Genomic DNA, 115,343 nt, shown 5'->3' with positions numbered 1-115,343 from the left:
ACCTCCTTCCAGTCCCGAATGCGCACGGGGACGGGACGGCGGGGCGGGAGCTCGCGCTCGCGGGTGGTGAGAAAGCCTTGGGGGTCAGCCACGGGAAGCCTCCATGATCCGGTTCCACACTTCGGGTCCGTCGAGGTCGAGGCCCTGCGCCTCGGCCTCGGTCCGGACGTCGAGGACACGCTGGTAGTCGCGCGGGAGCACGAGCGTGAAGCGCTCGCGCGCCGCCGCCCAGTCGTCGAGCAGCGCTCGCGCGACCGGCGACTCGGTCCACCTGACGTGGCCCTCGAGCAGCTCTCGGAGCGGCCCCTCGTCGTCGGGCCGCAGCGGCATGAGGTCGACCATCTCGCGGTTGACGAGGTCGGCGTCGAGGTCGAGGACGTAGGCGAGGCCACCGGACATGCCGGCCGCGAAGTTGCGACCGGTCCGGCCGAGCACGACGGCCGTGCCACCGGTCATGTACTCGCAGCCGTGGTCGCCGACACCCTCGACGACCGCATGGGCGCCGGAGTTGCGCACGCAGAAGCGCTCGCCGACGATGCCGCGCAGGAAGAGCTGCCCGGTCGTCGCGCCGTAGGCGATGACGTTGCCACCGATGACGTTCTCCTCGGCAACGAGGGTGGCCTCGCGGTGCGGCCGGACGGCCACGCGGCCGCCCGACAGTCCCTTGCCGACGTAGTCGTTGGCGTCGCCGAAGAGCTGCATCGTGACGCCCGCCGGCAGGAAGGCGCCGAAGGACTGCCCACCGGACCCGGTCATCGTCAGCTCGATCGTGTTGTCGGCGAGACCGTGCGGGTGCGCCTTGGTCACGTGGTGGCCGAGCATCGTGCCGACGGTGCGGTTGACGTTGCGCACCGCGATCTCGGTGCGCACCGCCTCGCCGGACTCGATGGCCGACAGGGCGCGGCTCAGCAGCTCGTTGTCGAGCGCCTTGTCGAGCCCGTGGTCCTGCGTGGCCGACTGGTGGAGCGTGCCACCGGTCGGGTTGTCGGCGACGGCGAGGATGGGGCTGAGGTCGAGGCCGGACGCCTTCCAGTGCGCGATGGCCTTGTCGAGGTCGAGGCTGCCGACCTGGCCGACGGCCTCCTCGATCGAGCGGAAGCCGAGCGAGGCCAGGTGCTCGCGCACCTCCTCCGCGATGTACTCGAAGAAGGTCTCGACGAACTCCGGCTTGCCGGAGAAGCGCGAGCGCAGCTCGGGGTTCTGGGTCGCGATGCCGACCGGACAGGTGTCGAGGTGGCAGACGCGCATCATGATGCAGCCCGAGACGACGAGCGGAGCGGTGGCGAAGCCGAACTCCTCGGCACCGAGCAGCGCAGCCACGACGACGTCGCGACCGGTCTTGAGCTGCCCGTCGACCTGGACGACGATGCGGTCGCGCAGGCCGTTGAGCACGAGGGTCTGCTGGGCCTCGGCGAGGCCGAGCTCCCACGGCGCGCCCGCGTGCTTGAGCGAGGTGAGCGGCGAGGCGCCCGTGCCGCCGTCGTGGCCGGAGATGAGCACGACGTCGGCGTGCGCCTTGGACACGCCCGCCGCGACCGTGCCGACACCGATCTCGGAGACGAGCTTGACGTGGATGCGCGCCGCCGGGTTGGCGTTCTTGAGGTCGTGGATCAGCTGCGCCAGGTCCTCGATCGAGTAGATGTCGTGGTGCGGGGGCGGCGAGATGAGCCCGACGCCGGGCGTCGAGTGCCGCGTCTTGGCCACCCACGGGTAGACCTTGTGCCCGGGCAGCTGCCCGCCCTCGCCGGGCTTGGCGCCCTGCGCCATCTTGATCTGGATGTCGTCGGAGTGGGTGAGGTACAGGCTCGTGACGCCGAAGCGTCCGGACGCCACCTGCTTGACGGCCGAGCGGCGCTCGGGGTCGAGCAGCCGGTCGATGTCCTCGCCGCCCTCGCCGGTGTTGGAGCGCCCGCCGAGGTGGTTCATCGCGATCGCGAGGGTCTCGTGCGCCTCCTTGGAGATCGAGCCGTAGCTCATCGCCCCCGTGTTGAAGCGCCTGACGATCTCGCTGACCGGCTCGACCTCCTCGATCGGCACGGGCAGCCGGCCCGTGACCCCGGTCGGCCGGAAGCCCATGAGACCGCGCAGCGTCATGAGCCGGGACGTCTGGTCGTCGATGCGCCCCGTGTACTGCTTGAAGATGTCGTAGCGGCGCTGGCGCGTCGAGTGCTGGAGGCGGAAGACCGTCTCGGGGTCGAAGAGGTGCGGCTCGCCCTCGCGGCGCCACTGGTACTCGCCGCCCACCTCGAGGGTGCGGTGCGGCTGGTGGACGCCGTCCGGCGGGTAGGCCCGGGCATGGCGCTCGGCCGCCTCGCGGGCGATGACGTCGAGGCCGACGCCGCCGAGCTGGCTGACGGTGCCCGTGAAGTAGCGGTCGACGAGCGGCTGGGCCAGGCCGATGGCCTCGAAGACCTGGGCGCCGCGGTAGGAGGCGACGGTCGAGATGCCCATCTTGGACATGACCTTGAGGACACCCTTGCCGAGCGCCTTGATGAGGTTGGCGACGGCCTTCTCGGCCGTGACGCCCTCGATCTCGCCCGCCCGGACGAGGTCCTCGACGGTCTCCATGGCCAGGTAGGGGTTGACGGCGGCGGCACCGAAGCCGATGAGCAGGGCCACGTGGTGGACCTCGCGCACGTCGCCGGCCTCGACGAGCAGACCCACCTGGGTGCGGGTCTTCTCGCGGATGAGGTGGTGGTGGACGGCAGCCGTGAGCAGCAGCGACGGGATGGGCGCGAGGTCACGGCCCGAGTCGCGGTCGGAGAGCACGACGAAGCGGGCTCCGCGGCGGATCGCCTGCGAGACCTCGGCGAAGATCTCCTCGAGGCGGTCGCGCATGGCGGCCGCTCCCCCGGTGACGTCGTAGAGGCCGCGGACGACGTGCGTGGCGTAGCCGGGCAGGTCGCCGTCGGCGTTGATGTGCACGATCTTGGCGAGCTCGTCGTTGTCGATGACGGGGAAGTCGAGGACGAGCTGCCGGGCGTGGCTCGGGGACGCCGACAGCGCATTGCCCTCCGGGCCCATGTACGTGCCGAGCGAGGTGACGAGCTCCTCGCGGATCGCGTCGAGCGGGGGGTTGGTGACCTGCGCGAAGAGCTGGGTGAAGTAGTCGAAGAGCAGGCGTGGCCGCGACGACAGGACGGCGATGGGCGTGTCGGTGCCCATCGAGCCGAGCGCCTCGCCACCCGACCGGGCCATCGGCGTCAGCAGGATGCGCAGCTCCTCGGCAGTGTAGCCGAAGGTCTGCTGGCGCCGGGCGACCGAGGCGGCCGTGTGCACGATGTGCTCGCGCTCGGGAAGGTCCTCGAGGCGGATGAGACCGGCGTGGAGCCACTCGGCGTACGGCTTGGCGGCCGCGAGCTGGCTCTTGATCTCCTCGTCGCTGACGATGCGGCCGTGCTCGGTGTCGACGAGGAACATCTTCCCGGGCTGCAGCCGGCCCCGCTGGACGATGGTCCGCGGGTCGAGCTCGAGCACCCCGGACTCCGACGCGAGGACGACGAGGCCGTCGTCGGTGACGGTGTAGCGGCCCGGACGCAGGCCGTTGCGGTCGAGAACCGCCCCGACGAGCGTGCCGTCGCTGAAGCAGACGTTGGCCGGGCCGTCCCACGGCTCCATGAAGGTCGAGTGGAACTCGTAGAAGGCCTTGCGGGCGGGGTCCATCGTGGCGTGGTTCTCCCACGCCTCGGGGATCATCATGAGCACGGCGTGCGGGAGCGAACGGCCACCGAGGTGGAGCAGCTCGAGCACCTCGTCGAAGCTCGCCGAGTCGGACGCCTCCGGCGTGCAGACCGGGAAGATCCGCTCGAGGTCGCCCGGGATGATGTCGGACGTCAGCAGGCTCTCGCGTGCGTGCATCCAGTTGCGGTTGCCCTTGACGGTGTTGATCTCGCCGTTGTGGGCGATGAACCGGTACGGGTGCGCGAGGGGCCACGACGGGAACGTGTTGGTCGAGAAACGCGAGTGCACGAGGGCGAGCTCGCTCGCGAAACGCGGGTCCGACAGGTCGGGGAAGAACGGCTCGAGCTGGCCGGTCGTCAGCATGCCCTTGTAGACGATGGTGCGGGAGCTGAGCGAGGCGAAGTAGACGTCGACCTCGTGCTCGGCGCGCTTGCGCAGGCAGAACGCGAGGCGGTCGAGTCCGAGGGCCACCTGGCGGCCGATCGAGCTGCTGACGAAGAGCTGCTCGAAGAACGGCATGCAGTCGCGCGCGACGGTGCCGACGAGGTCGGCCTCGACGGGGACCTCGCGCCAGCCGAGCACCTTGAGGTTCTCGGCGACCGCGATCTCCTCGATGCGGGCCTTGGCGGCGGCCCGCTCGATGGGGTTGGGGGGCAGGAAGGCGATGCCGGCGGCATACGCCCCGCTGTTGGGGAGCGTGAAGGGGACGTTCGCCCGGAAGAACTCGTCGGGGATCTGCGTCAGGATGCCCGCGCCGTCACCGACGAGCGGGTCGGCGCCCGTGGCACCACGGTGGTCGAGGTTGCGCAGTGCCGTGAGGGCGTGGTCGACGATGTCGTGACCGGCCGTCCCCCGCATCGTCGCGATGAGGGCGACACCGCAGGCGTCGTGCTCGAACTCGCGTCGGTAGAGACCGGAGTTCTCCGGGTGTGCACTGAAGAGGGCACGGGTGCGGGTGTGCGGCGGCATCTTCACCGTCCTTCTGCTGGGTCCCAGGCGGGCGACCGCGACGGGGCCACGCGACATGACTGAGGGCATGTGGACGGCACTGGCCACAGGCGTTGCTGACGACGATATCGGAGGGACCGCTCGTCCTACCTGTTGATACGGCGGATTCCGAATCGTGAGACGCCGTGCTCACGGCCACGGTCGGGACGTGATGCAGACCGCATCAGGACTGCGCCGGACGGTCCACCTTCGCGTCGCTGCCCACGGTGTCGTTCGGCCGGTCCGAGCCGGTCTGCACCGAAGGATCTTCGGGGTCGTCGGCGCCCGGCTCGTCGGTCGGCTCCTCCGCCGACTCGCGACCCGCCGCGTCGTCCTTCTCGTCGGGGTGGTCCCCCGCCCCCTCAAGGGTCGGGTCGTCCGGCGACACCGGGACCGGGGGCTGCTCCATCCGGGCGAAGCGCCGCCACAGGTAGACGCCGAGCAGGAACACGAGGATCGAGACCCACGTGTTGACGCGCTGACCGAGGATGAGGTTGGCCGAGTCGGTGCGCATGTTCTCGATGACGATGCGGCCGATCGGGTAGCCCATGACGTAGGCGGCGAAGACCTGGCCCGCCTTGAGCCGGCGATGCCGGCCGAGCCAGATGAGGAAGGCCGCGAGCAGCAGGCACCAGAGGGCCTCGTAGAGGAACGTCGGGTGGAAGTAGCCCTTGACGACGGGGTTGCCCTGAGCGTCGACGACGGCCCGGCCGAGGGAGGTGTCCCACTCGTAGATGCGCAGCCGCCACGGCAGGTCGGTCGGCGCGCCGTAGATCTCGTTGTTGAACCAGTTGCCGAAGCGGCCCATGGCCTGGGCGATCGCGAGCCCGGGAGCGGCGGCGTCGACGAAGTCGCGGAAGGCGACGCCGTTCTTGCGGCAGCCGATCCACGCGCCGACGGCGCCGAGCGCCACGGCGCCCCAGATGCCGAGGCCGCCCTCGTAGATGGCGAACGCCTTCCACGGCTGGCCGTTCTCGCCGAAGTACGGCTGCGGCGTCGTGATGAGGTGGTAGATGCGTCCGCCGACGATGCCGAACGGCACCGCCCAGGCGGAGATGTCGATGGCGACGCCCTTGCGGTGCCCACGGGCCTCGAGCCGCTTCTGCGTCAGCCAGACGGCGACGACGATGCCCGCGAGGATGCACAAGGCATAGCCGCGGATCGGCAGCGGGCCCAGGTGCCAGACCCCGACGCTCGGCGACGGGATGTCGGTGGGCAGGACGGCGCCCAGCGCGGCCGGGACCCCGGCGAGCAGGCTCATGACCGGCCCCGGCGGACGCCGTCGGCGAGCTCGCGGGCGAGGGCGCCGAGCGCCTCGAGGCCCTGCTCGTCGGAGTCGGCCTCGGTGAGGCAGCGCACGAGCGCCGAGCCGACGATGACGCCGTCGGCGTAGCGGCCCACCTGGGCCGCCTGGTCGCCGGTCGAGACACCGAGCCCGACGCAGACGGGCAGGTCGGTGTGCTCGCGGGTGCGTGAGACGAGGGCGTCGGCGGCCTCGCCGACGCTGGCGCGCGCACCGGTGACGCCCATCACTGCGGTCGCGTAGACGAAGCCACGGCACTGGGAGGTCACGGCCTCGAGGCGCTCGGGGGTCGAGCTCGGGGCCACGAGGAAGACCTTGTCGAGGTCGTGGGCGTCGGCAGCGGCGATCCAGTCGCCGGCCTCGTCGGGGATGAGGTCAGGGGTGATGAGCCCGGCTCCCCCGGCGGCGGCGAGGTCGGCGGCGAAGCGCTCGACGCCGTAGCGCAGGACGGGGTTCCAGTACGTCATGACGAGCGCACCCGCGCCGGCGGCCGAGACCTCATGCGCCGCCGTGAAGATGTCGGTCAGGTGCACGCCGGCCGCGAGGGCCCGCACGGCGGCATCCTGGATGACGGGCCCGTCCATGACCGGGTCGCTGTAGGGCACCCCGATCTCGATGATGTCGACGCCGGACTCGACGAGGACCTTCATGGCGGAGATCGACCCCTCGACCGAGGGGAAGCCGACGGGGAGGTAGCCGATGAGGGCCGCGCGGTTGTCGGCACGGCACTTCTCGATGATCGTGGCGACGCTCACTGCTGCTCCCCCATGCCCTTGGCGCCGTCGTCCTCCGGCAGACGCGGCGAGCCGTCGTCGCCGATGAGGCCGAACCACTCGGCCGCCGTGTGGACGTCCTTGTCGCCGCGCCCCGAGAGGTTGACGAGCAGGACGGCGTCGGGTCCGAGCTCGCGGCCGACCTTCATCGCACCGGCGAGCGCGTGCGCGCTCTCGATGGCGGGCAGGATGCCCTCGGTGCGCGAGAGCAGCGAGAAGGCCTCCATGGCCTCGACGTCGCTGATCGGGCGGTACTCCGCGCGCCCCGACTCGAGCAGGTGGGCGTGCTCGGGTCCGACGCTGGGGTAGTCGAGACCCGCCGAGACGCTGTGCGACTCGACGGTCTGGCCGTCCTCGTCCTGCATGACGTAGGTGAAGGCGCCGTGGAGCACGCCGGGGATGCCGGCCGAGAAGCGCGCCGCGTGCTTGCCGGACTCGACGCCCTCGCCGCCCGCCTCGAACCCGATGAGCCGGACCGAGCGGTCGTCGATGAAGCGGTGGAAGATCCCCATCGCGTTGGAGCCGCCGCCGACGCAGGCGAGGACGGCGTCGGGCAGCCGACCGACGAGGTCGAGCACCTGCTGGCGCGCCTCGACACCGATGACGCGGTGGAAGTCGCGGACCATCTCGGGGAAGGGGTGCGGCCCGGTGACGGTGCCGAGGACGTAGTGCGTGGTCTCGACGTTGGCGACCCAGTCGCGGAACGCCTCGTTGACGGCGTCCTTGAGCGTCTTGCTGCCGTTGTCGACCGCGACGACCTCGGCGCCGAGCAGGCGCATCCGCGCGACGTTGAGCGCCTGGCGCTCGGTGTCCTTGCGGCCCATGTAGACGACGCACTCGAGACCGAGCAGGGCAGCGGCCGTGGCCGTCGCGACGCCGTGCTGGCCCGCACCGGTCTCGGCGATGACGCGCGTCTTGCCCATGCGCTTGGTCAGCAGGGCCTGGCCGAGGACGTTGTTGATCTTGTGCGAACCGGTGTGGTTGAGGTCCTCGCGCTTGAGGATGACGCGGGCGCCGCCGCAGTGCTCGGCGAAACGCGGCACCTCGGTGATGATGCTCGGCCGCCCCGTGTAGGTGCGCTGGAGACGCTCGAGCTCGCCGACGAACTCCGGGTCGACGACGGCCTTGCGCCAGACCTCCTCGAGCTGCTCGAGGGCGGGGATGAGCGCCTCGGGGACGTAGCGTCCGCCGAAACCCCCGAAGCGGCCGTATGCCGGCACGTTGGATGTCGTGGTCATGCTCACTCTCCTGCCGCGCCGGGTCGGGCCGAGGCCCGGACCGCGGTCGCGGCGTCGATGAAGCCGCGGATCGCGGCCTCGGGGGCGCCGTCCTTGACGAGGGCCTCGCCGACGAGCACGGCACCGGCTCCCGCCCGCACGTACGCGGCGACGTCGGCCGGCCCGCTGACCCCGGACTCGGCCACGCCGACGACGCCCTCGGGGACGCGCGGCAGCAGGTCGGTCACGGTGCGGGGGTCGACCTCGAGGGTCTTGAGGTTGCGGGCGTTGACGCCGACGAGGACGGGGTCGAGCGCAAGGGCCCGGTCGAGCTCGGCGGCGTCGTGGACCTCGACGAGCGCGGTCATGCCGAGCTCGCGGGCCTGGTCGTGCAGGTCGCGCATGAGGGCGTCGTCGAGAGCCGCGACGATGAGCAGGATGAGGTCCGCGCCGTGGGCCCGGGCCTCGGTCACCTGGTAGGCGTCGACCATGAAGTCCTTGCGCAGCAAGGGAGTCCGGACCGCCGCGCGCACCTCGTCGAGGTCGGCGAGGCTGCCGGAGAACCGGCGCTCCTCGGTGAGCACGCTGATGGCGCTCGCTCCCCCGGCGGCATACGACCGCGCCAGCAGGCCGGGCTCGGGGATGTCCGAGAGCGCGCCCTTGCTCGGGCTCGACCGCTTGACCTCGGCGATGACGGCAACGCCTTCTGCGGAGCGGATGCCCGGCATCGGGTCGAGCGCCGGGGGCACCGACGCGAGCCGCGCCTCCAGGTCAGCCGGCGACAGCGCGGCGCGACGGCGTCCGAGATCCTCGCGGACGCCGCTGATGATCCCGTCGAGAACCGTGGGCACTGCTCTCAGCTCTTGCCGATGGTCTCGGCGCCCGTCTCGTCGGGGGCGTCGACGATCGAACCCGCCTGCGCGTGGTGCCCCTTGTTGCCGTAGCCGGCCATGGACATCGTCTTACCCGCGGCGACACCGGCCACGATGACGACGGCACCGATGATGCCGAGGACGAGGCTGGGGATGACGACCGCGACCGACGCGATGGCCGTGCCGAGCAGGATGACTCCGACCCCGGTCCAGGCTGCGGTGCTGTGACCGTGGTCCTCGTGCTGCTCTTCCATGGCGTCCTCTCTGGTCCGATCGGCGCCACTCGCGTGCGGGCCGACGACGTTCATTCTGTCAGGTCTCGTCAGGGGCGTCGCGCAGGGTCGGGTCCCGGCCCTCGGACAGCTCGTCCCACGTCGTGCGGACCTCTCCACGCGGCCCGCTCGCGGGCTTGTCGCCGCGCTCGTAGCGACCCGAGAGGCCGGCCCACCTGCGGCTCGACACGGCTGCCGAGGCGGACCCGAGGGCCAGCAGGACCGCCGCTGCGACGGCCAGCCAGACCCACACGGTGCTCGCTCCGGTGGCGGCCGGAGCCGTCGTCCGGGCGAGCTCGCGGGCGACAGCGTCGGCGACGGTGTCGACCGGGCGCAGCGCGACGAGCACCGTCATGGCCAGGGCACCGAGCGAGGCCAGCACGAGGGCGATCGCGGCGACGGCCCGGATGATGCGGCCACCCGTCATGAGGCCGAGCAGGGCCACCACGCAGACGGTCGTGAGACCGACGACCCCGGGTGCCGCGGTGCCGCCGGTCACGTCGGTGACCGCCTGGCTGAGGACGTCCTTGGACTCACCGCTCGCCCACGTGCGCGTCGTGAGGCCGAGCAGCAGGGCCGCGGGGACGAGGACGACGAGGGCCGCGCGCTTCTTGTCGAGGGCGCCGGGCCGGGTGCCGGACGGTGCTACGGACGTCATGGGCGGTGGTCTCCCAGCGGTCGCAGGCCCGCGGCGGCCGCCACGGCGCGCAGGGCGGCAGCGGCCTTGTTGACCGTCTCCTCGTACTCGAGGTGCGGCACGGAGTCGGCGACGATCCCCGCGCCGGCCTGGACGTGCGCGCGGCCGTCCTTGATGAGCGCCGTGCGGATGGCGATGGCCATGTCGAGGTCGCCGGCGAAGTCGAGGTAGCCGACGACGCCGCCGTAGAGACCGCGCCGCAGCCCCTCGTAGGCGTCGATGAGGGCCATGGCCCGCGGCTTGGGGGCCCCGCTCAGCGTGCCGGCGGGGAACGTGGCGACGAGCGCGTCGTAGGCGCTCTGGTCGTCGCGGAGGTCACCGACGACCGTCGACTCGATGTGCATGATGTGGCTGTAGCGCCGGATCGACATGAAGTCGACCGTGTCGACGGTGCCGGCGCGGCAGATGCGCTGGAGGTCGTTGCGGGCGAGGTCGACGAGCATGAGGTGCTCGGCCCGCTCCTTCGCGTCGCCGAGCAGCTCCTCGGCGAGGTGCGCGTCGTGGTCGGGACTCTTGCCCCGCGGGCGCGACCCGGCGATGGGGTGGGTGATCGCCTGGCGTCCCGTCACCTTGATGAGCGCCTCGGGGCTCGAGCCGACGATGTCGTAGGCCGTGCCGTCGGGATGAGGGAGCCGCAGGAGATACATGTACGGGCTGGGGTTGCTGACCCGCAGCGCGCGGTAGACGTCGAGGGCGTCGGCCCGGCAGGGCACCGTGAAGCGCTGGGAGACGACGATCTGGAAGGCCTCGCCGGCCCGGATCGCCTCCTTGGCCTCCTCGACCATCTCCTCGTACTCGGCCTGCGTGTGGCTGCTCGTCGGGTTGCTCGGGGTGGGCTCGATGGTGGCCACGGTGCTCGGCGCGGGGGCCGCGAGCTCGTCGGTCATCCGGTCGAGACGGCTCACGGCATCGGCCCACGCGTCCTCGATGCGCTCGTCGGTCGCGTCGTGGTTGACGGCGTTGGCGATGAGCAGCAGGGAGCCGTCGCTGTGGTCGAAGACCGCGAGGTCGGTGGCGAGCATCATCGCGACCTCGGGCAGGTCGAGCTCGTCGCGGCCGCCGTCGGGGACCTTCTCCCAGCGGCGGACGGCGTCGTACGTGATGGCCCCGACGAGTCCCCCGGTCAGGGGCGGCAGACCCGGCGTGCGAGGCGTCGCGAGGGCGGCGACCGTGTCGCGGACCGCCGCGGTCGGGTCGCCGTCGGTGGGCAGCCCGACCGGCGGCTCGCCGATCCAGTGGACCCGGCCGTCCTTCTCGGTCAACGTCGCCGCGCTGCGCGCCCCGACGATCGAGTAGCGCGACCAGACGCCGCCGTGCTCGGCGGACTCGAGCAGGAAGGTGCCCGGGGCGTTCTTGGCGAGCTTGCGGTAGACGCCGACCGGCGTCTCCGCGTCGGCGAGCACCCGGCGTACGACCGGGATGACGCGACGGTGCTCGAGCGCCAGCTCGGTGAAGACCTCGAGGCTCGGCCACGTGCGTCCCCACGCGAGGTCGGCGTGTGGCGCGGGCGCGGCGGCGAGCGAGGTGTTCGAGTCGGGCACCGAGCCATTCTGGCCCACGCGGTCGTATGCCGTGTCCCCGCCTCACCCGTCGAACACGCCCCGCCGCTCCCCACGCCACTCGAGTGGGCGCGCAAGCACGGTCGAGTCAGCGCCCGGTCACAGGAACGTGGGGCGGAACGCTCAGTCGAGTGGGACGGAGCGCTCACTCGACGGGGGTCAGGTGGTGGTGGTGGGCTCGGGCTCGCCGACGGTGGCAGGGAGCACGCGCGCGTCGAAGCACGTGCGGTCCCCGGTGTGGCAGGCCGCGCCGACCTGGTCGACGGTGACGAGCAGGGCGTCGCCGTCGCAGTCGAGGCGGACACCCTTGACCCACTGGACGTGGCCGCTCGTGTCCCCCTTGCGCCAGTACTCCTGCCGGCTGCGTGACCAGAAGGTCACCCGGCCCTCCCCCAGGGTGCGGCGCAGCGCCTCGTCGTCCATCCAGCCGACCATGAGCACGTCGCCCGTGTCGTGCTGCTGCACGACGGCGGCCACGAGGCCGTGCTCGTCACGCTTGAGCAGACTGGCGATCTGCGGGTCGAGCGTGGTGGGGTCGGAGATCGGGTCGAGGGCATCGGTCACCTGCCCATTGTGCCGGGCCGGTCCCCCGGGCCGCCGGTCCGGTCCGGTCCTACGATCGGCGGGTGGACCCCGACCGTGCGTCCCGGACCCTGCTCGTGCTCCCGAGTCCCCTGCTCCCGGCCTCGGTCCACGACGGCCTGCGCGACGCCCTCGGCCGCCGCGGACTGTCGGCGTCCGTCGCCCCAGGACTCCTCGACACCGGGCAGGGCGCGCTCGACCTCGTCGCGCGCTGGGCGAGCCTCGTCGGACCGGGCACGGTCCTCGTCGCCCACAGCAACGCCGGCTACCTCGCACCACTCGTGCGCGCAACCGGCGGGACGCCCGGTCCGATCGTGTTCATGGACGCTGCCCTACCGCCGGCCGCCGGGTCGTGCGCCCTCGCTCCGGCCCCGTTCCGCGAGTGGCTGGGCGAGCTCGCCGATGCCGAGGGACAACTCCCGCCGTGGACCCGGTGGTGGCCGCGGACCGACCTCGACGAGGTCCTGCCGGCGGACCTCTTCGACGCCGTGGACGCGGTCTGCCCGCGCCTGCCCCTCGACTACTTCGACACAGTCGTCGCGGCGCCGCCCGGTTGGGTCGACGGCCCCAACGCCTACCTCGCCTTCGGCGTCACCTACGGGGACGAGCGCGCCTTCGCCGAGCGTCACGGCTGGCCCGTCGCAGACCTCGAGGGGTTGCACCTGGCCTTCGTCACGGAGCCCGACGTCGTGGCTACGTCGATCGCCTCGCTCGTCGGGCGGATCGGCCCGTAGCAGCCGGTCAGACCGCCTGCTGCTGGGCGACCCACGACTCGTGGAGCTTCGAGTAGACACCGCCGAGGCGGACGAGCTCCGTGTGGTGGCCACGCTCGACGATGCGGCCGGCGTCGACGACGATCACTTCGTCGGCCGCCTGGGCCGTCGAGAGCCGGTGCGCGATCGCGATGGACGTGCGGCCGCGGGTCAGCGAGTCGAGGGCGCGTTGGATCCGCACCTCGGTGCTCGGGTCGACGGCCGACGTCGCCTCGTCGAGGACGAGCAGGTCGGGGTCGGCGAGGTAGGCCCGGGCCAGCGCGACGAGCTGACGCTCGCCGGCCGACAACGACTCGCCGCGCTGGCCCACGTCGGTCGCCAGACCGAGCGGGAGGGTCGAGACCCACGGGTCGAGGCCGAGCTCGGTGAAGGTGAGGCGCACCTCCTGCTCGCTCGCCCCTGGACGGCCGAAGCGGATGTTGTCGAGCAGCGTGCCGTCGAAGAGGAATCCCTCCTGGGGGACGAGCACGACGCGGGACCGCAGCGACGAGAAGCGGATCGTGCGCAGGTCGACGCCGTCGAGGAGCACCTGCCCGCTGCTCGAGTCCATGAGCCGGGTGAGCAGCTTGGCGAGGGTCGACTTGCCCGATCCGGTCTCGCCGACGATCGCGACGCGGCTGCGCGGCGCGATCGTCAGGTCGATGTCGTGGAGCACTGGCGCGCCACCGGGGTAGGCGAAGCCGACCTCGTTGAACTGCACGGTGATCGGTCCGCGCGGCAAGGTGACGCCGGAGTCGCCCGGGTCGGAGACGTCGGCGGGGGTGTCGATGATGCCGATGACCCGGCGCCATCCGGCGACGGCGTTCTGCATCTCGTTGAGGATCTCGGTGGCCTGCTGGACCGGCTGCGTGAAGAGGTTGACGAGGAAGAGGAAGGCGAGCAGCTCTCCCAGCGTCAGGCTGCCGCGGGCGGCGAGCACGGTGCCGACGACGAGGACGACTGCCGTGGTGAGTCCGGAGACGAGCTGCCCCGACGTGAACGCCACGACCGAGCGGGCCTGGGCGCCGATGGCCGCCTTGCGGTGCGCCTCGACCGCGGCATCGATGCGCTCGGCGGTGCGGTCCTCGACGCCGTAGGCGCGGATGGCCTGCGCCCCGACAACGGCCTCGGAGATGGCTCCGAGCATGTCGCCGACGCGTTCGCGCACCTTCGTGTAGGCCCGGCCGACGATGCCCTGGAACTTGCGGATGATGACGAAGAGCGGCACGAAGCACAGCCACACGACGAGGCCGAGGAGCGGGCTGTAGACGACCATGAGCACCGTCGCGAGCGAGATCTGCGCGATGTTGATCATGAGCATGAGCCCGCCGAACTGCACGAACATCGAGATCGTGTCGACGTCGGACGTGACGCGGGAGACGAGCGACCCGCGCCGCTCGGTGTTCTGGGTGAGCATCGCGAGGTCGTGGATGTGCCGGAAGGCCCTGAGACGCAACGTCGCCAGGCCGTTCTCGGACGACCGGAACAGGCGGATGTTGACGAAGTAGGCGGAGACCGCCGTCACGGCGACGCCGACGAGGGCGACGCCGATGTAGACGGCCACGACCTGGGTGTCGGGACCGCCCTCGGCGAGGAGGCCGTTGTCGGTGATGCGCTGGACGACGAACGGCACGAGCACCCGGCCGAGGGTCGAGAGCACGGCGAGGAGCACCGTCACCCAGATGCCCTTGCGCAGCTCGGGTGAGAGCTCGACACCACGACGCAGCGTCTGCCACGTCGTCATCTCCTTGCCCGTGGCGACACCGTGGTGCTCGACGAGGACCTGCGACCGCATGCTCATCGGGAGACCTCCTCGGCCGCGTCGGCGCCGAGCCCGGGCTCGTCGCGCTCCTCGGCGGACGCGATGGCCTCGCGCTCCGCGGCCTCGCGGGCGTATGCCGTGACGAGCCGCTCGTAGCCGAGGCACCGGCCGAGGAGCTGGTCGTGGGAGCCGTGGTCGACGACCCGACCGCCCTCGAGGTAGACGATCTCGTCGGCGAGCAGGATCGTGGCCATGCGGTAGGCGACGACGAGGACGGTGGTGCCCGAGCTCGCCTCTCGGAGCCGGGCGAGGATGGCCTGCTCGACGCTCGGGTCGACGGCCGACGTGGCGTCGTCGAGGATGAGCAGCTGCGGCTCACGGATCACGGCACGGGCCAGGGCGATGCGCTGGCGCTGTCCGCCGGAGAGGCTCGCGCCGCGCTCGCCGACGTGGGTCTCGAGACCGTCGGGCAGACGCTCGACGAAGCCGGCGCCCTGCGCCACGTGCAGCGCGCGCCAGACGCTCTCGTCGTCGTGCTCGACACCGAGGGTGATGTTTCCGCGGACGGTGTCGTCGAACATGAAGGTCTGCTGCGCGACGAGCGCAGCGACGTCGCTGATGCCGCCACGGCGCACCTCGCGCAGGTCGACGTCGTCGACGAGCACCGCCCCCGAGTCGGGGTCGACGAGCCGCATGACGAGGTTGGTCAGCGTCGACTTGCCGCTGCCCGTGGGCCCGACGATCGCGACCGTCGCTCCGGGCGCGACGTCGAGGGTGACGTCGACGACCGCCGGGTTGCGGTCGGCCTCGCCCGTCTCGGTCTCGATCTCATAGGCGTACGCGAGTCGCTCGGCCTGCAGGTGGCTCGCGCTGCCCCGGGGCAGCGCACGGTCACCGAAGGTCATGCTGCCCGTCGCGTCCAGGACGGCCGAGACGCGCTTCCACCCGACGACGGCGCGCGGCAGCTCGGCGAGGACCCACCCGAGGGCTCGCACGGGGAAGGCGAGGATCGAGAAGAGGTAGGCGATCTGGACGACCTGGCCGGCCGTGAGCTGGCCGCTGCTGACCCGGAGGGTGCCGACGAAGAGCACTGCGAGCGTCCCGATCGTGGGGATGGCCTCGATGGCGGGGTCGAAGCGGCCACGCGTGCGGCCGACCTCGATGTTGGCGTCGCGCAGCTCGTGGGTGACGACGCGGAAGCGCTCGGCCTCGTGGTCCTCTCGGCCGAGTGACTTGACGATGAGCGCCGCCTCGAAGCTCTCGTGGGCCACTTCGGAGACGTCGGCGCGCAGCTGCTGCGCTCGGGTGACCCGCGGCGACATGGCTCGCTGGAAGGCGACGTTGGCCAGGAAGAGCATCGGGAAGACGGTGAGCCCCACGAGCGCGAGCCAGGGGTCGACGATGACCATCTGGACGATGCCGAAGACGAGCATGACGACGACACCGAGGGCCATCGGCAGCGGCGCGAAGATGTTCCACGTCGCCTCGACGTCGGCGTTCGCGTTGGAGAGCAGCTGACCGGACGGGTGCTTGTGGTGCCAGCTGAGCGGGAGCCGGAGGTACTGGCGCGTGACCTGGCCGCGGTACATCGCGCCCAGGTTGTACATCGCGACGCCGCCGGCGATGCGGCGGCCGATGACACCGATGATCGTCGTGAGCACGACCGCGGCCATGACTCCGCCGATGAACCACAGCTGGGACGCGGTGACGTATCCGGCCTCGATGGCGGGCGAGATGGCGTGCTGGACGACGAAGCCGATGGCCGCCGCCGTCAGGCTCGTCATGACGCCGTAGACGACGCTGCCGACCACGGCGAGGGAGAACCAGCGCGGCTGGCCCTTGATGCCCCGGCCGATGACGGCGAGACCCTCCCGAAGGGTCGAGGTGGGCGGGACGTTCACGGTGTGCTGCTCCCCTGGTGACGTGCTCTGTGGTCGACCCCTCAGCCTCTCACGCGTCACCGACACATCTGACATCCGACCGTCTGGTCCAGAGCCACTCCGCGCCTGCGCCCGCGTCCGCCGGCTCGTCGGCCCGCTCGAAACCGAGACGCGCGAGGACCCGGTGGCTGGCGACGTTGGCGGGCTCGGTGTGAGCGACCACGGTGAGGCCGGCGGCCTCGAGCGAGCGCACCATCCCGGACAGGACGTCGGTCATGAGACCCCCTCCCCGGGCCTGCTCGACGAGCCCGTAGCCGATCTCGACCACGCCTTCGTCAGGAGGCCCGAAGCAGCCGATCGAGCCGACGGCCAGCCCGTCGGACCTCCGGACGATGTGGCGCGGGGTCCACGCGTCGGGGCCGGAGGGCATCATCCCGACGGCGTCGAGGTCGTCCTCGCGCGGGTAGCCCTCGGCCCACCCCTCGCGCGTCTCCCCCGCTCGCATCGCCGCGGCCTCCTCGGACGTCACCGGCACGAGCCTCGCCTCCCGTGTCTCGATCGGTCCCGGGCCGATCGGCTGCGCCGGGGCGCCGGTCCGGACCCAGTGCCGCAGGACGCCCTCCCGCTCGTCCTCCAGGACGCCGCCGGACGACGTGATGGTCCGCGCGGAGGCCGTGTTGGTCGCGTCGCACGTCACGAGGACGGGGTCGATCCCGCGGGACGCGGCGAGGCGGAGCGCGAGACCCAGCGCGGCGCGGGCGATCCCCTGGCGCCGGACAGCCGGCGACACGGCATACCCGATGTGTCCGCCCTCGGCGACGAGGGACGGGGTGAGCGCGTGGCGCACGGCGATCGTGCCGACGACACGACCGTCGCGGACGACCCACCGGTTCGACGACGGCACCCGGCCCTGCGGGAGGGCCTCGTCGGACCGCTCCATCCGGCCGAGCCAGTCGACCCACTCCTCGAAGGCGTCGCGGTCGCGCAGCAGCTCGCGGTCGCCCGAGCGGTAGCTCGAGCCGTGGATGGTCGTGTCGGCGAAGTCGTCGACCATCTCCCACCACGAGTCGGACAGGTCGACGGTGGGGCGCACGAGCTCGATCACCGTCCGACCCTAGGCACAGACCTCCGCCCGGGCCACCGAGATTCGGTCGTGGCCGACGCCCTGAGAGGATGGCGCCATGACGCGCCACGCCCAGTCCGAACGCCTCCTGCTCTGCGACGAGCTCGACCGGCGCGGACCCGACCAGCCGACGCTGTGCGAGGGGTGGGAGACCCGTGACCTGGCAGCCCACCTGCTGGTCCGCGAGCACCGGCCCGACCTGACGGCCGGGCGCTTCGTCCCGTTCCTCGCGGGTCACCTCGAGAAGGAGCAGGGCAAGATCGCGCACGGCGACTACACGGCGCTCGTCGACCGCGTCCGCCGGGGCGCCCCGGTGTGGAACCCCATGGCGCACCCCAAGGTCGACGAGGTGACCAACCTCATCGAGTTCTTCGTCCACCACGAGGACGCCCGCCGCGCCCAGCCCGGCTGGGAGCCGCGCGAGCTGTCGCCCCAGCTGTCGGGCAAGCTCTGGTCGGCGCTCAAGCGCTCGTCACGCCTGATGTTCCGGAAGGCGCCGACGGGGATCGTGCTCATCGCCGAGGGTCAGGGCCGCTACGCCGCCAGGCTGCCCGACGAGCACGGCACCGTCGTGCTCCGCGGGACGCCCGCCGAGCTCGTGCTCTACGCCTACGGCCGCAAGAGCGTGGCGCGCGTCGAGTTCGAGGGCGACGCGGACGACATCGCCGCGCTCCAGGAGACCGCCCTCGGCATCAGCTGACCCGCCGGCACCGGCCGGACGGCATTCAGCGGACCGTCACACCGGCTGCGCGCAGGGCGTCCTTGACGTCGCCGACGGTGAGCTCGCGGAAGTGGAAGACGCTCGCGGCGAGCACGGCGTCCGCGCCAGCGGCGACCGCGGGTGCGAAGTGCTCGACGCGTCCGGCGCCCCCGCTCGCGATGACGGGCACCGACACGGCCGCGCGCACGCGCCGGATCAGCTCGAGGTCGAAGCCGTCCTTCGTGCCGTCGGCGTCCATCGAGTTGAGCAGGATCTCGCCCGCCCCGAGCTCCGCGGCCCGCGCGCACCATTCGACGGCGTCGAGGTCGACCGGCGTGCGGCCCCCGTGGGTCGTCATGACGAAGTCGTCGGTGGGCCGGCCGCCGTCGCCGAGTCGCCGGCGGACGTCGGCCGACAGGACGAGCACCTGTGCTCCGAACCGGGCCGCGATCTCGGAGATCAGCTCGGGTCGGGCGAGGGCGGCGGTGTTGACCCCGACCTTGTCGGCGCCGGCGCGCAGCAGGCGGTCGACGTCGTCGACGGTGCGCACGCCACCACCGACGGTGAGTGGGATGAAGACCTGCTCGGCCGTCCGGCGCACGACGTCGTAGGTGGTCTCCCGGTCACCGCTGCTCGCCGTGACGTCGAGGAAGGTCAGCTCGTCGACGCCCTGGTCGTCGTAGAGCTTCGCGAGCTCGACGGGGTCGCCGGCGTCACGGAGGTTCTCGAAGTTGACGCCCTTGACGACGCGCCCGGCGTCGACGTCCAGACAGGCGATGACTCTCGTGGCGACCGGCATGCGACAAATCTAGGGCAGCCCGGGTGACGGTCACGGGTCGGTAGGGTCACGCCCATGTGGGACGAGGTGACGCGGCCGCCGCGCGAGGATCACGTCGCCGCCATCGTGTCCCTCGCGCTCGTGGCGGAGCCCCGCTGCGGTGACGTGGTCGTCATCGCCCTCGACGGGCCCAGCGGCGCCGGCAAGACGACGCTGGCCCGCGGGATCGAGCTCGCGCTGGCGCCGAGGGGTCCCGTCGCCGTCGTCCACATGGACCACCTCTACCCGGGCTGGGACGGGCTGGCCCAGGCACCCGGGCTGCTCACGGCGCAGGTGCTCGAGCCGATGGCGCGCGGCGAGCGGGCGACCTACCGGCTGTGGAGCTGGGTCCGCGAGCAGTGGTCGGGCACGCGCGACGTGCCACCGTGCACCTTCCTCGTCGTCGAGGGGTGCGGCTCCAGCGTGGAGCCCGCGGGGTCGTATGCCGCCGTGTCCGTCTTCGTGGACGCCGACACCGCGTTGCGGATGCGCCGCGGGATCGACCGCGACGGTGAGGTCTACCGACCCCAGTGGCAGCGCTGGGCCGACCAGGAGTCGGCGCTCTTCAGCGCCGACGCGACGAGGGAGCGCGCGGACCTCGTCCTCGACACATCTAGTCTCTGATGGTGCTTCGACGAGACCGACCGCTCCGCCCCCTGCCGCCCGTCTGGGTCATGGCCCTCGCGCTCGTCGCCGTCGCCGCGAACCTCCGGATCGCGATCACGAGCGTCCCTCCGCTGCTCGACGCGATCTCCGCTGACCTCGGCCTCAGCCACGCCGCGGCCGGGGCACTCACGACCCTGCCGGTCCTCTGCATGGGGCTCTTCGCGCCCGTCGCGAGCCGGATCGCCCACCACACCGGGGCGGCCGCTGCGGTGCTCGGAGCGGTCATCAGCATCCTCGTCGGCACGGCCAGCCGCTTCGCCGGCGACCACGTCGTCGTGCTCTACGCGGGGACCTTCCTCTGCGGCGTCGGGATCGCCGTCGCCGGCACACTGCTGCCGAGACTCGTCAAGACCTTCTTCCCACCCGAGCGCACCGGTCTCGTCACGGGCCTCTACATGCTCGCGATGATGGGTGGGGCGGCCCTCAGCTCGGCGCTCGCCGTGCCGCTCGCCGACCGACTCGGCAGCTGGCAGGCCTCGCTGGGTTCGTGGTCGGTCATCGCCCTCGTCGGTGCCCTCGCGTGGGCGCCGTTCACCCTGCGCGCCAACCCGCACCACACGCCGGACGAGGAAGGCCCGGGCCGGCTGCCGTGGCGGCACCACACGGCCTGGCTGGTCGCCGGCTACCTCACCCTGCAGTCGTGGTGCTTCTACTCGGCCGTCACGTGGCTCGCCCCGACGTACGTCGAGCACGGATGGTCACGGGGGTCTGCCGGCTACCTCGCCGCGGTCTTCAGCGGGGCCCAGATCGTCTCTGGCCTGCTCGGCCCCGTGGTCAGCGACCGCACCCGGGACATGCGCCGTCTCCTGTGGCTGGCCGCGGTGCTCGGGATCGCCGGCTCCGTCGGGATCTGGGTCGCACCGCTCTCGGCGCCGTGGGTGTGGGCGGTCGTCACCGGGCTCGGCCAGGGCGCCGCCTTCTCGCTCGCGCTCGTGCTCCTCGTGCGCTACGCCCGCACCCCCGAGGCGAGCGGGCGCCTGACCGGCATGGCGTTCCTCATCTCCTACGGCCTCGCCTCGATCGGACCCCTGGCGATGGGGCTCGTGCGCGACGTCACCGGGAGCCTGTCGCTCGTCTGGGGCATCCTCGCCGCGATCGGGGTCGTCCAGCTCTTCGTCGTCCAGCGTTTGCGGCCCGACCTGCGCCGCGTGGAGTGAGCGCCGCGTGAGGGTCGGGTGACGCCGGGACCGAACCGGTCGTTCGCCTCCCGACCCCCACATCTGGGGCTCGTGGTGCGCTTGGGACGAGCCAATTAGGGCGAAACGGCGTACAAAGGACGATTTGCCTGTGCAGAATGCTCGCCGGACGTGCTGACTGCAAGGAGACGGACGAATGCTGCCCCGCCCCACCCCGCTGCCCGAGCGAGACCGCGACGTCGACCGCAGGACGACCGGGCGCCTGCTCTCCGGCCTCGTCGTGACGGCCCTCCTCGCCGGAGTGCCGGGACTCGCGACCGCGCCGACGGCATCCGCGGCCTCCGTCACCGCCGTCGCGGCACCGTCCCTCGCCGCCGTCACCGGCACCGCCCCCACGGCGATCAGCCTGTCCGTCGTGGCGGGCCCGACCCGAGGCGGCACGACCGTCGAGCTGTCGGGCACCGGCGTGGGCGCGACGACGACGGCCTGGTTCGGCTCGACCGCCGTCACCCGCATCACGAAGGTCTCGAGCACCCGCGTCCGGGTCGTCACTCCCGCCCACCCCTTCGGCGTGGTCAACGTCCGCGTCGCCACCCCGGCCGGCACGTCGCCCATCTCGTCACGCGCGACCTTCGCCTTCGACGCCGTCCCGTCCGTGTCCTCCCTGTCGTCCCGCTCCGCCACGACGCGCGGCAGCACCACCGTGACGCTGACCGGCACCGGGCTCTACCGCACGAGCGCCGTGCTCTTCGGCACCACCCCCGCGGGGGGCCTCACCCGCCTGTCGGCGACGCAGGTCCGCGTCACGGTCCCGGCACACGCGGCGGGCGCCGTCGACGTCCGCGCCACGACGCCGGGCGGCACCTCCCCGGTGGCCTCCGGCGCCCGCTTCACCTACACCGCTCCCCCCGTCGTCACCCCGCCGACGGTGACGGGCCTCTCCGTCTCCGCCGGTCCGCTGCGCGGGGGCACGGTCGTGACCCTGACGGGCACCCGGTTCACGGGCGCGACCGCGGTGACCTTCGGCGCGACGACGGCCCGCTTCACGGTGCTGTCCGCGACCAAGGTCCGCGTCACCTCACCGGCCCGCCCCGCCGGCCTCGTCAACGTGCACGTCCGGACCGCCGCCGGCATCTCGTACGGCTACTCCGCGAACAGCTTTGCCTACGAAACGGTTCCGACCCTGACTGGGATCTCCTCCGCCTCGGGTCCCACGGCTGGTGGGGTCACCGTGACCCTGACGGGCACCGGTCTCAGCCGGGCCACGAGCGTCGCGTTCGGCTCCACGGCCACGACGAAGGTCGTGCCGGTCTCGGCGACCGCGCTCCGGGTCACGACGCCGGCGCGTCCCGTGGGGACCGTGGACGTACGCGTGACCACCCCGGGCGGCACCTCGGCCGTGACCTCACGAGCCCGTTACGGCTACCAGGCACCGCCGGCCGTCGCGTCGCTGTCGACCACCGCCGGACCGGTCCGTGGTGGCACCGTCGTCACGCTCACCGGGACCCGGTTCACGGGCGTGACCCGCGTCGACTTCGGCGGTACGCCCGCACGCTTCACCTTCGTGTCGGCCACGAGCATCCGGGCCACGACACCCGCCCACGCGGCTGGGGTGGTCGCCGTCACCGTGACGACCCCGTACGGCACGTCGCCCGAGCACACGTCGAGCACCTTCGCGTTCGACCCGGTCCCGGCCATCACCTCCCTGTCCCCCCAGACGGGTCCTCCGTCCGGGGGCACCGTCGTGACGCTGACCGGCACGGGTCTGAGCCGGGCGACCGCCGTCCGCTTCGGCTCGGTCGCGGCGACCAACCTCGTCCGCGTCTCAGCGACGACGCTGCGCGCCACGACGCCGCGCCACGCCTCCGGACCCGTCGACGTCCAGGTCACCACCCCGGGGGGCACCTCTGCCACCGGGGTCGGCGCCCGCTTCGCCTACGGCTCGCCTCCGGTCGTCGGCGCGCTGTCCGCCACGGCGGGCCCGCTCCGCGGCGGCACGGTCGTGACGATCACCGGCGCCCACCTGTCCGACGCCACCGCGGTCCGCTTCGGCGCCGTCGCCGCCACCGGTCTCGTGCGCGTCTCGGACACCAGCCTCCGGGTCACCGCCCCGGCGCAGCCCGAGGGGACGGTGTCCGTACGCGTCACCAATCCCAACGGCACGAGCCCCGAGTCCGCGGGCGGGCGGTTCACCTACGTCGGCGTGCCCGCCGTGTCCGCCCTGTCCGTCCCGGCGGGGCCGCTGCGCGGCGGCACCGTCGTCACCGTCACGGGCACCCGCCTCGGCCTCGCGACGGGCGTGGACTTCGGCGGCGTGGCCGGCACCGGGCTCGTCCGGGTGTCCGACACGACGCTGCGGGTCACGGCACCCGCCCAGGCCGTCGGCACGGTCGACGTCCGCGTCACGACTCCCGGCGGCGTGTCGCCGGCCGCCGCTGCCGCTCGGTTCACCTACCAGGCCGTGCCGACCGTCACGGCGGTCTCCCCCTCCCTGGCACCCACGAAGGGCGGCGGCACCGTCGTCCTCACCGGGACGGCCTACGACCGCGTCTCGTCCGTGACGTTCGGCGGCGTCGCCGCCACCGCGGTGACGCGCCTCTCGGCGACCCAGCTGCGGGTCACCCTGCCGGTCCACGCCGAGGCTGACGTGGACGTGCGCGTCACGACTCCCGGTGGCACCTCGCCCGTCGTTCCCGCGGGCCGCTTCAGCTTCCAGGACCCGCCCGTCGTCGCCTCGGTCTCGCCGGCCTCAGGTCCGCTGGCCGGTGGCACGGTCGTCACCCTGCGCGGCACGTCGTTCACCGACGTGCGCGATGTCCTCTTCAACGGTGTCGCGGCGACCTCGTTCACCCGGGTCTCGGTCACCCAGCTGACCGCGGTGGTCCCGGCCCGCATCGCCACTGGCCCGATCCCGATCCGCGTCACGACGCGCGCCGGCACCGTCGTGCGCACCGACGGCTTCACCTACGTCGCCGGCGCGACGCTGCGGTCCGGCCAGTGGCTCTCGTCCGGCACTGCGCTGCGGTCAGCCACGGGGGCGTACCTCGCAACGATGCAGGCGGACGGCAACCTCGTCATCAGCACCTCGTCAGGTGTCCGACGGTGGACGAGCGGCACGACCGGCGCAGGCAACCGCCTCGCGGTCCGAGCCGACGGCAACGTCGTCATGCTCCGCACCAACGGCACGGTCGCGTGGTCGAGCGGGACCACCGGCTGGACGGGCGGCCTGCTGACGCTGACCAACGACGGCCTGCTCCAGGTGCGCCAGGGCACGACGACCGTGTGGGACCACCGTGGCTACCGCTACGACCGGATGCTGCCCGGCCAGGTGCTGCGCTCCGGCGAGTCGATCCTGTCGACGAGCAAGGCGTGGCTGCTGACGATGCGCACCGACGGCAACCTCGTGCTGACCTCCGCCGCCGGAGTGCGCCAGTGGGCGGCCTTCACGACGGGTGCCGGGAGCACGGCCACGATGCAGACCGACGGCAACTTCGTCGTGCGCAACTCGCGCGGGGTGACGCTGTGGTCGACCCGGACGAGCGGGAGCGGGTCGGTGGTGCGCGTGCTCGGCAACGCCAACGTCGCCATCTACCGCTCCACCACCGTCACCTGGGCCATCACCGGCGGCCCGGCACCCACCGGCTGGAAGTGCTACTCCCGTGCGACCCAGGACTGCATCGAGCGGTTCGGCTACTACGGCCAGCGCGCGTGGAACTACCCCGTCGACCCGTGGGGCAACAACTGCACGAACTTCTCCGCGTACCGCCTCTCGCGTGACGGGGTCAAGAACCCCGGCAACCTCGGCAACGCGACGAACTGGGACACGAACGCCCGGGCCAAGGGCTTCGCCGTCGACCAGAAGCCCCGCGTCGGCGACATCGCCCAGTGGAACTCCAACCACGTCGCGTACGTGGACTGGGTCAGTGCCGACGGCGACACCGTCGCGATCTCCGAGAGCGGCTACGGCGGAACGGTCCTCGGCGCGACGTACACGTCGATGAGCGGTCGGCGCATCCTCGAGCGAGGCGGCTACTCCTGGCCTTCGAACTTCATCCACTTCCGCTGACAGAGAGCCCTCGGGACCCCTGCGGTCCCGAGGCCTTGTCGCGTTGCCCGCGGGATGGCAGCCTGCGACGGTGACACGGACCATCTACGACGCCGTCGGCGGGATGCCCGCGCTCGTCGCCCTCGCTCACGCCTGGCACGAGCGCGTCCTTGTCGACCCCGTCGTGTCGCACGCCTTCTCGCACGGCTTCCACCCCGACCACACCATGCGGCTCGCGGCGTACTGGGCCGAGGCTCTCGGCGGCCCGCCCACCTACTCGGGCTCCGTGGCGAGCGAGTCGACGGTCGTGCGGCTGCACTCCGGCAACGGTCCGCACCAGGAGATGGACGAGCGGGCGCTCGAGTGCTTCGAGCGAGCCGTCGAGGACGCCGGACTCTCCGACGACCCGGACGTACGCGACGCGCTCGTCGCGTACTTCAGCTGGGCGGTGGGCTACATGAGCACCTACCACGGATCGGCCGACGACGTGCCCGACGGCCTGACCGTGCCGCAGTGGTCGTGGGACGGCCTGGTGGACGGCACCGACTCCCGGGCGACGGCCTCGTCGGCTCAGCCCCAGTAGTCGTCGATCGCCGCGGGTCCCTCGTCGCCGCCGGCAGACGTACGCCGCTCGGTGACCGTGAGACGTCCCCGGTAGAAGAGCATCGGCCGGCCCGACTCACCGTCCTCGAGGTCGAGGACCCGGCCGACGACGACGTCGTGGTCCCCGGCGACGTGCACCTGCTCGACCGAGCAGTGCACGCGCATGAGCACGCCCGGGAGGCTCGGGCCACCATGGTGCGACGGCTCCCAGTCCAGGGAGTCGAACCGGGCGCCGCCGGCCGAGCCGAAGCGCGCGATGAGGTCGCGCTGCTCGTGCCCGAGCACGTTGACGGTGAAGCGCCCGTCGTCGCGCATGCGCGGCCACGACCGGCCGCGGTGGTCGGCGCAGAAGAGCACGAGCGGCGGGTGCAGGGAGACCGACGCGAACGACTGGCAGGCGAAGCCGACGGGCTCACCGCCCTCGGCGAACCCGGTCACGATCGTCACGCCCGTGGCGAAATGGCCGAGTGCGTGGCGCATCCGCTCCGGCGTCGGCTCACCCGTCTGCCCAGCCGTCATGCCGGATCCTGCCGCGGCCCGGGCTCACGCGCCTCGCCGAACGCCTGGACGAGCGCCGCGAGACGAGAGGCCTCCCGGCCGGCGAGCGGACCGTCGGCCTTCTGGATCGCCATGACCGCGACGGTGTCGCCGTCCTCGAGGTCGAGGGTGACCCAGGGCTCTCCCCCGCCGAACTGGATGCCCACGACCTCAGGCCACTCGAGCGTGCGGGTGAGCACGAGGTTGCGCACGACGAGCCCGGCGCGGCTCGGCACCGCGCGGATCGACGCGTACCGCCAGGCGAGGAAGGCGATCGCGACACCGAGTCCGAAGAACATGAGGCGGTCGCCGAGCCCCCACCGGCCGTCGACCTGCGCCGGCATGACGACGGCGATGATGCCGAAGACGGCGAGCGAGGACCAGACCACGCCAAGGGCGACGCCCCGTCCCCGCTTGGGCCGGAAGGGCGCCCACGCGGCGGAGTCGGCGGCCGAGTCGTGCTCCGGCCGGGAGGAGGGCTGCTGCGTCATCGGTTCACGTCCGTCGTCCCCGTCGTGCGTCACAGCCGGCAGGCGGCGATGTCGGTCACGAGGATCGCCCGCGCGCCCAGGTCGTAGAGCTCGTCCATGAGTCGGTTGCGCCCGATGCGAGGCACCATGGCACGCACGGCGACCCACGCCTCGTCCTGCATCGGCGAGACCGTGGGCGACTCGAGGCCCGGGGTCAGCCGGCAGGCCCGGTCGACGAGGTCCTTCGGGCAGTCGTAGTCGAGCATGACGTACGTGCGGGCCGTGATGACGCCGGCGATGCGCCGCTGGAGCACCTCGATGGCCTGGTCCTCGCCGGGGCGGTCGCCGCGGATGAGGACGGCCTCGGACTGCAGGATCGGCTCGCCGAACACCTCGAGGCCCTGCTGGCGCAGGGTCGTCCCGGTCTCGACGACGTCGGCGATGCAGTCGGCGACCCCGAGGGTGATGGCCGTCTCGACCGCACCGTCGAGGCGCACGACCTCCGCGGCGAGCCCACGAGCGGCGAGGTCGGAACGCACCAGACCGGCATACGACGTGGCGACGCGCTTGCCCGCGATGTCGTCGACGGTGGCCACGTGGCCGGGCTTGCCGGCATACCGGAAGGTCGAGGCGCCGAAGCCGAGCGACATGACCTCGACGGCGCTCGAGCCCGAGTCGAGCAGCAGGTCACGACCGGTGACGCCTGCGTCGACCGTGCCGGACCCGACGTAGACCGCGATGTCGCGGGGGCGCAGGTAGAAGAACTCGACGTCGTTCTCGGCGTCGGCGACGACGAGCTCCTTGGTGTCACGGCGTACGCGGTAGCCCGCCTCGCGCAGCAGCTCGACGGTCGCGTCGGAGAGAGAGCCCTTGTTGGGCACGGCGATTCGCAGCATGGAGTGAACAGTCCTCAGAGGTGGGAGTAGACGTCGTCGAGCGAGATGCCCTTGGCGAGCATGAGGACCTGCAGGTGGTAGAGGAGCTGGCTGATCTCCTCGGCGGCCTCGTCCTTCGACTGGTACTCGGCGGCCATCCACACCTCGGCCGCCTCCTCGACGATCTTCTTGCCGATCGCGTGGACGCCGGCGTCGAGCTGCGCGACGGTGCCCGAACCCTCGGGTCGCGTCTGCGCCTTCTCGGCCAGCTCGGCATACAGCTGCTCAAAGCTCTTCACGGTGCCCCAGCCTACGGGCCGTGCAACCGTGTCCCGGACGGTGCTCACGTCGTGGCGACGCCGTGGAGGGCGACGACGGTCGCGACGGCCGCCGACGCGGCCTCGTGGCCCTTGTCCTCGGCGGATCCGGGGAGCCCGGCGCGGTCGAGCGCCTGGGCCTCGTCGTCGCACGTGAGCACGCCGAAGCCGATCGGCGTGCCCGTGCGCACCGAGACGTCGGTGATGCCGACGGTCGCGGCCTGGCAGACGTAGTCGAAGTGTGGCGTGCTGCCGCGGATGACGACCCCCAGCGCGACGAGCGCGTCGTAGCGGTCGGCGAGGGTCGCGCACGCGACCGGCAGCTCGAACGTCCCGGGGACGCGGACGACGTCGACGTGCGTGACCCCGGCATCCGCGAGGCCACGACGCGCGCCGTCGAGGAGGCCGTCCATGACCACGTCGTGCCAGCTCGCCGCGACGACGGCTACCCGCAGCCCGGTGCCGTCGGTGCTGATGGTGGGGGCGCCGTCCTTCATGCCGTCTCCTTGCCGTGCCGGTCGGTGGGGACCGGGATGTCATGGCCCATGCGCTCACGCTTGGTCGTGAGGTACTGCTCGTTGTCTGCGCCCATCGGTCCGTGGAGCCGCTCGACCGCGACGACGTCGAGCCCGAGGTGGCGCAGTGCCGCGACCTTGTTGGGGTTGTTCGTCAGGAGGACGACCTGCGTCGCACCGAGGTCGTGCAGGATCGCCGCACCGGCGGCGTACTCCCGCGCGTCGACCGGAAGGCCGAGAGCCGTCTGGGCATCGACGGTGTCGGCGCCGCCGTCCTGCTGGGAGTACGCGCGGAGCTTGTCGACGAGCCCGACCCCCCGGCCCTCGTGACCGCCGAGGTACACGACGACGCCGCCGTCGCGCCCGACGCGCGCCAGCGATGCCTGCAGCTGGGGTCCGCAGTCGCAGCGCAGCGACCCGAACGCGTCGCCGGTCAGGCACTCGGAGTGCAGGCGCGTGACGACGGGCCCGCTGCGGCCGCGCCCCTGCAGCCCGCGCGGGCTGACGAGGGCGACGTGCTCGTCGCCCGTCAGGGTGTCGCGGTAGCCGTGGGCGGTGAACGTGCCGTGCACCGTCGGGATGCGGGTGGTCGCGAGGCGCTCGACCCGGTCGAGGCGCTGCCGGTGGTCGATGAGCTGCTCGATGGTGATGACGGGCAGGCCGAACTCGCGGCCGAGCCCGACGACGGCGTCGAAGCGCATCATCGTCCCGTCGTCGTGGACGAGCTCACCGATGACCCCGACCGGCGAGAGGCCCGCGAGCCGGGTCAGGTCGACCGCCGCCTCGGTGTGACCGGGGCGGGTCAGGACGCCTCCGTGGCGGGCGCGCAGCGGCAGGATGTGCCCGGGTCGGATGAGGTCGGCGGGCACCGATTCGACGTCGGCGAGCACGCGGACGGTGTGCAGGCGGTCGGCCGCGCTGATGCCCGTGGTGACCCCTGACGCCGCATCGACGGACACGGTGTAGGCGGTCCGCAGCGGGTCGCGGTTCTCGGCGACCATGAGCGGCAGCTCGAGCCGGTCGGCGATCTCGTCGGGCATCGGCGCGCAGAGGTAGCCGGACGAGTGGCGGATGGTCCATGCCATCCAGTCCTCGGTGGCGGTCTCCGCCGCGAGGACCAGGTCGCCCTCGTTCTCGCGGTCCTCGTCGTCGAGGACGAGGACGGGCCGGCCGGCCTGGAGGGCCTCGAGGGCCTCCTCGACGGTGGAGAGGGTGGTCATGACTCGACCTCCTGTCGGTCGGTCTGTCGGTGGCTGAGCAGTCGCTCGACGTACTTCGCGATGACGTCGACCTCGAGGTTGACGACGTCGCCGACCCCCTTGTGCCCGAGCGTCGTCAGGTCGAGCGTCGTGGGGATGAGCGAGACGCCGAACGCGTCGTCGCCGACGTGGGCGACGGTGAGCGAGACCCCGTCCACCGTGATCGAGCCCTTCTCGACCACGTATGCCGCGAGGCCCGGTGGGAGCGTGAAGTCGACCGTCTCCCAACGGTCCCCGGGCGTTCGCGCCGTGATGGTGGCAGTCCCGTCGACATGGCCCTGCACGACGTGACCACCGAAGCGACCGTCGGCCGGCATCGCGCGCTCGAGGTTGACGCGGTCACCGGGGGCCAGGGCCCCGAGACTGCTGCGGTCGAGGGTCTCGGCCATGACGTCGACCGTGAAGCCCGCGGCGTCGTGCTCGGTCACGGTGAGGCAGACGCCGTTGACGGAGATGGAGGCGCCGTGGGTGGCGTCGCTGACGACGAGGGGGCCGTCGATGCGCAGCACGGCCGAGTCGGCGCCGTGCTCGATGGCGGCCACGGTTCCGAGCTCCTCGACGATTCCGGTGAACATGACTGTCTCCTCAGGGTTCTGCGTGCACTCGCGGGTGGGCGCCGGCGTGGATGCGGACGTCTCCCCCGACGACCGTCACGTCGACGAGATCGAGGCGTCGGACGTCCGCGATGGAGGTGATGCCGAGGTCGGCCACGGCAGCGCGGCCCGAGCCGAGCAGCGCCGGGGCGACGTAGGCGTAGACGTCGTCGACGAGACCGGCGCGGAGGAACGCCGCGGCGAGCGTGGGGCCGCCCTCGAGCCAGACGTCACGGATTCCGCTGTGCCACAACCGGCCCAGTGCCTCGCTGGGGTCGCGAGTGGTCAGGTGCAGCACCTCCCCCGGAGCGTCGTGGAGGCGCGCTCCGGCCGGAAGTGGACGCTCTCCCATGACGACGCGAAGGGGCTGGCGCGGCGCCAGCCCGCCACCCGGCATACGCACGGTGAGACGGGGGTCGTCGGCGAGCACGGTGCCCGTGCCGACGAGGACGGCGTCGCGGGTCGCACGCAGCGCGTGGACGTCGGCGCGAGCCGCCTCTCCCGTGATCCACTGGCTGCTCCCGTCGGCGGCCGCGCTCCTGCCGTCGAGGGTCGTGGCGAGCTTCCACGTGACGAGCGGTCGGCCGAGGGCCACGCTGCGCGCCCAGCGGTCGTTGAGCGTGGCCGCCTCGTCGGCGAGCACACCTCCGGTCACGTGGATGCCGGCGGCGTGCAGCACCTCGGCGCCTCCCGCGGCGTCCGGGTTCGGGTCCGACTGAGCGAAGACGACCCGCGCAACACCCGCCTCGACGAGGGCCTCCGCGCAGGGACCGGTGCGGCCCGTGTGCGAGCACGGCTCGAGCGTCACGTAGGCGGTCGCCCCCCGGGCCGCGGAGCCTGCGGAACTCAGGGCCTCGATCTCGGCGTGCCGCGTGCCAGCCCCGTGGTGGTGGCCCTCACCGACGACCAGGGCGCCGTCGGCCGCGACGATGACACAGCCGACCCGCGGGTTGGGGTCGGGCCACGGCCCGGATGCGGCGAGCCGGAGGGCTCGTCGCATCCATGCCGGGGCGGCCGTGTCACCCATGGGTCAGCTCGACGTCCCGGTCAGCTGCGGCTCGACGTCGCGTTCGGCGACCCGTGACACCTTGACCCACTGGGTGAAGCCGTAGATGACGAAGAGGCCGTAGAAGGTGTACAGCACACCGGTCGGCACGTAGTCGGTCGCGAAGGCGAACGGCACGCCGACGAGGTCGACAGCGATCCAGGCCAGCCAGAACTCGTTCCAGCCGCGCGCCATGGCGTACGTCGCGACGATCGAGCCGACGAAGATCCAGGCGTCGCACCAGTAGAACCACCACTCGGGCGTGAAGAACGGGTTCGGCGAGAGGTTCCACAGCCAGACGAAGGCCTGGTGCACGACGACCGTGCCGACGAGCCAGAAGACGACGACGGCGACGCGCTCGCGGCTCGTGGCCCAGCGAGGCGTGATCGCCACACCGCTCGAGTCGTCGGCGTGGTTGAGCCTGCGGACCTGCGACCAGCGCCACCAGCCGTAGATGCTCGTGATGATGAAGAAGACCTGCCGGCCGGCCTGACCGAAGAGCGGGATGCGCTCGTCGGCCCCGAAGACGGCACCGAGGTAGACGAAGAACAGCATGATGTTCGCGAGGATCCCCACCGGCCAGGCCAGGACCCACCGGCGCATGCCGAGGTAGGCGGACGCGAGCCCGATCAGGACACCGATCAGCTCGAGCCAGTGCAGCTGGTACTGGCCGATCGGGATGGTGGCGTCGATGGCCTGTTGGAAGACGTTCTTCGTCTCGTCGGCCAGAGCAAGAGCCTGCATGTGGTGTTCGTCCTTGGTCGTTCGTCGTGGCACGGACGAACTCCGGGGTGACTCCACACGCCCACGCGGTCCGGACCCGGACGGACGATGCCGACGGCCCAGGCCACGACGGCCTGTTTCGTGCTGCCTCCCATCCGGACTTTCACCGTCGGTCCCGGAATTTCACCAGGTCAACCGGCCGCTGGATGCGGTCGGGTCGCGGACTTTAACCGCCGGCTCGGAATTACACCGACCCCGGAGCACGTAGAGCCAGTATGCACCCGCGTCCGTCGGCCGCGCACGCCGCGACCGCGTGATGGCCGCCACGGCAGCCGCGCCTGCCGTCCGTGACGGCGGCGCCCACGCGGTCAGGAGCACGGCCGCGCGACGGAGAATCGCTCCCGGACACCGTGTCGAAATCGCCCGTCCCCGTTCGTGTAGTAGGCATGACGCGGACAACAGGGTCCGCCGGACAGAAGGAGCCAGTCGTGGCCGAGTACCTCCTCTACTTCAACCAGCAGTGGGTGGGCGACCACTCCGAGGACTGGTTCCGCGGTCGCGGACCTCTCGCGATGGCGACCGTCGACGAGATGAAGGCTGCCGGCGTGTACGTCTTCGCCGGGGGTCTCGAGGAGGAGGATGGTCCCGTCTACCACGCCGATCCCTCCAGCGGCAGCGTGATGATCACCGACGGTCCCTACGTCGAGACGAAGGAGTTCCTCGGTGGCTTCGCCATCGTGGACGTGCCCGACGACGAGACCGCCAAGATGTGGGCCGGGAAGATCGCCGAGGCCTGCGGTTGGCCCCACGAGGTCCGCCGCTTCAAGCCGCAGCCGAAGGTCGACTGACCGCGGCGGGTCGCCGCGGCCGTCGGGTCAGTGCCGGTGCGTGAGAGCCAGCGCGCGCAGCTCGTCGACAGCGGCCGCGGCGTCCTCGGCGCCGTAGACCGCTGAGCCGGCGACGAACACGTCGGCTCCCGCCTCGGCGCACTGCTCGATCGTGTCGGCGCTGACGCCACCGTCGACCTGGATCCAGATCTCGCCGCCGTGGCGGCGCACCGCCTCGCGCACCTGGCGCACCTTGGGCATCTGGTCGGCCATGAAGGACTGCCCGCCGAAGCCGGGCTCGACCGTCATGACGAGCACCATGTCGAGGTCGGGCAGCAGGTCCTCGTAGGGCGCGAATGCCGTCCCGGGCTTGAGCGCCATCGACGCTCGAGCACCCGCGGCGCGCAGCGTCCGCGCCAGCGCGCGAGGGTCGCGTGCCGCCTCGACGTGGAAGGTCACCGACTGGCACCCCGCCTCGGCGTAGGCCGGCGCCCACCGGTCGGGGTCCTCGATCATGAGGTGCGCATCGATCGGGATCGGGCTCACCGCGAGCAGCGCCTCGACGATGGGCAGCCCGAGAGTGAGGTTCGGCACGAAGTGGGCGTCCATGACGTCGACGTGCGCCCAGTCGGCGTTCGAGATGCGCCCGAGCTCCGCCTCGAGGTTGGCGAAGTCGGCGGACAGGATGCTCGGTGAGATCTGCACGCGCACAGCCTAGGGGCGGGTGGCGGGCGTCAGGCACCGCCCTTGGTCCACACCGAGACGTGCGACTCCGACTCCGCCGTAAAAGGAGTGCGGTCCCAGTCCGCCCAGCGGTGCGTCAGGGTCAGGCTCGCGATGCGCGCCATGAGGTCGAGCTCCGACGGCCACACGTAGCGGTGCGCCGAGGCGGCATACCTCGCCAGCTCCCGACCCTGTGCGTCCTGTTGCCCCTCCCGGACGTAGTGGTGCGAGACCGACAGCTGCGACACGACGTCGACGGTGTCGAAGCCGACGTGGCGACTCCCGACGTGGAAGGGTACGGCGGTCTGGCCCGGCGGCATCCGACGCAGCTGCGGCACGAAGACCTCGACGACGAAGCACCCTCGAGGTGCAAGCTGTTCGGCGACGGTGCGGAAGCACTCGACCTGCTCGTCCTGGGTCAGCAGGTTCGTGATGGTGTTGTAGACGAGGTACGCGAGGCGGTAGCCGCTGCCCACCCGGGTGGTCGCCATGTCACCGATCGTCACCGCCAGCCGGTCACCACCCGGCTTGCGTCGCAGCTGCGCCACCATGGCCTCAGAGACGTCGATGCCGTGCACCTCGACGCCGCGCTCCGCGAGCGGCAGCGCGACCCGACCCGTGCCGATCGCGAGCTCGAGCGCCGGACCCTCCCCGGCGAGCTCGTGGAGCACATCGACCGTGGGACCGAGGACGGCCGGCGCGAACATGTGGGCCGATCCCGCGTCGGTGCCACCTTCTCGTCGAAGGAGCTGGGCTCGAGGTCGTCGGTCGCGTATGCCGTCACGGCCCCACCCTGCCCATCGCCAGGTCCGCGCGCGAGCGCTTTTCGGGCCTACCGCTTGCGCAGCAGGGCGAAGAACATGGCGTCGGTGCCATGGACGTGCGGCCAGAGCTGGACGTAGGGCCCCTCGCCGAGACCCGGCAGCTCGCGTCCGGAGGCGTCGACGAAGAGCGGGCGTGCGTCGACGAGCTCGACGTCGTCGCGCCGCTTGAGGATGTCGGTGACGACGAAGCGCGTCTCGTTGAGGTGCGGGCTGCACGTCGCGTAGCCGACGAGGCCCCCGGTCGCGGTGGCCTCGATGCCGGACTCGAGCAGCTCGCGCTGCAGCCCGGCCAGGGCGGCCACGTCGCCGGGGCCACGCCGCCAGCGCGCCTCGGGTCGTCGTCGCAGGGCTCCGAGACCCGTGCACGGGGCGTCGATGAGGACGCGGCTGAAGCCGCCCGGTTCGAGCTCGCCGAGCTCCCGGCCGTCTCCGTGTCGCACCTTGAGGCTCGTGTCGAGCTCGCGCGCCTCGGCACGAGCCGCGGCCAGGGTCTGCCAGACGAGGTCGGCACGGTGCTCGCTGATCTCGTTGGCCACGAAGGGGATCCGTCGCTCGATGGCGAGGGCTGCGAGCAGTCCCGCCTTGCCGCCAGGGCCTGCGCAGAGGTCGAGCCACCGCTCGTGCTCGGCGGCCCCACCCTCGGTGTCGGCGGCAGCGAGGGCGAGGACGAGCAGCTGCGAGCCCTCGTCCTGGACCGCGGCCCGCCCGTCGCGTACGGCAGAGATGGCTCCCGGGTCCCCTTCCGGCAGCGTCGCACCGACGGGGCTGAGCCCGGAGCGCTCCGCGCCGGCGTCCTCGAGCTCGTCGAGCGAGGCGAGGCCGGGTCGCGCGACGAGCGACACCTTGGCGGCGGCGTTGTCGCTCTCGAGCAATGCCGTCAGCGACTCCTCGACGTCGTCCGGACCTGCGGCGCCGTGCCCGATCAGGGCGGCCCGGAGTGCCTTGGCGATCCACACGGGGTGCGACGTGCGCAGCGCCAGGCGCTCGACCGGGTCGACGACGTCGCGGGTGACCAGGTCGATCCACTCGTCCGGCTCGCGCTCGCTGATGCGCCGCATGACGGCGTTGACGAAGCCGGCCGCGCCGGCCCCGTTGACCTGCCGGGCCAGGGCCACGGTCTCGTCGACGGCCGCATGGCTGGGGACGCGCATGCCGAGCAGCTGGTGCGCACCGAGCCGCAGGGTGTCGAGCACGTTGGCATCGATCTTGTCGACGGGCCGACCCGCGGCGGACGCGATGATCGCGTCGTAGAGGCCGGAGAGTCGCGTGGCCCCGTAGACGAGCTCGGTGGCGAAGCCGGCGTCCCGCCCGCTGATCCGCTTGTCGCGCAACAGCTTCGGCAGCGTGAGGTTGGCGTAGGCGCCGTCGGCGACCTCACGCATCGCGGTGTAGGCGGCGAGCCGGGGCGCATCTGTGCGCCGGGCCCGCTCGGACGGTCGCTGCTCGGAACGGTGGCCGGCAGAGCGCTCGCGAGCCTGCGGCCGCTGGCGCTCTCCGCGGCGCCCGTCGCCCGGTCGACCGCCGCCCCGTCGCTCGTCACTCATCGCCGACCCCCTCCCCTGCCTCGATGCGCGTGCCTCGGGCCCAGTCTGCGGCCGCCATCGGCTTCTTGCCGTGCGCCTGCACCGTGCCCAGACGGATCGGGTCGCTGCCCGTGCCGACGAAGACGGCCTTCTTCGTCACGAGGAGCGTGCCGGCTCCGAGCGGGGCGGAGTCGGGGACCTCTCCGGCGTCGACCACGTTCACCGGCGAGACCTTGAGCCGCTCGCCGCGGAAGGTGGTCCACGCGCCCGGCGCGGGCGTGCAGCCGCGCACGAGCCGGTCGACAGCGGTCGCCGGACGCGTCCACACGATGCGGGCGTCCTCGACCTCGATCTTCGGTGCGAGCGAGACGCCCTCGGACGGCTGGGGGACGGCCACGAGGTCGCCCGACTCGAGGCCGTCCAGGGTCGCGACGAGCAGGCCGGCCCCGGCTCCCGACAGCCGACCCAGCAGGTCGCCGGCGGTGTCGGTGGGCCGGATCGTCTCGGTCATGACGCCGAGCACCGGCCCGGTGTCGAGACCGCGCTCGATGACGAACGTCGACGCACCGGTCACCTCGTCGCCGGCCATGATCGCGTGCTGGACCGGTGCCGCGCCACGCCAGGCGGGCAGGAGCGAGAAGTGCAGGTTGATCCAGCCGAGACGCGGGATCGCGAGCGCGACGGGTGGGATGAGGTTGCCGTAGGCCACGACCGGGCACGCGTCGGGTGCGAGAGCCGTGAGGGCGTCGAGGAAGTCGGGGTCCTTGACGCGCGTCGGGGTGAGCACCGGGATCCCGAGCTCCTCGGCCCGGCGACGGACGGGCGAGGCCTCGAGCCGCCGACCACGGCCCGAGGGTGCGTCGGGGCGGGTGACGACGCCGACGAGCTCGTGGCTCGAGGACGCGATGGCATCGAGGCTCGGCACCGCCGCCTCGGGGGTGCCTGCGAAGACGACTCTCATCTCACATCGCCCGGCCGAAGGTCGAGTGCGGGCTGATCCGTACCTCGGGCGGGTCCTCGGCGAACCACTCCGCCGCACGGATGGCCCGCATCGCCTCACGGCGCGCCTCGGGGTCGAGCCGGTCGAGGAAGAGGATGCCGTCGAGGTGGTCGGTCTCGTGCTGGACGCAGCGGGCGAGCAGCTGCGTGCCCTCGAGCACGACGGGTTCGCCCCACATGTTCTGCCCCTTGGCCACGACCGACAGGGCCCGCTTGGTGTCGAACGCCAGGCCGGGGATCGAGAGGCACCCCTCGGGACCGTCCTGCTCGTCGTCGGAGAGGTCGAGGACGGGGTTGACGAGGTGGCCGAGCACGCCGTCGACCCAGTAGGTGAAGACGCGGAGGCCGACTCCGATCTGGGGGGCCGCGAGGCCGGCGCCGGGGGCGTCGAGCATCGTGTCCTCGAGGTCCTTGACGAGCACGCGCAGCTGCTTGTCGAAGTCGGTGACCTCGGCGGCGGCGGTCCGCAGGACCGGGTCACCGAAGAGTCGGATGTCCTTGATCGACACAGGTCTCCAGGGGTCGGGAAGGCGTGGGGCGCCGCCAGTCTAGGACCGCGACGGCTCGTCGGCCGCCGCACCGGTGGCGTCACGGGTCGCGTCACGGGTCGCGTCACCGGTCGCGTCACCGGTCGCGTCACCGGTCGCCACGCCCGCGGCGGGTCCGACCGCGGCTGGGTCCTCGCTGCTGCGGCCCAGCTCGCGCACCGAACGGGACAGCAGGGCAGAGAGGGAGACGACGACGTAGACGCCGGCGCTGACGAGCATCAGCACCTCGGTGTCGACGGTCGTCGCCAGCCAGCCGTAGAGGAACGTCCCGATGGGGATGGCGACGAACGACCCGAGGGCGTCGTAGCTCGAGACCCGCGACAGCACCTGGACGGGGACGTGCTCGTGCAGGGCCGTGCTCCACCCGACGCCGAAGACCTCCACCGCGGCCCCGGCGAGGAAGAACCCGATGGCGACGGGCACGATCGCCGGCGCGGCGCCCAGGAGCACCATGGGGACGGCGAGCACGCAGATGGCGAGCATCCCGGCGCGCAACGGTCGCCGCAGCTGCAGCCGCAGCATGACGAGGGTCATCAGGACGGTGCCGACGGCCTCGGCGCTGAGCACGATGCCCCACCCTGCTTCGCCGATCGAGGCCGTCGACTTGGCGATGAGCGGACCGAGCACCCCGATGACGCCGGCGTGGATGGCGTTCGTCAGCCCGAAGGCGAGGACGATGACCCAGAGCCACTCGCGGCGGGTGAACTCGCTCCACCCCTCGCGCAGCTCGCGCACCATCGAGTGGTGCGGCCCACCCGCCTCCTGGGACCGGCGGGGCAGACCGACGCGCGTCAGGCAGACGATGGCGACGGCATACGTCAGCGCGTCTGCGGCCAGGGCCCACCCGGGTCCGACGCCGACGACGAGCAGGCCGGCGATCGCCGGTCCGATGATGGACAGGCCGCTGCGGCTGAAGGACAGCAGGGCGTTGGCCTGCTGGAGCCGGGAGCGGTCGACGACGAGCGGGACCATGCCCATCATCGCGGGCATGGTGAACGCCGACACGGCGCCGTTGACGCCCTCGATGACGGTCACCTGGGTCAGGGTCGCGTCGCCGCTGATGATGAGGTACGCCGCGAGCGCCTGGGTCAGGCACGTGAGGACGTGCGAGACCTGGAGCACGACGATGCGCGAGAAGCGGTCGGCGACGACTCCACCCACGAGGAGGAAGACGACCATCGTCAGGGTGCGCACCCCGAGCACCTGCGCGAGGGCCGCCGCCGACTGGTCGATGTGGAGGACGGCGAACGCGAGGGCGACGGGCACCATGACGTTGCCGGCCGTCGAGACCGTGCGCGCCGTGAAGTACCACGCGAACCTGCTGTCGGACAGGGCACCCATCGACTCGCGGACCTTCATGAGCTCTCGCTCCCGTCCCGGAGCCGGAACGCAGCCACGGACAGGGCGGCCCGGACGGTGCCCTCGGTGCGCGGCGGGCGCGCCGACGCGTGCAGCAGGGCGCTCGCCTCGTCGACGAGCGTCGTGACCTGCTCCCAGACCTCCGGCTCGACCCAGAGGTCGGCGTCAGTGAAACGGCTCGGCGCGCCGGGAGCGAGCTCGAGGTAGCGCCGCGGGATCATCTCGGCGAACACGCGCACATAGGCGAGCCGGTCCTCGTCACGAGTGCCCGGCGGACGCACGACCGGCGCGTCCCACGCGTGGCGGTACTTCTTGGCCTTGCCGCCGCGCACCGTCTCCTCCGCGGCGACCTCGAGCAGGCCTGCGGCGTGCAGCAGGCGCAGGTGGTAGCTGGCGTTGGCCTGGGTGACGTCGAGCTCGCGCGCGACCTCGGCGGCACTCAGCTCGGCGCCGGTCAGCAGCGAGAGCATCTGCAGCCGCAGCGGGTGGGCCGTGGCGCGCAGGTCGCTGATCCGCTCTTCCTCCAAAGACATGTTTGGGAGTATGCCGTCCGGCCGGGCCAACCGTCAAGCATTCCTTTGGAGGTCGTCCCTGACGATGGGTCGGGAAACCTCAGCCCTGACCGTAGGCGAGGTGCACGACGCCGCTGTCGTAGGCCTCGGTCTCGAGCAGGCGCAGTCCCGAGACGGCCTCGTCGGTGAAGAGCCGCTCCCCCGCGCCGAGGACGACGGGGAAGACGAAGAGGTGCAGGCCGTCGACGAGCCCGTCCCGCAGCATGGCCCGGACGAGCGTGCCGCTGCCGCTGACGTAGAGCGAGCCGTCGACCTCGTCGCGGAGCGAGCGGAGGGCGTCCGCGTCGTACGGGCCGATGACGCGGGAGTTGTTCCAGTCGGGGTCGCGCAGCGTCGAGGAGACGACGTTCTTGCGGGCACCGTTGAAGAAGGCCGCACCGGGGTCGTCGTCGTCGCTGCGCGCCGACCAGGCCGGGGCGAACATCTCGTACGTCCGCCGCCCGAGGAGCAGCTCGGAGCCCGGGCCGGTGAGCCGCGCGATGGCCTCGCCCATCCTCGGGTCGAAGGGGAACTCGGCCGTCCAGCTCGGGCTCTCGTACACCCCGTCGAGCGAGATGAACTCGTGGACCTCGATGCGTCCCATGTGGTGCCTCCTGTCAGTCGGTGCTGTTCGGTCGTGCTGTTCGGTGGTGGTCAGTCGTTCGGCTGGTCGTCGCGCTCGACGTCGAAGGTGAAGCCCTGGGCCCGCAGCCGCTCGACGAGGACCTCGCCGAGGGCCGTGGCGGGCGTGCAGACACCGGCCCGGCGCGGCAGGCCCTCGTCCAGCGCCAGGGCGAGCGCGGTCTGTCCGAGCATGACCGCCGTACCGCCGTAGCCCGGGTCGTAGTCGGCGCCGACCCGCGTGCGGTAGCGCGCACCCGTCGTCGTCGTGGAGCGGATCTCGAGGCGGAAGCGTCCGGCGGCCTGCGCCTCGGGGCTCGGGCCCTCGCCCGGCTTGGGCAGGAAGCGGTCGATGACGGCCCGCGTCGGACGGAACGCCATACCGGCCACGACGCCGCCGAGTCCGACCGCCATCCCGCCGGCCAGGACCGGCGACATCGGGCCCGAGCCGAAGTCGGTCGCCTCGCGGTAGCGCAGGTCGCGACCGTAGGACCAGTCGGTCAGCGTGTTCGACAGTCGCACGATCCGGGTGTTGAACGCCGCCATGACGAACGGCCCGGTCCATCGTCCCGTCGACGGGTCGCGGTCGACGGGCACGAGCCGGCGCAGCCGATCGAGGACACCGCTGGACGCCCGGCGACCCGAGCACGGCTCCTCGGCGCGTCGGGGGCTCAACGCGTACGAGTCGCCGAGCACGCGGCGGGCGCCGGCGTCCGCCCGGGCCGTGATGGCCTGCTGTCGGGCGGAGTCGATGGTGCCGCCGGAGAAGCCACCCTTGAGCGACCGGACGAGCAGCGTCGTCTCGGCGAGCGTGCCCTCGCCGTCCGCGGCCACGCGCTGGGCCGTCGTCAGGACGCCGAGGTCGGAGGGGATGGAGTCGAAGCCGCACGCGTGCACGACGGCGGCGCCGGTCTCGCGGGCCCGGGCGTCCAGCTCGTCGAGGGACCACCGCACGAAGAGCACCTCACCCGTGAGGTCGGCGTAGTGCGTCCCCGACTCGGCGCAGGCCCGCGCCACCTCCTTGCCGTACGTCGCGTACGGGCCGACCGTCGTGGCGAGCACGCGCGTGCGCCCGGCGAGGGAGCGGAGCGCGGGAGCGTCCGTCGCGTCCACGGCCACGAGCTCCCAGGCGGCCGCGGCCCGCCCGAGCTCGACGCGCAGCGCCTCGAGCTTGGGACGCGACCTGCCCGCCAGAGCGATCCGGACGTCAGGCCCCGCGTGGGCGGCGAGGTGGGCGGCGGTCAGTGCCCCGACGAAGCCGGTGGCGCCCTAGAGGACGATGTCGAGCTCGCGTTCGGGCATGCCGTCACTCTGTCACGGCGGCGTGCCCGAGACGCCTCGGAGACGCGACGGCAGGTCAGAACGTGTCGAGCGGGTCGACCCGCACGGCCACGACGTCCGTTTCCTTGCGAGCCGAACGGAAGGCCTTGAGCGCCAGCAGGGCCCGGGTCAGCGACTCGGTCTCGGAGGCCGGCACGCGGACGAGCACGTGGTGGTCGGCGACGGCACGTTCGAGCTCCCCGTCGGCCGGGGCACGGCGGGGAGGTGCACCCGCGTGCGAGAGCCGGACCGGGCCGAGCACCTGGGCGACGTCGGGCAGGTCGGCCTGTCCGAGCGCCTCCTCGAGCGGGCGCCGGCCACCGGTCAGCTGGGCCACGCGCACGGCCGGCGGAAGGCCGAGCTCACGCCGCTCCGCCAGCTCGCGGGCCGCGAGCCAGGCGGGGTCCCACCGCACGAGCGCCTCGACGGCCGGCAGCGCCACGGCCTCCGGGGCGCCGCTCAGCACCACGGCACGCCCCTCGCGGGCCAGTGCCGCCGCGGCCATCCACCGCCGCACTGCCTCGAGCGGCGCGTCGAGCACGGGCAGGTCCAGGCTCGCCCACGCATCGAGCAGCAGCACGGCGGTGTAGCCGCCGTCGGCGACCGGCTCGGCCCCCGGCGTCGCGATGACGAGGGACGGCTCGCGCCCGACGACGGCGAGCACCTCGCCGGAGCCCGACGTGTGGACCGGGAAACCCGGGAAGGCGCGCCCGATCTCCTCCGCCGTGCGCCGGGCGCCCGTGATCGAGGAACGCAGCCGACGCGAGCCGCAGTGGCCGCACTCGAAGCCGTGGCCGCTCAGCGCCAGGCCGCACCACCGGCAGGCCGGGGCCGTCCCGGAGGCTCCGAGCGCCACCGGCCCCTGGCAGCGCACGCACCGCACCGGAGTGCGGCACTCGGCGCAGCTGAGCGACGGCAGGTAGCCGCGGCGCGGCACCTGGACGAGGACCGGTCCGTCGACGAGGGCGTCCCTGGCGACGCGCCACGCGCGTGAGGGGATGTGGGCCCGGGAAGCCGGGCCGTCGCGCTCCTCGTCGACCCCCTCACCGGCGATGGTGACGCGTGGTGCGGCCGCCCGCACGGTCGCGGCATCGGCCTCGACCGGCACGAGCGCGCCCGCCTCGACGGCCACCTGGACGCGCAGGCTCCGCCCGAACCCTCCGGTGAGCAGGGCGGCGCCGGTCGCGGACGCCCTCAGCCCGAGCACGACGCCCACGTGGTGGTAGGGCGCCCGCGGCTCGGCGAGCAGGTCGTCGCCGTCGTCCCACCACGCGACGAGGCCGAGGTCGTGGACGGGGGCGAAGGCGGCCGCGCGCGTGCCGATGACGACCCGGACGTGGCCGCGGAGCACCTTGAGCCAAGCGGTGTAGCGCGCCTGCGGACCCTGGTCCGAGGTGAGCCGCACGTGGCGCCCCTTGCCGAGCACGGCGGTCAGGGCGGCGTCGAGCCGGTCGACGTCCCGGTGGTCGGGCACGACGACGAGCGCGCCCCGGCCCGCGGCCAGTGCCGTGGCCACGGCGACGGCGAGCGCCGCCGGCCAGTCCGCGTCTCCTGCGCGTCCCGGCAGGGCGGTCCACGCCGCGGCGGGACCCTCCCCGGAGGCGACCCGACGCAGCCACGCCGGCCCGGCCGGGTAGGCCGCCCACGCACCGGGGTCGGGTGCTGCGAGCTCGTCCTGGGGCGGGCACTCCATCGGGAGGTTGCGCTCGGCCGTGGCGTGGCGCTTGGGCACCGCGAGGCGGAGGACGTCGCTCAGGGTGCCGGCATACCGGTCGGCGACGGCGCGGCAGAGGGCGAGGACCTCGGGGGTCAGCACCGGCTCGGCGCTGACGACCCGGCGCAGCGGCGTCAGCCGGCCGTCGTGCAGGGGCTGGTCCCGGCGCTCGACGACGAAGCCGTCGAGCTCGCGACCCGAGAAGCGCACCCGCACGCGCGCGCCGGGCACGGCGTCGGCATCGAGCTCCTCGGGTACGGCGTACTCGAAGACGCGGTCGAGGTGCGCCAGCGGGGTCTCCACGACGACGGCAGCGACCGGCCGTCCGGCCGGTCGCTGCTTGGTCTCGTCGTCGCCCACGGGGGCGAATCTAGCCTCAGCCGGAGACGGCCGTGCGCAGGGCCTCGATGCGGTCGGTGCGCTCCCACGTGAACGGGTTCTCGACGCCGTCGGCCTTGGTGCGACCGAAGTGGCCGTAGGCGGCCGTCGGGCGGTAGATCGGGCGCAGCAGGTCGAGCGCGTCGACGATGGCGGCCGGGCGCAGGTCGAAGACGTCGCCGATGGCCTGCTGGATCTTGTCGACCGGGACGGTCTCGGTGCCGAAGGTCTCGATGTAGAGGCCGACCGGCTGCGCCTTGCCGATGGCGTAGGCGACCTGGACCTCGCAGCGACGGGCGAGGCCCGCGGCGACGACGTTCTTGGCGACCCAGCGCATGGCGTACGCCGCCGAGCGGTCGACCTTGCTCGGGTCCTTGCCCGAGAAGGCACCGCCGCCGTGGCGGGCCATGCCGCCGTAGGTGTCGACGATGATCTTGCGTCCGGTCAGGCCGGCGTCGCCCATCGGGCCACCGATCTCGAAGCGACCGGTCGGGTTGATCAGGGCCCGGTAGCTCGACACGTCGAGGTCGGTGCCGCTCTCGCGCAGCTCCGCGAGGACGGGCTCGATGACGTGGGCGCGGATGTCGGGCTCGAGCATGCCCTCGAGCGAGACGTCGGGGGCGTGCTGGGTCGAGAGCACGACGGTGTCGAGGGAGACGGCGCGGTCGCCCTCGTAGGCGATGGTGACCTGCGTCTTGCCATCGGGACGCAGGTAGGCGAGCTCGTCGCTCTTGCGCACCTGCGTCAGGCGCTCCGAGAGTCGGTGGGCCAGGTGGATCGGCAGCGGCATGAGCTCGGCCGTGTCGTCGCACGCATAGCCGAACATCAGGCCCTGGTCGCCGGCGCCCTGCTTGTCGAGCAGGTCGTCGACGTCACCCGTGCGGTGCTCGTGCGCCGTGTCGACGCCCTGGGCGATGTCGGGCGACTGCGCACCGATGGAGATCGAGACGCCGCAGGTCCGCCCGTCGAAGCCCTTCTGCGAGCCGTCGTAGCCGACCTCGAGGATGGTCTCGCGCACGATCTTCGGGATCTCGACGTAGGCCGTCGTGGACACCTCGCCGGCGACGTGGACGAGCCCGGTCGTGACCATCGTCTCGACCGCGACGCGCGCCTGCGGGTCGTCGGTGAGCAGCGCGTCGAGGATCGAGTCGCTGATCTGGTCGCAGATCTTGTCCGGGTGTCCCTCGGTGACGGACTCGGACGTGAACAGACGTGCGGACACTTGCTCTCCCTCGGTCGGGTGCGGAGTTGGTGCGGGTGGTTCGGCGGCCCCGGTCCTGCGGATGGCAGGCCATGCTGGGGCGAGAGTCTAGTGCTCAGTCGAGCAGGGGCGAGATGGTGTCCCACAGCGCGGTGGCGACGGCGTCCTTGGAGGTCGGTCCGACCGTCGTCGCCTCGTCGCTGCCGCGCCGGAGCAGGTGCACCGTCGTGTCGTCCTTGCCGAAGGTCAGGTCGGCGCCGACCTCGTTGACGACCTGCAGGTCGCTGCCCTTCCGGGCGAACTTCGCCCGCGCGTGGTCCATGACGCTGCCGTGGGCATCGCCTGTCTCGGCGGCGAAGCTGACGATGAACGGCGTGCCCGTCCCACGGGCGTCGCGCTCCGCGACGAGCCCACGGACGATGTCGGGGTTCTCGACGAGCTCGACCCGCAGGCCGGCGTCGGGGTCGGAGGACTTCTTGATCTTGCTCTCGCTCACGAGCGCCGGGCGGAAGTCGGCCGGAGCCGCGGCCATGACGACGACGTCGGCATCCGACGCCGCCTCCTCGACCGCCCGCTGCAGCTCGAGCGTCGTCTCGACCCGCACGACGTCGATGCCCTCGGGCACCGGGACCGCGACGTTGGCGGCCACGAGGATGACCTTCGCCCCGCGCTCGGCGGCGGCGCGAGCGATGGCCACGCCCTGCTTGCCGGACGAGCGGTTGCCGAGGTAGCGCACCGGGTCGAGCGGCTCGCGCGTGCCACCGGCGGACACGACGACGCGGCGGCCCTCGAGGTCGCGCAGCGGCGCCCCGGCCACCGCGGTCCCGTCACCCGAGACGATCGCGAGGCATGCGGCATACAGCGCTTCGGGCTCGGGTAGGCGGCCGGCGCCGGAGTCCTTGCCCGTGAGGCGACCCACCGCTGGCTCGATGACGTGCGCTCCGCGCGAGCGCAGCGTGGCGACGTTGGCCTGCGTGGCCGGGTGCTCCCACATCTCCGTGTGCATGGCCGGCGCGAAGGCCACCGGGCACCGGGCGGTGAGCAGGGTGTTGGTCAGGAGGTCGTCGGCCAGGCCGTGTGCGGCCTTGGCGAGCAGGTCGGCCGTGGCCGGTGCGACGACGACGAGGTCGGCCGCCTGGCCGATGCGCACGTGCGGGACCTCGTGCACGGACGTCCACACCTCGGTGCTGACGGGCTTGCCCGAGAGGGCGGACCACGTCGGCGCCCCGACGAACTGGAGCGCCGCCGCAGTGGGCACGACCGTGACGTCGTGCCCGTGCTCGGTGAACAGCCGGAGCAGCGAGCACGCCTTGTAGGCGGCGATGCCGCCACTCACCCCGAGGACGACGCGCATCGGCTGCTCCGGACCCTTCGGGGTGCTCAGGCCTCGGTGGGCGTCGAGGTCAGCAGGCCCTCGTTGATCTCGCGCAGCGCGATCGACAGCGGCTTCTCGTGGACCTCGGTCTCGACGAGCGGGCCGACGTAGTCGAGCAGGCCCTCCTGCAGCTGGGAGTAGTAGGCGTTGATCTGACGGGCGCGCTTGGCGGAGTAGATGACGAGCGCGTACTTCGAGTCGGCGGCGGTCAGGAGGTCGTCGATCGGCGGGTTGGTGATGCCGATGGGAGCAGCCTGGGTACCGGACACAGTGATCTCGTTTCGTTGGTTTCAGCGGGCTTGAGGTGTGTGCCGCGACGTCGACGGCGGTGCGGTCGTATGCCGTCGGCTGGCACACATCACGTCGGGACTCACCGGTCGGTGCGTCCCGATCTCATCAATGATACGAGTTCTTCGCTGGCCCGACGAACATCGTCGTTGACGATGACCTCGTCGAACTCGCTCTGGGCCGCCATCTCGCCCCGTGCGGTGGACAGGCGCCGCTCGCGCTCGGCCTCGTCCTCGGTGCCGCGGCCGACGAGCCGGCGCACCAGCTCGTCCCAGCTCGGCGGTGCGAGGAAGACGAAGAGTGCCTCGGGCCACGTGTCGCGCACCTGGCGCGCGCCCTGCAGGTCGATCTCGAGCAGGGCGTCGCGGCCCTCGCGGATGACACGCTCGACCGGACCCCGCGGCGTGCCGTACTTGGCGGCGCCGTGGACGACGGCGTACTCGAGGAACTCCCCCGCCTCGACCAGACGGTCGAACTCGTGGTCGTCGACGAAGTGGTAGTGCACCCCGTCGACCTCGCCCGGTCGCGGTCGGCGGGTCGTCATCGAGACGGAGAACCAGACGCCCGGGAAGTGCGTGCGCACGTAGGCCGCGATGGTGCCCTTGCCGACCGCGGTGGGGCCGGCGAGCACCGTGAGCCGACCACGCCGGGGGGCTGCTGCGTCGTGCTGGGGCTCCGCGGGCGACGTCGGGTCAGCCGACATCACGGCTTCTCGAAGCGGTGGAGCAGGGCTGCGACCTGGTTGGCCCCGAGCCCACGCACGCGTCGCGACTCGGCGATGCCGACCTCGGCCATGATCGCCTTGGCGCGGACGCGGCCGACGCCGGGCATCGACTCGAGCAGCTCGGTGACCTTCATCTTGCCGATGACCGGGTCGGCCTTGCCGTCCTCGAGGACCTCGGAGAGCGAGCCGCTGGAGTACTTGAGCCGGTTCTTGACCGCTGCTCGCTCCCGACGTGCGGCTGCAGCCTTCTCGAGTGCTGCGGCCCGTTGCTCAGGGGTGAGCGGTGGAAGCGCCACGGTCTTCGGTCTCCTCGCTGCCTGCGGGGAGCGCCCTGCGCCCCCTGCCGTTCTTCACGTCTCGCGTGTTGTCTCCGCCGAACCTAGCGATCCGGCGGTGCGCGCCGCAACGCGGGGGCCGTGCCGGGACACCTCCCGCTGCCCTCCTGCCGCCCTCCCGCTGCCGTTCAGCCGACGTTCGGACGCCGCTCAGCTGCCGAGGTCGATCCCGCACGTCTCCTTGGCATGGGTCTCGATCCGCTTGGCCGAGCTCTCGAAGCCCTCCATGTGCTTCGTCAGCTCCGTGAGGTCGGGCTTGGCCACCGTGAACTTCGCGGCGAGGACCCGCAGCGAGGCCCAGTCGGTCCTGACCTCCTCGGGGGCACTCGCCTCGACCGTGGTGATGGTGGCGACGAAACGCGCCGCCGAGGCAGGGTCCTTGAGGGTCGCGCCCGCATCCTTCCAGTCCGCCTCGGCGGCCGTCAGGGCGTCGCAGTAGGAACCGGTCGACCCCGACGAGCAGGCCGCGACCGAGGTCGCCGTGAGGAGCAGCGCGAGGGCCACCGAAGGGCCCTTGCGCAGGGCGGTCGTTCGCATCACCACACCGTATGCCGTGTCGTCGGCGACGTCCTGCGACTACCCGAGGCAGCGCGCTGCCCGGGTCCGATGGTCAGGAGATGTCGAGGTTGCAGGTCGCCTTGGCGTGCGCCTCGATCTTCGTGCTCGAGGCATCCATCTTCGCGGTCGCCGCGGAGACGGCGCTCTTGTCGCCCGACGCCGCCGCGTCGACGAAGGCGATGAGGTCGCCCCAGGCCTGCTTGACCTCGTCCGGCGCGGCGGCCTCGATCTTCTGGAGCACCACCTTGCCCTGCTCCAGGGCGGCCTTGTCGCTGATCTTCGACGACATCGACTCGAGCTCCTTCTGCCCGGACTCGAGCGCCGCGCAGTAGGCGGAGTCGGCCGCTGCCGAGGCGCTCGTCGTGGTGCTCGACGCCGACGAGGACGCCGACGAGGACGCCGACGAGGACGCCGACGAGGACGCCGACGCGGTGCTGCCGGCTGTCGAGGACGGCTGGGTGCTGGAGCCGCACGCGGTGGCGAGCGGGATCGTCGCGGTGAGGGCGACGGTGGCGAGCAGTCGGCGTGCGCGTCGAGTGTGCGTCATGCCACAACGCATACCCGGCTGGGAACTTCCTGTGACACGGGTGGGAGCGTCAGTGCGCTCTCAGCGTCTCCGCGACCTGCGCCGTCCGGGACACGAGCCGGCTCGGCTCGGGGCCGGCACCGAGGATCTCGCGGCTCGACGACGCGAGCACCTGGCCACGGGCCGCACCGAAGGTCGTGGCGAGCGACTCGATCGTGCCGCCCTGGGCACCGAAGCCCGGGGCGAGCACCGGCGTCGCGGCACTCACGAGGTCGAGCCCGAGGTCGTGCACGGCACCGCCGACCGTGGCACCGATGACGAGTCCGATGCTGCCCAGCTCGCCGCGGCCTCGCGCGGCGGCGTTGTCACCCGCAGCGCCCTCGACGACGGACGCAGCGACGGACCGGCCGTCGCGCACCGCGTGCTGGACGGTCGCGCCTTCGGGGTTCGACGTCAGTGCGAGGACGAAGAGCCCGCGCCCCGTCTGCTCGGCGAGGTCGATCGCGGGCCGGAGCGACTCGTAGCCGAGGTACGGGCTGACGGTGAGCGCGTCCGGAGGGGCGACGGCGTCCGGGCCCAGGTAGGCCTCGGCGTAGGCACCCATGGTCGAGCCGATGTCGCCGCGCTTCGCGTCGAGGATCGTCAGCGTCGCGGCCTCGCTCAAGTCGGTCAGCACGCGCTCGAGCACGGCCAGGCCCCGACTGCCGAAGACCTCGAAGAAGGCGGACTGCGGCTTGACTGCGGCGACCCGGCCGGCGAACGCCTCGACGCAGGTCAGGGCGAAGCGCTCGAGGCCGGCGACGTCGTAGGACAGGCCCCACGACTCGACGAGCGCTCGATGGGGGTCGATGCCCACACAGAGCGGGCCGTGGGTCGCCATGGCGTCCTGGAGGCGGGCTCCGAAGGCCTGGGTCATCGTTCGGTCTCCGTTCACGGTCGGGTGGCTCAGCGGCCGTGGGCCACGGCGACGGCGTCGGTGAAGCGCTCGAAGCCCTTGGCGTCGAGCAGCTCGCAGAGCTCGCGCAGGACACGGACCGGCGCCGACGGGTCGTTGAAGACGGCGGTGCCGACCTGGATCGCGCTCGCGCCGGCGGCGACGAGCTCGAGGGCGTCACGGCCGGTACGCACGCCCCCGACGCCGATGATCGGCACGGTGGGGATGCGGCCCTCGAACATCGCCTGACGCACCTGCCAGATGGCCCGCACCGCGACCGGTCGGATGCCGGGTCCCGACAGGCCGCCGGTGACCCCGCCGAGCTGCGGACGCATCCGGTCGGTGTCGATGACCATGCCGAGCAGGGTGTTGATCATCGTCAGGCCGTCGGCGCCCGCCTTGACGCAGGCGGCCGCGATGGCGGTGATGTCGGTGACGTCCGGGCTCAGCTTGGCGAACACCGGGATGTCGCGCGGGAGCTGCTCGCGCACCAGGGCGATGACCTTGGCCGAGGCGAGCGGGTCGCAGGCGAAGACGAGGCCGCGGTTGGCGACGTTGGGACACGAGATGTTCACCTCGACGCCGATGACGGCCTCGAAGGCCCGGCTGGCGCGCAGCGTGGCTGCGACGTGGGCGTACTCGGTGCTCGAGCTGCCGGCGATCGAGGGCAGCACGCGCGCGCCGACGGACTGGAGCCATGGCAGGTCCTCGTCGACGAACGCCTCGATGCCCGGGCCCTGCAGGCCGATCGAGTTGAGCATCCCCGATGGCGTCTCGGCCATGCGGGGGGTGCCACGGCCGGACCGCGGGTCGGCCATGACGGACTTGGTGACGAAGGCGCCGAGGTCGGCGACGTCGAAGAAGCGGTGCAGCTCCCTGCCGTTGGCCGCGCAGCCCGAGGCGGTCATGAGCGGGTTGGGCAGCCGGTGGCCGCCCCCGAGGTCGACGGAGAGGTCCACCATCAGTGGCCACCCACCTTCGGGGCGCCGACGGCATCGTCGGGGACGCGGGCATGGCCTCCGTCGAAGGCGTCCCAGCGGACGCGGTCGCCGCGGAAGACGGGCCCCTCGACGCACGAGCGCACCATCCGGGTGCGTCCGTCGGAGCCGACGACCGGCATGACGCACGTCATGCAGACGCCGACACCACAGGCCATGGACTCCTCGACGGCGACCTGTGCGACGGCGTCGTGCGCCTGGGCGACCCGGGTGATCGACTCGAGCATCCCCATCGGGCCGCAGCCGTAGACGACACCCGCCTTCGTGCGCTCGATGATCTCGGGCAGCGGGTCGCTGACCCAGCCCCGCTGACCGACCGAGCCGTCATCGGTCGTCACCGTGACGCCGTCGCAGCTGCGCCGGGCCTCGACGACGCCGAAGAGACGGTCCTCGCTCGCAGCACCCAGGACCATCTCGACGTGGCAGCCGCGCTCGCGCAGCTCGGCCGCGAGCCAGAAGAGCGGTGCGCTGCCGTAGCCGCCGCCGACGAGGACGCAGGCCACGGGGTCGGTCGGCAGCGGGAACGCCTTGCCGAGCGGGCCGACGACGTCGATCGTGTCGTGCGGCGCGCGGTCGACGATCCACCGGGTGCCGGTGCCGACGGCCGAGACGACGATCTCGACCGTGCCGCCGTAGGTGCTGCTCGGGCTGACCTTGTGGATCGAGAAGGACCGGCGCAACAGGGTGCCGGACGTCTCGCCGCCGACGGCGAGCGCGACGAACTGACCCGGGCGGGCCAGCTCGGCGACGCCGGGGGCGACGAGGGTGAGGTGCTGGTACGCGCCGACCCGCCGGGTCGCGATGACCTCCGCGACCTCCTGCGTCACCCGGGCGCGCAGCTGGCGCTCGCTCATGCGGTCGCTCCAGCCGTCGCCGTCGCCGTAGCCGTGGCCGATGCCGGCGCGGTGGACGGCGCCGCTGCCGTGCCGCGACCGTAGAGGTCGAGGTCGCGCGCGTGGTCCTGCAGCGACTTGACGCGGATCTCCTCCGTGAGCCCCGCCTCGATGCCGAGCACGGCGGCGGCGAGCGTCGCGATGGTCGTGATGATCGGCTTGTCGGCGCTCGTCGTGGCCGCGCGGATCGCGTAGCCGTCGGCACGTGCGTCCTGGCCCGACGGCGTGTTGACGACCATCTGCACGGTGCCCTCGCGGATGAGGTCGACGATCGACTTCTCCCCCGGGGCGTCACCGTCGCGCTCGGTGATCTTGCGGACCAGCGTCGCGGGGATGCCGTTGCGCTTGAGCACCGCGGCCGTGCCACTCGTCGCGAGGATGGTGAAGCCGAGGTCGACGAGGCGCTTGACCGGGAAGAGCATGGCGCGCTTGTCCCGGTTGGCCACCGACACGAAGATCGCCCCGGAGCGCGGCAGCGCCGACCCACCGCCCTGCTGGGCCTTGGAGAAGGCCGAGCCGAAGTCGACGTCGATGCCCATGACCTCGCCCGTCGAGCGCATCTCCGGGCCGAGGAGCGAGTCGACCGCGACGCCCTCCTTGGTGCGGAAGCGCTTGAAGGGCAGCACCGCCTCCTTGCACGAGACGGGAGCGTGGTCGGGCATCCGTCCGCCGTCGCCGGTCGGGGGCAGCATGCCCTCCTCGCGCAGCTCCTTGATCGTGGCGCCGAGCATGACCCGGGCCGCGGCGCTCGCGATGGGCACGCCCGTCGCCTTGGCGACGAACGGCACCGTGCGCGACGCCCGGGGGTTGGCCTCGATGACGTAGAGGATGTCCTGGGCCAGCGCGAACTGGACGTTCATGAGGCCGCGGACGCCGATGCCCTCGGCGAGCTTGCGCGTCGCGACGCGCACGCGCTCGAGCTCACCGTCGCCGAGCGTGGCGGGCGGCAGCGTGCACGAGCTGTCGCCCGAGTGGATCCCGGCCTCCTCGACGTGCTCCATGATCCCGCCGAGGTACATGTCCTCGCCGTCGAAGAGCGCGTCCACGTCGATCTCGATCGCGTCGTCGAGGAAGCGGTCGATGAGGATCGGGTGGTCGGGCGAGGCCTCGGTCGCCTTCTCGACGTAGGTCACGAGGGAGTCGTCGTCGTAGACGATGACCATGCCGCGACCGCCGAGCACGTAGGACGGGCGCACGAGCACCGGGTAGCCGATCTCGCGCGCGACGACGAGGGCCTCGTCCGAGCTGTAGGCCGTGCCGTGCTTCGGGGCGATGAGGCCCGCCCGGGCCAGCACCTGGCCGAAGGCACCACGGTCCTCGGCGAGGTGGATCGCGCTCGGCGACGTGCCGACGATGGGCACCCCCTCGTCCTCGAGCGCCTGCGCGAGTCCGAGCGGCGTCTGACCGCCGAGCTGCACGATGACGCCTGCGATCGGCCCGGCCTGGCTCTCGGCGTGGATGACCTCGAGGACGTCCTCGAGCGTCAGCGGCTCGAAGTAGAGACGGCTGCTCGTGTCATAGTCGGTCGAGACCGTCTCGGGGTTGCAGTTGACCATGACCGTGTCGAATCCCTTGTCGCGCAAGGAGAACGACGCGTGCACGCAGGAGTAGTCGAACTCGACACCCTGCCCGATGCGGTTCGGTCCCGAGCCGAGGATGATGACGGCCGGACGCTCGCGCTGCGCGACCTCGGTCTCCTCGTCGTACGAGCTGTAGTGGTAGGGCGTCGTCGCGGCGAACTCGGCCGCGCACGTGTCGACGGTCTTGTAGACCGGGCGCACCCCGAGGGCGTGGCGCACGCCGCGGACCACGGCCTCCGGCATACGCCGGACGGAGGCCACCTGGGCGTCGCTGAAACCGTGGCGCTTGACGAGGCGGAGCAGCTCCGGCGTCAGCTGGGGGGCGTCGGCGAGCATCGTCGCGACGTCGTTGATCAGCGCGATCTGGTCGAGGAACCACGGGTCGATGCCGGTGGCGTCGTGGACCTCCTCGACGCTGCACCCGCCGCGCAGCGCCTGCTGCACGAGCACGATGCGGCCGTCGGTCGGGATCCTGGCCTCCTCGAGCGCTCGCTCGGCGGCGGCCTTGGTGATCTCGCCGTCCCAGTGGAAGCTCGCTCCCTTCTTCTCGAGCGAGCGCAGGGCCTTCTGCAGCGCCTCGGTGAAGTTGCGCCCGATCGCCATCGCCTCGCCGACCGACTTCATCGTCGTCGTCAGCGTCGGGTCGGCCGCCGGGAACTTCTCGAAGGCGAAGCGCGGCACCTTGACGACGACGTAGTCGAGCGACGGCTCGAAGCTCGCCGGGGTCTCGCGGGTGATGTCGTTGGGCACCTCGTCGAGCGTGTAGCCGATGGCCATCTTCGCCGCGATCTTGGCGATCGGGAAGCCAGTCGCCTTGGAGGCCAGCGCGCTCGACCGCGAGACGCGCGGATTCATCTCGATGACGATGATGCGTCCGTCGTCGGGGTTGACGGCGAACTGGATGTTGCAGCCGCCGGTGTCGACGCCGACCTCACGGATGACGGCGATGCCGATGTCGCGCAGCCGCTGGTACTCGCGGTCGGTGAGCGTCAGGGCCGGCGCGACGGTGATCGAGTCACCCGTGTGCACGCCCATGGGGTCGAGGTTCTCGATGGAGCAGACGACGACGACGTTGTCGGCGTGGTCACGCATGACCTCGAGCTCGTACTCCTTCCAGCCGAGGATCGACTCCTCGAGGAGCACCTCGGTCGTGGGGCTGTACTGGAGCCCGGCACCGCCGAGGAGGCGCAGGTCGGCCTCGTCGTAGGCGAAGCCCGACCCGAGGCCGCCCATCGTGAACGACGGGCGCACGACAACCGGGTAGCCGAGCTCGTCCGCGGCCGCGAGCAGCTCGTCCATCGAGTGGCAGATGAGGGACTTGGCCGACTCGGCACCACACCGCTCGACGACGCCCTTGAACTTCTCGCGGTCCTCGCCGAGCTGGATCGCCTCGACGTTGGCCCCGATGAGCGGGCAGCCGTACTTCTCGAGAACTCCGTTCTCGTGCAACGAGATCGCGCAGTTGAGCGCCGTCTGCCCGCCGAGGGTGGCGAGGACGGCGTCGGGGCGCTCCTTGGCGATGATCGCCTCGACGACCTCGGGCGTGATCGGCTCGACGTAGGTGGCGTCGGCGAACTCGGGGTCGGTCATGATCGTCGCCGGGTTGCTGTTGACGAGGATGACGCGGATGCCCTCCTCGCGCAGCACGCGGCAGGCCTGGGTGCCGGAGTAGTCGAACTCGCAGGCCTGGCCGATGACGATCGGCCCCGACCCGATGACGAGCACGCTCTGGATGTCGCTTCTCTTTGGCATGTTATTTGCTCCCTCCGGTCGCGGGTCCGGCGCTTGGTGTCGTCACGCCTTCCCTCCTCGGCTGGCTCGCTTCGCTCGCTTCGCTCGTCAGTCCAGGCGCGACGCGCGCCGGACCGTGTTCCATGAGCTCCACGAAGCGGTCGAAGAGGTAGGCGGCGTCGTGCGGGCCGGCCGCGGCCTCGGGGTGGTACTGCACGGAGTACGCGGGACGGTCGAGACACTCGAGCCCCTCGACGACGTCGTCGTTGAGGCACACGTGCGAGACACGGACGCGGCCGTATGCCGTGTCGCTGTCCTCGTCGAGGGGTGCGTCCACCGCGAAGCCGTGGTTGTGAGCGGTCACCTCGACCTTCCCGGTCGTGCGGTCCATGACCGGCTGGTTGATGCCGCGGTGGCCGTACTTCAGCTTGTACGTGCCGAAGCCGAGGGCGCGACCGAGCAGCTGGTTGCCGAAGCAGATGCCGAAGAACGGGATGCCGCGGTCGAGCACCTCACGCAGCAGCGCGACCTCGCGCTCGGCGGTGGCAGGGTCTCCGGGACCGTTGGAGAAGAAGACGCCGTCGGGGCCGGACTCCCCCACCGCCAGGACGTCGTCGATCGTCGCGGTGGCCGGCAGCACGTGCACCTCGATGCCGCGCTGGGCCATGAGCGCCGGGGTCATCGCCTTGATGCCGAGGTCGACGGCCGCGACGGTGAACCTCTTGTCGCCGACGGCCGGGACGGCATACGGCTCGGAGGTGGTGACCTCGGCGGCGAGCGCGGCCCCGGCCATCTGCGGGCTCGTGCGAACCGCCTCGAGCAGCTCGGCCTCGGGGCGCTCGGCGGCGTCACCGCTGAAGATGCCGACCCGCATCGCCCCGCGCTCGCGCAGGTGGCGGGTCAGGGCGCGCGTGTCGATGTCGCAGATGCCGACGACGCCCTGGTCGACGAGCTCGTCCTCGAGGTCGCGCGTGGCGCGCCAGTTCGACGCCCGGATGGCGGGGTCGCGCACGACGTAGCCGGCGACCCAGATGCGGCTGCTCTCGTCGTCCTCGGTGTTGACGCCCGTGTTGCCGACGTGCGGCGAGGTCATGACGATGACCTGCCGGTGGTAGCTCGGGTCGGTCAGCGTCTCCTGGTAGCCCGTCATGCCGGTGGAGAAGACGGCCTCGCCGACGGTCTGGCCCAGTGCACCGTAGGACGACCCGTGGAAGGTGCGGCCGTCCTCGAGCACGAGGGTCGCCGCCACGCGGGTGCGTCTGGGCCACCCGTCACGGGTGGGCACGGTCAGGGGGGTCTGGGTGGTCACAGGTCTGCTCCCGAGGTCGTCGCGTTCGTCAGTTCTCGTCGGGTGCCCGCGCCGTTGCGGACGTCGTGGGTGACGCGCCCCGCGTGGACCGTCGCGAGGACGGCTCCGTGCAGGGTGCGCCCGTGCCACGGGTTGTTGCGCGAGCGGCTGCGGCTCGCGGCGGCGTCGACCGTGACCTCGCGGTCGGGGTCGACGAGGGTGATGTGGGCGGGGCTGCCGACGGCGAGCTCCCTTCCCTGGTGGGCGAGCCCGCCGATCCGTGCCGGCGCGGTCGACATGACCCGTGCCACGTCGGCCCAGTCGAGCAGGCCGGTTCGCACCATGACGTCGCTGACGACCGAGAGGGCCGTCTCGAGGCCGAGCATCCCGAAGGCCGCGTCGACGAAGGCGTGCTCCTTGTCGTGAAGAGCGTGGGGGGCGTGGTCGGTGGCGACCGCGTCGATGGTGCCGTCGGCCAGGGCCGCGCGCAGGGCCTCGACGTCCTCGGTCGGGCGCAGCGGCGGGTTGACCTTGTAGACGGGGTCGTAGCCGAGCAGGAGGTCGGTCGTCAGCACGAGGTGGTGGGGCGTGACCTCGGCGGTGACGTCGATGCCCTGCGCCTTCGCCCAGCGGATGACCTCGACGGTCCCGGCGGTCGAGACGTGCGCGACGTGGATGCGGGATCCGGTGTGTCGGGCCAGCATGACGTCACGCGCGACGATCGACTCCTCGGCGATGCCGGGCCAACCGGGCAGGCCGAGCCGACCGGAGACCTCGCCCTCGTGGCAGCAGGCCTCGCGGCCCGCGAGGCGCGGGTCCTGCGCGTGCTGGCTGACGACGCCGCCGAAGGGCTTGATGTACTCGAGTGCCCGGCGCATGATCCGCGCGTCGTGCACGCAGTGGCCGTCGTCGCTGAAGACACGCACCTTCGCCCGCGAGCGGGCCATGAGACCGAGCTCGGCGAGCTCGGCGCCCTCGAGGCCCTTGGTCACGGCGCCGACGGGGACCACCTCGGTGAGCCCGCACGCGCGCCCGAGGTCGAGCACGCGTTCGGCGGCCTCGGCGGTGTCGGTGACGGGGCTCGTGTTGGCCATGGCGAAGACGGCGGTGAAGCCGCCGGCGGCAGCGGCCGCCGAGCCGGTGGCGATCGTCTCGGCATCCTCGCGGCCCGGCTCGCGCAGGTGCACGTGCAGGTCGACGAGGCCGGGAAGTGCGACGAGGCCGTCGGCGTCGAGCACCTCGGCGTCCGAGGGCACCGAGACCGAGCCGACCTCGGTGATGACGCCGTCCTCGACGAGCAGGTCGGCCTGGTCGGCACCGAGCAGCCGGGTGCCGCGGATCACGAGGCGGGTCATCGGACGGCTCCTTCGGTGGCACTGGCGGGCATGGGCGCGGGCGTGTCCTCGCCGGCGAGCAGGTGGTAGAGCACGGCCATCCGGACCGCGACGCCGGCCGAGACCTGGTCGAGCACGACCGACTGCGGGGAGTCGGCCGCCTCGGGTGCGATCTCGAGGCCGCGGTTCATCGGGCCGGGGTGGAGCACGAGGACGTCGTCGTTGCGGGCGACGAGGCGCTCCAGCCGGTCGCGCGTCAGGCCGTAGCCGACGGTGTACTCGCGCGCCGTCGGGAAGTAGCCACCGCTCATCCGCTCGCGCTGGACGCGGAGCATCATGACGGCGTCGACGGGCCCGTGCTCGCCCTCACCGTCGAGGACGGGGTCGAGGTCCCAGCTCGTCGCGAAGCCGTCGGCCGCGCTCCACGCCCCGATGCCGCTCGGCATGAGCGTCGGCGGCGCGACGACCGTGACGCGGGCGCCGAGCGTCTTGAGCGTGATGACGTTGCTGCGGAAGACGCGGGAGTGGGTCAGGTCGCCGACGATGACGACGTGCTTGCCGTCGAGGTCACCGAGCCGGGTGCGCAGCGTGTACGCATCGAGCAGGGCCTGCGTCGGGTGCTCGTGGGTGCCGTCGCCCGCGTTGATGACGCTGCAGCGCACCCACTGCGCGACCTGGTGGCAGGCACCGGACGCGTGGTGCCGGATGACGAGCGCGTCGACCGCCATGGCGTCGACGGTCATCGCCGTGTCGCGGAGGCTCTCGCCCTTGCTCGTCGAGGAGCCCTTGGCCGAGAGGTTGATGGTGTCGGCCGACATCCACTTGCCCGCGATCTCGAACGAGCTGCGGGTGCGGGTCGAGTCCTCGAAGAAGAAGTTGATGACCGTGCGCCCGCGCAGGGTCGGCACCTTCTTGACCTCGCGTCGCTGGAGGTCGTGCATCGAGGCCGCGGTCTCGAGGATGTCCTCGACCTCGGCGCGGCTGAGGTCGGCGGAGGAGATGAGGTGCTTGGTCATCGCGCGTCACCCCCGCTGATCCGCACGATGTCGAGGCCGTCGACCTCGGCGACCCGGACGTGCACCCGCTCGGCGCTCGAGGTCGGCAGGTTCTTGCCGACGTGGTCGGCGCGGATCGGCAGCTCGCGGTGGCCCCGGTCGACGAGCACGGCGAGGCGCACGGCGCGGGGTCGACCGAGCTCGGAGAGCGCGTCGAGGGCGGCGCGGATGGTGCGCCCGGAGTAGAGGACGTCGTCGACGAGGACGACGACCTGGTCGTCGATGCCGCCGGCCGGGATGCGCGAACGATGAGCCGTGCGCACCGGGTTGCGGCGCAGGTCGTCGCGGTGGAGCGTGATGTCGAGCTCGCCGACGGGCACCGCGGTCCCCTCGACCTCCTCGATGCAGGCCGCCAGGCGGCGGGCGAGCGGGACCCCGCGCGAGGGGATGCCGAGGAGGACGAGCCCCTCGCTGCCCTTGTTGCGCTCGAGGATCTCGTGACCGATGCGCCGCAGCGCCCGGGAGATGTCTCCCTCGCTCATGACGTCGCGAGCGTCCTCAGGGATGCTCGAGCGGTCCGTCGATGACTGGTCAGGTGCGCTCAGGTCAGGGCAGGGCATCGCCGCTGGACCTCCTTCCCCGCCTCACAGGACGGTGGTTAAAGGATGTCTACGGCGCCGAGTGTAACGTCCGGCTCACGACGCCCCGACACCGCGCCACACCGTGAGAACGTCCCGAACGGTCGCAACGACGGGTCCGTCCGTGACCCGGACCCCGATCGTCCGCCACCGCGGCTAGCCTCCGAGGGTGTCGATCACCTGGGCCGGGGCCCTCTCCTGGCGGCTGCAGCAACAGCTCCTCGATCCCGTGGGCGGAGGGTCGGTCGCCGAGGTCGTGCGGCGGCTCGGGGCCGTCCCGGCCAAGGAGGAGCGGCTCGCCGAGCTCACCGTGCGCCTCCGGCGCGCTCGGTCACGCCCCCACGAGGTGGCCCGGGCGCTCGTCGACGGTCGCCTCGTCAAGGTGTACGCGTTCCGCGGGGGCACCCACTACCTCACCCCGGAGGACGGCGGCGCCTACCTCGCGCTGCGCGCGGCCGGCCGTCAGTGGGAGCGGAAGAGCTGGCAGGAGTACTACCGGCTCGGCCCGAAGGACTGGCCGGGGTTCCGCGCTGCCGTGCGCGAGGCCCTCGCCGACGGGCCGCTCACCGTCGCCGAGCTCGGCTCGGCCGTGACCCGGGGCTCCGCCTACCGCCACCTACGCCCCGTCTTCGACGAGGGAGCCGTCACCCTCAGCAAGGCACTGACGTGGCAGGGCGACATGGGGTTCGGGCCGCCACGCGACGGACGGGCGACGTTCCAGGGGCTCGAAGCCAACCCCCGGTGGGCGGGCGTGTGGGACCTCGCTGCGGCGGGCCCGCACGCCGTCCGCGCCTACCTCCACGCGTACGGCCCCGCGACGCCCGAGCACGTCCACTACTGGCTCGGCGACGGCCTCAGCGCCGGACGCCGGCGGATCGACGGCTGGCTGGCGGACCTGCGCGAGCACCTCGAGCCCGTCGAGGTCGCGGGCGGGACAGCGTATGTGCTCGCGGAGGACGCCGACAGCCTGCGCGCGGCCCAGCCGACGGACGCCGTGCGGCTGCTCCCCGGCCACGACCCGTGGGTCATGGGCGCAGGCACGAAGGACGCGCATGTCGTGCCCCCGGCGTTGCGCCCCGCGGTGACGCGGGGAGCCGACGTCGTCCTGCGCGGCGGGGTCGTGTGCGGCACGTGGTCGGTCGTCCGCGGAGAGCTGCGGGTCGCGTGGGCCGCCGGTCACGGATCGCCCCCGAGCACCGCGCTCGACGAGGAGGCCGCGCGGTTGGGCGAGGTCCTCGGGCGCTCGCTCGAGCCGGTCGTGACGACCGCCTGACCGACCCTGACCGACCCTGACCGACCCTGACCGACCCCGACCGACGGGGCAGCGACGGCGAAGGGCACCCACCGGCCGCGGTGGGTGCCCTTCGATCGCAGGGGCGTGCGCCGCTGCGTCAGACGATGGTGGCCTTGACCTCGGCGATGCGCGCGAGCAGTCCGTTGACGAAGGCCGGCGACTCGTCCGTCGAGAGGTCGGTGGCGAGCGCCACGGCCTCGGAGATCGCCACGCCGTCGGGGATCTCGTCGTTCCAGAGGACCTCCCACGCGCCGAGGCGCAGGATCGTGCGGTCGACGGCAGGCATCCGGTCGAGGGTCCAGCCCTGGCTGTAGTCGGTCAGCGCGGCGTTGATGTCGTTCCAGCGCCCGACGACGCCGCGCACGAGGTCCGCGGTGTACGGGTTGTTCGCGGCCCGCGACTCGCGGTCGCCGAGGCGCTCGTCGAGGAGCGTCTCGGCGTTGAGGCCGCGCTGGTCCGCCTCGAAGAGGATGTCGAGCGCCCGGGTACGGGCCTTGCTGCGTGCTGCCAAGGGAATTCGCGTCCGCTCAGTCGTTGACTCGGCCGAGGTACGACCCGTCGCGGGTGTCGACCTTGACGCGGGTGCCGGACTCGAGGAAGAGCGGCACGTTGATCTGGGCGCCGGTCTCGAGGGTGGCCGGCTTGGTGCCGCCGGTCGAGCGGTCGCCCTGCAGGCCCGGCTCGGTGTGCGTGATCTCGAGGACGACCGACGCGGGCAGCTCGACGTAGAGCGGCAGGCCCTCGTTGGTGGCGACGAGCGCGTTCTGGTTCTCGAGGAGGTAGTTGGCGGCGTCGCCGACGACGGTCTCCGACACGTTGAGCTGGTCGTAGGTGTCGGTGTCCATGAAGACGAAGTCGGTGCCGTCCTTGTAGAGGTACTGCATCGTCCGCTTGTCGACGTTGCTCGTCTCGACCTTGGTACCGGCGTTGAACGTCTTGTCGACGACCTTGCCCGAGAGGACGGCCTTGAGCTTGGTGCGCACGAACGCAGGGCCCTTGCCGGGCTTCACGTGCTGGAACTCGACGACGGACCAGAGCTGTCCCTCGATGTTGAGCACCATGCCGTTCTTCAGGTCGTTGGTCGAAGCCATCGTCACAAACCACTTTCGTATGCCGGCCGGTCGGGGCGCGCGCCTCTGGGCACGCCGGATCGCCGGGCGTTCACTGTCTTGGGGAGTTGCCGCACGAGTCTAGCCGGGACGCCACCCGATCGCGGAATCGCGCACACCCGTCGCCGTCCTCGCCGGTGTACGCTGACCCGTTCCCCCGCCCGCAACGCACCGAGCAGGTCGCCACCCACCGCCTCGAAGTCCCGGTGAGTCTGCACCTTCTCGGCGTGCTGCCCTGCACGGAAGGCTGCTGCGCGTGACGTCGCTCGACTCCGAACTCGCCCGGGAGCAGGCCTACCTCGACGACGCGCGGGAGCAGCTGGCCCGGATGCGCCGGCTCGCGGAGTCGCTCGACGCGTCGAAGGCGAGCGATGCGATCTCGGGCGAGGTCCTCGGCTGGGTGCTGGCCCGACGCATCGCGTCGCTGCAGGACGACCCGCGCACGACCCTCTTCTTCGGCCGGATCGACCTCGACCCCACGGACGGGCCGGCGGAGCAGTTCCACATCGGCCGACGGCACGTCTCCGACGAGGCGGGCGACCCCGTCGTCGTCGACTGGCGCGCCCCGATCTCGACCGCGTTCTACCGGGCGTCGCCGCTCGAGCCGATGGACGTCGTGCTGCGGCGTCGGTTCGGCGTCGACAGGGGTCGCCTCACCGCCCTCGAGGACGAGCACCTGCGCGAGCCCGATCAGTCCGGCTCGCCGGCAGGCTCGCTCCTCGCGGCCGAGATCGAGCGCCCCCGCACCGGTCCGATGCGCGACATCGTCTCGACGATCCAGCCGGAGCAGGACGAGATCGTCCGCAGCGACGTGGCCGTGAGTGTCTGCGTGCAGGGTGCGCCGGGCACGGGCAAGACGGCCGTCGGGCTGCACCGTGCTGCGTGGCTGCTCTACTCCTTCCGCGACCGCCTGGACCGCTCCGGTGTGCTCGTCGTCGGCCCCAACCGCGCCTTCCTCGACCACATCGGCGCCGTCCTGCCGTCGCTCGGCGAGGTGCGAGTCGGCCACGCGACGATCGAGAGCCTGCTCGACCACGGCCGGGTGCGCGCCGAGGAGACGGCCGACGTCGCCGCCCTCAAGGGCGACCCGCGCCTCGCGTCGGTGCTGCGCCGGGCCGTCTGGTCGAGCATCGTGCGCCCCACGGAGGCGGTCATCGTACCGCGCGGTGTGCGCAAGTGGCGCGTGCCGGCCTCCGAGGTGGCCGACATCCTCGACGAGCTGGCCGCCCGCGGCGTGCGCTACTCCGCCGCACGCGACCTCCTCCCCCAGCGGCTCGCGCACCACGTCCTGCTCGAGATGGAGCGCGCCGGCGAGGCGCCCGACGACCGCGTGCAGGACGCCGTCGCCAGGTCGGCCGCCGTCAAGACGTACGTCTCGTCCGTCTGGCCCGCGCTCGACCCGCAGGGGGTGCTGAACCGGTTGTGGTCCGACGCCGACGCGCTGCGGGCCGCTGCCGGCGACGACCTGACCGACGCGGAGCAGTCGATGCTGCTGTGGGACAAGCCGGCCCGCACCAAGGGCGCCGCCCGCTGGTCGCGGGCCGACATGGCCCTGCTCGACGAGCTCGACGACCTGCTGCGTCGCCTGCCGAGTCTCGGCCACGTCGTGCTCGACGAGGCGCAGGACCTCTCCCCCATGCAGCTGCGCGCCGTCGGCCGGCGGTGCTCGACGGGCTCGGTCACCGTCCTCGGCGACATCGCCCAGGGCACGACGCCGTGGGCGACCGCGTCCTGGGACGAGGCCATGCGTCACCTTGGCAAGGAGGACCACGACCTCGTCGTGCTCGACCGCGGCTTCCGGGTCCCGGCCGTCGTCATCGAGTACGCCGCGCGCCTGCTGCCCGTCATGGCGCCGGGCCTCGGCGCACCGGTGTCGGTGCGCGACAACCCCGGACGGCTCGAGATCCGACCCGCAGCGGCGGGCGAGCTCGACGTCGAGGTCGTGCGGGCGGTCGAACGCGCTGCGAGCGCTGCCGGCTCGGTCGGCGTCATCGCGCCGGACACCGACGTCGACCGGGTCTCGGCCGCCCTCGCGGCTGCCAGTGTCTCCCACGGCCGGCTCGACCGCGACCACGGCGACGACGAGGACCACCAGGTCGAGGTCGTGCCGGCCAGCGTCGCCAAGGGTCTGGAGTTCGACCGCACCATCGTCGTCGAGCCGGCCGCGATCGCCGCGGCCGAGCCCGACGAGCGCACCGGACTGCGGCGCCTCTACGTCGTGCTGACCCGAGCGGTCTCGGAGCTGACGATCGTGCACGCCGAGCCGCTCCCCGAGGCGCTCGGCGCTGCCTGACGCGGGCTCAGCCGAGCCCCTGGTGGGCCGCCCACCTCTCAGCGGCCCGGTCCGCGGCGGCCGCGACGAGTGCAGCGAGCTCGGGGCGGTCCGGCACGGTGAACGACACGTAGGCCCCGCGCCCGCCCTCGACGGGTCGGCCGTACGCCTTGGCCGCGAGGTGGCCGTCAGGGAGCATCCGGACGTTGAGGGTGTCGAGCCGGAACTCCTGACCCCGGCGGGAGTCGTTCCAGCGCAGCAGCTCCGGGATCGTCACGTTGATCGCCATCGCACTGACGACGAGCTCCTCGTTGTCACTCATGGCATCAGGCTCCCACTCGTCCCGGTCTGATCGCGGTCAGACGCCGATCGTCAGCGCCGCGGTGTAGCCGGACGACGCGCTGCCCGACATCGTCGCGAGCTGGTGGATGCCACCGTCGTCACCGAAGACGTTGTCGCGCTGGAGACTGACCTGTGAGAGGTTGCCGACGCTCTGCTCGTAGCCGGTCGTGGAATAGACCGCCTCGCAGGTGGCCTGGGGCAGGGCGATCTGTGACGTCTTGACGATGGGGCCGCTCGACGTCGCGTCGCTCACCTTCGAGTAGACCTCGAAGTGGATGTGCGGCCAGCGCCCCGCGTAGCAGGCCGGGAAGATCGACGTGAAGGTCGCCGTGCCCGACTCGTCGGTGGCCTGCACGCCGCGCAGGTAGTTCTCGTCGGCCGCGGCCTGGCTGTACATCGAGTAGTTGCCGTCGCGGTCACAGTGCCAGACGTAGACGGCGGCGCCGACGAGCGCCGAGCTCGTCGCGAGATCCTTCACCGTCAGCTTGACCGTGAGGGGCACTCCCTCGGCCGTCGTCGCCGACGAGCCGAAGCTGCTGCGGATGTCGCGGCGCACGATGCCCGAGTCGTCGAGGACGTTCTGGCCGTTGGAGCCGTCGCCCGGGTAGGGACCCGCGGTCTCGTCCGGCGCCTCGACGAGGTCGGCGTCGGCCGTGTCGCCGGAGGTGGCCATAGACGTCCCGGCTGCGGCACTCGTCGTGGACGCCGAGGACGTGCTCGCACTCGTCGAGCTGCTCGTCGCCGATCCGGTCGAGGCCGCGGACGGCGTCCCGGTGCTGCACGCCGCGAGCGCGCCGGCGACCCCGAGACCACCGAAGAGGGTCAGGGCACGACGCCGGTCGACGAGCGTCTGGAGGTCGTAGACGAGACCCCGGTCGTGGTCCTCGATCTCGTGGCCGTGCTCGTCGAGCCAATCGTGCGGAGGAGCCGAGGGAGTACGCGGTGCCATGGGCCGACCCTTTCGTCGCGGGACCCGGTGGTCCCTCCTGAGAAGACTCTGGGAGTCGCGTCCGTGCTGAGCCGTTGCGCCGTCTGTGCGGCCGCTGTGAGAGCGGCTGTCATCGAGGGGCACCCTCGGTCCCAGGCATCACGAACGCTCGTCCTGCGTCCACCGGCCGGGGTCGAGCGCACACTCCTTGACCCTGGAGGCGTCGGGCGTGTCGACCGTGGCGAGGTAGACGTACCACCTGCCGTCGTGCTGGGCGGCGAGGCGACAGGCCGTCGACCATCCCTTGAGCTCGAACACCGGTGACCGGGCCGGGATGAAGCCGGCCGAGTGCTCCGTGGCCTCCGGCAGCTCGGACTGGGTGAGCTCGTTGAGACTCGAGTAGGTGCACGAGACCCGGAAGACCTCCGGTCCGAGCTGGGCGGGTGCGAGCGCCTGCGGCCGATCAGGGCGCGAGCTGTAGGTGACGCCGTCGTGCACGACGAAGTCGGTGAAGTCGATGAGTGCGCGCTGCACCGGCGTGACCACCAGCGGCGGGCAGCCGGTCACCACGACGGTGGTCGCTGCCGGGGCCGCTGGCGGATGCCGGACCGGCTGCACGCATCCCGACAGCGCGCCCGCGGCGACGAGCACCGCGCCGCCGGCTGCAAGCCGCCCTGCGAGGGTCACGACAGCAACGTACGACGTCCGGAGTCGAGCCGGACCGCCAGCCTCGGGCTCAGTCACCACATCGTGACGGGGCGCCCGTCCGTGGCGTCAGACGAGGGCGCGCAGCGCCAGCAGGTAGGACTGCAGGCCGAAGCCGGCGACGGTGCCGGTCGCGACGCCCGCGACGACGGACGTGTGCCGGAACTCCTCGCGCGCGGCCGGGTTGCTCAGGTGCACCTCGACGAGGCTGCGACCGCTCGTCGTCACGATGGCACACGCGTCGCGGACGGCATACGAGTAGTGGGTGAAGGCGCCCGGGTTGAGCACGACGTCGGCGCCGACGTCGACGGCCTCGTGCAGCCAGTCGATGAGCTCGCCCTCGTGGTTGGTCTGGCGGCAGTCGGCGACGAGTCCGAGCTCGCGCGCCTCGCGCTGCACCGCGGCGTGGACGTCGTCGAGCGTGTCGGAGCCGTAGACCTCCGGCTCGCGGCTGCCGAGACGGTTCAGGTTGGGGCCCGACAGGACGAAGACCGTGGGTGCCGTCATGGCCGTGAGTCTAGTGAGCCCTCGCGTCGGGGCGCCGCGACACGAGGCCGTAGGCCGCCTGGAGCAGCGCGTCGTCAGGCCCGGCCAGACGGTTCGGCCGGCCCAACCCGTCGAGCACGACGAAACGCAGCGTCGAGCCCCGGGACTTCTTGTCGCGTCGCATCGCGGTGAGCAGCTCGTCCCAGCGCCCCGCGGCATACGTCGTCGGGAGGCCGAGCGACCCGAGGACCGAGCGGTGTCGAGCGACGAGCGCGTCGCCCTCGGGACCGGTCAGGTGACCGGTGAGGCGGGCGAGCTCGGCGACGTAGACCATGCCGACTCCGACTGCCTCGCCGTGCCGCCACGAGTAGTGCTCCACCTGCTCGATGGCGTGGCCGAAGGTGTGGCCGTAGTTGAGGATCTCGCGCAGCGAGCTCTCGCGCAGGTCCGCGGCGACGACCTCGGCCTTGACCCGGACGGCGCGCTCGATGAGCTCACGCAGGTGCGGGTTGGCGGCGCTGCGCGCCTGCTCCGCGTCGTCGGCGACGGCCATCTCCACGAGGTCGAGGATGACCGGATCGGCGATGAAGCCGCACTTGACGACCTCGGCCAGTCCCGCGACGAGGTCGGCCTCGGGCAGGGTCGAGAGGACGTCGACGTCGCAGAGCACCCCGGCCGGGGGGTGGAAGGCACCGACGAGGTTCTTGCCCTCGGCGGTGTTGATGCCGGTCTTGCCGCCCACGGCTGCATCGACCATCCCGAGCAGGGTCGTCGGTACCTGGACGACGCGCACGCCGCGCAGCCATGACGCCGCGACGAAGCCGGCGAGGTCGGTCACCGTGCCGCCTCCGACTCCCACGACGGCGTCGGTGCGGGTGAAGCCCGCCCGGCCCAGCTGGGCCCAGAGGGCTGCCGCGACCTCGGCCGTCTTGGCGGCCTCCGCGTCGGGCACCTCGGCGACGTGGACGGCATACCCCTGGCTCTCGAGGGCCGCGGTGAGACGCGAGGTCAGCTCCGGCAGCGTCGGGGGGTGGACGACGAGGACGCGCTCGACGTCGTCGCCGAGCAGGTGACCGACCCGGTCGAGGACGCCGGACCCGATGACGACGTCGTAGTCGTCGCCGACGGGGATCGTCGTCGGCTCGGCCGCACCGCTCACGCGCGGGCCGCCTCGAGCTCGGCGACGACGACGTCGACGACCTCCTCGGGCGTGCGTCCCGCGGTGTCGACGCGCACGGTCGCGACGCGCTCGTAGGTGGGGCGACGGTCGTTCATCATCCGCACCCACGATGCGCGGGGGTTGACCGACAGCAGCGGGCGCGAGCGGTCGAAGCCGATCCGCTTGCTCGCGTCGGCGATGGCGACGTCGAGGAAGACGACGGCGTGGCCGGCGAGGGCCACCTCGGTGAGCGGGTCCATGACGGCTCCCCCACCGAGCGAGAGGACGCCAGACTCCTCCGCGAGGGCACGCGCCACCTCGGCACGCTCGAGGTCGCGGAAGACCGACTCGCCGTCGTCGACGAAGATGTCGGAGATCGAGCGTCCCTGCGCGGCCTCGATGGCCGCGTCGACGTCGTGGAACGGCACGCCGAGCCGCGCCGCGAGGGCCTGGCCGACCGTGGTCTTGCCGGCGCCGGGAGGCCCGACGACGACGGCGACCGGTCGGGTCACGTGGTCGTTCACCATGTGCGCAGCCCCTCCCGGATGCCGTCGAGGTATGCCGTGTGGTTGCGTGACGTCTCGGCCACCGAGTCGCCCCCGAACTTCTCGAGGCAGGACTGCGCGAGCACGAGCGCGACCATCGCCTCGGCGACGACGCCCGCTGCGGGCACGGCGCACACGTCGGAACGCTGGTGGATGGCGGTCGCGGCCTCGCCCGTCGCGACGTCGACCGTCGACAGGGCGCGGGGCACCGTGCTGATCGGCTTCATCGCGGCGCGGACGCGGAGCACCTGACCGGTCGACATGCCACCCTCGGTGCCACCGGCGCGGCCGGTGCGACGGGTGATGACGCCGTCGACCATCTCCATCTCGTCGTGCGCCTCGGAGCCACGACGGCGGGCCGTCTCGAAGCCGTCGCCGACCTCGACGCCCTTGATCGCCTGGATGCTCATGAGGGCCTGGGCGAGCTGCCCGTCGAGCTTTCGGTCCCAGTGGACGTGCGAGCCGAGGCCCGGCGGCACGCCGTAGGCGAGCACCTCGACGACGCCGCCGAGGGTGTCGCCGTCCTTCCTCGCCGCGTCGACCTCCGCGACCATGGCCGCGGACCCCGACGGGTCGAAGGCGCGCACCGGGTCGGCGTCGAGACGCTCGACGTCGTCGGGCGTCGGCAGGGCCGCGCCTGCGGGCACACCCGCCGTCCCGATCGAGACGGTGTGTGAGACGAGGCGGATGCCGTAGGACTGCTCGAGGAACCGAGCGGCGATCTCACCGAGGGCGACCCGGGCCGCCGTCTCACGGGCCGACGCGCGCTCGAGCACGGGGCGGGCGTCCTCGTGGCCGTACTTCTGCATGCCGACGAGATCGGCATGACCCGGCCGCGGTCGGGTCAGCGGCTTGTTGCGCGCGACCTCCTTCTCGGCGTTGACGTCGTCGGAGGCGGCGAACGCCTCGTCGCTGACGGCCTCGGGGCTCATCACGGTCGTCCACTTGGGCCACTCGCTGTTGCCGATGCGCACCGCGATCGGCGAACCGAGCGTCAGGCCGTGGCGCAGCCCGCCGAGGAACTCGACCTCGTCCTGCTCGAACTTCATCCGCGCGCCGCGGCCGTAGCCGAGTCGGCGGCGGGACAGGGCGTCCTGCAGGTCCTTCGCGCCGACCTCGACGCCGGCGGGGAGCCCCTCGATCATGGCGACGAGTGCGGGACCGTGCGACTCACCGGCCGTCAACCAACGCAACATGACCCGATCCTCCCACGGGGTCCGTCGTCGCCCCCGACCCGCCCGCTCCGCGGGACCGCGGGCCGGGGCCGGCTCCGTCGGGTTCGGGTCGGTCAGACGAGCGGGCGCACCTGGACGAGGAGCGAGATGAGCAGGCCGAGCAGCATCCACGGGCCGAAGGCGATGTCGTCCTTGCGGGTGCCGCGCCGGCGGACGAGCCGCACGAGCCCGTAGACCCCCGCGAGGATGAACGCGGCGTACGACGCGACCAGGGTCGTCGACACGCTCACGTAGCCCGTCGCGAGACCGACGAGCCCGGCGAGCGTCACGTCGCCGTAGCCGAAGCCGCTGCCGAGCAGCGCGGCCACGAGGGCGAGGACGAAGTAGATCGTCCAGAGGACGGCACCGGCGATCGCCGCCCGCCGCAGCGCCTCCCAGTCGCCCGAGGCGAGGGACGCCAGCGCGAGCTGGGCGACGAGCAGGGGGTATGCCGGCCGCGTCAGTCCGCGCGGGAGGCGGTGCACGTCGGCGTCGATCCAGGCGAGGGCGACCGCGACGAAGGCGAACGCGAGGTAGGCCGGCGTCAGCGCCCAGTCCGACAGCGGACCGAAACGCCAGCCGAGCAGCCCCCAGAGCAGGGCGAGCGCGACGGGGACGACCACCGAGGGCACCCGCGGCAGCGGCCCCGTCTCGTCGTCGAGCCGGTAGCCACCCGTCGCGACGCGGCGACGGAGCACCACTCCGACGAGCGCACCGGCGACGGCGAGCGCCAGGACGAACCACCACGGCGCACCGGGGGCCTCGGCCCACGTCATCGGTGGGATCACGGCTCGTCACGCCGATCGCGCAGCGCCACCCGGAGGGCGTCCGACATGGCGCCGAGCGGTGCGTCGTGACCCGTCATGAGGCGCACCTGCTCGGTGGCCTGGTGCAGGAGCATGTCGGTGCCCTCGGCGACGCTCCAGCCACGCTCACGGGCTGTGCGCTGGAGGCGCGTCTCGCCCGAGCCGTAGACGGCGTCGAGGACGACGGGGCGGTGGTCTCGGTGGGTCGCGACGGGGAAGCCGTCGAGGTCGGGCACCGACGCAGGTGGGACGGTGCTGACGACGGCGTCGACCTCGGCCCCTGCGGCCCACTCCCCCAGTCCGACGGTCTCGACGGTCAGTCCGGCGGCCTCGGCCTGTGCCAGCGTCTCGGGGCGGACCCGGTGCCGGACCATGAGGACGACGCGCCCGCCGGGTGCCAGCGTCGCGATCGCCGAGCGGGCGGTGGCGCCCGACCCGATGACCAGCAGGCTCGTGGGGTCGGTGCACCCGGCGAGGCGCAGCGCCGTCGTGAGGCCGTGGACGTCGGTGTTGTGCGCCGTCCAACCGGACGAGTCGTCTGCGTCGCGCACGAGGGTGTTGGCGGCACCCGTGACCGCCGCGACCCGCGTCACCGTCGTCGCAGCGCGCAGCGCGACCTCCTTGAGCGGCATCGTCAGCGACAGGCCGACCCAGGTCTCGTCGAGCCCCGCGAAGGCGTCGGCGAAGCTGGCCTCGTCGACCTCGCGCCGCTCGTAGGACCAGTGGTGCAGGGCCAGGGCCGCATACGCCGCGCGGTGCAGCACGGGTGAGAGCGAGTGCCCGATCGGGCTGCCCCACACCGCACAGTGTCGGGCGACGCCGCGCCCCTCGCTCAGCACTTGCCCTTGTTGTCGGTGCACCACTTCTGGAACTGGGCCACGTTGCGCTGGTGCTCCTCGTACGTCGCGGCGAACTTCGTCTCGCCGGTGTCGAGGTTGACCGTCACGAAGTAGAGCCACGGTCCGGCCACCGGGCTGGCGGCTGCCTCGAGGGCGCTCTCGCCGGGGTTGGAGATCGGGCCGGGAGGCAGGCCCGTGAACCGGCGCGTGTTGTAGGGGTTGTTGCTGTCGAGCATCTCCTGCGTCGGCACGCCGCGTTTCTTGAAGATGTAGTTGACCGTCGAGTCGAAACCGAGCGACATCTTGGCCGCGAGACGGTTCTCGACGACTCGGGCGACCTTGGGGCGGTCGGAGTCGAGCTGGGCCTCACCCTCGACGAGGCTCGCGACCGTGACGACACGCTCCATCCGGTCGGGTGTGATGCCGAGTGCGTCCAGACGCTTCGTCGACTCGGCGACCATCTGCTTGAGCTGGTCGAGCGCCGTGGCCGTCGGGCCGAACTCGTAGCTCGCCGGGAAGAGGTAACCCTCGAGGTTGCCCTTGGCCGACGGCGGCAGTCCGAGCTCGTCGACCTTCTTGGCCGCGGCGGTGTACTGCGCCACCGGGATGCCCGACGACGCGGAGAGCTTGGCGTAGATCTCGGTCGCCCAGAGCCCCTCGGGGATGGTGACGCGGGTGACGAGGCGGTTCTTCGGGTCGACGAGGATCGAGAGGGCGTCGGACGCCTTCATCTGCTTCTTCATCTCGTAGACGCCCGGCTGGATGCCTGCGCTCTTCGGGTCGTTGTTGGCGGCCTCGATGAAGGCCTTGCTCGACTTGACGACGTCCTGCTCGGCGAGGGTCTTGGCGATCGCGCTGCCGCCCGCACCCTGGTCGACGGTCACGCGGATCTCGCCCGTGCCCGGCCCCGGGTAGTCGTTGGACTCGAGGAAGCCCTCGACGACGGGCTTGAGCGCCTTGTAGGCGACGGCCACGCCGCCACCGATGACGGCGAGGGCGAGCACGATGACGACGAGTCGCCGGAAGACGGACGGCCTTCCCTTCGGCGCACCGGAGGAGCCGCCCTTGCCGCCGCGACGGCTGCTGCGCTTGCGAGCGGCGAGCTCCTGCTCGCGCATCTCGCGTCGGCTCATCGGGGGCGCGGCGTGCGTCTCCTCGACGTGCTCGACGGTCTCCTCGTGGTCGCCGAAGATGGATGTCTCGAGATGGTCCTTCATCGGCGACGTTCCTTCTTCCGTTTGCCCCCCGGCGTGACGGTCTCTCCGGGCGGCCTGCCCGACAGCGCTTCGGTGTCGAGGGCCGACTGCAGGATGAGCACCGCAGCGGCCTGGTCGACGACGGCCCGTTGCCCCCGACCCGGGACGCCGCTGTCGCGTAGTCTGCGGTGCGCGTCCACGGTGGTCAAGCGTTCATCGACCATCCGCACCCCCACCGTACCCAGACGGGCCGCGAGCCGACCGGCATAGTCGCGCGCGATGCGGGCGGCCTCGCCCTCGTCGCCCGACAGCAGCCGCGGCAGGCCGACGACGACCTCGATCGCCTCCAGCTCCCGCGTCAGGGCGACGATGGCCTCGACGTCGCTGTCGGACGCGACGTCGCGGGGCAGCGTGCGCACCGGGTGGGCGAGCACTCCCGAGGCGTCCGACGCGGCGACGCCGACGCGGGCATTGCCCACGTCGACGCCGACGCGTGCCCCGGGACGGGTGCGGGGGTCGGTCAAGTCACGCGCTCCGGTTTCGGAGCTGGTCCTCGACGGTGCCGAGAGCCACCGAGACACGGGTCGCGTCGGTGCCTCCGCCCTGGGCCAGGTCGTCCTTGCCGCCGCCCCCGCCGCCGAGCGCCTGAGCGGCCGACTTGACGAAGGCCCCGGCCTTGAGCCCGGCCTCCCGGGCGCGCTCGTTCGTCGCGACGATGACGACGGGACGACCGTTCGCCACGGAGGCCATCGACACGAGCACCGGCCGGTCGTTGCCGAGGCGGCCCCGCACGTCGGTGACGAGCTTGCGCAGGTCGTCGCCGGTGACCCCGTCACCCGCGTCGTGGCTGACGAACGTCACGCCGGCGATGTCGCGAGCCGACTGGACGAGACCGGACGCAGCCCCGAGCACCTGGCTCTGGCGCACGGCGGCGATCTCCTTCTCGGCGTCGCGCAGCCGTCCGAGGATCGTCGCGATGCGGTCGGGGAGCTCGTCCCGGCGGACCCCGAGCGTGTCGGTCAGCTGGCTGACGATCGTGGCCTCGCGGGCCAGGTGGGAGTACGCGTCGGCACCCACGAGCGCCTCGACGCGTCGCACGCCGGAACCGATCGAGCTCTCGCCGAGCAGCTTGACGACACCGATCTGGCCGACGCGAGGCGTGTGCGTGCCGACACACAGCTCACGCGACCACTCGCCGATCGAGACGACCCGGACCCGTTCGCCGTACTTCTCGCCGAAGAGCGCCATGGCGCCGAGCTTCTTCGCCGCGTCGATGTTCATGACGTCCGCCGTGACGGGCAGGTCGTCGAGCAGCACGGCGTTGATCCGCGCCTCGATCTCACCCATCGCCGCGGCCGGGGGGGCCTGGAGCGACTTGAAGTCGAAACGCAGGCGGCCCGGGGAGTTCTCGGACCCGGCCTGCGTCGCCGTGTCACCGAGCTCGTCGCGCAGGGCCTGGTGCACCATGTGGGTCGCCGTGTGGGCGCGCGAGATCGACCGGCGGCGCACGACGTCCACCTCGGCCTCGGCGTCCTCGCCCAGGCCGGCCTCGCCCTCGAGCACCGTCGCGCGGTGCACGACGAGGCCGGTGATGGGTCGCTGGACGTCGGTGACCTCGATGAGGGCACCGTTCGCGAGGCGGATGTGCCCGTGGTCGGCCTGCTGACCACCGGACTCCGCGTAGAGCGGCGTGCGGTCGAGCACGACCTCGATCTCGTCGCCGGGACCGACCCGGTCGACGACGGCGCCGTCGCGGATCAGCCCCCGGATGCGGGTGTCGGTCAGTGTCTGGTCGTAGCCGGTGAACTCGACGTCACGCCCGAGGGTGTCGGACAGCTGCCGGTAGACGCTCGTGTCACCGTGCGCCGACTTCTTCGCCCGCGCGTCGGCCTTGGCCCGGTCGCGCTGCTCGCCCATGAGCCGGCGGAAGCCGGGCTCGTCGACCTGCAGCCCCTGCTCCGCGGCCATCTCGAGCGTCAGGTCGATCGGGAAGCCGTAGGTGTCGTGCAGCGCGAACGCCTCGGCCCCGCCGAGGGTCGTCGCACCGGACGACTTGGCCCGCGCCACCGCCGTGTCGAGGATCGTCGTGCCCGAGCTCAGGGTGCGCCGGAAGGCGTCTTCCTCGGCGTACGCGACCTGGCTGATCCGGTGGAAGTCGGTCTCGAGCTCCGGGTAGGAGGCCTTCATCCGATCCATGCTGACCGGCAGCAGCTGCTCGAGGGTCGGCGCGTCGACGCCGAGCAGGCGCATCGAGCGGACCGCACGGCGCAACAGTCGGCGCAGGACGTAGCCGCGGCCCTCGTTGCCGGGCGTGACGCCGTCACCGATGAGCATGAGCGAGCTGCGCACGTGGTCGGCGACGACGCGGAAGCGCACGTCGTCCTCGTGGTCGGCGCCGTAGCGACGGCCCGTGAGGTCCTCCGCGGCGGCGATGACCGGGAAGACCTCGTCGGTCTCGTAGATGTTGTCGACGCCCTGGAGCAGGAACGCGACGCGCTCGAGCCCCATGCCGGTGTCGATGTTGCGCTTGGGCAGCTCGCCCGCGATGTCGAAGTCCTCCTTCGACCGGACGTTCTCGAGCTCGTACTGCATGAACACGAGGTTCCAGAACTCGAGGTAGCGGTCGCCCGCCTCCCAGTCGCCGTCGGCGCCGAACTCGCGACCGCGGTCGAGCAGGATCTCGGAGCACGGGCCGCCGGGACCGGCGACGCCCATGTTCCAGTAGTTGTCCTTGCGCCCGAGGCGCACGATGCGGTCGTCGGAGAGGCCCGCGATCTTCTTCCAGAGCGCGATCGCCTCGTCGTCCTCATGGTAGACGGACGCGTAGAGGTCCTTCTCCTCGAACCCGAGGCCACCCTCGGCCTGGCTGCGGGTGATGAGCTCCCACGCCAGCTCGATGGCGCCTTCCTTGAAGTAGTCGCCGAAGCTGAAGTTGCCGTTCATCTGGAAGAACGTGCCGTGTCGGGTGGTCTTGCCGACCTCCTCGATGTCGAGGGTCCGCACGCACTTCTGCACGCTCGTGGCGCGCGAGAACTGCGGGGTCTCCTGACCGAGGAAGTACGGCTTGAAGGGGACCATGCCGGCGTTGACGAACAGCAGGTTCGGGTCCTCGTGCACGAGCGGGGCGCTCGGCACGACGGTGTGGCCGCGGCTGCCGAAGTACGAGAGCCAACGACGCCTGATCTCAGCGGTTTCCATGATGAGTCCTTGGGGTCGACGGGTGTGGTCTGCGGGAGCCCGTCGCGCGTGCGGACGGGCGGGCGGGGCGGGGTCAGCGAGGCGCCTCACTCGGGCGCGGCTGACCCCCGGGGAGCTCGCCTCGCCGGCTGCAGGCCACCGCTCCGGGTCGGCCTGGGTCCCTTGTGGGCCACGGTCATCGTCCTTCGGTCGTCGGCGCACGCTCGCGCCGAGGTGGTTCAACCCTAACGGACCGCGTGAGACTCGTCCCACCACCTTTGCCCGGGTATGCCGCTGGGCCGGCCCCCGTGCGGGAGCCGGCCCAGCGGCACACGTCGTGCTGCGTCGCGCCCTCGGCGCTCACTCCGTGCTCAGGCGGAGTGCTCGACCTCCGCGACGAGGTCGGTCTTGACCTCCGGGAAGTGGCACGCCTGGAGGTGGACGCCGCCCTCACGGAAGGTCCGGGTCGACTCCTCGGCCGTCGCCGAGACGAGCGGCGGCTCCTGCTGGGCGCAGATGTCCTGCGCCTTCCAGCACCGGGTGCGGAAACGGCAGCCGCTCGGCGGGTCGATCGGGCTCGGCACGTCGCCGACGAGGCGGATGCGCTCCTTGGGGGCGATGCCGCGCGCGACGTTGATGTCGGGCGCCGCCGAGAGCAGGGCCTGGGTGTAGGGGTGCTCCGGGGCCTCGTAGATCTTCTTCTTGTCGCCGTACTCGACGATCTTGCCGAGGTACATGACCGCGACCTGGTCGCAGAAGTGGCGCACGACGCCGAGGTCGTGGGCGACGAAGATGAACGCGAGGTCGAGCTCGTTGCGCAGCTTGGCCAGCAGGTTCATCACCTGCGCCTGGATCGACACGTCGAGGGCCGACACCGGCTCGTCGGCGATGATCAGCTTCGGCTCGACCGCGAGGGCCCGCGCGATGCCGATGCGCTGGCGCTGGCCGCCCGAGAACTCCGACGGGTAGCGGTTGATGTGCTCCGGGTTGAGGCCGACGAGCTCGAGCAGCTCCTGCACGCGAGCCTTCTCCTTGCCCTTGTGCAGGCCGTGCACGCGCAGCGGCGTGCTGAGGATCGCCCCGACCGTCTGCCTCGGGTTGAGCGAGGAGTAGGGGTCCTGGAAGATCATCTGCACGTTGCGACGGATGTCTCGCAGCTCGTGCTCCTTGAGGTGCGTGATGTCGCGCCCCTCGAACTCGACGGTGCCGCCGGTGGGCTCGTCGAGCCGCGTCACGAGACGGGAGGTCGTCGACTTGCCGCAGCCGGACTCTCCCACGAGTCCGAGGGTCTGGCCCTCGTTGACCGTGAAGCTGATCCCGTCGACGGCCTTGACCGTCGCCTTGACCATGCGCAGGCCCTGGACCTCGCGGAACGGGAAGTGGCGCTGGAGGTCGGTGACCTTGAGCAGCGTCTTGTCGCTCATCGGACTCCCTCGTCGTGCTGCAGCGTGGCCACGGGGTCGGCCAGGTGGCAGCGGATCTCACGGTTGGACAGGCCCGGCGTCGGGCGCCACTCGGGCAGCTGGGTCCAGCAGGTGTCGCCCTCGACCTGCGTCTTGAACTCGCAGCGCGGGTGGAACGAGCAGCCCGACGGCAGGTTGAGCAGGCTGGGCGGCGTGCCCTTGATCGCCTTGAGCTCCTCGAGGTCCTCGGAGTGCGAGGGCAGCGACTGGAGCAGGCCGTAGGTGTAGGGGTGCGACGGCTGGGCCAGCACCTCCTTGGCACTGCCCTTCTCGACGCCGCGACCGGCATACATCACGAGGATGTCGTCGGCCGTCTCGGCGACGACCGCGAGGTCGTGCGTGATGAGGATGACCGCCGAGCCGAACTCCTTCTGGAGGTCGTTGACGAGGTCGAGGATCTGCGCCTGCACCGTGACGTCGAGAGCCGTCGTGGGCTCGTCGGCGATGAGCAGCTTCGGGTTGTTGACGAGTCCGAGCGCGATCATCGCGCGCTGGCGCATGCCGCCCGAGAACTCGTGCGGGTAGGAGTTGGCGCGCCGCTGCGGGTTCGGGATGCCGACGAGGTCGAGCATCTCGACGGCACGCTTGAGGGCCACCTGCTTGCTCACCTTGTTGTGGGCCTGGTAGGCCTCGGCAATCTGTCGGCCCACCTTGTGGAACGGGTGGAGCGAGCTCTGCGGGTCCTGGAAGACCATTGCGGCCTTGGTGCTGCGGATCTTCTGGAAGGTCGAGTCCGGTGCACCGACGAGCTCGAGGCCGTCGAGCTTGATGCTGCCGGTGATCTGCGTGCGCTTGGGATTGTGCAGGCCGAGCACCGCCATGCTGCTGACCGACTTGCCGGAGCCGGACTCGCCGACGATGGCGAGCGTGCGGCCCAGACGGGCCTGGTAGGTCAGGTTGGAGACGGCCTTGACCACGCCCTCCTCGGTGGGGAAGGCCACCGAGAGGTCGTTGACGTCGAGGACGACGTCGCCGGCGTTGCGGGCTTCTGTGGTCTGGGTCGAGATGGTGTTGACGGTCGCGGTCACGAAAGCCTCACTCGCGGGTCGATGAAGGAGTACGCGATGTCGACGACGAGGTTCATGACCACGACGACGACGGCTCCGATGAGCACGGTGCCCATGATGACGGGCAGGTCGAAGGACCTGAGGGCCGCGAGGCCGCGACGGCCGATGCCGTCGACACCGAAGATCTGCTCGGTGATGAGCGTGCCGGTCAGCAGCGCGGCGATGTCGAGACCCAGGATCGTGGCGATCGGGCTCATCGCGGCGCGGAAGCCGTGCTTGAACAGGACCGTGCGCTCGTGGATGCCCTTGGACCGTGCCGTACGGATGTAGTCCATCGAGAGCGTCTCGATCATCGAGTTGCGGGTGTAGCGGACGTACGACGACGCCGTGACGAGCCCGAGGATCAACGCCGGAGCCAGCATGCCCATGAAGTACGGGCCGACTCCTGCGGATATCGAGGAGTACTGCGGAAGGACGTTCCACAGGATGACCGGGTAGAGCGCGACGAGGAGCGCGAGGACGTAGTACGGGATCGAGCCGAGCACCTGGGAGGCGCCGACGAGCCCGCGGTCGGTCGCGGAACCGCGGCGGACCGCCGCGATGATGCCGAGCGTCACGCCCACGGTCACGAACACGACGGCGGCCATCAGGGCCAGCACGACGGTGTTCGGGAAGCGGGTGAAGAGCTCCTCGTTGACGGAACGACGCGTCACGAAGGAGAAGCCGAGGCAGGGAGCACCGCAGTGGACGGTGTCACCGGCGTAGACGAAGTCGCGGCCGACGAAGAGTCCCTTGAAGTAGGTGAGGAACTGCTCGATGAGGGGCTTGTCCAGCCCGATGCTCTTGGTGATGGCCTCGAGCCGTGCGGGGTTGCACTTGGTCTCGGGGCACATGGCCTGGGCCGGGTCGGCGGGGCCCGCGAAGAACAGCAGGAACGCCGAGACCAGGGTGGCCATGATGACGCTCAGGGCGAGAGCCAACCGCCTGAGGATGTACGTGAGCACGTTTTGCCTTCCAAACGAGGTGGGCGCCGGTGGTGGGGGCCCGGGAAACCCGGACCCCCACCACGGCTGTCAGTTCAGATCTTGCTCCCCCGGAGGGGCGCTGTCACTGACGACTTACTGGTCGAGCCACACGTCGGTGAGGTCCGGCATACCCTTGTTCGGGTTGTTGTGGACGTTCTTGACCTTCGTGCCGAAGACCGAGTTGCCCTTGTCGTTGTTGTCCGGGATGGCCAGGAGGTAGTTCTCCGTCAGCCACTTGTCCATCTTGCCCCACTCCGGACCCTGCTCCGTGATGGAGAGGGCCTGGATGCGCTTGATCTCGGCGTCGATCTTGGCGTCGGAGAAGTTGCCGAACGTCGTGCTACCACCCGAGAGGGCGATCGTGCCGAAGGTGGGCGGGATGATCGAGTCGGCGGACGGCCAGTCGAAGCACCATCCACGCGGCGACTGGAGCATGTTGTACTTGCCCTTGGGGTCGCTGACGATCTTGCGACGCTCGGCTCCGGGAACACCGATGTCCTGAACCTTGAAGCCGGCGGCCTCGAGCTTCTGCTTGCGGACCTGGTTGACCTTCTGGGCGATGTCGTCGTCGTTCGTGTAGTAGTAGATGAGCTCGAACGGCTTGTCGGGGCCGTAGCCGGCCTTGGCAAGCATGTCCTTGGCCATCGTCGGGTTGCCGTCGCCCTGGCCGTTCATCTTGACGCCCGGGACAACCTCGGCCGTGTAGTCGAGGTGGCCGGGGATCTGCGGCGGGATGATCGTGCTGGCGGGCGAGAACGAGTGCGTGGTCTCACCGCCGGCCTTGTGGATCGAGTCGAAGGGCCACGCCACGGCGATGGCCTTGCGGATCTCGAGCGGGATCTTGCGGGCGTCCATGTTGACCATGAGCACGCACGAGGAGGGGCCCTCCTCGAACTGGGCCTTCTTGTCGCCCTCGATCTGCGGGATGAGCGAGGAGTCGATCGGGTCCCAGTTGAGGCTCGTGGCGTCGTCACCGTTGGAGGCGAGGATGGCCGTCTGCGTCTTGATGGTGTCGACGCCCCACTTGAAGTGGAAGCCGTCGGGGTAGTTGTGACGCGCCGGGTCCGTGGCGGGGTCCCAGTTGGGGTTGCGCTTGAGGACCAGCTCGGTGCCCGGGGTGTACTTGTCGAACATGTACGGACCGGTGGCGAGCGGGTGCAGCTGGTAGTCGGCCTTCTTGTCCTTCGCCTCGGGGATCGGCGTGAACTGGTTGAAGGAGACGAAGTAGGGCAGCGTCTCGAAGCGCTTCTCGAGGTGGAAGACGACGGTCTTGTCGTCGGGGGCCTCGACACCCTTCCAGTTCTTGTCGCCCTTGTACGGGCCCTGGTAGTCGGCGCCACCCTTGAAGAACTCGCGCTGGTACGTCGGGCCGTTCGCCGCGAGGTCGGGGTCGAACGAGCGCTTCGCGGCGAAGACGATGTCGGCGGCCTTGACCGGCGTGCCGTCCTCGAACTTGACGCCGTCCTTGAGCGTGAACGTCCACGTCAGGCCGTCTTCGGACGCCTTGCCGAGGTCGGTCGCGAGGTCCGGAACGAGGACCTGCTTGCCGTCACGGCTGACGTAGGTCGTCAGGGCGCGGTGCGTGAGCGAGAAGATGACGGCCGTGTCCTGGAAGAACTGGTCGCTCGGGTCCATGTTGGCGGGCGTCGAGGCGTAGGGCACCGTGAGGATGCCGCCCTTCTTCGCACCGGGGACCTCCGGGGCCGGGCCCTTGGCGTTGGGGTCGAGGGCGGCACCGGCGGTGTCGACCTTGCCGCCCGTGCCGTTGGTGCCACCGGCACCGCCGTTGTTGGCGGCAGGTGCGCCGCAGGCCGCGACGAAGCCGAGGGAAGCCGCGGCTCCCACGGTCAGGACTTTGGTCCAGCGCATTGTTGTTTGCTCCCTTTGTGCTTGTCCCGGCGTTTTGCCGAGAACATCTGATGACCGTGACCCGGTGGGGTCAGCGGCGGCTGGTGGGGTCGAACGCGTCGCGGATCGAGTCGCCGAGCAGGCTCAGGGCGAGGACGAGGAGCGACAGGCCGATGACCGACGGCCAGAGCCACAGGGGGTACGTGGCGAAGAGGTTCTGCGCGTCGGCGATGGTGCGACCCCACGACGCGGTGGGCTCGACGAGACCGGCACCGAGGTAGCTCAGCGTCGCCTCGTAGGTGATGTAGGCCGGCACGGCGATCGAGGCCGACACGATGATCGGGCCGACGAGGTTGGGCAGGATCTCCCGGAAGAGGATCGAGCGGGTCGGCACGCCGATGGCTCGGGCGGCCTGGACGAACTCCCGCTCGCGCAGGCTCTTGACCTCTCCACGCACGAGTCGGGCCAGACCCATCCACCCGAACACCACGAGGATGACGATGAGGACCCAGAAGCGGATCGTCGAGGTCTCCTCGGGGGTCAGGTCACCGCCGGCGGCGATGCGCTTCTGCATGATCGGGATGATCGCCAGGACGAGGAGCAGGATCGGCAGCGACAGGAAGAAGTCGATGACCCAGGAGATGACCTTGTCCGAGGCGCCACCGAGGTAGCCGCCGATGAGGCCGAGCGCCACGCCGACGACGGTCGACGCGAAGGCCGCGACGAAGCCGATGATGAGCGAGGGGCGGGCGCCGTAGGCCCAGCGGGCGAAGAGGTCGCGGCCGAGGCGCGGCTCGACCCCGAGCCAGTGGGCCGAGCTGGCCCCGACGGTCGGCAGACCGTTGAAGTCGACGAGCTCGGTGTGCACGGTGCTCGGGTCGGCCTTCGCGCCGGTGATGGGGTCGACCGCCTCGAGCGAGACGAGGAACGGGGCGAAGATCGCCACGAGCAGGAAGAACAGGATGATGGCGAAGCAGATGATCGCGACCTTGTCCCGCTTGAGCCGGGCCCAGGCCACCTGGCCGGGAGAACGTCCGGTGCGGACCTCCTGGTGCTCAGGGGCGGTCGTCGAAGACGTCTCCTCGGATTCCTCGATCAGCGTTGCTGCTGAGGGCTCCGGCATTGCGTTCAACGCGTTGTCTCCATCCTTGTGGGATCACATCCGACCCGGGGATTCGTCACCCGAGCCGCCCTCGGGAGCGCACCAGTTGATCCGGATGCCACCCCCGCCGGGACGACGTGAGCCTGCCACACAGTTTCGCGCTGTCCAAGCATCGAGACGTGCATGGATGACAAATCGTTACCGAGTACCGCGTCCCGCGACACAATGTCCGTCCACGCGCGGCGGGCCCGAAACAATCCCCGACCACGCACCGGCTGACACGTCCGCCGCTCACTCTCCGCGCGTGCGCCCCAGACGTCCCGAGAGCCATTCCCAGCGCGCCCGGAGGCGCTCCTCGAACCCACGGTCCGTGGGGCGGTAGTAGCTGACGGTGTCGTGGAGGTCGTCCGGGAGGTACTGCTGCGCGGCGACCCCGTCGGGCTCGTCGTGGGCGTAGACGTAGCCCTTCCCGTGGCCGAGGCGCTCGGCCCCGGCGTACCCGCTCCCCCGCAGGTGCGCGGGGACGACGCCGCCGCGCCCCGCGCGTACGTCGGCGATCGCCTCGTTGATGCCGAGGTATGCCGCGTTGGACTTGGGTGCCATGGCGTTGTGCACGACCGCCTGGGCGAGGATGATCCGCGCCTCCGGCATGCCGATCTGCGCCACCGCGTGCATCGCGGCCACGGCGGTCTGCAGGGCGGTCGGGTCCCCCATGCCGACGTCCTCGCTCGCGGAGATGACGATGCGGCGGGCGATGAAGCGGGGGTCCTCCCCCGCTTCGAGCATCCGCGCCAGGTAGTGCAGGGCAGCGTCGACGTCGCTGCCGCGCATCGACTTGATGAGGGCGCTCGCGACGTCGTAGTGCTGGTCGCCGGCGCGGTCGTAGCGGACGGCTGCCTGGGCGACGGCCTGCTCGACGTGGGCAAGAGTGATCTGGACGGGGTCGTCGCACGTGCGACCGGCCGGCTGCGCGTCGAGCGCCACACCCGCGGCGGCCTCGAGAGAGGTCAGCGCGCGACGGGCGTCGCCGCCGGCGATCCGCACGAGGTGCTCGGTGGCGTCGGCGGCCATGGTGTGCGCACCGTCGAATCCCCGCTCGTCGGTGAGCGCAGCGGCGAGGAGCTCGGCGATCTCCTCGTCGGAGAGCGACTCGAGCGTGACGAGCACCGACCGCGACAGCAGCGGAGCGATGATGCTGAACGACGGGTTCTCGGTCGTGGCGGCCACGAGGATGACGGTCCGGTTCTCCACGCCGGGCAGGAGCGCATCCTGCTGGGCCTTGGTGAAGCGGTGGATCTCGTCGAGGAAGAGCACCGTCTGGCGGGCGTAGAGGTCGCGCTCGCGCACGGCCGACTCCATGACCGAACGGACGTCCTTGACGCCGGCCGTGACGGCCGAGAGCTCGACGAAGCGGCGCTCCGCCGCGGTGGCGACGAGGTGGGCGAGCGTCGTCTTGCCCGTCCCGGGCGGCCCCCAGAGGATCGCGGACAGCGGTCCGGCGGCCCCGCCGGAGCCCTCGATGAGCCGGCGGAGCGGGCTGCCGGGGCGCAGCACCTTGGCCTGGCCCCGGACCTCGTCGAGGGTGCGGGGCCGCATCCGGACGGCGAGCGGGGCGACCCCTGCCGACGCGGGCTGCTCGCCGCGCTCGGCGGCGGAGGCCGCACCGAAGAGGTCCTCCGTGCTGTTCGACATCACTGTGGAAGGCTATCCGCGTGCAGAACCCCTCAGCGGCGGGCCCGGCGCCGCGCACCCGTCTGGCTCGCCTCGGTGCACTCATCGCCCGCCACCCGCGCACGTGGATCGTCGCCTGGGCCGTCGTCGCGATCACGTGCTTCGCCGTCGCGGTCGGTGGGGTCACCGGCGAGTCGCTCTTCGAGCGCCTGCACTCGGGTGCGCCGACCGTCGAGTCCGAGTCGTCGCGCGCCCAGGAGGTCATCGCCGAGAGCCAGCCGGCGCTCGAGACGCTGACGATGCAGGTGACCGGTGCCGACCTCGCTGACGCCGCGACGGTCGCGGCCGGGACGGCGGCGACGCGCGAGGTCGCGCAGGTCCCCGGGGTCAAGAGCGTGCGGTCGCCGCTGCTCGCGCCGGGCGGCGTCACCGACCCGTCGGTGGCTCCCCTGCTCAAGGGCGGCACGCCGACCGCGGGCGGCTTCGTCACCGTCGTCGACTTCGCGCCGGGTCTCGACAAGGCGGCACAGGACGCGGCCGAGACCCAGGCGGAGGCCCGACTGCTCGGTGTCGCCACGGCCATGCACGCCCAGGGCTCCGTCGGCAGCACGAGCAAGGTCATCGAGGCCATCACGACGACCGTCGAGCGGGACCTGCTGCGGGGCGAGGGCATCGCCCTGCCGCTCACCTTCGTCGTCATGTTCTTCGTCTTCGGCGGCTTCGTCGCCGCAGGCATGCCCATCGTCGGGGCCGTCGTCTCGATCGGTGGTGCGCTGCTGTCGCTCTTCGGCTTCTCGCACGTCGTCGAGCTCGACGCGACCGTCGTCAACATCGTCACCCTGCTCGGGCTCGGGCTGTCCATCGACTACGGCCTGCTCACCGTCAGCCGCTTCCGCGAGGAGCTCGCACACCGGGAGCACGACGTGCCGACGCGCGCGGAGATCGCCCACGCGGCCGAGCGCACGGTGGCGACCGCGGGCCGCACCGTCCTCTTCTCCGGACTGACCGTCGCCATCGCCCTCGCCGGCCTGCTCATCTTCGAGGCGTCGATCATGCGCGCCATCGGCGTGGCCGGGGTCAGCGTCGTGCTCGTCGCGATGGTCGTGGCCATCACGCTCGTGCCGGCACTGTGCGTGGTGGGCGCAAAACGGCTGTCCCGCAAGGCTGTCGAGAAGCCGTCCGACGTCGGCCTCTTCTCTCGCCTGGCTGTCGGCGTGCAACGGCGCCCCGTTGCCGTCATCCTCGGTGTCGTCGTGGTGCTCGTGACGCTGGCCCTGCCCACCCTGTCGATGAAGCTGACGTCGTCCGGGACCGAGCTGCTCCCCAAGGACGCTCCCCAGCGGGTCTTCTTCGAGCAGCTCGACCGCGACTACCCGGCCCTTTCCGCCCCGGAGGTCACCGTCGTGGCCCGCACGGCCGACACCGCCGCCGTCACGGCATGGTCCCAGCAGTTCCGCTCGCGTCCGGGCGTCGAGGGTCTCGTCGTCCGTCCGCTCGGCAGCGGCGACCAGCGCGTCGACATCCGCGTCGCCGGGCGGCCCACCTCCGACGAGGCGCAGGACCTCGTGACGACGATCCGCGCGACGAGCGCCCCCTTCGAGACGCTGACGACGGGCCAGGCCGCCGGACAGATCGACTTCCTCGACTCGATGTCGGCCCGCGCCCCGTATGCCGTCGCGCTCGTCGTGCTCGGCACCTTCGTCCTGCTCTTCCTCATGACCGGGTCCGTCGTGCTGCCGGTCAAGGCGTTGCTGCTCAACGTCATCTCGCTCGGTGCCGCCCTCGGCGTCGTCGTGTGGATCTTCCAGGAGGGCCACCTCGAGGGGCTGCTCGGCTTCACCTCCGTGGGAGCCCTCGAGTCGATGGTCCCCTTCCTCGTCCTCGCGTTCGGGTTCGGCCTGTCCATGGACTACGAGGTGTTCCTGCTCTCGCGGATCGTCGAGTTCCACCGACACGGCGCCGGCAACGACCGGGCCGTGTCGCTGGGCCTCCAGCGCACCGGCCGCATCATCACGTCGGCCGCCCTGCTCATCGTCATCGTCTTCGGCGGTTTCGTCGCCGGCGACATCCTCATCATCAAGGAGATGGGGGTGGCTCTCGTCGCGGCCGTCGTCATCGACGCGACCCTCGTGCGGATGCTGCTCGTGCCCGCGACGATGACGGTGCTCGGCCGGTGGAACTGGTGGGCGCCTGCACCGATGCGTCGCCTCCACGACCGTTTCGGGATCACGGAGTGACCACCGTCGTCGCGGCGCACGGACTCGACGGCCTGCTGGACGCGACCGGCGGCCATCCCTTCGTGCGGTGGGAGGTGACGGACGAGCTCGCCGCGACGTGGTGGGCCGCGACCGACGCCGTCGCCTTCCAGCGCACCCGCAAGACCGTGCGGCGCACCGTCAACGTCCTCGGCGGAGACGACGGCGTGACGGCGCTCCTCGACCACCTGCCGGAGATCGCGGCGACCGTCTCGCCCGACCGTCGCGCCTTCTCCGTCAGCGTGCCGCAGCACCTCGAGCCGCACCTCCGGGAGCGCTACCGCGTCATGGACGGCGGCGACTGGGAGTGGTTCCACACGACCACCGCTCCCGACGAGCACCCCTCGCACGAAAGGGTGGTCGTCATCGACGACGTCGCGCGCGCCGACGAGCTCCGGGCCTTCCTCGAGGCCCAGTCCCCCACCGCCGACACCGAGCCCGGCTCCGGCGAGCGGTGGTTCGCCGTGGAGGACCTCGACGGCTCCCTCTGCGCGGTGGCCGCCTGGGGCACCACCCGGGCCGGCGCGCCGCACCTGTCGTCCGTCGCCGTCGACACCCGCCTGCGGGGACAGGGGCTGGGCCGCACGATCGTCGGCGCCGTGACCCGCCTGGCCGTCGCCGAGACCGGCGTCTGCACCCTCGGGATGTACTCCCACAACACCGTCGCTCGAGGGCTCTACCTGTCGCTCGGCTACGACCGGCTGTGCGCCTGGTCGAGCCGCCCGGTCGTCATCGACCGCTGACCGGGCGGCGCACCGCGCTGCGCCGTCAGGCGAAGTCGGCCGCGGTGACGGTCCGGTCGGCGGGCTCCACGAGCACGACCCAGTTGCCCGAGTTGTCGCGGCACACCGCCTCGGTCCCGTACGGACGGGCCGACGGGGGCTGGAGGAACTCGACGCCCTTGGCCGACAGGTCGGCATACGTCTGCTCGCAGTCGTCGACCGTGAGGCCGAGACCGTTGAGCCCGCCGGCGTCCTGCGCTCGCTTCATCGCGGTGACGAGCTCGTCCGGGAAGGGCGGGCCGGGGATGGCGAGGCTGACCTGCAGCTCCGGCTGGCTCGGGTGCACGACCGTGCACCAGCGGTAGCCGTCGCCGAGGGTGATGTCGTCCTTGTCCTCGAACCCGAGGACGTCGACGTAGAAGCGCTTGGACTCGTCGATGTCCTTCACGAAGACACTGACGATGGAGATGTTGGTGATCATGTGACCACGCTAGGACGGGTCCGCCGCCTCGGGCTTCTCCTGGGTTGCGGAGCCTGCGGGCGCGCTCTCCACCAGGCCCCACATGAACAGGACGCAGCCCGGGATGTGCGGCGCCCCGGTCGCGGCGTACCTCGCCTGGTACTCGCTGGGGCTCTGCCCCACGACCCTGCGGAACCGGCTGCTGAACGAGCCGAGGCTCGAGAAGCCGACGGCGTGGCACACCTCGGTGACGGTGAGGTTCGTGGCACGCAGCAGGTCCTGGGCGCGTTCGATGCGGCGGCGCGAGACGTAGCCGGCCGGCGTCACGCCGTACGTCGCGCGGAAGAGCCGGAGGAAGTGGTACTTCGACAGCCTCGCTTCGGCCGCGAGCGCGTCGAGATCGAGGGACTCCGCGTAGTGCCGGTCGGCGTGGTCGCGAGCGCGGCGCAGGTGGACCAGCACGTCGTCGGGGGCGGGTCGCTCCATCGTGGTCACCCTCTCATTGTCGCGCTCCGAGCCTCAGCCGACGGCATCCGTCACGAACGTGCCGTTGACGGCGCGCAGCCGGTGCTCCCAGGAGGTCGCCGGCCGGCCGATGACCTTCTCGCTGAGGGTGGCCCGGGCACGGGTGTCCGCGGTCGCGTGCCGCTGGTCACGCGGCACCCCGTAGATCCAGCTCGCCTGCCCCTCGTAGGACGAGGTCTCCGACCGGCTCGACAGGTGCGCTCCGCCGCGAGTCAGGGACTCGCCACGCGACCACGTGATGGCGAGATCGCCCGTGACGTCGTACGCGCCGGCGACGTCGCTGCGCGGGTGGAAACCGAGGACACCGTCCTTGTCCCAGCGCTGCTCGGTGCGCTCGAGGGTCGGAGCTCCCCGTCCGTGCCCGGTCGCGACGACCTGGGTGTCGGTCCACGAAGCCGTCAAGGTGTCGTCGGCCTCGTCGTCGGTCCACGAATGCTTTGACGTGTTGGAGAGACTGCGCGTGACCGTCGTCGTGACCGGTCCGCGTGAGGTGGACAGCGTTCCCGTGACGCGGAGCTCACGTCGCGCGTCGAGATCGACGTGGCCCGCCCGGTCCCCCGACCCCGACACGCTGCTGTCGACGGCGGGGTCGCTTGCGTATGCCGTCCCGGTCGTTCCCGACACCACGTTGCGGGCCGCGTCGCGCCAGATGCGGAAGCGGGGCGCGAGAGTCCAGCCGCCCTGGCCTGCCGGAAGACCCACGACGGAGATGCGGACGTCGTGGGGCCGCCCGTCGTTGAGCCTCGCGAGGTAGGGCGTGAGGTCGTAGCCGAGCGGCGGGATGTCGAACGCCTTGGGCGAGGGGATGGTGTACCAGAGGAACGGGTTGCTCCAGCCGCCCGTGTAGACGACGGGGTAGGGCGCCGCGATGCCTGCGAGCTGCCCGTCGATGTGCACGTCGACCTCGCGGTAGGGCAGACCGTCCGGGCACGAGTAGCCCGTGCTCGCAGGGGCGCTCGTGTCCCAGAACTCCTCACAGCCACCGCCGGACCCGGTCGCGAAGACGTCGGCGAGCAGCCGGGTCGAGTTGCGCGGCACCATGAGGGACCCGACGAGGTCGCTGCCGTCGCGGGAGGTGTCGGTGAGGGGAAGGACGGCATCGGACGTCCTGGCCGCAGGCGCTCCACGCCCGGTCGTGTAGAAGTCGAGGTCGACCGTCACGTGGATGACCCCGGTGTAGGTGCCGTCGACGACGTTGCCGATGAAGGCCTGCACCTGCTGCGGGTCCGCCAGCAGCGGAGCGAGGTCCGTGACGTCCTTCTCGACGTGCCAATGGATCCCGTCGACGCTCGGCTCGGGCGTCGAGAGGGTCAGCATCCGCACTCCCCCGACGTCGACGTAGCCGATGCGGTCGAACTGTCGCCCGGCCACCGACCCCTCGAGCCGCATGACGACCTTCGACCACGGACCTGCGCAGCCGGCCGGCGGCGTGTAGGCGTTGGCGTGGACGTCGAAGTCGTCGAACGCGTCGTCGACGACGCGAACGGTGCAGTGGTGCGTGGCGGGTACCGGGACGCTCGGCTCCGGTGTGCGCGGGTCGTCCCAGTCGGTGCCGAACTCCTGTGGCGGGGTGGCCGCGGGCACTCCCGAGGGACTCGGCGCGGGCACGGCGGCGGGCAGGCCCGACGCGGAACTGGCTCCGGTCATGGCGAGGACCGCACCCAGGAGGATCGCGGTGACCGGACGTCGACGTGGTGATCGCATGCCTTCGACCGTAGGACGGCCCGAGTCAAGGATGGGCAAAGCGCACGGCAGGTGACGGCATACGCGTGGAGGGTCGTCCTCGCTCTCGCGACGACGACCCTCCACGGTCGGCTCCTGCCGGAGGTCAGCCCTGCTTCGGCTCGACCTCGGGGGCACCCTGCGCGGCCGGTGCTGAGGCCGCGGGCTTCGCGTCCACGCCGGCCTCCTTGCGCTGGGCGGGCGTGATCGGGGCCGGCGCCGCGGTCAGCGGGTCGTAGCCGCCACCGGACTTCGGGAAGGCGATGACGTCGCGGATCGAGTCGGTGTGCGCGAGCAGCGAGACGATGCGGTCCCAGCCGAAGGCGATGCCGCCGTGCGGCGGGGCACCGAAGGCGAAGGCCTCGAGGAGGAAGCCGAACTTCTCCTGGGCGTCCTCCTCCGACAGGCCCATGACCGAGAAGACGCGCTCCTGCACGTCGCGGCTGTGGATACGGATCGAGCCGCCACCGATCTCGTTGCCGTTGCAGACGATGTCGTAGGCGTAGGCGAGCGCCGGACCCGGGTCGGTGTCGAAGGTGTCGAGGAACTCGGGCTTGGGCGAGGTGAAGGCGTGGTGGACGGCCGTCCACGCACCGGCACCGACGGCGACGTCGCCCGAGGCGACGGCGTCGGCGGCCGGCTCGAAGAGCGGGGCGTCGACGACCCAGAGGAAGCTCCACGCCTCCTCGTCGATGAGCTCGCAGCGACGGCCGATCTCGAGACGGGCCGCCCCGAGCAGCGCCCGCGACGGCTTCGCCGCACCCGCGGCGAAGAAGATGCAGTCGCCGGGCATGGCGCCGACGTGCTCGGCGAGGCCGGCACGCTCGGCGTCCGTGAGGTTCTTCGCAACCGGGCCGCCGAGCTCGCCGTCCTCCTGGACGAGGACGTAGGCGAGGCCACGGGCGCCGCGCTGCTTGGCCCACTCCTGCCAGGCGTCGAGCTGCTTGCGCGGCTGGCTCGCGCCACCGGGCATGACCACAGCGCCGACGTAGTCGGCCTGGAAGACGCGGAAGGTCGTGTCGGCGAAGTAGCCGGTGCACTCGACGAGCTCGTTGCCGAAGCGCAGGTCGGGCTTGTCGGAGCCGTAGCGGGCCATGGCGTCGGCGTAGGTCATCCGCTGGAACGGGGCGTCGAGCTCGACGCCGATGAGGCGCCAGAGCGCCTGCACGATCGACTCGCCCAGCTCGATGATGTCGTCCTGCTCGACGAAGCTCATCTCGATGTCGAGCTGGGTGAACTCCGGCTGGCGGTCGGCGCGGAAGTCCTCGTCCCGGTAGCAGCGGGCGATCTGGTAGTAGCGCTCCATGCCGGCCACCATGAGCAGCTGCTTGAACAGCTGGGGGCTCTGCGGCAGGGCGTACCACGACCCGGGCGCGAGACGCGCCGGCACGAGGAAGTCACGGGCACCCTCGGGCGTGGAGCGGGTCAGCGTCGGCGTCTCGATCTCGACGAAGTCGCGGGCCCCGAGCACGGCGCGGGCGGCAGCGTTGACCTTGGAGCGCAGGCGGATCGCAGCGCCGGCCGAGCTCGCGCCGGGGCGGCGCAGGTCGAGGTATCGGTGCTTGAGGCGTGCCTCCTCGCCGACGGTGACGCGCTCGTCGATCTGGAACGGCAGCGGGGCGGCCGGGTTGAGCACCTCGAGCTCGCTGACGATGACCTCGATGTCGCCGGTGGGCAGGTCGGGGTTGGCGTTGCCCTCCGGACGCTCGCGCACCTCACCGGTGACCTTGACGCAGAACTCGTTGCGGACGTCGTGGGCACCGCCCTGGGCGAGCACCTCGTCACGCGCGACGACCTGGGCCACGCCCGAGGCGTCGCGCAGGTCGAGGAAGGCGACCCCGCCGTGGTCTCGACGCCGCGCCACCCAACCGGTGAGGGTGACGGTCTGGCCTGCGTGGTCGGCGCGGAGAGTGCCGGCCTCGTGAGTGCGGAGCACGGAGGGTCCTTCCGGGACGTGGTTCCCGCGGCACGAGGGCCGCCGGGGCTGAGCGAGGTGGTGAGCGAGTGTCGTGCGCAGGTGCCCGGCCGCTGGTCGGCCGTGGGCACCGAGGACCAATCCTAGACCGCCTGCGCCTAGGCTCTTCGCCGTGCAGCACTCCCGCAACCGCGACCTCGACGGCGTCCGAGGTCTCGCGATCCTCCTCGTCGTCGCCGCCCACTCCGGGCTGCCGGCGCGCTGGGGTGGGCTGTCCGGGGTGACGCTCTTCTTCGTCCTGTCGGGCTACCTCATCACGAGCCTGCTCATCCGCGAGTGGGACCGCTGGGGGTCGGTCAGCCTGTGGCGCTTCTGGGGACGGCGCGCCCTACGCCTCCTGCCCGCCCTCATCCTCCTGCTCCTGCTCGCTCCCCTGCTGCTCTGGGCGACCGGCGACGACCGGCTCTCGACCTACCCGACGGCGGCGCTCGCATCGCTCTTCTACGTCGGCAACTGGGTGCGCATCGCCGGCACGGACCTCGGGGTGCTCAACCACCTCTGGTCGCTCTCGGTCGAGGAGCAGTTCTACGTCGTCTGGCCGGCGATCTTCATCGTCCTCATGACGTGGCTTCGCAGCCGAGCGCTCGCCGTCGTCCTCAGCCTCGCGGCGCTCGCGACCTTCTACTCCGTCTGGACGGTAGGGAGCGCGATCCGCCTCGACATCTCGACCGAGACGAACGCGTTCGCCCTGCTGCTCGGCGTGGCGCTCGCCTTTTCACTGGCCGCCATACGGTCCCGTGGCTGGGAGCTGCCGGCCACGAGCCCGCTCGTCCCCTTCGTCGTCATGGTCACCGTCTCGGCCTTCCCCGGGCACGGGCTCGAGGTGGACCACCCGCTCTTCCGACCTCTCGGCGCCGTCTACGCCGTCGTCGGGGTGTGGCTCGTGTATGCCGCCGTGTCGGGCCACTCGCGCGTCGTGGGCTCCCGCGTCATGGTCTTCTTCGGCACCATCAGCTACGCGCTCTACCTCTGGCACCAGACGTTCATCAACAGCCGGCTCCTCGGTGAGCACACGACACCCCGCAACCTGCTGCTCATCGCGGCCGCCGTGCTCGTCTCGTGGCTGTCGTGGGTGCTCGTCGAGCGGCCCGTGGGTCGCCTGCGCGGACGCCTCCGCCTCGACCAGCCGTCACGCCGCCAGCAGGAGTTCGCCGACGCCCGCGACCCGCAGGCCGCTCCGCGCGCCACGCCCACGACGTAGGGCGGTCCGGCCGATCGTGGCCGCGACGCCCGCGGCGCGGTCTCCTCGGTCTACGCGGTCTACGCGGTCGGTCGCGCTCCCGCGCCCACCGCGTCAGCCGGGGCGTCCGGCACGTCGTGCTCCTCGACGCTGCGTGAGTCGGTGAGGGTGAGGGCGCCCCACGTGGTCACGACCCCGACGATGACGGCGAGCACGGCATACGTCACCCGCTCACCGTGGAAGAAGGACGACACGAGCTCAGGACTCCACGTGCCGGCCGGCAGTGTGGTCGTCACGAGCACGGCGACGAGGGTGCCCACGACGGCGGTGCCGACGCTCGTGCCGACCTCCTGGGCCGTGTCGTTGAGCGCCGTGCCGATCGACGTGCGGTTGGCGGGCATCGCCTCGACGAGGGCAACCGCGCAGATCGTCATGACCGTGCGGAGGCCGAGGGTCATGACGACCATCGCGACGGCGATGGCCGGGTAGCCGCGGTCGACACCCCAGGCCATCCCGATGAGCGCGACGACGAGCAGGCCCGCTCCGACGAGGCACGCGACCCGGTGGCCGAAGCGGCGGGCGAGCCACTCCGAGAGCGGTGTCGCGAGGACCATCGTCATGATGAGCGGGAGGTTGGCGAGCCCGGCACGCACGGGGCTCCAGCCCCACGCGTACTGGAAGTGCAGGATGAGGCCGAACATGACGCCGGCCATGGCGACCGAGGTGCCGGCCTGCGCCAGCGTGGCCCCGCGCACGGTCCCTGACGAGAAGAGCGTCAGGTCGAGCATCGGGGACGCGGCACGCCGTTCGTGGCGGACGAACCCGACGAGCGCGAGCGCGGAGCCGACGACGGCCGAGAGCGTGGTCGCCGACGTCCATCCGTGCTCGACGCCACTGGTCAGGGCGTAGCAGCCGAGCCCGATGGCCGCGATGCTCAGCAGGGCACCGGGCAGGTCCAGCCGGTCGGTGGTGAGGTCCTCGGGCCGGTCTGCCGGCACCCCCAGCCGGACGCCGACCCAGGCCACGAGCGCGATGGGGGCGTTGACGAGCAGGAGCCACTCCCAGCCGACGTGGGCGAGGGCCGTGCCCCCGAGCAGCGGACCGAGGACGAAGCCCGACATCCCGACGACGATCATGACGGTCATGGCCCGCATCCGCAGGGCCTGGTCGTCGAAGAGACGGAAGACGAGCGAGTTGGTGATCGGCGCCATCGCTGCCGCCGCGACCCCGAGGGCGGCGCGCAGGGCGATGAGCTCGCCCGTCGTCGTCACGGCGGCCACGGCGAGGCTGATGATCCCGAAGCCGGCGAGCCCCCAGAGGAGCACCCTGCGGCGGCCGAGCCGGTCCGCCGCCGAGCCGGCGGTGAGCAAAAGTCCCCCGAACGTCAGCGAGTAGGCCCCGGTGACCCACTGGAGAGCGGTGGTGCCGCTCCCGAGGTCGCGGCCGATCGTCGGCAGCGCGATCGTCAGGAGGGTGTTGTCGACCATCTCGACGAAGAAGGCGAGACAGAGCGCGAGCATCGGGATCCACGCCGCGCGGAGCGACGGATAGGTACGGGTCGGCGTCGTGGTCGTCATGTGCCGTCTCCTCTCATCGAACACCGTTCGACTATCGAACGTGGTTCGATGTTATAGAACGGTGTTCGATGAACGCAAGTCCGCCCGGGGATCGTGTGATGGGATGGGCACATGAGCCCTCAGCGACAGCACGTTGCTCGGCCCTCCCGCGAGGCTCGGGCCGTGCGTGAGCGGCCCGCACGGGGCCGCCGGCGGGCCTCGCACTCGCTCGAGGCCGTCCTCACGGAGGCCGTCGCCCTGCTCGACACGAGTGGCGAGCAGGCCCTGACGTTCCGTGCCCTCGCGGCCCGTCTCGGCGGTGGCGCCGCGAGCATCTACTGGTACGTCTCGAGCAAGGACGAGCTGCTCGACCGAGCGGCGGACCACGTCCTGGCCGACGTGCACGCCGCCATCGAGGACGTCGGGGCCGGCGACCCCGTCGACGACCTCCGAACCATCGCCCTGGCCCTCTTCGACGCGATCGTCGAGCGGCCCTGGCTCGGTGCCTTCTTCATGCGCGACACGGGCGTTCAGCCCAACGGCCTGCGCCTCTACGAACGGCTGGGACAGCAGGTCATGCGGCTGGAGCTCACTCCGCGCGAGAGCTTCCACGCGGTCTCGGCGGTCGTCGGCTTCGTCGTCGGCACGGCGGCCGACATGGGTCAGCAGCCACCCGAGGCGGTGCTCTCCGGCGAGGTCGACCGTGACGCGTACCTCGCCCGCTACGCCGCCCAGTGGCGCGCCCTCGACGCGGACGAGTTCCCCTTCATCCACCACGTCGTCGACGAGTTCGCCGGACACGACGACGCCGAGCAGTTCCGGGCCGGTCTCGACCTCATCCTCGCCGGGCTGCGGCTCCAGGCCGCCGGCTGACGCGTCGCGTAGGCACCCCCGGTCAGTCTCCCGAAAGGGGCCGGAGGTCCCGGGAGGCTTCTGCGGCAAGGCAGTCCACGGCTACGGCCATCGCGGGGCTTGCCGTCATGGTGCTCCGCCAGACGAGGCTCACGGTGCGCTCGGAGATCGGGTCGACGATGGGGACAGCGACGACGCCCACGGGGAGCGGTCCCCGGCCGAGGCGTGGCACGAGGGCGATGGCCTCCCCCGCCGCGACGAGGGCGACGTGCGTGGCGAACTCGAGCGCCACGTGCGCGATCCGAGGGGACCGACCCACGTCGGCATACATCTTCTGGAGCCACTGGTGGCAGATGGAGCCGGGCGCGACGCTGGCCCAGTGCTCGTCGAGCACGTCCCGCACGCCGATGCTGCGCCGGGCGGCGAGCGGGTGGCTCTCGTGGACGAGGACGTCCGCGCGGTCCCGGCCGAGGTCGCGCACCTCGAGGTGGTCGGGGATGGCGAGCGGCAGCGGCTCCCAGTTGTGCACGAGGGCGAGGTCGTGGGTGCCGGCCGCGACCGCGTCGACGGCGTCCCAGGGGTCGATCTCGTCGGGACGCAGGACGACGTCCGGCGCGGTCGATCGCAGGCGGCCGATAGCGCCCACGACGACCCCCCGGTACGCCGTGGCGAACGTCGCGAGGCGCACCGTCCCGACCGTCTCTCCGCTGTCCCTGTGGAGCCGGGACTCGAGTCGCTCCATGTCCGCGAGCAGGGACCGCGCAGCGTCGGAGAGCGTGCGACCGGCCTCCGTGAGCAGGACACCGCGCCCCTGCCGCTCGAGCAGCTGCACCCCCGTCTGGGTCTCGAGGCGCTTGATCTGCTGGGACACCGCGCTCGGGGTGTAGTCGAGCGCGGCAGCGGCGGCGCCGACGGAGCCGTGCGCCTCGACGGCGACGAGCGAGCGCAGCGCGACGGGATCGATCATGCAGTGATGCTACACAGTCATGGCCACGACAGTTTGATGGACGTGAACGGTGTGCGGCCGCCACGATGGGCACATGCGCCGCCGTGACACCGCCCTCGCCGTCCTGGTCGCCCTGATCTGGGGCACGAACTTCGTCGCCATCCGCACCGGCATCGACTCGGTGCCGCCGTTCCTCTTTCTCGCGGTGCGCTTCGTCGTCGTCTGCGTCCCCGCGGTCTTCCTCGTCCGGCGCCCGGGACTCCCCTGGCGCGACCTCGCCCTCATCGGGCTCTTCACGAGCCTCGGCCAGTTCGCCCTCATGTACCTCGCGCTGCACCTCGGCATGCCGCCGGGTCTCGCCTCGCTCGTGCTCCAGGCGCAGGTGCTGCTCACCGTCGTCATCGCGGCGGTCTGGCTGCGCGAGCGCCCGTCCACGGCGCAGCGCCTCGGCGTCGCCCTGGGCGGGGCGGGGCTGCTGACGATCGCGGTCGGACGCGGGCTGTCGGCGCCGCTGCTCCCTCTCGTCCTGCTCGTCCTGGCCGCCGTGTCGTGGGCGGTCGGCAACGTGCTGACCCGCCGGGCGGGGGCCCTCACGGGTCCGGGCGCCGGGCTCGGGGTCACGGTCTGGTCGGGGCTCGTCGTGCCGCTGCCCGCCCTCGCCCTCTCGTTCGTCTTCGAGGGGCCGACGGCCATCGGGGCGGCGCTGCACCACCTCCAGTGGCAGGCCGTGGCCTCGACCGCCTACACGGCCTACCTCTCGTCGCTCGTCGGCTACGGGATCTGGAACACCCTGCTCAGCTGCCACCCCGTGGCGAAGGTGACGCCGTTCGCGATGCTCGTCCCGGTCTTCGGGATGGTCGCGGCCGCGGTCGCGTTCCACGAGCGACCCAACGCCCTCGAGCTGGCCGGGGGGCTCGCACTGCTGGCCGGTGTCGGCGTAGCGGTGATCCGCCCCCGCGGCGGCGTGACGGCGCCCGCTCCGGCCGTCCCTGCCGACGCGTCACCCGTGCTCGCCGTCGACGTAGAGCCAGCGGCCGCCCCGGCGGGCGAAGCGGCTCACCTCGTGCAGCTCGCCCCGACGCGTGGCGCCCGCTGACGGTTCCGTCCAGTGGGCCACGAACTCGACGACGCCGTCGTCGTCACCGAGCCCGCCGCGCTCCGTGCGCAGCACCGTCAGGCCCGTCCACCGTGTGTCCGGGTCGAGTCCCACCCGCGCGGGGCGCGTCCGTGGGTGCCAGGTGCGCAGGAGGTACGCCTCGTCCCCCACGGCGAACGCCGCGTAGCGCGAGCGCATCAGCTCGCCTGCGGTCCCGGCCGGGCGGTCGCCCGCGTGGAGCGGGCCGCAGCACGCGGCATACGCCAGGTCTTCCGGGCCGCCCCCACAGGGGCACGGCCCCGAGACGCCTGTACCGAAGGCTCCGCTCACGAGCGCTGGGCGCGTTGGGCCTCGCGGGCGGGCCACGGCGCGTCGTGCGGCCGCAGCGTGGACCACCCACGCCCGCGCGACAGTCCGGCGCAGAGCAGGCCTACGAGCGTCGCCGAGTTGCTGATGCGTCCGTCGAGCGCTGCGTCGACGGCATCGTCGAGGGACACCCAGAGGGGCCGGATCCCGAGCTCCTCCGCAGTGCGTTGGTGGGCGTCGGCGGCGGCGACCTCGTGGAGGCCGCGCGCGAGGAAGATCCGCACCGTCTCCGGGAAGGCCCCGGGAGACGTGACGTCGTCGGCGAGGACGTGCCACTCGTCGGCCGTCAGGTCGACCTCCTCGGCGAGCTCACGCGCGGCGGCCTCCCACGGCGGCTCGCCGTCGACGTCGAGCAGGCCGGCGGGCAGCTCCCACACGTGGCCACCGCTCGCGTGGCGGTACTGACGGATGAGCAGCACGTGCGGGGCACCCTCGAGCTCACGCAGGGCGAGCACGGCGACGGCGCCGGGGTGCGTGACGAAGTCACGTGTCACGACACCCCCGGCGCCGAGGTCGACGCGCTCGCGCACGACGTCGAAGATGATCCCCTCGAACGGGGTCGTCGTCTCGACCACCGGCTCGGGGGTCCACTCCTCGACGAGGTCGGCTCCGGTGCCCCGCGGCGCGTCCAGGCTCACCCGCGTCTCAGTCGGCGTCCGGGGCGGCGCCCGACGCGGACACCGAGGCGAGCTCGTCGTGCCCGGTCCGTGCCTCGGCGTCCCGCTCGGCCTGGCCGGCGTCGACCGCGGCGCGGTGGCGCTCGACCTCGACGAGGCGCTCGCTGCGCTGGCGCTCCAGGGCGGCCCCGACGAGACCCGCGAAGAGCGGGTGTGCGCGGTTGGGGCGCGACAGGAACTCCGGGTGCGCCTGGGTCGACACGTAGTACGGGTGGACCTCGCGCGGCAGCTCGACGAACTCCACGAGGTTGCCGTCGGGCGAGGTGCCCGAGAAGACGAGACCCGCCTGCTCGAGGTCGGCCCGGTAGGAGTTGTTGACCTCGTAACGGTGGCGGTGGCGCTCCTTGACCTCGGCCTCGCCGTAGGCCCCACGGATGACGCTGCCCTCCTTGAGGGCGGCCGGGTAGAGGCCGAGGCGCATCGTGCCGCCGAGGTCGCCGGCGCCCTCGACGAAGGCCTTCTGCTCCTCCATCGTGGCGATGACGGGATGCTCGGTATCGGGGTCGAACTCCGTCGAGCTCGCGTCCTGGTTGCCGAGGACGCTGCGGGCGTACTCGATGACCATGCACTGCAGGCCGAGGCAGATGCCGAGGGTCGGCACCTGCTTCTCGCGGGCCCAGGTCAGCGCGCCGAGCTTGCCCTCGATGCCGCGCACCCCGAACCCACCGGGGACGAGGACGGCGTCGACGCCGCCGAGCGCCTTCTGGGCGCCGGCCGGGGTCTGGCACTCGTCGCTGGCCACCCAGCGGATGTTGACCTTGGCGTCGTGGTGGAAGCCGCCGGCACGCAGCGCCTCGGTGACCGAGAGGTACGCGTCGGGCAGGTCGATGTACTTGCCCACGAGGGCGATCTCGATGTCGTGCTCCGGGTCGTGGACCCGCTCGAGCAGCTCGTCCCACTCGGTCCAGTCGACGTCGCGGAAGTTGAGCCCGAGCCGGCGGATGACGTAGGCGTCGAGGCCCTCGCGGTGGAGCACCTTGGGGATGTCGTAGATGCTGGGGGCGTCGACCGCCGCGGCGACCGCGGCGACGTCGACGTCGCACATGAGCGAGATCTTGCGCTTGATCGGGTCGGGGATCTCGCGGTCGGCGCGGAGCACGAGCCCGTCGGGCTGGATGCCGACCTGGCGCAGGGCGGCGACCGAGTGCTGGGTCGGCTTCGTCTTCAGCTCGCCGCTCGGCGCGAGGTACGGCACGAGGGAGACGTGCAGGAAGAAGCTGTTGTCGCGGCCGATGAGGTGGCGCACCTGGCGCGCGGCCTCGAGGAAGGGCAGCGACTCGATGTCGCCGACCGTGCCGCCGATCTCGGTGATGATGACGTCCGGGGCGTCCGGACCTCCGGTGGCGAGGGCGCGCATCCGGGCGACGATCTCGTTGGTGATGTGCGGGATGACCTGGACGGTGTCGCCGAGGTACTCACCGCGCCGTTCCTTGGCGATGACGTTGTTGTAGACCTGCCCGGTCGTCACGTTCGCGCTGCCGACGAGGTTGACGTCGAGGAAGCGCTCGTAGTGACCGATGTCGAGGTCCGTCTCGGCTCCGTCGTCGGTCACGAAGACCTCGCCGTGCTGGAACGGGTTCATCGTCCCGGGATCGACGTTGATGTAGGGGTCGAGCTTCTGCATCGTGACCCGCAGGCCCCGCGATCTGAGAAGTCGTCCGAGGCTCGAGGCGGTGAGCCCCTTGCCGAGAGAGGAGGCGACGCCCCCGGTCACAAAGATGTGCTTCGTCGTATCCACCACGGGCTTTGAGTCTACGTCACTCCGCGGGTCTCCGTGACGTAGCGTTCCACCCACCGGCGCGTCTCGTCGTCAGGAGTGGGCCATCCGGCCGCCCGGGCTCGTCCCGCGTCACCCTCCCGGAGCCTGGCGTCGGCGTCGGTGAGCAGGCGGTCCACCTCGGCTGCTACGACGGCCGGGTCCCCCACGGGGACAAGAGAACCCGCGTCCCCGACGAGGTCGGGCAGACCGCCCGTACGGGTCACGACGACCGGGAGCCCAGCCGCCATCGCCTCCTGCACGACGAGCGCCCGGGCCTCCCAGCGGCTCGTGAGGACGAATACGTCCGCCGCCCGCAGCCACTCCGACACATCGGTGCGCGCCCCCACGAACCGGACCTTTGCCCTCGCGTCCTCCCCCTGCCGTATGCCGTCCGCCTCCTCCTCGAGACGGGCACGGAGCCGATCGTCGCCGTCGCCGACGACGACCCACGTGGCGGCGGCGTCGGAGCGCCGCGCGGCCGCGAGGAGGGTCGGGAGGTCCTTCTGGGGCGCGATGCGCGAGACCGTGAGCACGACGGGGCGGTCGGTCGGCAGGCCGGCTCCGGCCAGCAGGGCGGCGCGTTCGGTCGGCTCGAGGGCGGCAGGACGCTCCAGCAGGTCGGCGACCGCGGCGGAGGGCACGAGGGCGAGCTCGGTGCGCCGGGCACCGAGGGCGTCTGCGAGCTCGACGAGGTCTTCGCTCGCGCCCGTCACGAGGTCGGCTCGGTGCAGGGACCACGCGACCAGCCGCCGGGCGGCGGACGCCGCGGCGCGCGCGACGGGGGAGCCCTGGACCGGCGGGAGGTCGTTGTGGAGAGAGACCACGAGCCGCGGGCGTGGCCGCGCGCGGGCGACGGCCACGGCAGCGACGACGGCGGCCTGGTGGCCGTGCGCGTGGACGACGTCGACCGTGCCCGCCAGGCGCATGATGCGGTGCCAGTCCACGAGACCACGGGGTGCGCGTACCCCGCCGTGGACCGGCCAGAGCCGGTGGGCGTCGGCCCAGTCGAAGGCCCGCGCCGTCGACTCCGCCGTCACGACCTGAACGTCGTGCCCCTGCCCACGAAGTCCCGTGAGGAGGGCGTCGACGTGCGCACCCACGCCACCGGCCGCGTGTCCGAGCACCATGAGCACCCTCATCGCGTCTCCGGAGGCGCGGCCGGGTGCGGGTCCTGCTCGCCGGCAGGGGCGGACATCGGCGCGGACGAAGGGGCGGTCATGGACGTCGGCGAGGTCGCGGCGGTCGGTGACGGCCGCCGCAGCCGGGCGACGACCGAGCGGTCGACGAGGAGCACGACGACGACGAGGGTCACGGTGGCCGCGAGCGCCACGGCGACGCCCTGCGCGGCGGCGACGAGGAGTCCGTCCGCGGTCCAGAGGCCGCCGAGCCACCAGCCGAGGATCGCGGCTGACGCGGCGCCGAGCAATCCGGCTGCCACGGGGCGCGCCGGTACGGTCAGGGCCGCGCGGCCCCAGCTCCGCGCGACGAGGACCGTGAGCGCGACGGCCCCGGCCACGAGCCCGACGCTGGTGCCGAGGGTGAGAGCGCGCACGGTCGTCGCGGGTCCGGCCGCGTCTCCGAGGGCCACGAGCGGGACGACGGTCGTCGCGAGCCACGCGACGGCGACCACGGCGCCCGCGACCCGGGCACGGCCTCGCACATAGGAGGCCCGGGTCAGCAGCCCGATTGCGCAGAGGCCGATGATGCCCGGGGCCACGAGCACGAGGGCGTCGGGGATGGCGGACAGGGCCACGGCCCCGTTGCCGTCCGCTCGCCCGGCGTCGAGCAGGGCGAAGAAGGCGCCGACCGGTCGGGCGACGGCCACGAGCAGACCCCCGGCCAGCAGACCGGCCAGGAGGGTGGCGAGCCACGTCCGCCGCAGCACGTCCACGGCCGCGGACCCCGGCGCGGAGGCCGGCGCGGAGGCCGCCGCTGCTGCTCCCGCGTCCGGCTCGGGCCCGCCGGCTTGCGCGCTCCCCGCCAGCGTCGGGAAGGCCGCGGTGGCGAGCGGGACGGCAAGGACGGCATACGGGAGCAGGGAGACGGCCTGGACGTAGGTGTACACGTTGAGCGTCCCGGGGCCGCCGCGGTCGTTGGCGAGGCGGATGAAGACGAGCGTCGCCAGCTGCTGTCCGGCGACGGCGAGGAGCCCGGCGACCGCGAGCCGCCGGACGCGGGCGGCGACGCCGTGCGGGAAGTGTGTCGTCACCGTGAGGTGGACCCCGGCGCGACGCACCGGAACGAGGAGCGGCAGCGACAGCGCGACGACCCCGAGGGTCGTGCCCACGGCCAGGATCGTGGTCGCGCCCGCGGGGACCTGCGCGATCGGGGCGGCCGGGTCGGTGGCGACGGCGGCGTAGGCCACGTAGGTCGCGATGACGACGAGGCTCGACATGAGCGGGGCGATCGCGGCCGCGACGAACCGGTGGTGAGACTGGAGCACACCGCCGAGCACGATGCCGACGCCGTAGAGCGGGATCTGGATCGCGAAGACCCGCAGCAGGTCGGCGCCGAGGCCCACCGCGCCGGGACAGGTGTCGCCAACTCCGAGCAGGCCCCGCGCGATCGGCTCCGCGGCAAGGGCCACGACCAGGCCCAGCGGCACGAGCACGACGACCACCCACGTCAGCAGCGCGGAGGCCGTGTGGTCGGCCTCGATCCGGTCGCCGCGGGCCAGTGCGCCTGCCACGAGAGGCACGGCGACGGCCGCGAGCACTCCCCCGGCCGCGATCTCGAAGAGCACGTTGGGGACCGCGTTGACCGACTGGTAGACGCTCCCGACGCAGGTCGCACCGACGGAGTGGGAGAAGACGAACCATCGTCCGAAGCCGACGACCCGGGCGACGAGCGTGATCACCGCGATGGTGCCTGCGGCGGCGAACAGCCCGCGCCGTGAGACGGGCCCGCCCCCTGCGCTCCGGTCGGTCATCGGGGGGCCCGGCCCCACTCGTCGAGCCGGCGCAGGGCGGGGTGGGCCTCGATGACCCGGGTGAAGCTGACGCGCTCCGAGGCGAGCGTCAAAGCCGCGAGGCCCGTCAGGGCGACGACCCGGCCCACGAGCCCGGTGCGCTCGACGAGCGCGAGACCGACGAGCGCCCCGGCGGCGTTGGCACCCGTGTCGCCGAGCATGGCGGTGGCGCGGAGGTCGTCCCGGACGACACCGAGCGAGGACCCGACGGCGGCGGCCGCGGGCACCACTCCCACGAGCGGGAGACCTGCGACCACCGTGACCTTGAGCGCCCGTCCGGGGCGCAGGTCGAAGAGGTTGACGGCGTTGGCGGCACCGGCGACCACGGCCCCGCCGACGAGGGTGGCCAGCAGTCCGGGACGGGACGGACGGCTCGCGTCGGAGAGCGCCGCGCCGACCAGCCCGGTGACGCCGAGACCCACGATCTTGACCGCGCCCGTCGTGACCTCGCCCCGTGCCAGCGCACCGAGGTGGCCCTTGAGACCCTTGTCGGACGCGCCTCCGGCGAGGTCGTCGAGCGCCCCGAGGGCACCTGCGGCGACGGCGACGACGCCGGAGCTCATCGACCTGCGGCTCGCTCCCTCGGTCAGGCGCGAGGCGACTGCCGCTGCAGCGGCACCGGCAACAGCGCCTGCCACGGCGCCGCCGACCCAGGCCGGCCCCTCGAGCAGGGTGACCGGGTCGCCGGCGTGGTTGGTGCGCTCCCAGGGCTGGCGGAGGTCAGGGGGCGCCGCTCGGCCGAGACGCAGGACCGCCCACGAGGCCGCCGCCGAACCGAGCAGGGCAGCCAGTGACGCGGCGGCGCTCGAGTCCGCGCGGCGGCTCGACCTCACGGAAGCACCCGCGGGACGGTGGCGGTGGCGCCGGCCGCGACGCCGTAGTGTCCGACCCGCTCGTCGAGGGCGTCCTCGACGGCGAGGACCACCGTGGCAGGTCCGTCACCGGCCCGGGCGTGGTCGACGGTGGAGACGATCCCGGCCGTCTCGGACTTCTCACGCACGGCCTGGACGGCGTTGGAGGTCACGGGCTGGCCCGCCGCTGCAACCGTCTCGCCGCTGGCGACGACGGTCGACCGGGTCGAGCCGGCGAAGGAGGTCACCAGCGCGCGGATGGCGTCGGAGCGGGACTCGACGACGGACTCGGTGCCGGCGTAGTCCGCGGACACGACGACCGCGAGGTCGGCAGGCGCGAGGTCGGCCACCGAGCTGTCGACGAGGTTGGCGTCGACGAGCACCTTGAGCGCGGCGGTGCGCTGGGCCGAGGTGCCGGTGTCGCTCGTCGACACGACGAGGTCGGTGAGCACCTGCACGAGCAGCTCGTCGCCCGTCGCGGTCGACCCGACCCCGAGGGCCGACGCGGCTTCCTTGGCCGCCTGTGCTCGGTCGGAGGCCTGGCTGGGGTCGAACCAGTCGGGGCTCAGCGTCACCGTGCCCGTGAGGCCGGCGCCGCTCTGGGTCACGACACCCTCGAGGTTCGTGGTCATCGTGCCGTCGGCGGAGGGCAGCACGACGACGACCGCGCGGTGACCGGACAGTCGGCTCTTGACGACCCGTTGCTGCACGGCGGTCGCGTACTCGTCGGACGCGTCGACGAGCTTCTCGCTCGTCGTCAGCTTGTCGTTGAGGGCCTGCTTCTCGGTGCGCAGCGCGGAGACCTGGTCGCTCAGCTGGTTGCCGAGGTTGGCCTGCAGAGGGCCGGCCCCGAGCACGATGCCCACCGCGAGGGCGAGGAACACCGAGATGATCGAGACGAGGTGGTAGCGGAAGTCGATCACGTGAAGATCCCAACGATGGCGGTCCAGAGGTCGTCCCAGCGGGCGGCGAGGACCTGCAGCCACGCCTGCCCGGCCGGTGTCGACGCGAGGGCTGCGAAGAAGGCGAGCACGCCCGCGAGCAGCATCGTCACGAGCAGCCGGCCCGGGATGCGGGCGCGGTAGAGCTGGCTCACGCCCTTGGCGTCGACGAGCTTGCTGCCGACGCGCAGGCGCGTGAGGAACGTCGACGCCTGCCCGTCGCGACCCTTGTCGAGGAACTCGACGAGGGTGACGTGGGTACCGACGGCGACGATGAGCTCGGCACCGGAGTCGTCGGCGAGGAGCATCGCGACGTCCTCGCTCGTGCCCGCGGCGGGGAAGACGACCGGCGTGATCCCGAGAGCCTCGACCCGTGCGAGGCCGGGGGCACGCCCGTCGCGGTAGGCGTGCACGACGATCTCGGCGCCGCAGCGCAGCGCCTTGTCCGAGACGGAGTCCATGTCGCCGACGATGAGGTCGGGCTGGTGGCCGGACTCGAGGATGGCGTCGGCGCCGCCGTCGACCCCGATGAGGATCGGGCGGTACTCACGGATGTAGGGCCGCAGGGTCTCGAGGTCCTCGCGGTAGTGGTAGCCGCGCACGACGATGAGGCAGTGCCGGCCGTCGAGCTGGGTGGTGATGGGGGGCACGCCGATGCCGTCGAGGAGGAGGTCGCGCTCCTTGCGGATGTACTCCATCGTGTTCGTCGCGAAAGCCTCGATCTGCACGGCGAGCCCGGCCCGCGCCTCGTGCATCTGGGCCTGGACCGCCTCGACGTCGAGCAACGTGCCCGTCGCGACACGGGTCTCCCCCGACCACAGGTCGGCACCGTCGAGGCGTAGCGTCTGCCCGTCCGTGAGCGCCATGACCTCCGGGCCGGCGGCGTCGAGCACGGGGATGCCGGCCTCGACGAGGATCTGGGGTCCGAGGTTCGGGTAACGACCGCTGATCGAGGCGCTCGCGTTGACCACGGCGGCGGGGCGCACGGTGACGAGGGCGTCCGCGCTCACCTTGTCGAGGTCCGCGTGGTCGATGACGGCGATGTCGCCCGGCTGCAGCCGCTTCGTCAGCGCCTTGGTGCGCCGGTCGACGCGCGCGGTGCCGACCACGCCGGGACCGGTGTCCCGGGCGCGCGAGCGACGTCGGATGGAGAGGGCCATGATGGCCTCAATCGTGCCACGTCGGTGGGTCGGCGACCCCATCGGTCCGGGCCGTGGCGCACGGCTCGGGACGACACTCGGGACGGCCTTCGGGAACGAGGTCCAACGGCTGCGCGGACCGCAGGACGGTGCCGCGGACGGGACTCAGACGCGTGAGCCGCTGCGGGCGGCCGGCCGCGTGCCGACGCGGGCACCGCTCGTCTGCTCGAGCAGGTCGCCGGCGTGGGCCAGCCCGGCCTCGGAGTCGGGGTCGCCGCCCATCATCCGCGACAGCTCCCGCAGCCGGGCGTCACCGTCGACGACGCTGACGCTGCTCGAGGTGATGCGGCCGTCGTCGGCCTTGTGCACGACGAGGTGGCGGTCGGCGAACGCTGCGACCTGGGCGAGGTGGGTGACGACGATGACCTGGGCGTGCTCGGCGAGGGCAGCCAGCCGGGCACCCACGTCGAGGGCCGCCCGCCCGCCGACACCGGCGTCGACCTCGTCGAAGACGAACGTTGGTGGTCCGCTCGCCGCCTCGCCCGAGGCGTTGCGTGAGCCGACGACCTCGAGCGCGAGCATGACGCGGGAGAGCTCACCGCCCGAGGCGGCCCGCGCGACGCTGCGCGGCGTGGCTCCGGGGTTGGCCGCGAGCAGGATCTCGACGTCGTCGATGCCGTGTCGGGCCAGCCGCACGCGGTCGCCGTCGGGCAGGGCCACACCCTCGGGGTCGGTGCGTCGGCGCAGCTCGACGTGGACGACGGCCTTGCCCATGGCCAGGTGCGAGAGCTCCTCCGAGACGCGGGTGCCGAAGTCGTCACCGGCGGCCCGGCGAGCCTCGGACAGCGAGAGGGCGGCCGCGACGACGGACGACTCGAGCTCGGCCACCTCGACGCCGAGTCGCTCGACGCGGTCGTCGGCGGTCACGAGCTCGTCGAGGCGAGCGGCCCCGCGGCCCGACCACTCGAGCACCTCGTCGACGGTCTCGCCGTACTTGCGCGTGAGGACCCCGAGGGCGGCCCGCCGCTCCTGCACGTAGCCGAGCCGCTCGGGGTCGAGATCGACGTCCTGGAGGTATGCCGTGAGGTCGGCCGACAGGTCGGTCACGAGCGTGCCCACCTCGTGCAGGCGCTCGTCGAGCCCGGCGAGGGCCTGGTCGTGCGCCGTGGCCGGGCCGAGCGCACCCCGCGCCGACCCGATGAGGTCACGGACGTTCGGAGCCGGCTCGGCGGCATACTCGTCGCCGCTGAGATCTGCGAGTGCCTGGGCTGCGGCCAGGCGGAGCGTGTCGGCGTGCGCGAGGCGCTCGTCCTCGGCACGCAGCGCCGCGTCCTCGCCCGGCTGGGGGTCGACGACCTCGATCTCCTCGAGCGAGGCGGTGAGCGAGTCGATCTCGCGGGCGCGCTCGCGCGCCTCCGAGACGAGGCGCTCGTGCTCGCGGGCCGACGCACGCCAGCGGTCGTAGAGCTCGCCGACGCGGTCGCGGAGTGCCGTGAGTTCGGGACCCCCGAAGTCGTCGAGCACGACGCGGTGGGCATCGCCCTGCTTGAGCCGCCACTGGTCGGCCTGCCCGTGCACGGCCACGAGCATCTGGCCGAGCTCGGCGAGCACGGAGACCGGCGCCGTGCGACCGCCGACGTGGGCGCGCGACCGGCCGGCCGCGGCGATGGTGCGGGCGATGACGAGCTCGCCGTCCTCGTGGTCGGCGCCCGCCTCGTCGGCCCGGACGAGGGCCGGGTGGTCGAGGGGCAGCTGCACGACACCCTCGACGAGCGCCGAGGCCGAGCCGGTGCGCACGAGGCCGGAGTCGGCGCGCTCGCCCAGCAGCAGGCCGAGCCCCGACACGACCATGGTCTTGCCGGCGCCGGTCTCACCGGTGAGCACGTTGAGCCCGGGGCTCAGGTCGAGGACGGCGTCGTCGATGACACCGACGCCCCGGATCCTCATCTGGCTGAACACGGGTCCACCTTAGGGCCGGGCACCCTCACCGCCGTCGACGTCGTCCACGGGCGAGGCGGTGTCGCCGTTGCCGCGCCACCCGGCGACCGAGAGGTCGAACTTCGCGACGAGACGGTCGGTGAACGGTGCGCTCGTCAGCCGGGCGAGACGGAGCGGGCGCAGCCCACGGCGCACCTCGATGCGGGCTCCCGGAGGGAGGTCGACGTGACGCCGGCCGTCGCACCACATGACTCCTGCGCCCTCGGTGGCCGCCTTGATCTCGACGGCCAGGTGGGTGTCGGGGCCCAGCACCAGCGGCCGGGCGAAGAGCGCGTGGGCCGCACTGGGGACGAGGAGCATGGCCTCGACCTGCGGCCAGACGACCGGCCCGCCGGCCGAGAAGGCGTATGCCGTCGACCCCGTCGGCGTGGAGACGATGACGCCGTCGCAGCCCCAGCTCGACAACGGCCGACCGTCGACCTCGACGGTGACCTCGAGCATCCGCTCGCGGGCGGCCTTCTCGACGCTGACCTCGTTGAGGGCCCAGCTGCTCGCGATGAGGTCGCCGTGCAGCTTCGCGTCGACGTGGAGCGTCATGCGCTCCTCGACGGCGTAGTCGTTGCTCGCGATGTGCTCGACCGTGGCGTCGAGGTCGTCGCGCTCGGCCTCCGCAAGAAAGCCCACGTGGCCGAGGTTGACCCCGAGGAGCGGCACGTCGACGCTGCGGGCGAACTCGGCGCCGCGCAGGATGGTCCCGTCGCCGCCGAGCACCACGACGAGGTCGCACCCCTCCGCGACCTGCTCCTCGGCGGACGCGATGTGCACGCGCGAGCTGTCCTTGAGGTCGAGGGCCTCGGCCTCGTCGGCCTGGAGGGACACGTCGATGCCGAGGTGGGTGAGGCGTTGCACGACGCCCTTGGCGACCGTCAGCGCCTCGGGGCGCCTCGGGTGGGCCACGAGCAGGATGCGGCGCGTCACGGGACTCCTTCCAGGTCGACGGCCTCCAGCATGTCATCCACCGCCGTCACCGAGGCGCCCGGCACGGGTCTCGGGGCGAGCCAGAAGAGGAACTCCCGGTTGCCGTCGCCCCCCGCGATGGGGCTGGCCGTCGCAGCGTGCAGGTGCAGGTGGAGGTCGGTCGCGACCTGGGCCACGTCACGCAGCACCCGACGGCGCTCGTGCGGCGAGGTGACGACTCCTGTGCGGCTGAGCCGCTCGCGCCCCACCTCGAACTGCGGTTTGACGAGGACGACGACGTCGCCGTCGTCGGTGACGAGAGGTCGCATGGCGGGCAGGGCGATGGCGAGCGAGATGAAGCTGAGGTCGGACACGACGAGGTCGAAGCGGCCGCCGAGCGCCTCGGCGTCGACGTCACGGATGTTGGTGCCCGGCAGGTCCCGCACCCGCGGGTCGGCGCCGATCGACACGACGAGCTGGTCGTGCCCGACGTCGAGGGCCGTCACGTGGGTGGCACCGCGCTCGAGGAGCACCTGGGTGAACCCACCCGTGCTCGCCCCGACGTCGAGGCACCGTCTGCCGTCGACAGGGACCGGCCACGTGTCGAGGGCGTGGAGCAGCTTGACCGCCGCGCGCCCCACCCAGCGGTCGGGCTCACGCGTCAGCTCGATGGCCGACGAGTCGTCGACGGGCCGGGCGGGCTTGCCGGCCGGGCGACCGTCGACGAGCACCACGCCGGCGGTGACGAGCTCACGGGCCTGGGTGCGCGATCGCGCCAGGCCGCGGGCGACGAGCTCGACGTCGAGACGTCGCGTCACGCGCCACCCAGACCGCCGAGGCGGCTCTGCAGGCTCCGGTGGGCGTGCTCGCCGGACTCGATGCGCTCGGCGAACGACCCGGCCTGCGACTCGGCCAGACGCATCATTGCCTCGTCGACCGCCTGGTCACCCGTCAGGGGCGGGGTGGGCACGTCTGGCGTCGCGTCCAGCGGGGCGTAGGGCACCTCGGCCGTCGCGGTGTCGTCGTCGGTCCGGCGCTCGTCGTCCTCGCCGTCCTCATCGGTGAGGTCCTCGAGGTCGTCTCCCGACACGTCCGCATCGCTGACGTCGTCGGACTGGTCGTCTGAGTCGTCCCACTCGTCGACGGCGTCGTCGCTCGCGTCGACGTCCGAGTCCATCGGGTCGAGCTCCTCCGCGACCTCGAGCGGTTCGCCGGACCCGAGATCGTCGCGTCGAGGGTCGCTGTCGCCGAACATGTGCTGCCTCCGTGCCGAGTGGTTGGTTCGCCTGCGGTCACGCTACCGGGTCGAGGTCGGTGAGTCGTCGAGCAGGCGGTCGAGCGTCGCCGCCGCCCGACGCAGGTGCGCGGAAGGCACTCCCTCGTCGCGCGACGTCAGCAGGGCCGCCAGGCCCGCTCGCACCACCTCGATGGGGCCCGCGCTCCCCCGCTCGATGACGAGGTCCTCGCCGTCGAGGGCCACCCGGGCGGCGCCGCAGCGCCAGCCGCCGGCGTCGGCCACCGGGGCGGCATACGGCATCAGGAGCTCGGCGAGGGAGGCGATGACGTAGGTGGGCGACGACTCGCTCGCCACGACGTCGGAGGGTCGGTCGACTCCTGTGAGGACCCACGCCGAGTCGAGGCCGGTGGCCTCGGCGCCGACGATGTCGGTGCCGATCCGGTCGCCGACTGCGAGCGTCCTGGCAGCGACGGTGCCGAGGCGCTCGAGGGCGAGCCCGTAGAGCGGCGGGTGCGGCTTCCCGACGACGTGTGGGCGTCGCCCGAGCACGGCGACGAGCAGCTCGATGTAGGCGCCGTTCCCCGGGGACTGCCCCCACGGCAGCGGCAGCGTCGCGTCGTCGTTCGTCGCGACCCACGGCAGGCCGGAGGAGAGGAGACGGGCCGCCGTCTCGAAGTCGCGCACGCGCAGCTCCTTGCCGAAGCCCTGGAGCACGGCCGCGACCTCGTCTGGTCCGGAGCGGGCATGGTCACGGGCGGCGGCCACGGGGACGAGGCCTGCGTCTCGCAGCGCCTCGACCACGCCCTCCCCACCCAGCGCGAGGACGGCGGCTCCCGGTGGGAGGTCGGTGGCGAGCCGGGCGGCCCCTGCCTGAGCGCTCGACAAGACGTCGGATGCCGTCGCGGGAGCACCGAGGCCGGCGATCTGGGTGGCCACCTCGGTCGGGACGCGGGAGGCGTTGTTCGTCGCGTAGACGACTCGGATCCCCCGAGCCACGATGTCCTGCAGCGCTTTCGGCGCACCCGGGACGGCATCCGCTCCGCGGTAGACGACACCGTCGAGGTCGCACACCACCCCGTCGTAGCCCGCGACCAGGGGTTGCGTCAGTGTTTCCGTGTCCATGCGTCCTCCTGGGCCAGACCCTACGTCGGGAGCCGTCAGCGAGACCCGTCGGTCCGGAACGCAGAACGGGCCCGACCGAGGAGGTCGGGCCCGTTCCGGGTGGGGTACTCAGCGCTCGTCGTCCGCGTCGTCGTCCGCGTCGTCGTCCGCGTCGTCGTCCGCGTCGTCGTCCGCGTCGTCGTCCGCGTCGTCGTCAGCTTCCTCGTCGTCGTCCTGGTCGTCGGAGTCGTCGTCGTCCGCGTCGACGTCGTAGAACTCGGGGCTGTCCTCGTCCTCGTCGCCGAGCAGATCGGTGACGTCGACACCGTCGAGCTCCTCGAGCCGCTCCGCCGCATCGGTGGTCAGCTCGTGGTCGGCATCCGCCGCCCGGGCGAACCAGTCACGTGCGACCTCGAGGTCGCCGGCGGCAAGCTTCGCGTCCGCGTAGGCATAGAAGAGCCGCGCCGCCGACGGGCGGTTCGGGTTGATCCGCTTGACCAGGTCGCTCAGACCGGCGACGGCGGCATCGAGCTGACCGAGGTCACGGCGGATCCCGGACACCACGATCGCCAGCTCGACACGGTCGTCGATCGCCAGGTTGGCAGCCTCGTCGGACTGGGCGAGCTCGAGCGCCTTGTCGTGGCGTCCGAGTGCACGCTCGCAGTCCACCATGAGCGGCAGCAGGTGACTCGAACCCGAGAGCCGGCGGACCGTGCGGAACTCCCCCAGCGCCCGCGCCCAGTCGCCGAGGCGGTACGCAACGAGACCAAGGGACTCACGGGCCGCCGGGACGCGTCCGGCGCGGCGCACGGCGGTCTCCGCGTGGGCCAGGGCTGCCTCGGGCTCGACGTCCAGCAGCTCGGCCACCATGACGAGGTGCTGGGCGACGCCCTCGGCGTTCTCCTTGGAGAGCGTGCGCAGCTGGTTCTTGACGCCCCGGTCCACCTCATGGCCCGTGACACCCTCGCGGATGGCGGGCTCGGGCTTCCTCGGGGACTTCGGGGTCAGCCGAGCGCCACCGCGACGGTCGTCGTCCTGGGGACGACCCGATCCCCCTCGGGGGCGGTCGTCGAAACGTCGGGGACCACGGTCGCTGCCGCCGCCGGAGCGACGGTCGTCCGAGCGGTAACCGCCACGGTCATTGTTACCGCCGGAGCGACGGTCATCGGAGCGGTAGCCGCCACGGTCATTGTTACCGCCGGAGCGACGGTCATCGGAGCGGTAGTCACCACGGTCACTGCTGCCGCTGCTCGAGGGGCGGTAACCGCCGCGGTCACTGCCGCCGCCGGAGCGACGGTCGTCCGAGCGGTAACCGCCACGGTCATTGTTACCGCCGGAGCGACGGTCGTCCGAGCGGTAGCCACCACGGTCACTGCTGCCGCTGCTCGAGGGGCGGTAACCGCCGCGGTCACTGCCGCCGCCGGAGCGACGGTCATCGGAGCGGTAGCCACCACGGTCGCTGCCGCCGCTGGAACGACGGTCATCGGAGCGGTAGCCACCACGGTCATTGCTGCCGCCGCTGGAACGACGGTCGTCCGAGCGGTAGCCGCCACGGTCGCTGCTGCCGCCGCTCGAGGGACGGTAACCGCCGCGATCGCTGCCGCCGCCCGAGGGGCGGTAACCGCCGCGGTCCCTGTCGCTGCCGCCGCCGGAACGGCGATCGTCGGAGCGGTAGCCACCACGGTCACTACCGCCGCTGGAGCGACGATCATCCGAGCGGTAGCCTCCGCGGTCATCTCGACGCGGCCCCGACGATCGGGGTGCGCCCGACCGGGGAGCCCCTGAGCTCCGGCCGGCGCCACTGCCTCGTGCGGGACCTCGCTGGCCGCCGTCGCGGTCGCGTCGGTCGCCTCGGCTGTCGTTGCCGTCCTGGTCACTCATGTTCATCATCCTTCCGCGCCGACCGCGGTCGGCGCCACCTCTGGTGTCGTCGAGCACAAAAAGAAAGAGCGCCCCAGTCGGATCAATGAAGTTCCGTCTGGGGCGCTCTGACAAAGTGTGTCCGGCTGCGTCCTACTCTCCCACACCGTCACCAGTGCAGTACCATCGGCGCTGAAGGGCTTAGCTTCCGGGTTCGGAATGGAGCCGGGCGTTTCCCCTTCGCTATGACAGCCGAAACTCTATGGCCATCCTCCTGGCGACGAGCTCCGTGGCGCGCCGGGGGGCGAGTCGGGTCAGCCGGTCGAGCGTCCGGAGGTCGGGGCCGAGGAAGCGGACGACGCCGTCGTGAATGGTTGTCCGGCTGCGTCCTACTCTCCCACACCGTCACCAGTGCAGTACCATCGGCGCTGAAGGGCTTAGCTTCCGGGTTCGGAATGGAGCCGGGCGTTTCCCCTTCGCTATGACAGCCGAAACTCTATGGAGATATCAATCAGTGGGTGGTGTTCCCGTTTGTATCTCGGGAACCGCACAGTGGACGCGTAGCATCTTTGTAAGTCAAGTTATCGGCTTATTAGTACCGGTCAGCTCCACACATTGCTGTGCTTCCACATCCGGCCTATCAACCCAGTAGTCTAGCTGGGAGCCTCTCGCCCTCGCGGGCCTGGAAACCTCATCTTGAAACGTGCTTCCCGCTTAGATGCTTTCAGCGGTTATCACTTCCGAACGTAGCTAATCAGCGGTGCTCTTGGCAGAACAACTGACACACCAGAGGTTCGTCCATCCCGGTCCTCTCGTACTAGGGACAGCCTTTCTCAAGTTTCCTACGCGCACAGCGGATAGGGACCGAACTGTCTCACGACGTTCTAAACCCAGCTCGCGTACCGCTTTAATGGGCGAACAGCCCAACCCTTGGGACCTACTCCAGCCCCAGGATGCGACGAGCCGACATCGAGGTGCCAAACCATGCCGTCGATATGGACTCTTGGGCAAGATCAGCCTGTTATCCCCGGGGTACCTTTTATCCGTTGAGCGACGGCGCTTCCACAAGCCACCGCCGGATCACTAGTCCCGACTTTCGTCCCTGCTCGACATGTCTGTCTCACAGTCAAGCTCCCTTGTGCACTTACACTCGAAACCTGATTACCAACCAGGCTGAGGGAACCTTTGGGCGCCTCCGTTACCTTTTAGGAGGCAACCGCCCCAGTTAAACTACCCACCAGGCACTGTCCCTGATCCGGATCACGGACCGAGGTTAGATATCCAGAACGACCAGAGTGGTATTTCAACGTTGACTCCACCATCACTGACGTGACGGCTTCACAGTCTCCCACCTATCCTACACAAGCCGTACCGAACACCAATACCAAGCTGTAGTAAAGGTCCCGGGGTCTTTCCGTCCTGCTGCGCGTAACGAGCATCTTTACTCGTAGTGCAATTTCGCCGAGTTCGTGGTTGAGACAGTGGAGAAGTCGTTACGCCATTCGTGCAGGTCGGAACTTACCCGACAAGGAATTTCGCTACCTTAGGATGGTTATAGTTACCACCGCCGTTTACTGGCGCTTAAGTTCTCAGCTTCGCCGTGAGGCTAACCGGTCCCCTTAACGTTCCAGCACCGGGCAGGCGTCAGTCCGTATACATCGTCTTGCGACTTGGCACGGACCTGTGTTTTTAGTAAACAGTCGCTTCTCCCTGGTCTCTGCGGCCGATCACGCTCAGCCAGCTAGTGGCGTCACGATCAGGGCCCCCCTTCTCCCGAAGTTACGGGGGTATTTTGCCGAATTCCTTAACCACGATTCACTCGATCGCCTTGGTATTCTCTACCTAACCACCTGAGTCGGTTTGGGGTACGGGCGGCTCGAACCTCGCTAGAAGTTTTTCTCGGCAGCATAGGATCACCCTCTTCCCGCATTCGCGGTCACTATCAGGTCTCAGGCTTCATGCGACCCGGATTTGCCTGGATCGCGCCCTACACCCTTGGACGTGGACAACCATCGCCACGCGGAGGCTACCTTCCTGCGTCACTCCATCGCTTGACTACTACCAGATCGGGTCGTGCGCTCCACACACCCGATGGACCCGAAGGTCCGGTGGGCGTGCTTCAGGCACTTAGCATCACAAGGTTCGTCATGGGCGGTCCTTCGCCGGTTCCGGAATATCAACCGGATGTCCATCGACTACGCCTGTCGGCCTCGCCTTAGGTCCCGACTTACCCAGGGCAGATTAGCTTGACCCTGGAACCCTTGGTTATTCGGCGGACGGGTTTCTCGCCCGTCATTCGCTACTCATGCCTGCATTCTCACTCGTGTGGCCTCCACGGCTGGTTCACACCGCCGCTTCCCTGGCCACACGACGCTCCCCTACCCATCAACACGCCTGGACACCGAACCCGCAGGTGTCGGTGCCGAGCAGTATGTCAATGCCACAGCTTCGGTGGTGTGCTTGAGCCCCGCTACATTGTCGGCGCGGAATCACTTGACCAGTGAGCTATTACGCACTCTTTAAAGGGTGGCTGCTTCTAAGCCAACCTCCTGGTTGTCACAGCAACTCCACATCCTTTCCCACTTAGCACACGCTTAGGGACCTTAGCTGGTGATCTGGGCTGTTTCCCTCTCGACTACGGAGCTTATCCCCCGCAGTCTCACTGCCACGCTCTCACTTACCGGCATTCGGAGTTTGGCTAACGTCAGTAACCTGGTGAGGCCCATTAGCTATCCAGTAGCTCTACCTCCGGCAAGAAACACGTGACGCTGCACCTAAATGCATTTCGGGGAGAACCAGCTATCACGGAGTTTGATTGGCCTTTCACCCCTACCCACAGCTCATCCCCTCAGTTTTCAACCTAAGTGGGTTCGGTCCTCCACGCAGTCTTACCTGCGCTTCAACCTGGCCATGGGTAGATCACTCCGCTTCGGGTCTAGACCCAGCGACTCAAACGCCCTATTCGGACTCGCTTTCGCTACGGCTTCCCCACACGGGTTAACCTCGCCACTGAGCACTAACTCGCAGGCTCATTCTTCAAAAGGCACGCTGTCACCCCACACGCCCAACGGCGGGAGGCTCCAACGGATTGTAGGCACACGGTTTCAGGATCTATTTCACTCCCCTCCCGGGGTACTTTTCACCTTTCCCTCACGGTACTTGTCCGCTATCGGTCACCAGGGAATATTTAGGCTTAGCAGGTGGTCCTGCCAGATTCACACGGGATTTCTCGGGCCCCGTGCTACTTGGGAAATCCACCGGGAGTCCACACCATTTCGTCTACGGGGGTCGCACCCTCTATGCCGAGCCATTCAATGCTCTTCGACTATGACGCAGATTTCTTACTCCCTACCAGCATGTCAGCACTGGTTGGCGGGTCCCACGACCCCGAACGTGCAACGCCTGACAGCTATCACACACGCCCGGTTTAGCCTCATCCGCTTTCGCTCGCCACTACTCACGGAATCACATGTTGTTTTCTCTTCCTGTGGGTACTGAGATGTTTCACTTCCCCACGTTCCCTCCA

102 protein-coding genes, 3 rRNA genes, 1 pseudogene and 1 riboswitch (2 of these 107 running past the window's edge) are annotated in these 115,343 nt (G+C 71.6%); of the genes and pseudogenes, 15 read left to right on the top strand and 91 right to left on the bottom strand.

The features are described from left to right. The 10 genes from ASH01_RS13585 to hisI all read right to left on the bottom strand — a co-directional run. On the bottom strand, positions 1-92 hold the 5' end (the start) of the coding sequence (locus tag ASH01_RS13585; protein ID WP_056776586.1) for a glutamate synthase subunit beta. The gene continues 1,366 nt to the left of window position 1, outside the view; only the first 92 of its 1,458 coding nucleotides appear in the window; the start codon lies at positions 90-92; the stop codon falls past the left edge of the window. Continuing rightward, positions 85-4,650, bottom strand: coding sequence for a glutamate synthase large subunit (gene gltB / locus ASH01_RS13580; protein WP_056777720.1), 4,566 nt, complete (start codon positions 4,648-4,650; stop codon positions 85-87). The genes ASH01_RS13585 and gltB overlap by 8 nt, the downstream gene beginning before the upstream one ends. Positions 4,651-4,852: 202 nt before the next feature. After that, positions 4,853-5,929: a prolipoprotein diacylglyceryl transferase gene (gene lgt, locus ASH01_RS13575; protein WP_056776584.1), complete on the bottom strand. Its 1,077-nt coding sequence runs from the start codon at positions 5,927-5,929 to the stop codon at positions 4,853-4,855. Continuing rightward, positions 5,926-6,726 (bottom strand): tryptophan synthase subunit alpha, encoded by an 801-nt coding sequence (trpA, locus tag ASH01_RS13570; protein WP_056776581.1) that lies wholly within the window; start codon positions 6,724-6,726, stop codon positions 5,926-5,928. Before trpA ends, lgt begins: the two co-directional genes overlap by 4 nt. Then, positions 6,723-7,982: a tryptophan synthase subunit beta gene (gene trpB, locus ASH01_RS13565; RefSeq protein WP_056776578.1), complete on the bottom strand. Its 1,260-nt coding sequence runs from the start codon at positions 7,980-7,982 to the stop codon at positions 6,723-6,725. The genes trpA and trpB overlap by 4 nt, the downstream gene beginning before the upstream one ends. A gap of 2 nt (positions 7,983-7,984) precedes the next feature. Next, the gene (gene trpC / locus ASH01_RS13560; RefSeq protein WP_056776576.1) at positions 7,985-8,812 is read right to left on the bottom strand and encodes an indole-3-glycerol phosphate synthase TrpC; all 828 of its coding nucleotides are present in this window, start codon (positions 8,810-8,812) and stop codon (positions 7,985-7,987) included. A gap of 5 nt (positions 8,813-8,817) precedes the next feature. Next, positions 8,818-9,087 carry an HGxxPAAW family protein gene (locus tag ASH01_RS13555; RefSeq protein ID WP_235508748.1) on the bottom strand — a complete coding sequence of 90 codons (270 nt, stop codon included), beginning with the start codon at positions 9,085-9,087 and terminating at the stop codon, positions 8,818-8,820. A gap of 58 nt (positions 9,088-9,145) precedes the next feature. Next, positions 9,146-9,763: a Trp biosynthesis-associated membrane protein gene (locus tag ASH01_RS13550; protein WP_056776571.1), complete on the bottom strand. Its 618-nt coding sequence runs from the start codon at positions 9,761-9,763 to the stop codon at positions 9,146-9,148. Further along, a complete protein-coding gene (locus tag ASH01_RS13545; RefSeq protein ID WP_056777716.1) occupies positions 9,760-11,343 on the bottom strand; it encodes an anthranilate synthase component I in 1,584 nt (527 codons plus the stop codon). The genes ASH01_RS13550 and ASH01_RS13545 overlap by 4 nt, the downstream gene beginning before the upstream one ends. A gap of 177 nt (positions 11,344-11,520) precedes the next feature. Beyond that, positions 11,521-11,925 (bottom strand): phosphoribosyl-AMP cyclohydrolase, encoded by a 405-nt coding sequence (gene hisI, locus ASH01_RS13540; RefSeq protein WP_056776569.1) that lies wholly within the window; start codon positions 11,923-11,925, stop codon positions 11,521-11,523. 62 nt (positions 11,926-11,987) lie between these two features. Between hisI and ASH01_RS13535 the strand changes: the two genes are divergently transcribed. Further along, complete coding sequence (locus ASH01_RS13535) at positions 11,988-12,677, top strand: hypothetical protein (protein WP_056776563.1); 690 nt, start codon at positions 11,988-11,990, stop codon at positions 12,675-12,677. A 7-nt stretch (positions 12,678-12,684) separates the two neighbouring features. Here ASH01_RS13535 and ASH01_RS13530 read toward each other — a convergent pair whose 3' ends face one another. The 3 genes from ASH01_RS13530 to ASH01_RS13520 are packed head-to-tail and all read right to left on the bottom strand — an operon-like array spanning position 12,685 to position 17,442. Further along, complete coding sequence (locus tag ASH01_RS13530; protein WP_056776560.1) at positions 12,685-14,496, bottom strand: ABC transporter ATP-binding protein; 1,812 nt, start codon at positions 14,494-14,496, stop codon at positions 12,685-12,687. Continuing rightward, on the bottom strand, positions 14,493-16,358 hold the full coding sequence (locus ASH01_RS13525) for an ABC transporter ATP-binding protein (RefSeq protein ID WP_056776559.1): 1,866 nt from the start codon (positions 16,356-16,358) through the stop codon (positions 14,493-14,495). The genes ASH01_RS13530 and ASH01_RS13525 overlap by 4 nt, the downstream gene beginning before the upstream one ends. Positions 16,359-16,407: 49 nt before the next feature. Further along, the gene (locus ASH01_RS13520; protein WP_056776557.1) at positions 16,408-17,442 is read right to left on the bottom strand and encodes a GNAT family N-acetyltransferase; all 1,035 of its coding nucleotides are present in this window, start codon (positions 17,440-17,442) and stop codon (positions 16,408-16,410) included. Between the two features lie 76 nt (positions 17,443-17,518). Here ASH01_RS13520 and ASH01_RS13515 point away from each other — a divergent pair, with 76 nt between their 5' ends. Continuing rightward, positions 17,519-18,160, top strand: a complete 642-nt coding sequence (locus ASH01_RS13515; RefSeq protein ID WP_056776554.1) for a TIGR03085 family metal-binding protein — start codon at positions 17,519-17,521, stop codon at positions 18,158-18,160. A gap of 25 nt (positions 18,161-18,185) precedes the next feature. Here ASH01_RS13515 and hisF read toward each other — a convergent pair whose 3' ends face one another. Next, positions 18,186-18,959, bottom strand: a complete 774-nt coding sequence (gene hisF / locus ASH01_RS13510; RefSeq protein WP_056776551.1) for an imidazole glycerol phosphate synthase subunit HisF — start codon at positions 18,957-18,959, stop codon at positions 18,186-18,188. A gap of 54 nt (positions 18,960-19,013) precedes the next feature. Here hisF and ASH01_RS13505 point away from each other — a divergent pair, with 54 nt between their 5' ends. The 4 genes from ASH01_RS13505 to ASH01_RS13490 all read left to right on the top strand — a co-directional run bounded on the left by ASH01_RS13505 (position 19,014) and on the right by ASH01_RS13490 (position 25,407). Continuing rightward, positions 19,014-19,601 carry a uridine kinase family protein gene (locus ASH01_RS13505; RefSeq protein ID WP_056776548.1) on the top strand — a complete coding sequence of 196 codons (588 nt, stop codon included), beginning with the start codon at positions 19,014-19,016 and terminating at the stop codon, positions 19,599-19,601. A gap of 2 nt (positions 19,602-19,603) precedes the next feature. After that, entirely contained in the window at positions 19,604-20,800 is a 1,197-nt protein-coding gene (locus tag ASH01_RS13500; RefSeq protein WP_235509612.1) for an MFS transporter, read from the top strand. A gap of 175 nt (positions 20,801-20,975) precedes the next feature. Beyond that, a complete protein-coding gene (locus ASH01_RS13495; RefSeq protein ID WP_056776545.1) occupies positions 20,976-24,845 on the top strand; it encodes an IPT/TIG domain-containing protein in 3,870 nt (1,289 codons plus the stop codon). A 70-nt stretch (positions 24,846-24,915) separates the two neighbouring features. Next, positions 24,916-25,407 carry a group II truncated hemoglobin gene (locus ASH01_RS13490; RefSeq protein ID WP_082619826.1) on the top strand — a complete coding sequence of 164 codons (492 nt, stop codon included), beginning with the start codon at positions 24,916-24,918 and terminating at the stop codon, positions 25,405-25,407. On the opposite strand, the gene ASH01_RS13485 is transcribed toward ASH01_RS13490, so the two are convergent. Genes ASH01_RS13485 through pnuC form a run of 9 tightly spaced genes read right to left on the bottom strand, consistent with a single transcriptional unit; the run spans position 25,395 to position 31,782 of the window. Further along, on the bottom strand, positions 25,395-25,946 hold the full coding sequence (locus ASH01_RS13485) for a flavin reductase family protein (RefSeq protein ID WP_056776542.1): 552 nt from the start codon (positions 25,944-25,946) through the stop codon (positions 25,395-25,397). The two genes, ASH01_RS13490 and ASH01_RS13485, sit on opposite strands and share 13 nt — an antisense overlap. Further along, positions 25,943-26,455 carry a PH domain-containing protein gene (locus ASH01_RS13480; protein ID WP_056777708.1) on the bottom strand — a complete coding sequence of 171 codons (513 nt, stop codon included), beginning with the start codon at positions 26,453-26,455 and terminating at the stop codon, positions 25,943-25,945. Before ASH01_RS13480 ends, ASH01_RS13485 begins: the two co-directional genes overlap by 4 nt. Positions 26,456-26,484: 29 nt before the next feature. Continuing rightward, a complete protein-coding gene (gene hisG / locus ASH01_RS13475) occupies positions 26,485-27,330 on the bottom strand; it encodes an ATP phosphoribosyltransferase (RefSeq protein WP_056776539.1) in 846 nt (281 codons plus the stop codon). A 14-nt stretch (positions 27,331-27,344) separates the two neighbouring features. Next, the gene (locus tag ASH01_RS13470) at positions 27,345-27,608 is read right to left on the bottom strand and encodes a phosphoribosyl-ATP diphosphatase (RefSeq protein ID WP_056776536.1); all 264 of its coding nucleotides are present in this window, start codon (positions 27,606-27,608) and stop codon (positions 27,345-27,347) included. A 44-nt stretch (positions 27,609-27,652) separates the two neighbouring features. Continuing rightward, positions 27,653-28,123, bottom strand: coding sequence for a 6,7-dimethyl-8-ribityllumazine synthase (ribH, locus tag ASH01_RS13465; protein ID WP_056776532.1), 471 nt, complete (start codon positions 28,121-28,123; stop codon positions 27,653-27,655). Then, a complete protein-coding gene (gene ribB, locus ASH01_RS13460) occupies positions 28,120-29,361 on the bottom strand; it encodes a 3,4-dihydroxy-2-butanone-4-phosphate synthase (RefSeq protein WP_056776529.1) in 1,242 nt (413 codons plus the stop codon). The genes ribH and ribB overlap by 4 nt, the downstream gene beginning before the upstream one ends. Then, positions 29,358-29,975 carry a riboflavin synthase gene (locus ASH01_RS13455; RefSeq protein WP_056776526.1) on the bottom strand — a complete coding sequence of 206 codons (618 nt, stop codon included), beginning with the start codon at positions 29,973-29,975 and terminating at the stop codon, positions 29,358-29,360. Before ASH01_RS13455 ends, ribB begins: the two co-directional genes overlap by 4 nt. A 10-nt stretch (positions 29,976-29,985) precedes the next feature. After that, positions 29,986-31,020: a bifunctional diaminohydroxyphosphoribosylaminopyrimidine deaminase/5-amino-6-(5-phosphoribosylamino)uracil reductase RibD gene (gene ribD, locus ASH01_RS13450; protein WP_056776525.1), complete on the bottom strand. Its 1,035-nt coding sequence runs from the start codon at positions 31,018-31,020 to the stop codon at positions 29,986-29,988. A 3-nt stretch (positions 31,021-31,023) separates the two neighbouring features. Further along, a complete protein-coding gene (gene pnuC, locus ASH01_RS13445) occupies positions 31,024-31,782 on the bottom strand; it encodes a nicotinamide riboside transporter PnuC (protein WP_056776522.1) in 759 nt (252 codons plus the stop codon). Between the two features lie 117 nt (positions 31,783-31,899). Next, positions 31,900-32,028: riboswitch (FMN riboswitch) on the bottom strand. Between the two features lie 221 nt (positions 32,029-32,249). Here pnuC and ASH01_RS13440 point away from each other — a divergent pair. Next, entirely contained in the window at positions 32,250-32,609 is a 360-nt protein-coding gene (locus ASH01_RS13440; protein WP_056776520.1) for a YciI family protein, read from the top strand. Between the two features lie 27 nt (positions 32,610-32,636). Here ASH01_RS13440 and rpe read toward each other — a convergent pair whose 3' ends face one another. From rpe to pyrR, 25 genes and pseudogenes are all read right to left on the bottom strand, one after another. After that, entirely contained in the window at positions 32,637-33,293 is a 657-nt protein-coding gene (rpe, locus tag ASH01_RS13435) for a ribulose-phosphate 3-epimerase (protein ID WP_056777706.1), read from the bottom strand. 29 nt (positions 33,294-33,322) lie between these two features. Further along, positions 33,323-34,018: a class I SAM-dependent DNA methyltransferase gene (locus ASH01_RS13430; protein WP_156415575.1), complete on the bottom strand. Its 696-nt coding sequence runs from the start codon at positions 34,016-34,018 to the stop codon at positions 33,323-33,325. Positions 34,019-34,143: 125 nt separating this feature from the next. Further along, positions 34,144-35,679, bottom strand: coding sequence for an RsmB/NOP family class I SAM-dependent RNA methyltransferase (locus tag ASH01_RS13425; RefSeq protein ID WP_056776517.1), 1,536 nt, complete (start codon positions 35,677-35,679; stop codon positions 34,144-34,146). Then, complete coding sequence (gene fmt / locus ASH01_RS13420; RefSeq protein ID WP_056776515.1) at positions 35,672-36,619, bottom strand: methionyl-tRNA formyltransferase; 948 nt, start codon at positions 36,617-36,619, stop codon at positions 35,672-35,674. The genes ASH01_RS13425 and fmt overlap by 8 nt, the downstream gene beginning before the upstream one ends. A gap of 1 nt (position 36,620) precedes the next feature. Further along, positions 36,621-37,166, bottom strand: a complete 546-nt coding sequence (gene def, locus ASH01_RS13415) for a peptide deformylase (protein WP_020144002.1) — start codon at positions 37,164-37,166, stop codon at positions 36,621-36,623. A 39-nt stretch (positions 37,167-37,205) separates the two neighbouring features. After that, positions 37,206-38,564 (bottom strand): MFS transporter, encoded by a 1,359-nt coding sequence (locus ASH01_RS13410; protein WP_056776512.1) that lies wholly within the window; start codon positions 38,562-38,564, stop codon positions 37,206-37,208. Continuing rightward, positions 38,561-39,097, bottom strand: coding sequence for an ArsR/SmtB family transcription factor (locus tag ASH01_RS13405; RefSeq protein WP_056776507.1), 537 nt, complete (start codon positions 39,095-39,097; stop codon positions 38,561-38,563). The genes ASH01_RS13410 and ASH01_RS13405 overlap by 4 nt, the downstream gene beginning before the upstream one ends. A gap of 79 nt (positions 39,098-39,176) precedes the next feature. Then, on the bottom strand, positions 39,177-39,719 hold the full coding sequence (locus tag ASH01_RS13400; protein WP_056776505.1) for a dihydrofolate reductase family protein: 543 nt from the start codon (positions 39,717-39,719) through the stop codon (positions 39,177-39,179). Positions 39,720-39,769: 50 nt separating this feature from the next. After that, positions 39,770-40,993: pseudogene (locus tag ASH01_RS13395) on the bottom strand (saccharopine dehydrogenase family protein); the annotation flags it as partial. A gap of 100 nt (positions 40,994-41,093) precedes the next feature. Then, the gene (locus ASH01_RS13390; RefSeq protein WP_082619825.1) at positions 41,094-43,130 is read right to left on the bottom strand and encodes a primosomal protein N'; all 2,037 of its coding nucleotides are present in this window, start codon (positions 43,128-43,130) and stop codon (positions 41,094-41,096) included. Between the two features lie 16 nt (positions 43,131-43,146). Next, positions 43,147-44,370: a methionine adenosyltransferase gene (gene metK, locus ASH01_RS13385; RefSeq protein ID WP_056776501.1), complete on the bottom strand. Its 1,224-nt coding sequence runs from the start codon at positions 44,368-44,370 to the stop codon at positions 43,147-43,149. A 94-nt stretch (positions 44,371-44,464) separates the two neighbouring features. After that, a complete protein-coding gene (gene coaBC / locus ASH01_RS13380; protein ID WP_056776498.1) occupies positions 44,465-45,703 on the bottom strand; it encodes a bifunctional phosphopantothenoylcysteine decarboxylase/phosphopantothenate--cysteine ligase CoaBC in 1,239 nt (412 codons plus the stop codon). A 26-nt stretch (positions 45,704-45,729) separates the two neighbouring features. Beyond that, positions 45,730-45,993, bottom strand: a complete 264-nt coding sequence (gene rpoZ / locus ASH01_RS13375; RefSeq protein WP_020143994.1) for a DNA-directed RNA polymerase subunit omega — start codon at positions 45,991-45,993, stop codon at positions 45,730-45,732. Between the two features lie 101 nt (positions 45,994-46,094). Then, complete coding sequence (gene gmk, locus ASH01_RS13370; protein WP_056776495.1) at positions 46,095-46,715, bottom strand: guanylate kinase; 621 nt, start codon at positions 46,713-46,715, stop codon at positions 46,095-46,097. Further along, positions 46,715-47,032 (bottom strand): integration host factor, actinobacterial type, encoded by a 318-nt coding sequence (mihF, locus tag ASH01_RS13365; RefSeq protein ID WP_020143992.1) that lies wholly within the window; start codon positions 47,030-47,032, stop codon positions 46,715-46,717. The genes gmk and mihF overlap by 1 nt, the downstream gene beginning before the upstream one ends. A 189-nt stretch (positions 47,033-47,221) precedes the next feature. Continuing rightward, positions 47,222-47,608: a hypothetical protein gene (locus ASH01_RS13360; protein ID WP_156415574.1), complete on the bottom strand. Its 387-nt coding sequence runs from the start codon at positions 47,606-47,608 to the stop codon at positions 47,222-47,224. A gap of 73 nt (positions 47,609-47,681) precedes the next feature. After that, positions 47,682-48,176 (bottom strand): hypothetical protein, encoded by a 495-nt coding sequence (locus tag ASH01_RS13355; protein WP_056776489.1) that lies wholly within the window; start codon positions 48,174-48,176, stop codon positions 47,682-47,684. Positions 48,177-48,225: 49 nt separating this feature from the next. Continuing rightward, complete coding sequence (gene pyrF, locus ASH01_RS13350) at positions 48,226-49,071, bottom strand: orotidine-5'-phosphate decarboxylase (protein ID WP_056776486.1); 846 nt, start codon at positions 49,069-49,071, stop codon at positions 48,226-48,228. A gap of 29 nt (positions 49,072-49,100) precedes the next feature. Continuing rightward, entirely contained in the window at positions 49,101-50,051 is a 951-nt protein-coding gene (locus ASH01_RS13345) for a dihydroorotate dehydrogenase (RefSeq protein WP_056776482.1), read from the bottom strand. Beyond that, positions 50,051-50,941 (bottom strand): dihydroorotate dehydrogenase electron transfer subunit, encoded by an 891-nt coding sequence (locus tag ASH01_RS13340; RefSeq protein WP_056776480.1) that lies wholly within the window; start codon positions 50,939-50,941, stop codon positions 50,051-50,053. Before ASH01_RS13340 ends, ASH01_RS13345 begins: the two co-directional genes overlap by 1 nt. Continuing rightward, the gene (gene carB, locus ASH01_RS13335) at positions 50,938-54,312 is read right to left on the bottom strand and encodes a carbamoyl-phosphate synthase large subunit (RefSeq protein ID WP_056776477.1); all 3,375 of its coding nucleotides are present in this window, start codon (positions 54,310-54,312) and stop codon (positions 50,938-50,940) included. Before carB ends, ASH01_RS13340 begins: the two co-directional genes overlap by 4 nt. A gap of 1 nt (position 54,313) precedes the next feature. Continuing rightward, a complete protein-coding gene (gene carA / locus ASH01_RS13330; RefSeq protein WP_200961802.1) occupies positions 54,314-55,576 on the bottom strand; it encodes a glutamine-hydrolyzing carbamoyl-phosphate synthase small subunit in 1,263 nt (420 codons plus the stop codon). A gap of 20 nt (positions 55,577-55,596) precedes the next feature. After that, positions 55,597-56,934, bottom strand: coding sequence for a dihydroorotase (locus ASH01_RS13325; protein ID WP_056776475.1), 1,338 nt, complete (start codon positions 56,932-56,934; stop codon positions 55,597-55,599). Next, positions 56,931-57,929, bottom strand: coding sequence for an aspartate carbamoyltransferase catalytic subunit (locus tag ASH01_RS13320; RefSeq protein ID WP_056776472.1), 999 nt, complete (start codon positions 57,927-57,929; stop codon positions 56,931-56,933). The genes ASH01_RS13325 and ASH01_RS13320 overlap by 4 nt, the downstream gene beginning before the upstream one ends. Further along, positions 57,926-58,528, bottom strand: coding sequence for a bifunctional pyr operon transcriptional regulator/uracil phosphoribosyltransferase PyrR (pyrR, locus tag ASH01_RS13315; RefSeq protein ID WP_056776468.1), 603 nt, complete (start codon positions 58,526-58,528; stop codon positions 57,926-57,928). The genes ASH01_RS13320 and pyrR overlap by 4 nt, the downstream gene beginning before the upstream one ends. A 187-nt stretch (positions 58,529-58,715) precedes the next feature. On the opposite strand from pyrR, the gene ASH01_RS13310 reads away from it, so the two are divergent. After that, a complete protein-coding gene (locus ASH01_RS13310; protein WP_056776465.1) occupies positions 58,716-59,819 on the top strand; it encodes a DNA glycosylase AlkZ-like family protein in 1,104 nt (367 codons plus the stop codon). 118 nt (positions 59,820-59,937) lie between these two features. On the opposite strand, the gene nusB is transcribed toward ASH01_RS13310, so the two are convergent. After that, the gene (nusB, locus tag ASH01_RS13305; protein ID WP_056776463.1) at positions 59,938-60,351 is read right to left on the bottom strand and encodes a transcription antitermination factor NusB; all 414 of its coding nucleotides are present in this window, start codon (positions 60,349-60,351) and stop codon (positions 59,938-59,940) included. A 16-nt stretch (positions 60,352-60,367) separates the two neighbouring features. Beyond that, positions 60,368-60,931 carry an elongation factor P gene (gene efp, locus ASH01_RS13300; RefSeq protein WP_020143980.1) on the bottom strand — a complete coding sequence of 188 codons (564 nt, stop codon included), beginning with the start codon at positions 60,929-60,931 and terminating at the stop codon, positions 60,368-60,370. Positions 60,932-61,205: 274 nt separating this feature from the next. Here efp and ASH01_RS13295 point away from each other — a divergent pair, with 274 nt between their 5' ends. Then, complete coding sequence (locus ASH01_RS13295; RefSeq protein ID WP_056776460.1) at positions 61,206-63,242, top strand: HelD family protein; 2,037 nt, start codon at positions 61,206-61,208, stop codon at positions 63,240-63,242. 7 nt (positions 63,243-63,249) lie between these two features. Here ASH01_RS13295 and ASH01_RS13290 read toward each other — a convergent pair whose 3' ends face one another. The 18 genes from ASH01_RS13290 to ASH01_RS13205 all read right to left on the bottom strand — a co-directional run bounded on the left by ASH01_RS13290 (position 63,250) and on the right by ASH01_RS13205 (position 82,755). Continuing rightward, positions 63,250-63,543, bottom strand: coding sequence for a hypothetical protein (locus tag ASH01_RS13290; RefSeq protein WP_056776459.1), 294 nt, complete (start codon positions 63,541-63,543; stop codon positions 63,250-63,252). Between the two features lie 36 nt (positions 63,544-63,579). Continuing rightward, positions 63,580-64,512 carry an intradiol ring-cleavage dioxygenase gene (locus ASH01_RS13285; protein ID WP_082619824.1) on the bottom strand — a complete coding sequence of 311 codons (933 nt, stop codon included), beginning with the start codon at positions 64,510-64,512 and terminating at the stop codon, positions 63,580-63,582. A gap of 138 nt (positions 64,513-64,650) precedes the next feature. Beyond that, the gene (locus tag ASH01_RS13280; RefSeq protein ID WP_056776455.1) at positions 64,651-65,178 is read right to left on the bottom strand and encodes a hypothetical protein; all 528 of its coding nucleotides are present in this window, start codon (positions 65,176-65,178) and stop codon (positions 64,651-64,653) included. Between the two features lie 87 nt (positions 65,179-65,265). After that, positions 65,266-65,703 (bottom strand): type II 3-dehydroquinate dehydratase, encoded by a 438-nt coding sequence (gene aroQ, locus ASH01_RS13275; RefSeq protein ID WP_056776452.1) that lies wholly within the window; start codon positions 65,701-65,703, stop codon positions 65,266-65,268. 10 nt (positions 65,704-65,713) lie between these two features. Further along, positions 65,714-66,841 (bottom strand): 3-dehydroquinate synthase, encoded by a 1,128-nt coding sequence (gene aroB, locus ASH01_RS13270; protein ID WP_056776450.1) that lies wholly within the window; start codon positions 66,839-66,841, stop codon positions 65,714-65,716. Next, on the bottom strand, positions 66,838-67,368 hold the full coding sequence (locus ASH01_RS13265) for a shikimate kinase (RefSeq protein WP_056776449.1): 531 nt from the start codon (positions 67,366-67,368) through the stop codon (positions 66,838-66,840). The genes aroB and ASH01_RS13265 overlap by 4 nt, the downstream gene beginning before the upstream one ends. Beyond that, a complete protein-coding gene (gene aroC, locus ASH01_RS13260; RefSeq protein ID WP_056776446.1) occupies positions 67,362-68,582 on the bottom strand; it encodes a chorismate synthase in 1,221 nt (406 codons plus the stop codon). Before aroC ends, ASH01_RS13265 begins: the two co-directional genes overlap by 7 nt. A gap of 92 nt (positions 68,583-68,674) precedes the next feature. Further along, on the bottom strand, positions 68,675-69,376 hold the full coding sequence (locus ASH01_RS13255) for a prepilin peptidase (RefSeq protein WP_056776444.1): 702 nt from the start codon (positions 69,374-69,376) through the stop codon (positions 68,675-68,677). A gap of 8 nt (positions 69,377-69,384) precedes the next feature. Further along, on the bottom strand, positions 69,385-70,245 hold the full coding sequence (locus tag ASH01_RS13250; protein ID WP_056776442.1) for a shikimate dehydrogenase: 861 nt from the start codon (positions 70,243-70,245) through the stop codon (positions 69,385-69,387). Further along, positions 70,239-71,462 (bottom strand): endolytic transglycosylase MltG, encoded by a 1,224-nt coding sequence (gene mltG / locus ASH01_RS13245; protein WP_056776440.1) that lies wholly within the window; start codon positions 71,460-71,462, stop codon positions 70,239-70,241. The genes ASH01_RS13250 and mltG overlap by 7 nt, the downstream gene beginning before the upstream one ends. Then, positions 71,459-71,965, bottom strand: a complete 507-nt coding sequence (gene ruvX / locus ASH01_RS13240) for a Holliday junction resolvase RuvX (protein WP_056776437.1) — start codon at positions 71,963-71,965, stop codon at positions 71,459-71,461. Before ruvX ends, mltG begins: the two co-directional genes overlap by 4 nt. Before the next feature lies 1 nt (position 71,966). Beyond that, the gene (gene alaS / locus ASH01_RS13235) at positions 71,967-74,639 is read right to left on the bottom strand and encodes an alanine--tRNA ligase (protein WP_056776432.1); all 2,673 of its coding nucleotides are present in this window, start codon (positions 74,637-74,639) and stop codon (positions 71,967-71,969) included. 350 nt (positions 74,640-74,989) lie between these two features. Continuing rightward, entirely contained in the window at positions 74,990-76,042 is a 1,053-nt protein-coding gene (locus ASH01_RS13230) for an ABC transporter ATP-binding protein (RefSeq protein ID WP_056776430.1), read from the bottom strand. Continuing rightward, positions 76,039-77,109, bottom strand: coding sequence for an ABC transporter ATP-binding protein (locus ASH01_RS13225; RefSeq protein ID WP_056776428.1), 1,071 nt, complete (start codon positions 77,107-77,109; stop codon positions 76,039-76,041). The genes ASH01_RS13230 and ASH01_RS13225 overlap by 4 nt, the downstream gene beginning before the upstream one ends. Beyond that, positions 77,106-78,092, bottom strand: coding sequence for an ABC transporter permease (locus ASH01_RS13220; RefSeq protein ID WP_235508745.1), 987 nt, complete (start codon positions 78,090-78,092; stop codon positions 77,106-77,108). Before ASH01_RS13220 ends, ASH01_RS13225 begins: the two co-directional genes overlap by 4 nt. A 114-nt stretch (positions 78,093-78,206) precedes the next feature. After that, complete coding sequence (locus ASH01_RS13215) at positions 78,207-79,982, bottom strand: ABC transporter substrate-binding protein (RefSeq protein WP_056776426.1); 1,776 nt, start codon at positions 79,980-79,982, stop codon at positions 78,207-78,209. 70 nt (positions 79,983-80,052) lie between these two features. Then, positions 80,053-81,084 carry an ABC transporter permease gene (locus ASH01_RS13210; protein WP_056776422.1) on the bottom strand — a complete coding sequence of 344 codons (1,032 nt, stop codon included), beginning with the start codon at positions 81,082-81,084 and terminating at the stop codon, positions 80,053-80,055. A 270-nt stretch (positions 81,085-81,354) separates the two neighbouring features. Then, positions 81,355-82,755 carry a replication-associated recombination protein A gene (locus ASH01_RS13205; RefSeq protein ID WP_056776419.1) on the bottom strand — a complete coding sequence of 467 codons (1,401 nt, stop codon included), beginning with the start codon at positions 82,753-82,755 and terminating at the stop codon, positions 81,355-81,357. Between the two features lie 20 nt (positions 82,756-82,775). Between ASH01_RS13205 and ASH01_RS13200 the strand changes: the two genes are divergently transcribed. Then, entirely contained in the window at positions 82,776-84,971 is a 2,196-nt protein-coding gene (locus ASH01_RS13200) for an MMPL family transporter (RefSeq protein WP_056776417.1), read from the top strand. Continuing rightward, positions 84,968-85,732, top strand: coding sequence for a GNAT family N-acetyltransferase (locus tag ASH01_RS13195; RefSeq protein WP_056776414.1), 765 nt, complete (start codon positions 84,968-84,970; stop codon positions 85,730-85,732). Before ASH01_RS13200 ends, ASH01_RS13195 begins: the two co-directional genes overlap by 4 nt. A 25-nt stretch (positions 85,733-85,757) precedes the next feature. On the opposite strand, the gene ASH01_RS13190 is transcribed toward ASH01_RS13195, so the two are convergent. From ASH01_RS13190 to aspS, 4 genes are all read right to left on the bottom strand, one after another. Beyond that, entirely contained in the window at positions 85,758-86,192 is a 435-nt protein-coding gene (locus tag ASH01_RS13190; RefSeq protein ID WP_056776409.1) for a VOC family protein, read from the bottom strand. A gap of 9 nt (positions 86,193-86,201) precedes the next feature. Continuing rightward, positions 86,202-86,657, bottom strand: coding sequence for a helix-turn-helix domain-containing protein (locus ASH01_RS13185; protein ID WP_056776406.1), 456 nt, complete (start codon positions 86,655-86,657; stop codon positions 86,202-86,204). Positions 86,658-86,690: 33 nt separating this feature from the next. After that, complete coding sequence (locus tag ASH01_RS13180; RefSeq protein ID WP_056776404.1) at positions 86,691-88,400, bottom strand: peptide-N4-asparagine amidase; 1,710 nt, start codon at positions 88,398-88,400, stop codon at positions 86,691-86,693. A gap of 124 nt (positions 88,401-88,524) precedes the next feature. Next, positions 88,525-90,354: an aspartate--tRNA ligase gene (aspS, locus tag ASH01_RS13175; RefSeq protein ID WP_056776401.1), complete on the bottom strand. Its 1,830-nt coding sequence runs from the start codon at positions 90,352-90,354 to the stop codon at positions 88,525-88,527. A gap of 151 nt (positions 90,355-90,505) precedes the next feature. Between aspS and ASH01_RS13170 the strand changes: the two genes are divergently transcribed. Beyond that, the gene (locus ASH01_RS13170; RefSeq protein WP_056776399.1) at positions 90,506-91,594 is read left to right on the top strand and encodes an acyltransferase family protein; all 1,089 of its coding nucleotides are present in this window, start codon (positions 90,506-90,508) and stop codon (positions 91,592-91,594) included. Between the two features lie 59 nt (positions 91,595-91,653). On the opposite strand, the gene ASH01_RS13165 is transcribed toward ASH01_RS13170, so the two are convergent. Continuing rightward, positions 91,654-93,150, bottom strand: coding sequence for an MFS transporter (locus ASH01_RS13165; protein ID WP_056776396.1), 1,497 nt, complete (start codon positions 93,148-93,150; stop codon positions 91,654-91,656). Between the two features lie 111 nt (positions 93,151-93,261). Between ASH01_RS13165 and ASH01_RS13160 the strand changes: the two genes are divergently transcribed. Further along, entirely contained in the window at positions 93,262-94,002 is a 741-nt protein-coding gene (locus tag ASH01_RS13160; RefSeq protein ID WP_056776393.1) for a TetR/AcrR family transcriptional regulator, read from the top strand. Positions 94,003-94,024: 22 nt separating this feature from the next. Here ASH01_RS13160 and ASH01_RS13155 read toward each other — a convergent pair whose 3' ends face one another. Continuing rightward, complete coding sequence (locus ASH01_RS13155) at positions 94,025-94,948, bottom strand: LysR family transcriptional regulator (RefSeq protein ID WP_056776390.1); 924 nt, start codon at positions 94,946-94,948, stop codon at positions 94,025-94,027. A 73-nt stretch (positions 94,949-95,021) separates the two neighbouring features. Between ASH01_RS13155 and ASH01_RS13150 the strand changes: the two genes are divergently transcribed. Next, the gene (locus ASH01_RS13150) at positions 95,022-96,023 is read left to right on the top strand and encodes an EamA family transporter (protein ID WP_056776387.1); all 1,002 of its coding nucleotides are present in this window, start codon (positions 95,022-95,024) and stop codon (positions 96,021-96,023) included. On the opposite strand, the gene ASH01_RS23450 is transcribed toward ASH01_RS13150, so the two are convergent. The 14 genes from ASH01_RS23450 to ASH01_RS13080 form a co-directional block, all read right to left on the bottom strand. Then, entirely contained in the window at positions 95,928-96,221 is a 294-nt protein-coding gene (locus ASH01_RS23450; RefSeq protein WP_056776383.1) for a YchJ family protein, read from the bottom strand. The genes ASH01_RS13150 and ASH01_RS23450 overlap by 96 nt on opposite strands. Before the next feature lie 128 nt (positions 96,222-96,349). Continuing rightward, on the bottom strand, positions 96,350-97,027 hold the full coding sequence (locus ASH01_RS13140) for an NUDIX domain-containing protein (protein ID WP_056776380.1): 678 nt from the start codon (positions 97,025-97,027) through the stop codon (positions 96,350-96,352). A gap of 7 nt (positions 97,028-97,034) precedes the next feature. Further along, the gene (locus ASH01_RS13135) at positions 97,035-98,807 is read right to left on the bottom strand and encodes a CTP synthase (protein WP_082619819.1); all 1,773 of its coding nucleotides are present in this window, start codon (positions 98,805-98,807) and stop codon (positions 97,035-97,037) included. A gap of 11 nt (positions 98,808-98,818) precedes the next feature. Beyond that, the gene (locus ASH01_RS13130) at positions 98,819-99,952 is read right to left on the bottom strand and encodes a glycosyltransferase family 4 protein (protein ID WP_056777689.1); all 1,134 of its coding nucleotides are present in this window, start codon (positions 99,950-99,952) and stop codon (positions 98,819-98,821) included. A gap of 8 nt (positions 99,953-99,960) precedes the next feature. Further along, positions 99,961-101,754: a lipid II flippase MurJ gene (locus tag ASH01_RS13125; RefSeq protein ID WP_235509611.1), complete on the bottom strand. Its 1,794-nt coding sequence runs from the start codon at positions 101,752-101,754 to the stop codon at positions 99,961-99,963. After that, positions 101,751-102,626, bottom strand: coding sequence for a hypothetical protein (locus ASH01_RS13120; RefSeq protein WP_056776372.1), 876 nt, complete (start codon positions 102,624-102,626; stop codon positions 101,751-101,753). The genes ASH01_RS13125 and ASH01_RS13120 overlap by 4 nt, the downstream gene beginning before the upstream one ends. Next, complete coding sequence (locus ASH01_RS13115; RefSeq protein WP_056776370.1) at positions 102,623-103,567, bottom strand: copper transporter; 945 nt, start codon at positions 103,565-103,567, stop codon at positions 102,623-102,625. Before ASH01_RS13115 ends, ASH01_RS13120 begins: the two co-directional genes overlap by 4 nt. After that, on the bottom strand, positions 103,564-104,745 hold the full coding sequence (steA, locus tag ASH01_RS13110; protein ID WP_056777686.1) for a putative cytokinetic ring protein SteA: 1,182 nt from the start codon (positions 104,743-104,745) through the stop codon (positions 103,564-103,566). Before steA ends, ASH01_RS13115 begins: the two co-directional genes overlap by 4 nt. Positions 104,746-104,889: 144 nt before the next feature. Next, complete coding sequence (recN, locus tag ASH01_RS13105) at positions 104,890-106,683, bottom strand: DNA repair protein RecN (RefSeq protein WP_082619818.1); 1,794 nt, start codon at positions 106,681-106,683, stop codon at positions 104,890-104,892. 9 nt (positions 106,684-106,692) lie between these two features. Then, complete coding sequence (locus tag ASH01_RS13100) at positions 106,693-107,640, bottom strand: NAD kinase (RefSeq protein ID WP_056776368.1); 948 nt, start codon at positions 107,638-107,640, stop codon at positions 106,693-106,695. Continuing rightward, positions 107,637-108,437, bottom strand: coding sequence for a TlyA family RNA methyltransferase (locus tag ASH01_RS13095; protein WP_056776364.1), 801 nt, complete (start codon positions 108,435-108,437; stop codon positions 107,637-107,639). Before ASH01_RS13095 ends, ASH01_RS13100 begins: the two co-directional genes overlap by 4 nt. After that, positions 108,434-108,874 carry a hypothetical protein gene (locus ASH01_RS13090; RefSeq protein WP_056776361.1) on the bottom strand — a complete coding sequence of 147 codons (441 nt, stop codon included), beginning with the start codon at positions 108,872-108,874 and terminating at the stop codon, positions 108,434-108,436. Before ASH01_RS13090 ends, ASH01_RS13095 begins: the two co-directional genes overlap by 4 nt. Before the next feature lie 42 nt (positions 108,875-108,916). Next, positions 108,917-109,978, bottom strand: coding sequence for an HAD-IIA family hydrolase (locus tag ASH01_RS13085; RefSeq protein WP_056776357.1), 1,062 nt, complete (start codon positions 109,976-109,978; stop codon positions 108,917-108,919). 108 nt (positions 109,979-110,086) lie between these two features. Further along, positions 110,087-110,902 (bottom strand): tetratricopeptide repeat protein, encoded by an 816-nt coding sequence (locus tag ASH01_RS13080; protein ID WP_082619817.1) that lies wholly within the window; start codon positions 110,900-110,902, stop codon positions 110,087-110,089. Between the two features lie 3 nt (positions 110,903-110,905). Between ASH01_RS13080 and ASH01_RS23445 the strand changes: the two genes are divergently transcribed. Next, entirely contained in the window at positions 110,906-111,742 is an 837-nt protein-coding gene (locus ASH01_RS23445; protein ID WP_200961806.1) for a hypothetical protein, read from the top strand. Positions 111,743-111,957: 215 nt separating this feature from the next. Here the strand turns inward: ASH01_RS23445 and rrf (ASH01_RS13075) are convergent. The 3 genes from rrf (ASH01_RS13075) to ASH01_RS13065 all read right to left on the bottom strand — a co-directional run. Continuing rightward, positions 111,958-112,074 (bottom strand): 5S ribosomal RNA (gene rrf, locus ASH01_RS13075). A gap of 119 nt (positions 112,075-112,193) precedes the next feature. After that, positions 112,194-112,310: ribosomal RNA gene (gene rrf, locus ASH01_RS13070) — 5S ribosomal RNA — on the bottom strand. 79 nt (positions 112,311-112,389) lie between these two features. Next, positions 112,390-115,343, bottom strand: a 23S ribosomal RNA gene (locus tag ASH01_RS13065) (it continues 176 nt past the right edge of the window).

Origin of the sequence: Terrabacter sp. Soil811, from assembly GCF_001429655.1 — a bacterium.
In the GTDB taxonomy this organism is placed as follows: domain Bacteria; phylum Actinomycetota; class Actinomycetes; order Actinomycetales; family Dermatophilaceae; genus Terrabacter.
Note: the sequence above shows the minus strand (reverse complement) of the source record. Positions and strands in the feature narration are given on the sequence as shown.

Coding starts and splice junctions, on each gene's coding strand:
- pyrF (WP_056776486.1), bottom strand. CDS start 49,071: ATGACCCAGGCCTTCGGAGCCCGCCTCCAGGACGCCATGGCGACCCAC.
- ASH01_RS13160 (WP_056776393.1), top strand. CDS start 93,262: ATGAGCCCTCAGCGACAGCACGTTGCTCGGCCCTCCCGCGAGGCTCGG.
- mltG (WP_056776440.1), bottom strand. CDS start 71,462: ATGAAGGACCATCTCGAGACATCCATCTTCGGCGACCACGAGGAGACC.
- ASH01_RS13150 (WP_056776387.1), top strand. CDS start 95,022: ATGCGCCGCCGTGACACCGCCCTCGCCGTCCTGGTCGCCCTGATCTGG.
- ASH01_RS13180 (WP_056776404.1), bottom strand. CDS start 88,400: ATGCGATCACCACGTCGACGTCCGGTCACCGCGATCCTCCTGGGTGCG.
- alaS (WP_056776432.1), bottom strand. CDS start 74,639: ATGGAAACCGCTGAGATCAGGCGTCGTTGGCTCTCGTACTTCGGCAGC.
- ASH01_RS13085 (WP_056776357.1), bottom strand. CDS start 109,978: ATGGACACGGAAACACTGACGCAACCCCTGGTCGCGGGCTACGACGGG.
- ASH01_RS13550 (WP_056776571.1), bottom strand. CDS start 9,763: ATGACGTCCGTAGCACCGTCCGGCACCCGGCCCGGCGCCCTCGACAAG.
- ASH01_RS13185 (WP_056776406.1), bottom strand. CDS start 86,657: ATGGAGCGACCCGCCCCCGACGACGTGCTGGTCCACCTGCGCCGCGCT.
- ASH01_RS13215 (WP_056776426.1), bottom strand. CDS start 79,982: ATGCGCTGGACCAAAGTCCTGACCGTGGGAGCCGCGGCTTCCCTCGGC.
- ASH01_RS13205 (WP_056776419.1), bottom strand. CDS start 82,755: ATGTCGAACAGCACGGAGGACCTCTTCGGTGCGGCCTCCGCCGCCGAG.
- ASH01_RS13410 (WP_056776512.1), bottom strand. CDS start 38,564: ATGAAGGTCCGCGAGTCGATGGGTGCCCTGTCCGACAGCAGGTTCGCG.
- lgt (WP_056776584.1), bottom strand. CDS start 5,929: ATGAGCCTGCTCGCCGGGGTCCCGGCCGCGCTGGGCGCCGTCCTGCCC.
- carB (WP_056776477.1), bottom strand. CDS start 54,312: ATGCCAAAGAGAAGCGACATCCAGAGCGTGCTCGTCATCGGGTCGGGG.
- trpB (WP_056776578.1), bottom strand. CDS start 7,982: ATGACCACGACATCCAACGTGCCGGCATACGGCCGCTTCGGGGGTTTC.
- hisG (WP_056776539.1), bottom strand. CDS start 27,330: ATGCTGCGAATCGCCGTGCCCAACAAGGGCTCTCTCTCCGACGCGACC.
- efp (WP_020143980.1), bottom strand. CDS start 60,931: ATGGCTTCGACCAACGACCTGAAGAACGGCATGGTGCTCAACATCGAG.
- ribD (WP_056776525.1), bottom strand. CDS start 31,020: ATGGGTGACACGGCCGCCCCGGCATGGATGCGACGAGCCCTCCGGCTC.
- ASH01_RS13265 (WP_056776449.1), bottom strand. CDS start 67,368: ATGGTGAACGACCACGTGACCCGACCGGTCGCCGTCGTCGTCGGGCCT.
- ASH01_RS13165 (WP_056776396.1), bottom strand. CDS start 93,150: ATGACGACCACGACGCCGACCCGTACCTATCCGTCGCTCCGCGCGGCG.
- ribB (WP_056776529.1), bottom strand. CDS start 29,361: ATGACCACCCTCTCCACCGTCGAGGAGGCCCTCGAGGCCCTCCAGGCC.
- ASH01_RS13210 (WP_056776422.1), bottom strand. CDS start 81,084: ATGCCGGAGCCCTCAGCAGCAACGCTGATCGAGGAATCCGAGGAGACG.
- gltB (WP_056777720.1), bottom strand. CDS start 4,650: ATGCCGCCGCACACCCGCACCCGTGCCCTCTTCAGTGCACACCCGGAG.
- ASH01_RS13285 (WP_082619824.1), bottom strand. CDS start 64,512: ATGGCACCGCGTACTCCCTCGGCTCCTCCGCACGATTGGCTCGACGAG.
- ASH01_RS13530 (WP_056776560.1), bottom strand. CDS start 14,496: ATGAGCATGCGGTCGCAGGTCCTCGTCGAGCACCACGGTGTCGCCACG.
- ASH01_RS13515 (WP_056776554.1), top strand. CDS start 17,519: ATGACGCGCCACGCCCAGTCCGAACGCCTCCTGCTCTGCGACGAGCTC.
- ASH01_RS13255 (WP_056776444.1), bottom strand. CDS start 69,376: ATGACGTGGGCCGAGGCCCCCGGTGCGCCGTGGTGGTTCGTCCTGGCG.
- pnuC (WP_056776522.1), bottom strand. CDS start 31,782: ATGCAGGCTCTTGCTCTGGCCGACGAGACGAAGAACGTCTTCCAACAG.
- ASH01_RS13430 (WP_156415575.1), bottom strand. CDS start 34,018: ATGTTCGCGCCGGCCGTCCTCGGTCCCACGGTCGATGTGCTCCACGAG.
- ASH01_RS13425 (WP_056776517.1), bottom strand. CDS start 35,679: ATGAGTGACGAGCGACGGGGCGGCGGTCGACCGGGCGACGGGCGCCGC.
- ASH01_RS13090 (WP_056776361.1), bottom strand. CDS start 108,874: ATGTTCGGCGACAGCGACCCTCGACGCGACGATCTCGGGTCCGGCGAA.
- ASH01_RS13405 (WP_056776507.1), bottom strand. CDS start 39,097: ATGTCTTTGGAGGAAGAGCGGATCAGCGACCTGCGCGCCACGGCCCAC.
- ASH01_RS13480 (WP_056777708.1), bottom strand. CDS start 26,455: ATGACGCAGCAGCCCTCCTCCCGGCCGGAGCACGACTCGGCCGCCGAC.
- ASH01_RS13355 (WP_056776489.1), bottom strand. CDS start 48,176: ATGACGCACACTCGACGCGCACGCCGACTGCTCGCCACCGTCGCCCTC.
- ASH01_RS13155 (WP_056776390.1), bottom strand. CDS start 94,948: ATGATCGATCCCGTCGCGCTGCGCTCGCTCGTCGCCGTCGAGGCGCAC.
- ASH01_RS13125 (WP_235509611.1), bottom strand. CDS start 101,754: ATGACCGACCGGAGCGCAGGGGGCGGGCCCGTCTCACGGCGCGGGCTG.
- steA (WP_056777686.1), bottom strand. CDS start 104,745: ATGGCCCTCTCCATCCGACGTCGCTCGCGCGCCCGGGACACCGGTCCC.
- ASH01_RS13190 (WP_056776409.1), bottom strand. CDS start 86,192: ATGATCACCAACATCTCCATCGTCAGTGTCTTCGTGAAGGACATCGAC.
- coaBC (WP_056776498.1), bottom strand. CDS start 45,703: ATGCGCGTCGTCCTCGGGGTGAGTGGCGGCATCGCCGCCTACAAGGCG.
- pyrR (WP_056776468.1), bottom strand. CDS start 58,528: ATGCCCTGCCCTGACCTGAGCGCACCTGACCAGTCATCGACGGACCGC.
- fmt (WP_056776515.1), bottom strand. CDS start 36,619: ATGAGAGTCGTCTTCGCAGGCACCCCCGAGGCGGCGGTGCCGAGCCTC.
- ASH01_RS13360 (WP_156415574.1), bottom strand. CDS start 47,608: ATGCGAACGACCGCCCTGCGCAAGGGCCCTTCGGTGGCCCTCGCGCTG.
- ASH01_RS13320 (WP_056776472.1), bottom strand. CDS start 57,929: ATGACCAAGCACCTCATCTCCTCCGCCGACCTCAGCCGCGCCGAGGTC.
- ASH01_RS13485 (WP_056776542.1), bottom strand. CDS start 25,946: ATGACGGCTGGGCAGACGGGTGAGCCGACGCCGGAGCGGATGCGCCAC.
- hisF (WP_056776551.1), bottom strand. CDS start 18,959: ATGCCGGTCGCCACGAGAGTCATCGCCTGTCTGGACGTCGACGCCGGG.
- aroQ (WP_056776452.1), bottom strand. CDS start 65,703: ATGACGGCACCCACGGTCTTCGTCCTGTCGGGCCCCAACCTGAACCGT.
- ASH01_RS13345 (WP_056776482.1), bottom strand. CDS start 50,051: ATGGTGGACCTCTCCGTCGACCTCGGGGGCGGCCACCGGCTGCCCAAC.
- ASH01_RS13230 (WP_056776430.1), bottom strand. CDS start 76,042: ATGAGCGACAAGACGCTGCTCAAGGTCACCGACCTCCAGCGCCACTTC.
- ASH01_RS13555 (WP_235508748.1), bottom strand. CDS start 9,087: ATGGAAGAGCAGCACGAGGACCACGGTCACAGCACCGCAGCCTGGACC.
- ASH01_RS13290 (WP_056776459.1), bottom strand. CDS start 63,543: ATGAGTGACAACGAGGAGCTCGTCGTCAGTGCGATGGCGATCAACGTG.
- ASH01_RS23445 (WP_200961806.1), top strand. CDS start 110,906: ATGGCCCGTGACACCCTCGCGGATGGCGGGCTCGGGCTTCCTCGGGGA.
- ASH01_RS13325 (WP_056776475.1), bottom strand. CDS start 56,934: ATGACCCGCCTCGTGATCCGCGGCACCCGGCTGCTCGGTGCCGACCAG.
- aroC (WP_056776446.1), bottom strand. CDS start 68,582: ATGTTGCGTTGGTTGACGGCCGGTGAGTCGCACGGTCCCGCACTCGTC.
- ASH01_RS13495 (WP_056776545.1), top strand. CDS start 20,976: ATGCTGCCCCGCCCCACCCCGCTGCCCGAGCGAGACCGCGACGTCGAC.
- ASH01_RS13130 (WP_056777689.1), bottom strand. CDS start 99,952: ATGGTGCTCGGACACGCGGCCGGTGGCGTGGGTGCGCACGTCGACGCC.
- ASH01_RS13400 (WP_056776505.1), bottom strand. CDS start 39,719: ATGGGACGCATCGAGGTCCACGAGTTCATCTCGCTCGACGGGGTGTAC.
- ribH (WP_056776532.1), bottom strand. CDS start 28,123: ATGAAGGACGGCGCCCCCACCATCAGCACCGACGGCACCGGGCTGCGG.
- ASH01_RS13340 (WP_056776480.1), bottom strand. CDS start 50,941: ATGAGCGAGCGCCAGCTGCGCGCCCGGGTGACGCAGGAGGTCGCGGAG.
- ASH01_RS13505 (WP_056776548.1), top strand. CDS start 19,014: ATGTGGGACGAGGTGACGCGGCCGCCGCGCGAGGATCACGTCGCCGCC.
- gmk (WP_056776495.1), bottom strand. CDS start 46,715: ATGTCGGCTGACCCGACGTCGCCCGCGGAGCCCCAGCACGACGCAGCA.
- ASH01_RS13455 (WP_056776526.1), bottom strand. CDS start 29,975: ATGTTCACCGGAATCGTCGAGGAGCTCGGAACCGTGGCCGCCATCGAG.
- ASH01_RS23450 (WP_056776383.1), bottom strand. CDS start 96,221: ATGCGCTCGCGCTACGCGGCGTTCGCCGTGGGGGACGAGGCGTACCTC.